The following is a 115,343-nucleotide window of genomic DNA, read 5'->3' as shown; positions in this document are numbered from 1 at the left end:
CCAATATTTAGCTAAGTTTTATAGGTAGCCAGTGTGTTACGCTTACAAGCCATAATATTACTACGTCGAGCTGAAGAAAGCTCTCCTTAAGTAATATTAGAGCTTGTTAGCTACCCACTGGCTTTTTTACAACATTTTATATACGGAGATTGTTATGAAAGAATTAGATGAAAGATACAGCACAGCTGAAGAAGCCATTTTAGGCGCGTTCTTTTTGCTGAGTAAAGAAAAGCAATTCGAGAAAATCACAGTGGCTGATGTAGTTAAGAAATCAGGTATTGTTCGAAGCACATTTTATAATCACTATGAGAACGTGCCAGCTTTGATTTCAGCTGCAGAGGACAAGACAATTGAGGATATTTTTGAATTGATGGAGAGCTTTCATCCAAAGAATGACCATCAGTTATGTCACTCATATTTCTTAGCAATTTGCAATTACACAAAGGATAATCCATTCTTATCAAGTATCTTGCATAGCCCAAGAGGTGACAGCTTCTTAGAAAAAGCAATGATTATGTTCCATCGCTACGTTGCTAAAATAAGTGAGGGCGATTCGGAAATTGTAAAAAACAATAAAGAGTTTTCGTATTATATTGCAGCCACTATCGGTTTGAATCTTGGTATTCTTCACAAATGGACAGCGGGAGACTGTGAAGAGGACGCAGAAGAAATTGCAGATATTCTAACAAAAATATTTTTAAATGGAGTTCTTCCGTTTATGGGAGTATAGACATGACCAATATTTTCTGAAAGAAAATATTGATTGGCAAAGCCAAATTCTGCCCATTTTATAGGAAATGAAGTTTGGATTTCAAATTAGCAAGATTCACTTAATGAAAAACAAGGAAAAAGTTAAGTGGAATATGAATTCTGATTTTTACACTTAAAATTGCCAACTTCTGTTAAGTATCAAAGTCACTTTCGAAAAATAAACTTAAATTTTTCATTACAATTTTTATCTGGGTTAAGTTAGAATGTGATTTTTCTAAATAAACTTAACATAAACCCAAGAAAGTTAAGTGAAATAAAAAATCATTTAAATTCAACCTAACTATAATTAAAAATATTTAACAAATTTTAAGTGAAAAAATTTTTTCGAATTAAAAAACTTAACAGCCTTCGCAATTTAAGTGAAATTAGAAATAAGACATAATCACTTAACTATTTTCGCAGGTTTTTGTTCAACTAAGCAATTTGAGTTCTTTTAATCTTGCCAGTAGTGTTTCTAATGAATGGCTCATTTCTAACTATGAGACTAGTGATATGTCTGTAGCTAGGCTGAGCACTGTTGTAACTATCAATAAATTCCTGAAGTGTGGTCTGCACATCAGCATCACTTAATCCGCGTCTTTCAATTACATCCTGATCTGGATATATATGGGCTGTAAGGCCAGTGTTGTTTCCAGCGATAATAACCTCAGCAACAAGAGGATTAAGGGCAATCTTATTTTCGATTTCCTCAGGAGAAATATTTTCACCATTTGACATAATAATAAGATTCTTCACACGTCCATTGATGAAAAGATATCCGTCTTCATCGATGTAACCCTTGTCCCCAGTGTGAAGCCAGCCATCTGTAAATGCCTGCGCTGTCTCTTCTGGCATTTCATAATAGCCACGCATTACGCTTGTACCACGTACGAGAATTTCGCCATCTTCAATCTTTATTTCAACATTATCAAGAGGCTTTCCAATTGAGCCTGGCTTATGGCATTCAGGAGTGTTTGTTGTGATAACAGGAGAGCATTCTGACATGCCGTAGCCTTCTAAAATATCAACACCATATTTCGCATATTCATCAATATAGAACGGGTCTAGGTGGGCACCACCTGTAAATATTATCCTAAGGTTTCCACCAAACACTTTATTTTTGATTAATTCTACTGGCGCATCTGGTGTAGCAGATATACGCTTATAAATAGATTCAATCATCAAAGGAACCATAAGCATTACTTCTGGCTTGAATATGCTCATGTTTCTTACCATATGCATGAAGGAATCGTTGATACAAACTATAGAGCCAAGCGAGAATCCCTTTAGCCAATCCATTACAAGGCAGTATGCATGATGAATTGGAAGAACGCTCATCATGACGCAACCAGGATCCACTTCATAGTGCACATTTTCCACGTTGTCATAGAGATTTTTCTGAGTAAGCATTACGCCCTTGCTCTTTCCAGTAGTTCCGGAAGTAAAGATGATAGTAGCAAGAGAAGCAGAATCTGATGTAGGTGTTTTTGCGTTATTGTTGCCAAGATTCATCAACTCAGGTATAGTGCCGATTTTTGCATTTGGAACAAATTGCTCATAGGAATCGCTAAGCAACCAAATCTGTTTTAGCTCAGCGCAATTCTTAAGAGCTACTTCTGCTAAGTCAATGAGCTTTGGACTTAAAAACAAGACCTTTGCATGAGAACGATTTAATAGATCGATTAAATCCTCTGCAGGAAGCAATGCATCCAGTGGAACAGCAATGTTGTTGCCTGTGACAACAGCAAGGTAGCTGGCAATCCAATTGACGCTAGATTCGCCAATAATAGCAATATGATCTTCAGAAATACCAGTATTAAAAAGGCCGGTTCTGATCAATGTGATTCTCTTATTAAGGCTATCATAAGTGACTTCTTTAACATCTTTCTTTTCCAGATATCTGATTGCTGTCAGGTCTTTAAAGCTTGCAGCTGTTCTATCCCAAAGAGTTCTGATAGTATCCATTATGATGCCTCCTGTAAATCCTGAATCATAGATAAAGCTTCATCGATAGTGCGAATATTTACAATCTTGTCCTTCTCAAGCTCTACATCAAACTCATCCTCAAGCTCGCCCAAGAAAGACATGAAATCAAGTGAGCTGAAATCTAAATCTTCACGAAAACGGCTTGAGCCCTTTAAATCTTCTGGCGAAGCCATGCAGTACTGTGATACTAATTCCTTAAACTTTTTCTCTAATGACATAATGATTACCTCCCATTCATTTATACAAGATTAATAATTTCTCCGAGTGTTAAATTAGGCTGTTCAACACCTCTGAAAATGATTCGCATCAAGTAATAGTTAAATACTTCAACCTGCTTTTCTGTCAGGTCAGCAACCTGATAGTGATAAGAAAAATTCATACCACCATCTTCAGTATGTGAAACAGTTAGATACATTTTCTTTGTAGCTGCACCATTTGCAAACCATTTGCAGTACATTGGAATGTCTTTTAAATAAGGATTTTCCAATTTGACTGGCATCGGCTGATATGTTAAGTAGCAGCTTTCGTAAGTGGTGTTTTTAGGTGTGCCATATCTTTTTTCTATTTCTTCATAAATCAAATCAGGATCATAATTGGCATGCATATAGATTTGATTTTGCATATTTTGTATTTCATAAGCAGCTTCCAAGAATTCAGTCTCACTCCCCAGCACTGTTCGGCATGGAAACATTATTGTACGGCTTCCACCAGAAGTCCATTCATCGTGTGTAGAGCGTCTAGAAATGAAATTCTGGATGGAAATATCTTCCTGTCCATTGTTAACTTTTGAAAGATATGTGCGCATACCAAGCAACAAAAGATTTGTCATAGATAGCTGATGATTTTGGCAAAAATCAAACAACTGCTTTGCAGCTACGGCATCTAACTTATAATCACTTACTTCAACAAAAAGATTTTTAAGCTCTATATCCGCTGAATTAAGCTTTGGATTATTATGAGCCTTTCTGGCTTTTTCAAGTGTTTCGGGACCTGCAATATCGCTGTAAATAGGCTCGCCCCATTTATCAAGCATGTCGTCCCAAAACTTTTTGTCTTTAAGGAAGCGTTTCTCGTTTGAGGCTTTCTTTATATCATTCTGTAAAACTGTCTCGTAATCAGCTAAATCGTCAGGCATAGGCGCATCAAATTTAAAGTGAGTGTAAAGAGACATAATGTCGTTAGTAAGAACTGTCACACCACATGAATCGATAAGCCGGTGATCCATATGGAGGAAGAATCCATTGTAGCCATCAGGAAGCTTCATAAGGAAAATCTCAAACATTGGGATGTCATCGCCATCTATAGTTTGATATGCCCATGACTGCATTGTCTTGTTGGCTTCCTCCATGGTCATGTCTGATAAATCTTTTAATGGAATATCATATTTTTTATTCTTAACAATATACTGAAGTATGTTGCCCTCTTTATCTGGTTTTGTAAATTGAACGCGCATACAACCGTATCTTTCGATTTCTAGCTGGATACATTTCTTTAGCAAATCAAAATTGATATCTGCTTTTAAAGAAGCCACAATACTAAGCCCTGAAACCTGCTGAGTATTGTACCTACGAATCCAGTTATAATGCATTTTCTGCGCTGGTGTCAGTGGGTATTTTTTCATAACCTGCCCTCTCGTTGTTTTAATTATTTTTAAAGGAAGATAGCATATTGACTATGTGGATTCTAGAGGGCAGGGAAGTTAATGAACAATTAAAAGAGAATTGTCCACGACATATCAAACATTTTGTTGCAAAATGTTCGATAATTGTGTCGGTTGAATTATTTATTAAATGAATGCATTATGCCATAATTAAACAAGTGAGAGTGTAACTATAAAATGGAGGGGACAATGGAATACAATGCATGTATAAATGGATATGATATAACAGCCTATTACAGTGATGAAAACATAAATGAGATTTTTATACCGTTGCTTAAAAGGCTGACAGAAATGCAAAAGCAAAAGAATGGAAGACTATTAGTGATGCTGGCTGCACCTCCAGGTGCAGGAAAGAGTACATTGTTAGATTTCTTGGAGCATTTGTCCAAGACCACCAAGGGCTTGAAAGGGATTCAGACAATCGGAATGGATGGATTCCATCATTATCAGGATTATTTGCTTAGCCATGAAATCGAAAGAGATGGACAGATAATAAAAATGGTAGAAATCAAAGGCGCTCCAATTACCTTTGATTTGAAAGCTCTTACAGATAGAATCAGGCTGGTAGCTAGTGGTACAAAATGCGGCTGGCCTACGTATGATAGAAACTTACACAATCCTGTGGAAGACACAATTCAGATAGATTCGGATATTGTACTCTTAGAGGGCAATTATCTGCTGTTAGATGAAGATGGCTGGAGAGATTTGTCGGTCTATGCGGATTACACCATCTTTATATCTGCTGATGAGGATATGCTGAGAAGTCGCCTAGTGGAGCGAAAGGCAAAGAACACTCCTTTGGAACAAGCAAAAGAGTTTGTAGAAAAATCTGATATGAGAAATGCCATTGAGGTCTTGCGCAATTCCAAGAAAGCTGATTTACACCTTAGAATAAGGGAAAATGATGAATACGAAATTATAGAATAGAAAAACAATAAAAATTCCCTAGGAATGGGGCATTTTTATGGAATTAGATTATCCAATACTGTATAATTAAAAAGGTTTTACTATCGGAGGTGGAAAATATGCCAATTATTTCTGTAATAAAAAATACATCAATGGGCAATTCACTGTGTTCAAAGGTCCCTTATGAAGACTTTAATATAGGTTCACAGCTTATTGTCGCTGAATATGAAGAAGCACTGTTCATGAAGGATGGTGTTATCGAGGAGGTTTTTGGTCCAGGTAAATATACACTTACTACTGAAAACTATCCATTTTTAACTAAGTTTGTTGCAAAGTTTGTATCAGGTGGAGTAAGTGCTTACAACTGTAAAGTTTACTACATCAACAAGTCACATCACTTAGAGCTTAAGTGGGGTACAGGTACTCCAATCAGAGTTATTGATCCTGTATGGGGAATCGAGGTTCATGTACAGGCTCGTGGCTCATATTCAGTAGTAGTTAAGGATGGAAAGAAGTTCTTCCTTAAGTTTGTTGGAGCAAATGCAAGCGCTGTAGAGCAGGATATCGTTAAGAACTTTAGAGCTGCATTTATTCAGAACATCACTGATGGACTTGCTGAGTATTTAGTTTCTAAAGAAGATGAAGTCTTAGTTACTTGCAATAAAAAGAAGGCATTGGCTGATGATATGATGCCAATCCTCAATGATATTCTTGATGAATATGGAATGGAGCTTATCAATTATTATATTGAGAGCATAGAAGTTCCTGAAGATGACCCTTGCATGGGCAGAATTAGAGAGCTTCGAATCCAGCGTCAGGAGAAGATGTTTGAGCGTGAGCAGTTAGCTGCAGATGAGAGACTTGGATTCAATCTTAGAAGAGAATCTTCTGAAGCTGATCGTTATGTTTCAGGTCAGATGGCTCAGGCTGATTACGAGCGTATGACAATTAGAGACCAGGATGGTAATAACGGTTGGGCACGCCAGGAATATGCAGACACATTAAAGACTGCAGCAGGAAATACATCAACAGGTGGTGCATTTGTGGGAGCCGGCATGGGACTCGCAATGGGTCAGGCTATGGGTTCTATGGCTGAATCACTTATGCACACAGGTGAAAATGCAGGCCCTCTAGCAGGCGCAGCAGCAGGTGCCGAAGCAGCCCCAGCAAAGCTAATCTGTCCAAGCTGTAACGCAGCTGTTCCAGCAGGAAGCAAATTCTGTATAAATTGCGGAAAGCCTATGGAGCAGAAAAAAGAAGTTTGTCCTTCATGTGGTGCAGAACTCCTTCCAGGAATGAAATTCTGTGGACAGTGTGGCGCTCCAATAGCTGTAGTAAACAAGTGCAAGGTATGTGGCGCAGAGCTTCAGCCAGGACAGCTATTCTGTGGTTCGTGCGGAGCAAAAAAAGAAGATTAATATAACATGAAGGAGGAATGTTATGAATAACAGAACATTTATTAGAGGCATTATTGCTGCAATACTTATCCTTATGGGAAATGTTGGCTTATTCTTGTTCAGTGCCACATTCACAATGACATTTTGGATTTGTTACGCATTTATGATGCTAGCAGCATTGATTACAGCATACGTTGAGATTTTTTATATCAATAAGAAACCGTTTCCTATTGTTTATGAAGTTACAGGCGTAACAGTTTTTTATCTCATAGTTGAGTTAATTGCTGGTACAGTTTGCAAGACTGTTTTATGGTTTTTACCAGCAAGAGCTTTTTTCATTCAGTTTAGTATTTTTTGTTTGTTCCTTGTTGCTTTCTTATTCGTTGTTTTACATGGTTCACACATTGGAGAACAGCAGGCTGTAAGAAGCAAGCAGCTTATCAACTTCAAGTACATTCTTGAGAGCATGAAGAGTGCTGTTGCTGATATGGATTATGCTAATCCACAGCGCAAGACAGTAATGCATGCATATGATTCATTAGCTAGCGGTCAGGTAACAAGCAGAGAAGACGTGGTAGATTTGGAAGAAAACATTTTAAATTCTATCGATTCTCTTAAAGAAGCAATTAATGAAAACAATCAAGGAAAAATTGAGGAGTTATGCAAGCAGATTGAGAAGCTTTCTGATGAAAGAAAGCGTAAGCTTAGCATAAAAGCTCCTTTTTAGAATAATAGAAGTGAGGGAATAAAAATGAATAATAATCAGAATAAATGGTATCTATCAGGTTGGTTTATCGTATTAATGTTTATCGTATTTTGGCCAGCAGGTATTGCTCTTCTAATAATGCGAAACGCTGGTAATAAAAATGCTTTATTTATTGGCTCTACAGATAAAAAGAAGTACATCATCGCGGGTATTGCGCTTATCGTGCTCGGCCTAGCAATGATTACAGAGTCAACTATATACGGTATATTAATGATAGCAGGTGGTGGAGCTCTTCTTTATTACTCAAAGACTTTGACAGACAAAGCTGCTAGAAACCGTAGATACATCGATTTAATTGTAAACCAGAAGGAAGGCAGCATTGATAACATTGCCGCTGTTTGCAATATCCCTTATGATACTGCAGTTAAGGAGCTTAAGTATCTTCAAACAGTTGGTGTACTTAGCAACATTTCAATTGATGAGGTAAACAGAACAATATCACTTGTTCAGCCAGAGCCATCTTTCATAAACAATGCAATGAATGCATTTGCTCAGGCTGATCCTCAGGAAGAAGTAACATGCACTTGCCCAGGATGTGGCGCAAAGGTATTGCTTGTAAGAGGCAGCTCGGCTCAGTGTGAGTACTGTGATTCACCAATTACAGCAAACTAGGAATTTTAAATTTATGGCAACATGCAATTTGCATGTTGTCATTTTTTTTATCTACTTGTTGACAGAAATATAAATAGGTGTTATGGTTATTTACATAAGTAATTAACCAATGAACTAAAGGAGGTGAGTATGTGCTAAGCAATCTAGGGGAAGATAAATCAATCTATCTGCAGATAAAAGAGATGATTGAGGATGAAATATTAAGGGATATTTTAAAAGAAGAAGAACAGGTTCCTAGTACGACAGAATTATCTAAGTTCTACAAGATTAATCCAGCTACAGCGGCAAAGGGAATTAATCTATTGGTAGATGAGAGCATTATTTATAAGAAGAGAGGTATTGGTATGTTTGTACAGACAGGGGCTAAAGAAAAAATAATGGAAACACGCAAGAAAAGCTTTAGAGAAACATTCCTAAAGAAAATTATTAGCGAGGCACAGCTTATAGGCATAAGCAAAAATGAATTGAAAAAAATGATAGATGAGGAGAATGATTTGTAATCCCTGATGGGAAGAATGGAGGATATATGAGTACATTATCTGGAAAAAATATAGTGAAAAGATATGGGAAAGATACAGTTCTAAAGAATGTGGACGTGGAAATTGAGACTGGAAAGATTTACGGACTGATTGGAAGAAATGGTGCCGGTAAGACAACACTTCTTTCTATTCTTACAGCTCAAAATCCTGCCAATGAGGGAACAATTACAATAGATGGTGAGCCAGTTTGGGAGAATGAGAAAGCTCTTTCTCGTATCTGTTATTCGAGAGAGATTTCTCAGGTTACAATGTTTGGTCCAAATACAATTAAGGTGAAGGACTATTTAGCAACAGCTAGGGCATTTTATAAGAACTGGGATGAAGATTACGCCAAGGAATTAATCAAGTTATTTGATATTAATCCAAAGAAGAGAGTTAACAAGCTTTCAAAGGGTATGCTTTCAGCAGTAACAATTATTGTAGCAATGGCAAGCAAGGCCGAAATCACAATTCTTGATGAGCCTGTTGCAGGTCTTGATGTAGTAGCTCGAGAACAGTTCTATAGACTTGTAATCGACGAGTATGCAGCTACAGGCAGAACCTTCGTAATCAGTACACACATTATTGAGGAGGCGGCTTCGTTATTTGAAAAGGTGATTATCATTGATAATGGTGAGATTATTTTAGAGGAAAACACAGAGGAACTTTTGGCCAGAGCTTATAGAATCAGTGGTGAAGAGACTGCGGTAGACGCAGCAGCTAGAGGTTTCAAGATTTATCATCCAGAAAGCATTGGTAGAAATAAAGTCGTAACAGTGCTTGCCGAGGGACCTGTAGATGATTTTGCAGGAGATGTGCAGGTGGAGGCAGTTCCACTTCAAAATCTTTTCTATGCTATGTGTGTAGATGGTAGAAAGGAGGCCTAGTATGAATAGTCTTGCTAAAAGATCTGCCAAGTATTTCTTTAAAGAAGGGCTTAAGTGTCTTGGCATTGTAATAGGATTGGAATTGATTCTTATTATTGAGTGGATTGCACTTAGTTATGGCGAAGAGTCTGTGGTAGACTCAGTGTTCTATTATTTTCTGCAAGTAGGTAGCATTTTAATTATATTAATGAATATGCTGTATGCATTTTATGGGCCAGGCTGGTACGATAGCATTGCATTATCTATGGGAGCTAGAAGAAAAGATATTTTTGTAGGGGAAATTATAAAGCAGCTTACTTTTGTAGTTGGAAATCTATTATTTTTTACAGCAGTATGTGTAGCTTTTGGTAGATCTGAGGAAGTTAATAAGCTCTTTATATCTTGCATAATCGCTATTGCATTAGGTCCTATTGGATTAATTATTGGCCATAAAGTTAAAAGATTTGGAAAGATTTTTGTGTTTATAATTGCTTTTATATGCGCTATCATTGGTGGATTTGTTGGTGTGACCCAGGCGTTGTCAGGCGATGCATTCGGTCTTGAGATATTTTCTGTGATTGCAAAAACTAAACTATTTTTATTTGCAGTAGCACTTGTGATTTTTGTTTTAGCAGAAATATGGGTATATAAACTCAATCAAAAGAGCATGGTTAGATAAGGGAGCTTATTATGAGTAGAGATATAAGAGCGATATGGCAGATAAAGAAGCAGAGCGAATTCTTTAGTTTAATTGTAGTTTCAGTTGCAATTGTTGGTGGACTGATTCTGAATTTCATATTTGGAAAAATGGGAATGGATGAGGATTATATTGGCGATGTAATTCTAGGCGCCATGAGCTTCGCATATATTCTAATGAACTTTTTTATAAAAGTAATGCTTGTTGCCGAGGAGGTGCCACGTGGAATCAGCTTTGGAATGACAAGAAAAAAGCTGTTTATCTACAGCAGGGCAATCGAATTTGCAGAGCTATTGATTCTCGCAATCATAGCTATTAGCTGTTCATCAGTACTTACAATTAACACTACAGGTAAAATCATTATGATAATATTTGGCATGCTAATGATATCTGAGGGCCTTGTAGGAAATAGCTTGCTACGATATGGAAAAATAGTATATTGGATTTATTACATACTATTTATGATAGTAATCATTGGAGGACCACGTCTCGCTGAGTCGATTCCAGCAGTGTATGATGCAGGCGCTGTAGTGATAGATGTTATTATAACTCCATTTTATAATCAGTTTTTTGTTTGGGGTGGAGTGCTTTTGTTCACATGCGTCTGTGTATTCATCAACTGGCTTACATTTAGAAGAGTTCCTGTGGCTTATAACGTATAGACGATAAAGTCACAGATTTAACATCTTTTTCGTTGATAATACACATATGATGATAAATCACTAGAACATTGAGGCTCATAATATTATACTTATATAAAGAATAGAAATGGGAGGATAATCATGGCAAACATTTTATGGAGCGATAGAAAGCGTTACTTAGGGCTTCCATTAAGCTTTACAAAGTATAGTATGAGTGAGGACAGATTATTTGTGGAGACTGGTTTTTTAAATCTCACACAAAATGAAGTTAGACTTTATAGAATCTTAGATTTACAGCTTAAGCGCAGCTTAGGGCAGAGAATATTTGGAGTTGGTTCTATCATAGTTAGCTCATCTGATAAGAGCCTTGGAACTTTTGAAATTAAAAATGTTAAGAACTCTGCAAACGTTAAGGAGATGCTTTCTGTTCAGGTGGAACAGCAGCGTGAAGCAAAGCGTGTAATCAGCAGAGAAAACATGAATGATGATGTGGATGAAAGCGATATCCACGAAGGAGATTTTTAAGAATTATGAGTAAACATGCAAAAAATGGACGAGTGGAGTTTTTACGTTTTATTTTTGCGTTAGGTATTTTGTTTTACCATATTCACAAGCGATTTGCGTTAAATGGAAACATAAGCATCGGCATAAAGGATGTATATTTCTTTCACCAGGGTTATATAGGAGTAGAGTTTTTCTTCCTGGTCTCAGGATATCTGCTGGCTGCCAGTGCATATGCAAAAAGAAGTGTAAGTACTGAATTTATCGGTACTGAAACAGCTCAGATGATGTGGAAGAAGATAAAAAATGTATTTCCATATCATCTGTATGCAATCCTACTTACTCTTATCGTAAATACGATATTTTTGGAGAAGACAGCAGAAGCAAGGATTGAGTATGTGACAGAATCATGGGCTTCATTGTTCTTCTTACAGGTGTTCGGTTTCGATACTTCATGGGTAAACAAGCTCACCTGGTATTTAGATGTGTGGCTTATGGTTACATTCATGTTCTGGTATTTCCTCAGAAAGCACTACGACACCTTTGTAAAAATCGTATGCCCACTAATGGCTATGTTTGTACTTGGGTATATGGCCCACGAATACCATAGCCTTGGTGGAGTCGAAACCTGGACAGGTCATTTCTATAAATGCTTCCTAAGAGGCTTCGGAGAGATGGCACTGGGATGTAGCACATACAGCATCACAAGACAGCTTAACAAAATTAACTTTACGGTTGCGGGCAAACGCATTCTTGCAGCTGTGGAGCTATTATGTTATCTGTGGGTACTTCGATATGCAGTTAAGGAAATCGAGCCTAAATATGCATTTATGGTATTGTTTGCAATGAGCATAGGATTGATTCTTACATTTTCAAATGTTAATCCTTGTCACAAGATTTTTGACAAGCCTATCTTTTCATGGTTTGGAAAGATGAGCTTGCTGATATATTTGAATCAGTTTTATAGCATTAGATTAATTCAGTCGCTGTTGCCAAAGCTAAGCTTTCCAGCAAAGGCTATCTTATGTATAGTAGTTACTTTCGCAGGAGCAATTCTTTGCAATATTGTGGTTGGATTTTTCAATAAGACTAAACCTTTCACCAGGCTGATGATTAAAGGAGAGGGAGAATAATTTGGTTTTCAGCTCACTTACATTTTGTACGATTTTCCTGCCTATCTGTCTGCTAGCTTACTACGGTATACCTAGACTGGTGGGTGGAGGAATCTACAATAGAATTCTACTATCAAATTACATATTGCTAGGCTTTTCCCTTCTCTTTTATGCTTTTGGAGGGGTAAAGTACCTGGCACTGATTTCTCTGGTTATTCTTATCAACTGGGGAGCAGGTTTCTTATGCTCTAAGAAACAAGATAGCAAGCACATCAGGCGACTGGGCCTGATTCTGGCTATTTTAGGTGACTTAGGGCTACTTTTCTTTTTTAAATATTTCAATCTATTTATAGCTACAATTGAAAATATATTTTATGCAGGCGATTTAAAGCTATCTGAAAGAATCACTGGCGTATTTACAGGCAATGGCACAGGAGCTCTTGGAATAGCAGAGATTGTGCTTCCAGTTGGTATATCATTTTTTACATTCCAGGCACTTTCCTATGTGATTGATGTGTATAACGATACTGCGGAATTGCAGCCTAATTTATTCAATTTCGCACTTTATATTTCCTGCTTTCCTCAGCTTATAGCTGGCCCTATCGTTCACTACAGAGATGTGGCAACACAGATCACAGAAAGACAGGTTGGCTCATATGAATTTGCAGAAGGTATAAAGCGGTTTTGCTTTGGTTTGGCCAAGAAAGTAATTATCGCAAATACGTTAGCAGGAATAGTAGATAAGGTTTGGAAGACAGATATTTCACAGCTTGATGCTACAGTTGCTTGGCTTACAAGCATCTGCTACACATTCCAGATCTATTACGATTTCAGCGGATATTCGGATATGGCGATTGGTCTTGGCAAGATGTTTGGCTTTGATTTCAAAGAGAACTTTAATCATCCATATCGCTCTGAATCGATTCAGGAATTTTGGAGACGCTGGCACATCTCTTTATCCACATGGTTTAGAGATTATGTGTACATCCCTCTGGGGGGCAGCAGATGCTCCATGAAAAGAACCTGCCTAAATATTTTTGTTGTTTTCCTACTGACCGGCATTTGGCATGGAGCCAATTTTACATTCCTAATCTGGGGATTAATATATGGTCTGCTTCTTATTTTTGAACGCCTTTGGTTTGGCGAGATTTTAAAGAAAAATAAGCTTAAATTTATAAACAGGCTACTTACATTTTTTATTGTGAATCTGCTTTGGGTAATCTTTAGAGCGAAGACAATTTTAGACGCATTTTTATTTATCTCAAGGATGTTTGTTGGCGGTATAAGAGTTTTGAATCTCTTGACTTATCTATCTGGAATGAGTTTGATTGCAATCTTTTTAGCAATCTTATTTGGAGGTTTTGTTCAGGCTCATATCAGCATCAAGGCAGTAAAAGGAAGTATGGTGATTTGCATTGTACTTTTAGTGCTCAGCTTACTGTTCCTTGTTAATGGAACCTACAATCCATTTATTTACTATCAATTCTAAGAGAAAGGGTAATATGAATTTTACTACGATTAAGAATAAAATTTTCATATTGGTTTTCTTGGGAATACTAGTGTCTCCTTGGGTGTTAGGTGGAGCTTTGCGAGTGATTAGCCCTAAGACTTACGCTAAGCTATCTGCGGTTGAGACGGAAAAAAGGCAGATGGCAGAAATTGAGTGGTCTAATCTCATGAATACTGGCGAAAGCATATCCAACTACATTGATGATAGAATTCCATTCAGATATACGATGATTTCATGGTATAAATCTTTGAATGATAGTGTGGAATCTAAATATCAAATAGCAGCAACTGCCGTTGGAAATGTTTTTTATAAGCCACCTGAGCCAGAGAAAGAGATAGATAGAGGAAAGACTAACAAGCCTATTGTTCCCGGTGAAGAAGTGGTTGAGGAAGTTGCTGAAGCTTTAGAGGCAGAAGAAGAGGAAGTATATGATGACTATTATCCGCTTCAAGTGTATCAGGATGTAATAATTGGCCGTGAAGGCTGGCTCTTCCTATACGGTGAAAATGAAATCGAGTGCTACCAAGGCACCAATAATCTTACAGAAGAGCAGATGCAGAAGTATGTTAGTAAGCTAAATACACTGCAGGCACTGTGCGACGCTCAGGGAAAAGAGTTATACATCTACATCGCACCGAATAAATCATCTGTCTACGGGAAATACATGCCTACGGTAGACATTGTAAATCCATACAGAAGAAGCCAGCAGCTGTATGAATACGTAAATACGAATTGCAACACATCCTTTATTTACCCAATAGAAGATGAGCGAGTGGCAGCGGGGCGTTATCAAACATATTACAAATACGATAGTCATTGGAATTTGCTTGGCGGGCTTTTTGGAGTGAATGCCCTTTATGATGCCATGGGCATAGAATATGTGGATCCAAGCACTTGGATTACAGGTACACAGGATGCCGATAAATACGAGCTATACACATATATGGGCATACCTGATTCCATGGTTACACATGATGACACGGAATACACGTTGGATTATAAGCCAGAGATTACAGTTAATGGCTTGAATTTAGACTCAATGATATGCCGCACAACATCAGACGGTCCAATCGACAAAAAGCTATGTCTGATAGGCGACAGCTTTAGAGTGAATATGATGCCGTATTTATCAAAGGATTTTACTAGTTGTACATTTGTCCACAGAGACTATATGTCAGAGACAAAATCTGACATTAAGAATTCGGATGTCATTGTTGTAGAAGCGGTAGAACGATATGATTACGAAGCATTTTCTTGCGTGCAGCGAATCATAAATACACTTAGTAAATAGACTAGCTTGATAAGGAGAGATTGTTTTGAGAAAGAAAATACTTGTTGTTTTATGGATTTCACTTGTAATGCTAATAATCGCCTTTGGTTCACTTGTTGTATATCAGAACAAGGAGAAAGCTGCCAAGGAAGCTGAGGCTGCAAGAATTGAGGCCGAAGAGCAGGAAAAGGCCCTAAAGCTAGCTCAGCAAAAAGAGGAGAGCGCAGCTGCAGAGGCGGAAGCACCAGAGGAAGAGAAATATACATTTGAGGATCTAGAGGCTACCTACTACTCTACATCTGATGCAAAGGTACGTGAGGAGCCATATGACACAGCGGAGATAATCGGCACATTGTCTTTGGACCAAAGGGTTTCTATTGTAGGAAAATGCAATGAAACTGACTACTACAAAATGAAAATCAATGGCGACTTTGGATATATGGCTGTAGACGATGTATCAGAGGAATATATTGATATTCCAATCCCGGTTTCAAGTAATAAATCGGTCCCATCAGCTACAAAAGATATATTATTCATTGGAAACTCAATCACACTTTATCCAGCCACAAGTGACTGGTGGGGTTCTGGCTGGGGCTGTGGAGCAACAGCGCCAGAAAATGATTATGTGCATTTGACAGTAGCAGCCAAGGGCTATAGCTCATACGACTATATGTCACTGCGCTCATGGGAATTTTCAAACACAAGAAACTACGAGCTTGATGATTTGGATCCATACATCACAAACTATCAATATGGCACCATTGTTATTGAGCTAGGAGAAAATGTAAAAGGCCACGAGTCACACTTCAAAGAAGACCTTACAGACATGATTGAATACATTCGAACCTACAACCCAAATGCAAGAATTGTCATGCTTGATAATTTCTGGAAATATGACGGCATCATCGCCACCAAAAAAGCAGTGGCTCAAGAAACAGGCTGCACATTCGTAAGCCTTGCCGACATCCAAGGCGTAGCCGAATACCAGCTCCACGAAGGCGACGAATTCACCACTCCAAGCGGCGCAGTGTATACCATAGGCTCATTCTTGTCAGGCCATCCAAACGACGCAGGCTTCCAGGCTATAGCGTCCCATTTGATTGCAGTATTGTAGCGGGGCATTTAGTTTTATTTCTGTATTAACTTAAAATGGGAGGATACTGTTAAGTAAATTTGAATTGCTATTGGTTTCATTTAAATTGGTGGTGGCAGTTAAGTTTATTATAGTGTAAATAGTATTCACTTAACTTTGACTAAATTATTTTAACTATAATTGAGTTTATTCTAGAAAAAATGATATTTCACTTAACAATTTGTTTCTAGAGTTCAGTTTATTTATGTGGATTTGTACATTAACTTAACTTCGGTTGAAATAGTACTGATTTTTATAAGTTTATTAATGGAATTAGTTATCTACACTTACACGGTCATCGGATTTTTAAGTGAAAAATCCGGAAGTTATATTACACTTAATAATTTGAAGATTTTTTGTTAAGTGAATTTACAAAATAACTATTTTAACTTAAAAGGTTAAGATGTCCACCATGTTTAGGTTACAAACGGGCAGAAGCATAGGGATTTCAATTAGAAGTATTTTATGAAAGAGCAGTCATTTTGGGAAAATCTCCTAAATGACTGCTCTATTTTTGCGACTGTGAATATATATTTGAAAACTGTGTGAACAGAAATGGATTTTCACAGAATAGAAAAGAAAATAATTTATTATAGATTATTGAAAAACATCAGTTTTTCAATAATCGTATTTGACTAGGCTTTGCATTTATGCAAAGGCGTATCTGGCGAGGCCAGATTTTTGCGGGAGATTTCTTTGGTTTTCTCGCAAAAAGTCATAGGTTAGTCACTAGAAAACTATTTTAGAAAGTGAGTTGACAGAATGAAGCAGATGAAGCAACCTTGTTCAGTTCAGTTCAGTTCAGTTCAGTTCAGTTCAGTTCAGTTCAGTTCAGTTCAGTTCAGTTCAGTTCAGTTCAGTTCATAGGCTATCTCTGTCTTCTGGTAATAGGGAACCAAATGTAAAAGCTCATAGAGCATACCTTATTTGAGGTTTGCTCTATGAGCTTTTGCATTGTTTATAAAATTATTTATGAGGAGGGAAAGAATGGAAATTCAAAATGCAAAGAGAGCATTGTCCATGGGACTTTCTCTGTTGTTAGTGGCAAGTAGCATGAATTTGAGTATCATCTCTCATGCAATGGATGCCAATACAGCAAGGATTGTGGATTTTAGTGCTCTAGGGGATAAAGTGGCAGTGCAGGAATTGCCAGTGGGGGCCAGCCTTGAGGATGTAAATCTTCCAAACACTTTGAAAGCAACAGTGGAAACTGTAGAAGAAGTGGAGGTAAAGAAGGCTGTTGAAAAGCAAGCCGAAGAACCTGCTGTTGAACCAGAGGAGATAGTAGAAGAACCAGTAGAGGAGCCTATAGAGACTACAGATGCGATTGATTCTGAAGATACTATGGCTGAGGATGTTGCTGATGAACAGCCTACTGAGACAAAAGAAGAATCAGTAGATGAAACGAAAGCTGAAGAAGCAGATTCTGTAGAGCAAGAGGAAGCTACAGAACCAGAGGCGTCAGCTGAGGAGCCAACAGCTGAGGAAACACCTACTGCAGAAACTTCAGAGCCAGCAGATGAGTCACAGTCTACAGAAGAGTCTGTAGATACAGGACTTATCGATATTCTGTTTCCAGCAATGGTGGCAAAGGCTGCAGAATTAGATGAAGATAATTCTAGCCCAGTAGCGGGAGCTATTGAAGCAGCAATGCCAGAAACTGAATATGAAACAGTAATAGAAGAGCAAACATTACAATCAGAAATTACAATCGAAAATGTTGAATGGAAGCTTGCAGACAGTGAGGAGTTTGATACTAGTAAGGAAGCAAGTTATGTATTTGAGCCTTCATTTGAAACAGATTATGTTGTGGCTACTACTGTTCCTACAATTAGAGTAAATATCGTAAATACGAATTTGAAAGCAGCCTTTGAAAAATCGCAGGTAGTTGATGGAGTAAGAATTACTGTAAAGGCTGATGCAGGTGTGTTCCCAGAAGGAGCAGAGCTATATGTAGAAAAGGTATACGGTGCAGATTTACAGGCTGTTGAAGCAGCAGTAGAAGAAGAACGTGCCGATGAAAAGAATAAAGTAGAGTCTTACACATTTGATATCAAAGTACTTGATAAAGAAGACAATGAAATCGAGCCTGATAATTCAAAGGGGCAGGTAAAGGTTTCTTTCACACTTGAAGAAGTAGCTGATGTAAATCTTGAGACAGATGTATATCACGTAAAGGGTGAAGTAGGAGACTTATCTGTAGATAAGCTTGAGGCTACAGAAGTAGCTGAGACCACAGTTGAAGCTGTAACAGATGGATTCTCATTCTATACAGTAGAATTTACATACAACAATTTACAGTATGTTATGAATGGCGACACTACTGTAGCATTGTCTGAAATTTTAAATGCAGTAGGTCTTTCTGGTGAGGTGACAGCAGCAACTTCTGATGCACCGGAACTTTTTTCAGTAGAAAATACAGAAAATGGCTGGATGGTAACAGCAAAGCAGGCATTTTCTACAGAGCAAAAACTTACTGTTACTATTGGTGGAAATGATTATGTGATTGTTGTGACAGATGATAACAGTCACCACGCAGGTTGGACAGAGTGGACTACATCTAATAGTCTTCCAACAGTGGCTGGTAATTATTATTTGTCTAGTAATGTGACTTTGAGCAATACATGGACAGTTCCAAGTGGCGAGACAAGCCTTTGTCTTAATGGCAAAACAATAAGAGGAAGCGGCAGTGCTGGAGTTATTGAGATTGGTAGTGGTAGCACATTGAATCTATATGATTGCAGTGGTTCAGCAGGAATGATAACCGGTGGTAATGCAACATATGGTGGAGGAGTATGCATTAATAGTGGATCGCTAAATATGTATGGAGGAACAATTAGCGGTAATACTGCAGCAGATAGTGGTGGAGGAGTATACATTAATAATGGATCGCTAAATATGTATGGAGGAACAATTATAGATAATACTGCAGAATATGGTGGTGGAGTGTGTGTTAGTGGAAACTCTGGTACTTTCAATATGCGTGGAGGTGTAATCAAGGAGAATACGGCAAATACAACTACCGGTGGAGTTTATGTGAAGTCTTCGGGCAAGTTTAATCTGTTTGAGGGTGAGATTAGCAGTAATACTGGTTCTGGTGTAGGAATAGCTAATGGCAGTATGGTTACCATGTCAGGAGGAACAATCAGTACTAATAAAGCATCACAAACTTACGCTAGTAATGGAGGAGGCGTGCATAACAGTTTCGGTACGTTTAAGATGACAGGTGGTACAATTAGCGGTAATACAGCAACAGGAAACGGCGGTGGCGTAAATAACGAAGATAGATTTACCATGACAGGTGGTACAATTAGCGGTAACACAGCAACAGGAAACGGCGGTGGTGTAAACAACAAAGCTACATTTACCATGACAGGTGGAGAAATTAGTTCTAATACAGCAGCAGAAGGTGGCGGTGTTTATCAAAAATACGATTACGGATATATGAATATATCAGGCAATCCTGTAATCGCAGGTAATAATGTTAACAGTAATAGTAATAATGTTTGTCTAAACGATAATTGCAAAATTAAAATTAAAGGAGCTTTAACTGGAAATGCTTCTATTGGTGTAACAATGACTAGTGTTACAGGAACCTTTACTAATGGTTATAATACATATAATGCCAACAAGGTTCCAGCAACCTATTTTTCAAGTGATAATGGTAGCTATAATGTGTGTTATGATTCTGACGATGAGGCACAGGTGGCAGAAACATATACAGTAACATTCGATGCCAATGGCCATGGTGTTGCACCAGCCAATCAGTATGTAGCAAGCGGTGGAAATATTACTAAGCCAAGCGACCCTACAGATCAGGCTTGCACTTTTGCGGGATGGTATAAGGAAGAAGCGTGTACAAATGCATGGAACTTTGAAACCGATACAGTCACAGCAGCTACAACGCTCTATGCGAAGTGGGTTGAGGTTGCCAAACACCCTATCTATGTCGGTGGCATACAATTAGACGAAAATAACCTTACAGTTAATGGAACCACAGGTACTGCAACATATGATCCAGTTACCAAAACATTGACACTTAATAACTACAGTAGTTCAACTGGATATAATTTTTATAATAATGAACAATTGGATCTCCATTATTATGCAGTAATCTATAGCGATGAAGAGCTTACAATCAATTTAGTTGGTAATAATAAATTGACTGCAGCAAACACTGAAGGAAATTATGCTATACGCATGGTTGAATGGAAGCCACTCACAATTAAAGGAACAGGTAGCCTTGAAGCAGTTGGGTACAATGCCATAGGTCTAAGAGCTAATCTGAAAATAGAAGGTGGCACTCTTACCATCACAGGAGCAAACTATGGTATTAATAACAACTCTAGCGGTACTGATTCAACAGTTATAAGTGGTGGTAACGTAACGGTCAAAGGTGGACGCGATGGTCTGGGCATATCTAATAGTATGGCGATAACAGGTGGAACTGTATATGCAGAAGCTACTGGAGACACTGGTAGAGCCATTACCCATGATATCAAACTAGGAGAAGATGTAACTGCTAGTCAATCAGACGATGGTAACACATGGACGGATATAGATATATCTGAACACATAGCGGGATATTATAGGGTAAATAAGAAAATAGCCAAATTCGGACCAAAGCAAGTTACCGGTGAAGCAGCCACATCTATGGGAGCACTACCAGCTGGCCAGGAAACTGCAATTGATACATCAGAAAATCCTCAGGTAAGTGATAATCTTGATGCACAGGCTAAGAGACTTGCGGGAGAACTAGGGGATAATATTGAACTTAATCTTATAGTTACTCCAGAGGGACAGAGTAAGGCAACTGAAAGTGACATCGTAAAGAACGATGGTCAGATGGACAATGCAATTAAGAATCAGTTCAAAGAGGAAGGAGCTGTTACTGTTGATGTATTGGCAATTGATATTCAGCAGATTATTAATAGCTCAGAGATTACAGCTTTAACCGAGACAGATGAAGTAATTGAAATTTCAATAGGCTACGACTTCACAGGAAAATATGATCCAATTGTTGTAAGAAAGCATGATGATTCAACACAGATATTTACAGCTCTTAGCAGTAGACCAAGTGGCAATTATCAGGATGGTACCTTCTATGCTGATGTTGCAAATAACAAGATTTACATTTACTCGAAATACTTCTCACAATATGTGATTGCATATTCGACAGAAGATGGTAATGCACAAAACAGAGAGAATGGCTCATCAACCCCATCAGATTCATCAGAAGAAACAGGAGAATTAGAGGAATCAAGCTCTTCTGGTTCATCAGGTTCATCAAGCTCATCAAGTACTAAGACATATCCAAAGACAGTTCCTGTCTATAGATTATTCAATAGCATTACTAGTGAGCATTTATACACCACTAACGTGGGTGAACGTGATTACTTGATAAGTGACAAGGCAAATGGTTGGACAGATGAAGGAATTGCATGGCATTCATCCCCTAAATCTGGTAAACCAGTATATCGTTTGTTTGATGCTAAAAACGGAGGCCATGTATATACAGTAGATGCAAACGAGCGAAGTGCTTACATAGCAAATGGTTATACTGATGAAGGAATTGCTTGGTATGCATCGGATAAACTAGGACACAAGGTCTACAAGCTGACAAACAAAAAGACTGGAAAGATACTCTATACAATCTTGAAGGACGAGGCAGATATATTGACGAAGAATGGTTTTGATTGTGAGGAAGCTGGTTTCTTTGCGTACTAATTGGGATATTTTAATTAATAGTTAGGTCAAAATAGCACTGCTTTTATATAGGCAGTGCTATTTTTATGTTTTGATTCAAATAAGGCATGGTTTAGAACGCCTTTTATAGAGTAAATATGGGAAAAGACAGCAATTTTATGGAAAATTCGTAAAAACGCTGATTTATTTTAGCGACTGTGGCGTAACTAGGCCACACATCAATGATTGAGTGTATTTGTCTTTATCTAATGAAAGTATTTTGCCTTGATAGCCTATAGAAGTTTCATATTATTAGATCTTTTATGTAATTCAGACAGCGAAAATAGAGATTTTCTCAAAAAAGACTGTGTTTCTGAAAATCCTATGCCACACTCAGGTATTTTGACTGTAATGCAAAGAGTGTGAAAGAAGATTCAGAATTTATTAGTAATATGGTCTAGCACATGTGTTACAATTGAAAAGATTATAATGAGATGAAAAAAGTTAAGGGGAATAATTAATGCGTAAGTTAAGATTAGTATATGCACTTTTGGCTATTATTTCATTATTGTATTCGGTAGCAGTATACATGGTTGGAAGTGGTACCTTTTCATTTATTATATGGATTTTTGCGGCCATGTTCTTTAGCTTCTTATATCTGATGGATAAGAAAAGCTTATGGCCTAAAGTGCCTAAAGCCCTAAGATATGCATTCAGGTTTATAGTAGCTACTGGACTTGCAATTTTTATCCTATGCCAAGGCTGTATACTTACCCAGTTCTTTTCAAAGGGCGATGATGGCGCTGATTACATAATTGTCTTGGGTGCTCAAATGCGAGACTGGGGACCTAGTGTAGTCTATAAAGCAAGACTTGATGCTGCTATTGAATACTTGAATAATAATCCCGATACAAAGGTAATTGTTACTGGTGGCCAGGGTGCTAATGAATCCGTATCTGAAGGTGAAGGCGGGAAAAAATACCTTATGGAGCAAGGGATAACAGAGGATAGAATAATAGTTGAGAGTGAATCAATTGATACAAATCAAAATATCAGTAATGCTTTTGAGCTTATAGAATTAAACAGCGACATGAAGGTGGGGATTGTTACAAACAATTTCCATGTGTTTAGAGGAGTTATGATTGCAAAGCGCTACACAGATGTTGACGTAACAGGCATTGCAGCTTTCACAGAATATCAATATCTTCTTAACAACATGGTTAGGGAAACTTTTGGAATTTTAAAAGATATTTTTTAAAGATAGATTTTAGAATTTGCAGTCTTGCCAATATATATTATGTACGCCATATTAATCAAGAGATATTGGTTAATTAGAAACACCTAGTCTGCGCTAGGTAAAGAATGGCAACCAAGAGTATTCCAATAAATGCCATTATTCTTCCCTCGCTTCAAAAAGTATCTTTATGGGGTATTTTACAAGAACTCCCATCATATGTCATTTTTAAACTAAGAATAGTATGAAAATGAAAAAACACGTGACCTATGATAATACAAAAAATGATGCGATTTAGAAAAGGATTTTATAAGATGGACAATATTTTAAATAAATTGAAAGAACTTGAGCGTCAGGTGGAAGAAAATGAATATACTGAAGGCACTGTATCATTTTATTTTTTCGCGGAGCAGCTGTTGATAAATGGAGATATGATTGAATCCCTTAGGAACTATTTTCTTGGTATGGAAGTAATCAAGGAAAATGAAAATATTGATTTACAAGAAATAAGTTTTCCGGAAGACGATATGAAAAGCATCTGCAAAGAATGGCATTTTGATTGTAAGTTGATAGAGGAGCTTAGCATTCTTGCTTCTGAGTGTGATGGGTATTATAGAATCTTTGAAGATTATTATTATGTTGCAAAAGGAAATGTCGGCGATATCTTTCGGATAATAGAGCTGGATAGGAAAGTTTTTGTTTTGGAATTTTATGTTATAGATTAGTTTAGAGAGGCTGTTTTTCTATCTGATACATAGTGTCACTATAATGTGGAAAAAAGTCGGTTTAATCATTTTACACATATTTCGTCAGTATAGTATATTCTAAGTGGAGGAATTAATTAATGACGGAATCTGATTTGAAAACTATTGGAGAAAGAATAATCTTTCTAAGAAAAAAGAACAATTTTACCCAAAATAAACTTGCAGAAATATTAACTGTTACACAACCATCAGTATCAAAATGGGAAAAAGGTGAGAATTCACCCGGTGATCACTTGTCTCGCATAGCAGAAATATTTAACGTTAGTGTTGATTGGCTGCTTGGGCGAAACCCTTTAGATAGTGAAAATAATGGGGCAAAAACAATGGGGGTAGAATTAGTTGAATACTTTGAAATACCTATTAGTGTTTGTGCTTATGCTGAGATTTGGAAAAATTATATTGATGATAGTGGAGTGTATGAATTATGGGTATATGATATGTTTTATAAAATGAAACGAAGAATGTTGATTAGACCTTTTAAGAATAATACATCCGAAACGATAAAATCATATTTCTTAGAACATCAATTAGAAATATTGAAAGAATATAGAGATTTTTTTGATAAAGCAGGTATATCTCCTGTAAGTGATGATGATAGAGCGTTTTTGGAATCCGCTGAAGAGTTTGCTTTGGGATTGGCTAAAATGGAACATGAATTGTGGATGGATTGACAAGAGTACACAGTGAATACACTATTTGGTGATATTATTACATTGTTACTGATGCTATCTATATTATCATGGGAGGTAATAATGGAGTGTCCGAGGTGTGGAAATCAAAATAATGATGAAGCAAGATTTTGCCAGATTTGTGGTCGGAGTCTTATGGATACACAGATTCTAGATAGTCCGTTGTTACGGAAATCAAACAATTCGGGATTAGGTATATTCATTGGTGGGATTCTTATTTCAATACTGATAGTTTGTCTTGCCTTATATTATTCCGGAGATTATGATATGTTCTCTGAGGAGCCTCATATCACCGCTATCAAAAATGGTGCTCCTGAGGCATATCCAGATATAACTTATGGAGATGCCTTTGAAAGCTTTTTTTCAAATCCAGACTGGACTTACTTTGAAAGCGATAAAGGTAGAGATATTGTTGAATTTACCGGAGGCTGTATTTATGCGAATACTGAAGTGACTGCAACTATTCAATTTGAGGTGGATATGGATACGGGAAGGGCTGAAATTGTATACTTAGGTTTTAACGATGTTCCACAATCGCTTTTGATAGAATATGCACTCATATCAAAGGTATTTGAAGAATACAACTAGTGTTTATTCTAGTGTAAATAAATATGGTCTGTTGATTTAAAATGAAAAACTATTAACTAAAAACAGTTGGTATAGTGAATTTTTATAATACCTAAACTATGCATTAATAATCAAGCGTTTTCTATTATAATCGCAAGGATATTATAGTATTTTTGCGATTCTGGAGAACGCTATTTTTGTATAAATAATTAATCAAACTTGTTCTTTGGTACGTTGGCAATAGTTATAGGGTTTTTGACTTTGGCGCTGTATGCAGTCTTAGTAGAATACAGTGCGAGAGTATATTTGGTCGGTGGCACTGCTACTTACAAGTTCAAATTACAGCGGGGATGTGATTTTGAGAGAGAACACTGTAGTTTTTAAGTGATATAAGCATTATTTTGGAAAAAAACTCAAAGGACACTGTAATATAGAGTAAAAAAATACAGTACCGGCCCCAATTTTTAACATAATACTGTAATAATTATTATATAAATACAGTGCACAAGAGAATAAATGAAATTGTACTGTAAATTGGACGAGACGGTGACAGTGCTTTGATAAAATAATAAATGAATACTAATTATAAAAGCATTGACAAAATAAAAAACAGGTAGTAGTCTACTACTATGACTTCTTATGGGCTGCATAACGAAAAGCCTATAAGACCTTAAAGGTTCATTCGGAGGTGAATATGGAGTATAGAGACAAGAATGGGTTGACAGAGAAGGAATTCCTTGCTCAATATGACCCTGGCGATTATCCTAGACCTTCTGTCACAGTAGACATGATGGTGCTAGGCCCAAAGAAAGACTATTCAGGCCTAAAGATATTATTAGTAAAAAGAGGAGAGCATCCTTTTTACAATTGTTGGGCTCTTCCAGGCGGTTTTGTTCGCCCAGAAGAATCATGTTATGAGGCTGCTTCCAGAGAATTAAAAGAGGAGACTGGTTTAAAGCATGTTTTCCTTGAGCAGGTTTACACATTTTCAAAGCCAGATAGAGATCCAAGAACTCGAGTAATGAGCGTTGCTTATATGGCTCTTTCGCCAGTGGTTCCACGTGTTAAAGGTGGAGATGATGCCTTAGAGGCAGCTTGGTTCGATTTTGAATTTACCGATAATATGCTTCATATTTACAACGATGATATTGGTGTAAGCATTATCTATCAGCTTTCAACAAAGCGCTTCAGAAATGGAAATATCAAATACGGAAATCTTGTACCAACTCTTAAGACTAAGACAAGACTTGCATTTGATCATGTTGAGATCATTGTAGAGTCTATGATAAAGCTTAGAAGGGAAATCGAATATACGGATTTGCCTTTCAGTATGGCAAAAGAGGAATTTACTCTTCCGGACTTGCAGGCTATTTACGAACTATTGCTTGGTCACAAGCTATATAAAGCCAACTTCAGAATCATGGTTGCAGACCGTATCGAGGATGTAGGGGCCAAGGATAAATCTGTTATTGGTAAAAGAATGTCTGAATTATATCGACTAAAATAGGAGTGACTTATGAGAGAGTTTAATGTTGAGAAGCAAACAAAACAGCTTATAGAATACACAAGAGACTGGTTTAATAAATTTGGAGATAATACAAAGGCTATCATTGGTATTTCCGGAGGAAAGGATTCTTCTGTTACAGCGGCAGTCCTGAAGGAAGCTTTAGGCGCAGATAGAGTTCTTGGAATCATAATGCCAAATGGCACAATGAGCGATTTAGATGATGCCAAGCTTTTAGTTAATTTCCTTGGAATTCCAAATGAAATTGTTCCTATTACAGATTATTACAATGCAGCTATAGCTACATTTGAAAATGCATCTAGCATGGAGGTTACTTCGGATTTACGAATTAATCTTGCTCCAAGACTCCGTATGTCTACACTTTATGCAGCAGCTCAAGGCCAGGGCGTTACATCATTTGTTGTTAACACCTGCAATGCATCAGAGGATTATGTTGGATACTCAACAAAATACGGCGACGCAGCAGGCGATGTTTCATTACTTCAGGATTTCACAGTTACAGAAGTTTTACAGATAGGTGAATATCTTGGTTTGCCAAATGAGCTTGTACACAAGACACCATCTGATGGACTTTCTGGCATGTCTGACGAGGATAAGCTAGGCTTCACATATGCTCAGCTTGATGAATACATTTCTGGTAATAAAGAAGGTATTCCAGCTGATGTTATTGCTTCAATCGAGCGCAAGCATGTGGCTAACCTCCACAAGCTTCAGCTGATGCCAGCTTACAAGCGTAGCTAGTCTATCTACCAAAGACTTCCACAGTCAGGTTGAGCTTGCCCTTTCTAGACAGGCCACCTTCTGAGAGAAGATTAAATTTGCCAAAGCCCCGTACAGAGACAGTATCACCAGCCGCTAGCATTTTGTCGTTGTTTTCTACGATGTGCCCGTTGACTGAGACTTTCTTTTCTGTAAAGTAAGGAATCGTATCCTTGCGGCTCAGGTTATATACTTTTGCAATTACAGCATCTGCCCTAGGGGAAGCCACCTGAATGGTGATTTCCTTTAGGGCTGCTTTTTTGTATTCTTCTGGCAATTCAGAGTAGGAGCATTTCACACTGTTACGTCCTACAGAAACAAAATTCTCCAGCAAATAATCGGCAGTGGATTCATCTGCATACATATAAGCATCCATGCCATCTACAAAAATATCCCCGAATTTTTTGCGATCAATTCCAAGGCTCATAAGGCTGCCAAGATAATCACGATGTGTGTATTCCTTTGCAAACTTCTTGGCAAGAGGCTCTATTTTGATACATTTGATAGGAAAATCTACAATGTAACCTAAATCATCCTCGCTGCCGAAGCGGACCATTTTTCGCTCACAGTTTTCATATCCGCCGAATAAATCGAACTTAATAGGCGCAAAGCTCTTGTCCCTAGCAGCCTGAAATAGCACATCCTGCTGGCTAAGACTTAAGAAGTCGCTAAAGGTATATATATTGTTTTGATAGGCTCTGTTGGAAAGCTCTATTAATCTTTTGTATAAAAGCTGATCGTCATCTGTCATATTTAAAACCATCCTTTGATAAATCTCTATCAATTATACTGAAAATACGTTAAAATATCAGCTAGTTGGAATTAGAAAGATAGGAATAGTAATGAACAAAATTAGTACTGATGGAATAATATTTGACATGGATGGCACAATTTGGGACAACACACCTCTATTTGCTTCAAGCTGGGAGCGTGCTTGTAAGGATATGGGCTATTCCGTTAAATTTACACAGGATACTTTGAAAGGCCTCTTTGGCAAGACCATGACAGATATTGCTGATGCCTGCATTCCAGATGAAAATCCTGAAAAAAGATATGCCACATTAAAACTATGTGAAGAGTACGAAATGGATGATTTGGCTAAGAGTACAGAGAATACAACTTATCCAGGTCTTGAGGATACACTTAAATCTCTTAGCAAGCGTGTGAAGCTCTATATAGTAAGCAATTGCCAGTCCGGATATATCGAGACTTTTCTTGAGCGAAGCGGCCTGGGATACTTATTTACTGATTATATCTGTTATGGAGATAATGGCCTTGGCAAGGCCGATAATATCAAACTAATTGCGAAGAAGAATGACATAAAAACGCCTGTCTATATCGGAGACATTCAAGGTGATAAAGACGCTTGCGATGCAGCAGGAGTTGGTTTTATCTGGGCGGCATATGGATATGGCAACCAGGTTGATAGCTATGTGGCAAAGGTAGATGACATAACACAGCTTGCAGAAGTGATTGAATAGAAGGAGATAATGATATGGGATACGAGGTTAAAAAGATATTTGAAGATGTAGACTATCTAAGTAAGGTTCATACAAAAAAGGATTACGAAAAGCAGATGAATATGTTTAAAGAGAATAGATATAGTCTGCTTTCAGGAATCATAGATGCTGAAGATCCAAAAGCGGAGGCAGAAATATTCTGTGATGATGTGGCTAACGAGTTCAAGAAATTCGGCAAGGTTCGCGGTGGTGCTTTGATGAATCTTAATTATTTTATGATTTATTATGTGTTCCCTGCAATTCAGCTCACAGAGGAAGAGGAAAAAGCGATTCGTATATGCGATACCATAAAAGATGTATGGAACAGCAAGTTTAAGAGCAATATATCTTATACAAATTACGAGACTTTGATGGATGGTTTCCAGATGAAGATTTTTGGTATTCCAATTGGAAAAAACTAGTACCAGATAGATATTAATGAGAGTGATGGATTATGAAAACAGAAGCATTATTTGATACAAATGCATACCTAAAAGATTTTGTCGGCAAGGTAATATCTTGTGAGGAAGTGCAGAAGGAGCAGGAAAGATGCTACAAGGTAGTTCTAGACAAAACAGCATTTTTTCCAGAGCAGGGTGGACAGACAAGCGATATAGGAAAGCTTGATAACGCACAGGTTTTGGATGTTCAGATAGAAGATGATGTTATCTACCATTATTGTGCTTCTGGATTTTTGATTGGCGAGGAAGTTCACGGCAAAATTGATTGGAAGCATCGTTTTAATAACATGCAGCAGCACACAGGTGAGCATATTTTTACAGGAGTAGCTCATAACACTTATGGTGCAGATAATGTAGGATTTCATTTAAGTGATAACACGGTCACCTTGGATTTAAATATTGAGCTTAATCAAGAGCAGATAGATGCCATTGAAACAAAGGCAAATGAGATAATTGCTTCTGATGTGGCAGTAAAGGCCTACTATCCAAATCAGGAATTGCTAGGTGCAATCAACTATCGCAGTAAAAAGGAAATTGAAGGTGCTGTAAGGCTTGTTGAAATTGAGGGTGTTGATTTGTGCGCATGCTGTGCGCCTCATGTTAGTACCACAGGCCAGGTAGGGCTTCTTAAGGTAGTTTCTTTTGGCAAATATAAAGGCGGCACCAGAGTATATATTTTATGTGGAATGAGAGCCCTTGAGGATTACAACAGGCGACTTCAGCTTCTGGCTTCTTCATATCAGCTTTTGAACTGTAAAGAGGATGAGTTGCCAGAAAAAGTTTCAGGATTAATCGAAGATAATAAGCAGCTAAAATATCGTATAAGCGAAATAAAAGCTGGAATGCTTAATGATCAGATAGAGCGAATATTGCCAGATCTCACTGATGTAACAATTTTCATGGATGGTCTAGATGCAAAGACTATGCGGGAAGGCGTGAATACACTTGTAGAGCGCCATGATGGGTTGTGCGCTATTTTTTCAGGTGATGATGAGACGGGCTATGATTTCGTTATAGGCAGCAAAACAAGGGACTGCGCGGCTATTGCAACAGGTCTTAGAGAATTGCTTGGGGCCAAAGGCGGAGGCAGCAAGCAGATGGCACAAGGCAATGTTCAAGCTACTCGCAATGAAATTGAGCGAACATTGTAATAAATGTGTAACAATTTATTAAAAATATGTTATGATAAAAAAGTAATAAGCTAAGAAATAGATAGAAAAGGGATGAATAATGGGAAATATTTTGGATTTAATTGATGAAGCAAAGTATGAGCTTCGTAGAATTTTCAAAAAGAAAGGTGAAGACGGAGTTAAGCTTCCAGCTAATTTTAAGCGCTGGGCTATCGAACTTGGTATAGCTTTGGTTATTGGAATTTTTGCAGGTTGTATCACATATGGACTCCTTAATAAAGAGGACAAGAGTCTCAAGATTGCCAGTGAGGATACAGTAGCGATTGAGGATGAGAAGACAGCTGCAGCGGCAGATGGTGCATCACAGGAAGCTTCTGAAGAGCCAGAGGAAGATTTCTCAGATGTTGTTATTACAGTAGTTGATCCAAGCGGCTATGCCCCAGCGGTTGCCAACTGGTCTCAGGATGAGGTTAGTGCAGCAGTCAGTGAGCGCAGTAGCTATCTCGAGAAGAACAAGTATTGGACTGCTGTTGCATCATATTGGGAGAGCAAAGGCGTGACTGATAATGCTCGTTACTGCACATATCTTTTCGATACAGATAAAAAAGTCTACAGCGCATCAGATTTTAGCGGATTATCACCAGAAGTTATTCATATTGCCAAGAATGAAATCTATGCAAGACACGGCTATTCATTCAAGGATGTTCAGATATACAACTATTTCATGGGACAGGTTTGGTACACCCCAACTGTATTACCTGCAGATTTTTCCGAGGATACATTCTCAGAAACAGAAGTTAAGAATCTGGACTTAATAAACTCTTTAGATCCAATGTAAAAAATATAGACCTTTATCTCATATGCGAGATAAAGGTCATTTTTTTTATCCCAGAATGTGCGAGGGTGGGTCACCCTCCATAGTAATTATTAATGGTAACTTAGTTTACGTTACTGTCTTGTCACATGACTGAACATATGATATACTTGCTGTCAATTGAACTGACAAGACAGTTGACAAGTCGAAGTAAAAGGAGAAAAGTTATGACACTGGCAGAAGAGATTCAACAGTTGAAAAAAGAGAAGAATGCGGTGATTCTCGCACATTATTATGTGAATGATGAAGTACAGGCAATTGCTGACTATGTGGGGGATAGCTACTATCTGGCAAAGGTTGCTGTAGATTTAAAGGAAAGCACCATAGTGTTTGCAGGAGTTAGGTTTATGGGGGAATCTGCCAAGATTCTAAATCCAAAAAAGACAGTGTTGCTTCCAGATGCAAAAGCGGATTGTCCTATGGCTCATATGGCAGAGATAGAACGAATTGAGGAAGTAAGAAAAGAATATGATGATGTGGCTGTTGTATGCTATATCAATTCTACAGCAGAGCTAAAGATGCATTCTGATGTGTGTGTTACATCGGCAAATGCTATGAAGATTGTAAAGGCACTTCCAAATAAGAATATATTTTTCATCCCTGATGAAAATCTAGGACGTTACATTGCAAGTAAGGTTCCAGAAAAGAATTTCATATTCAACGATGGCTACTGCCATGTGCACAAGGCTGTAACAGTGGATATGTTAAAGAGAGCAAAGGAATCACATCCTGAAGCGGAAATCCTAATTCATCCAGAGTGTACCCTTGATGTGCTAGAGCTAGCTGATTACATCGGAAGCACATCAGGAATTATTGATTATGCTACTAAATCAGATAAAAAGGAATTTATTATTTCTACAGAATTAGGTGTCTTATATCAGCTCAAAAAGAATAATCCTGAAAAAGAATTTTACGCAGCTGGTTCAGTACAGATTTGTCCTAATATGAAGAAGGTAACACTTGAGAAGGTGAGAGATTGCCTGAGAGACACTACTGGTGTGGTAGAAGTCAGCGATGAGAAAAGGGAAAAGTCACTAGCGCCTCTTAAGAGAATGCTGGAGCTTGCAAAGTAATCTGACGTCACGATAAATGTGGCACTTCCCCAAAAAAGGGAAGCCTATAAGGAGAAAGAAATGGAAAAATATGATGTGGTTATTGTAGGTACAGGTGCAGCAGGATTGTTCTGTGCACTGAGCCTTCCAAAGGATAAAAAGATATTATGCATTTCTAAGGATGCGCTGGATGGCAGCGATAGCTTTTTGGCACAGGGCGGAATATGCATGCTTAGGGATGACGCTGATTATGAATCATATTTCGAGGATACCATGAGAGCAGGTCATTATGAGAATCGCAAAGAATCTGTAGAAATAATGATAAAGAGCTCGCAGGCAATCATAGCTGATTTGGAAAACTATGGGGTTGAGTTTGAGAAAAAGGATGGGCAATTCGTATTTACGAAGGAAGGTGCCCATTCCAATAATAGAATCTTGTTTCATGCAGATGTTACAGGCCGCGAAATAACAAGCAAGCTTTTAGCAAGAGCAATGGAACGAGACAACATCACTCTAAAGGCACATACAACAATGGTTGATTGGGTGTGCCAAAATAATACATGCTATGGCATTGTGGTAGCTGATATGGATGGCAAAACAACAGCCATCAAGGCTGATGTGACAGTGCTTGCCTGTGGCGGATTAGGCGGCGTATATCCTCATTCAACCAACTTTAGGCATATATCAGGCGATGCCCTTGCCCTTGCTATGTATCACAATGTAAAGCTTGAAAACTGCGATTATGTGCAGATTCATCCTACAACGCTTTTTACAAGACAAAATGGTAGAAGCTTTTTAATCTCAGAATCAGTGCGAGGAGAAGGTGCTGTATTAAGAGATAAAAATGGAGAAAGATTTGTAGATGAATTGCAGCCTAGAGATGTGGTTTCAAATGCAATTCTAAAGAAGATGAAGGAGCAAGGGACAGAACATGTCTGGCTTGATTTTTCACCAATTCCAGAGGATGAAATATTGAATCATTTTCCAAACATCTACAAGCATTGTGTGGAAGCTGGATTTGATCCTCTTAAGACATGGGTGCCAGTTGTTCCTGCACAGCATTATTTTATGGGTGGCATATATGTGGACCGTGATTCTAAAACCACAATGGAGCAGCTATACGCTGTAGGCGAAACAAGCTGTAATGGTGTCCATGGACGCAATAGACTTGCAAGCAATTCCCTGCTTGAAAGTCTTGTGTTTGCAAAGCGTGCTGCAAAGGATATAGCAGCACAAACTGAGTTTAAAGAGGCAGATGATTTTGATAATCTGGTAAACATGGATGGATACGAAGATCTTCCAAGCATTATGGAATACTACCATGCGATGGTGGTAGGAGAAATCAAAAAAGAAGCAAACCTTAGAGCAGAGAAGGAGGCAATATAATGAACGATATAACAATGAAGCTTAACGCAGATGAGCTTATCACAATGGCTCTTCGTGAAGATATTTCAAGTGAGGACGTTAGCACCAATGCAGTGATGCCAGAGGCAAAGGCTGGTGAGGTAGAGCTTATCTGTAAGCAGGATGGAATAATCTGCGGCATGGATGTATACGAGCGTGTATTTAAGATTCTTGACGATAGCACTGTAGTTGAAAAGTATGTTAAGGATGGGGATGAAGTGAAGAAAGGTCAGCTTATGGCAAAGGTAAAGGGGGATATTAGAGTTCTTTTATCTGGCGAGCGAGTTGCCCTCAATTATCTTCAAAGAATGAGCGGAATTGCCACCTACACACATGAGGTTGCCTCACTTCTTGAAGGAAGCAAGACAGTTCTTTTAGATACAAGAAAAACTACACCTAACATGAGAATCTTTGAAAAATATGCTGTAAAATGTGGTGGGGGACAAAACCATCGTTACAATCTTTCTGACGGGGTGCTTTTAAAGGATAATCATATAGGAGCAGCCGGCTCTATTACAAAGGCAATCCAAATGGCAAAGGAGTATGCTCCATTCGTAAGAAAAATTGAAATCGAGACAGAGACTCTTGAGCAGGTAAAGGAAGCTGCAGATGCAGGTGCTGATATTATTATGCTTGACAATATGGATGTTGCAACAATGCAGGAAGCTGTTAAAATAATAAATGGTCGTGCCAAAACAGAATGTTCTGGCAACGTAACAAAAGAAAATATTAAAAACATTATAGACAGTGGAGTGGATTATGTATCAAGCGGAGCGTTGACACATTCATCGCCAATACTTGATATATCAATGAAAAATCTTCACGCAGTATAACGGGGGTACCGATGGACGGAGCAACTAGACGTAACAAAATAATAGAGATAATTCGTAAAAGCGATAATCCGGTGTCTGGCGCTTCTCTGGCAAAGGAATTAGATGTGAGCCGACAGGTGATAGTGACAGATATTGCTTTAATAAGAGCAAATGGAGTGTCGGTAACATCCACAAATAGAGGTTATGTTATCGATTCTGGCAACAAATGCAAGCGCATTATCAAAAGCCGACACACAGACGAACAGATTTTAGATGAGCTTTTTACAATAGTAGATAATGGCGGCTGCGCCGAGAATATAATAATCAATCACAGATATTATAATCGCTTGGAGGCACCGCTAAATGTCAGCTCAAGACGTGCGGCAAAGGAATTTATGGATGCCATCGAATCTGGTAAATCAAAATCCCTAAGTTCAGCTACCAGCGGGTATCATTATCATGTCATCAGCGCAGATAGTGAGGATACACTGGATGTCATCGAAAATGAGCTAAAGGAGAAGGGGTACTGGCTACCACTTGATGATTGGATACTACAATAATTAGGAGAATAAAATGTCAGCAATTTCAAATGATTGGCTAGAGCCACTTACACCAGAATTTAAAAAGCCTTATTACAAGAGCCTATATGAAAATGTAAAAAAAGAATATCATGAGCATGCAGTCTATCCACCTGCAGATGATATATTTAATGCATTTGATTTCACACCACTTTCAGAGGTTAAGGTGGTAATTATAGGGCAGGACCCATATCATGAGCCAGGTCAGGCTCATGGTTTATGCTTTTCAGTAAAGCCAGGGGTAAAGACTCCACCATCTCTTGTAAATATTTATAAAGAGCTAAATGAAGATATGGGATGTTACATTCCAAATAACGGTTATCTGGAAAAGTGGGCTCGTCAGGGCGTGCTTATGCTCAACAATGTTCTGACTGTGCGTGCACACCAGGCTGCCAGTCATGCTGGCATGGGGTGGGAAAAGTTTACCGATGCTGTAATCGATATCTTAAATAAGCAGGACAGACCAATAGTATTTTTGCTGTGGGGCTCACCTGCTGCGAAAAAATGCGCAAAGCTCAACAATCCAAATCACTTGATTCTTCGAGCACCGCATCCATCACCTCTATCTGCATACAGAGGGTTTTTCGGATGCAAACATTTTAGTCAAACAAATAATTTTTTGCAGGAACATGGCCTTACTCCAATTGATTGGCAAATAGAAAATATTTAGGGGTTACACGGATTGTTCATCAAATGTTCAGACCAATAATCTTGTGGATTAGACAGGATTCATTTATATTTATATTAGGGGATTGGGCATTTGAAATGCCGTGTGTACATTGGAGAGTTGGCTTGAAAGCGTTAAGGAAATTCAGGAAAAGATTTTTTAGTCAAGATTTGCCTACGGATTTGGTATTATTCAACATTATTACTATTACGGGGTTTGTAGGCGGAATCGTTACAATTCCATTTAATGTTATTAACGGCATGTCAGGAGTTTTGACAGTCGCTATTTTGGTGTCTATTTTTATTGACGGTGTATGTATTTACATGGCCAATTATAAGAACCGGCTTAAAAACAGCACAATAGCAGTCTGCTTTGTGGTAGGAATAGGCCTTTTCCCTGTGATGTTTTTCGTTACTGGAGGCATTAACAGTGGAATGGTTTGCTGGTTCTCCATGGGAATTATCTTTATTTTCATGCTCTTAGAGGGGATGGATTTTCTGTTTATGCTTCTTACAGACGTGGCAATCATAATTGGATGCTACGCTATATCATATTATCATCCGGAGTATATTGTTGATCTTCATTCTAAAAAAAGCGTGTTCTTTGATGTTATCCAGTCATTGATGATTAGCGCTTTTGCAATTGGATCAATTATCAAATTCCAAAGAAGTGTTTACGACAGGCTTTACAAGCAGGCTGCAATCAATAACGATGATTTGCTGGAAAAGACTCTTCAGGCTAAGAGAGCAGAAAAGCAGGCTCAGACAGCTACAGAGGCAAAGAGTAATTTCCTTGCAAACATGTCTCACGAAATCAGAACTCCAATCAATACCATCATGGGTATGGATGAGATGATTCTTAGAGAGACATCGGAAAAAGTGGTAGAAGAATATGCGCTAGATATTAAGACGGCATCTCAGAATCTACTTTCGTTGATTAATGATATTCTTGATATCACAAAGATTGAATCAGGAAAAATGGGCATAGTTAAGGGCGAATATGATTTTATGAGCCTTATGCATGATGTTCTTAATAATGTAACCTTGCGAGCTAAGGAAAAGGGCTTGGAAATCAGGCTTAAGATATCAAACAATATTCCTTGCTACATGCTGGGGGATGATATAAGAATCAAGCAGGTCCTTACAAATGTAATTACTAACGCAGTAAAGTACACCCAGGAAGGACATATCGATATCACTGTCGATTGCATTAGAAGCTTTGGCAACTATGCAGATTTGACATTCTCAGTTCATGACACTGGAATCGGCATCAAGCCAGAGGATATCAAGCGTATGTTTGATTCCTTTGAAAGATTAGAGGTTAATCGAAACAGAAATATCGAAGGTGCAGGCCTTGGAATGACAATTACTCAGAATCTTCTTAAGATGATGGGAAGCACACTAAATGTTGAAAGCGTTTACGGTGAGGGCTCCACTTTTTCATTTACTATTTCTCAGGAAATAATTAATGATGAGCCTATTGGAGATTTCGAACAAAAGCTTAAACAGCTTTCATCAAATTATGAATACAGCACAAGCTTTGAAGCACCAAATGCAAGATTCTTGGTTGTTGACGATAATACAATGAACCGCAAGGTTTTTGTAGCCTTACTAAAGGATTCAAAGGTAAAAATCGACGAAGCAGACAGTGGTTCTCAGTGTCTACAGCTTATAAAGAATCAGCATTACGATATGATTTTCTTGGATCACATGATGCCTGGAATGGATGGTGTTGAGACTTTCAAAGCCATGGCTACATTAGAGGGCAACAAATGTCTTGGTACTCCGGTCATTGCTCTTACAGCAAATGCCATAGCAGGAGCTAAAGAGCGATATCTGACAATGGGCTTCCATGGATTTTTGGCAAAGCCGGTAGTTCCTTCTCAGCTTGAAAAAATGATTAGAGATTTTCTGCCGGAAAGCTTATTAGAGTATCATGAGCCTGATGCCAAGGACGAGGCTAGAAAAAACAGGACTAAAAAGATAGAACTGCCAGACATCGAAGGTGTGGATTGGGACTATGCATTGCTACATTTCCCAGATACTAACTTGGTATATCAGACAGCGATTGATTTTTATGAATCAATAGGGTTTGAAAGAGATGAAGTCTTAAGGTATTATAATAGTCTAGATGACTCTATTTTAGAGGATTATAGGATTAAGGTACACAGTATTAAGAGTATGTCCAACACAATCGGGGCGACAGCCTTGGGCGGCTTGGCAAAGCTCTGCGAATACGCAGCTCGAGACCATGATTTAGAACGAATCAAAGTGCTTACACCTATTTTCCTGGAAGAGCTTGATATAATGAGAGATAGATTGTCTGTTCTGGCATCTGATGTTGAAAAGCCTAAGATAGAAGATTTAGATGATTTATTTGGAATGCTTGAAATGCTTAAGATGGCAATCATGACACACGATTCAGAATCTGCTGATAACAATATGAAACAGATAATGGCCTTTTCTTATGAGGACGATATACAAGCAAGACTTGACCATTTGAATCAACATATCATCAATTTGGAAGAAGATGAGGCATTGGCCGATATAAACGAGTTACAAAGTTAAGGAGAATAACGATGCGTAAAATACTTATTGTAGGCGATTTTAGCAATAGCGATTCGCCATCGGATGTTAATTCATTTCTTGCACAGCATTTTCACACACAGCTGTGTACTAGTAGCGCCAAGATTATAAAGAGTATGTTAAAGCTCTACTCACCTGACTTGGTTTTGATGGATATAGATGATTTCGAAGCAGATCAGGCTGATATCTATGAAGCAATCAGCGAGTACAATAAGGATTTGCCGGTAATCACTTTTGGCCGCGAGCTTAAAAAGCAAATGTTTATATCATATTATTATTCAGGCCAGTGTAAGCATATTCCACAGCCTAGCAGAGAGATCATTATTCGTGAAATATGCAAAGAGTTTAGCATGAACGCAGATGCGATTCTCAATGCGGTAATAGAGACAGATAAGCGCCACATCATTGTTGTAGATGATAATCCTGTTCTCCTTAGAAATATGCGAAACATGCTTCAGGACAAATACAGAGTTACTCTTGCTACATCAGCAGCTCAATGCATGAAAGCAATGGGTACAGATAAGCCTGATTTAATCATCTTAGATTACGAGATGCCAGTTGTTGATGGCAAACAGACACTTGAGATGATCCGCGCTGAGGAGGATTACAAGGATGTGCCAGTTATTTTCCTTACAGGAATCGCTGATAAAGAGCATGTCGATGCAGTGCTTGATTTAAAGCCAGCAGGTTATTTTGTAAAGCCACCAATGCAGACTAAAATCATAAATGCTATAGAAAATATCTTTTTGAAACAATCAAATTCATAATGTAACTATTTAATACCCGTCTCTTAGGAGGCGGGTATTTTATATATATTGTTCATAGAATGATGTAGAATTTTCAACAAATATACACAGTTATAGATTAGAATTACCACATATGGGGAATATATAATTGTGGAGGGCATATTATGAATTTCAGAAAAATTGGAACTAAGATGCTGGTTATGATTTTGCCAATTCTTGTGCTTGCACAGGTCATATTGACAATTATCTCTGCAACATCAAGTGAAGCATTGGTAGATAGTAAGACCCAAGAGTCTATGAAGGCTGAGCTTAGAGCAAACAGTGCCGAGGTTAGCGGATATCTACAGGATGTAGAAACGCTTGCTGATGCTATCGCTGTGAGTGTTGCTTCTTCTTATACTTATACAAGCTGGGAAGACTATGAAAAAATGCTGACAGATATGATAGCAATGAATGACATTGTCTTAGGTTCCGGCTTGTGGTTTGAACCTTATGCTTATGACCCAGAGCAGGAATACTATGGTCCATATGTATATAAGGATGGCGGAAATGCCGTAACCACATGGGAATATAGCAATGCCAGCTACGATTATTTTACACAGGAATATTACACAAATGCTATGGGCAGCGATGAGGCAATGATTACTGATCCATATTACGATCCTACATCAGGTACTATCATGTCATCTTGCTCAACACCAATCGTTGTAAATGGTAAGAAGATTGGTTGTGTAACAGTTGATATAGAGCTTACAGCCATAACAGATATTATCGGAAATGTTAAGGTTGGTGAAACAGGTGTAGGAATTCTTACATCAGCTGATGGTCTGTTGATTGCTGGTTATGATGATGCAAAGGTTCAGGATGGAGCATATCTTACATCAGATGATAACGCATCAGTTGCTGCTATGATGAAGGATATCATTGCAAATGAAGGCGGAATCACAAGCTATAAAGAAGGTAAGACTACTAATAAAGTGTACTATGACACAATTGGACTTACAGGCTGGAAGCTTATGGTTTCAATTGACTCATACGAGCTTATGCAGCCAATTTATCTGTTAATCAACAGACTGATTGCTGTATGTATCGGTGCTATAGCTATCGCAATTGTTATTATTGTTATGGGAATTGGTGGAGTTGCTAAGACTATTAGAAAGGTTCAGGGATTTGCATCCAGATTAGCAGGTGGTGACTTCACGATAGATGAGCTTTCAGTTAAAGGCAAGGATGAGCTTGCAGTAATGTCTACATCATTAAATGAAATGTATGGCAACAACAAGGGCGTAATCCAAAGCATAGCAGATTATTCTGTAGAGATTAATGATGCAAGTAGCAGATTAAAGAATTCTGCAGAAGGGCTTAAGATTGAGTTTGATAAGATTGTAGATGTGATGACTGAAGTTAATTCTGATATGATGAATTCTTCAGCAGCAACTCAGCAGCTTTCAGCATCTGTAGATCAGGTAGCACAGTCTACAGACAATCTTAACGAAGAGACAAAGGGCAGCCTTGAGCTTGCTACCGATATTCAGAAGCGTGCAGCTGAAATCGGAAGAGATAGCCAGGAGGCATTTGATAAATCTCAGACATTACAGACCAAGTTTGAGACCAAGTTGGAAGAAAGTATTGCACAGTCTAAGGTTGTTGAAAATATCGGTGAAATGGCAAGCGTTATCGCTGATATTGCAGACCAGATTACATTGCTTTCACTTAATGCTTCAATCGAAGCAGCTAGAGCTGGTGAACAGGGCAAGGGCTTCGCAGTTGTTGCAACTGAAATTGGTAAGCTGGCAGGCCAGACATCTGATTCAGTTGAAAAGATTCAGGATACAATTTCTGGAATTCAGGAAGCATTCGAGGGATTGGCTACTAATGCTAAGTCACTCTTAGAATATGTTTCTACAACAGTTACACCAGATTACAAGAAATTTGTGGAGGTTGCAGAGAGATACGGACAGGATGCCGAATCTATCAAAGAGACATCAGAGCAGTTGTCACAGATGACTGATTCAATTCAGACAATCATGAATGAGGTAAAGGATGCAATCGCAAATATTGCTGAAGCAACACAGAATACAGCAGCCAACAGTGGAAATGTAATGGATTCTGTAGAAGGCCTTTCAGAAACAGTATTTGAGATTAATGGAATGTCTGATAAGCAGAATGATATTTCAGAGAACCTTACAGAAGTGGTTAATAGATTTAAATTATCACAGCAGTAGGGCAAAATTTAATAACCATCGATAAAAGGTGGGGCCATTTATGTTTTATCATAGGTGGTCTCATTTTTTTATTTATGATAGAATGTATCTAGAAATGCGGAGAGTATATGTATGAAGATAATTCATTGTGCAGACCTGCACTTAGATTCCAAAATGGAGAGCAATTTAGATAAAGAGCAAGCGAGCTTGCGTCGTATAGAGCTGGTAGAGACTTACGAGCGTATGGTGAAGTACGCCAAAGACAATGGCGTCAGGGCTATTTTGATAGCTGGCGATTTGTTTGATAAGTCACATATCAGAAAGGACGTTAAAAGACGTGTCGTAGAGCAGATTTTAGATGCACCAGAGATAGATTTCTATTATCTCAAGGGCAATCACGACAGATGCGATTTTATGGAAGAGGGAATAGATGACATTCCTTCTAATTTTCATATGTTTAATGCTGATGGATGGACTAGCTATGAGTGCGATGATGTGGTTATTACTGGTATGGAGCTCAACTCCTCAAATGTATCCACAATGGCGCAGCGCTTAGTTCTTGATTCAGCCAACACCAATATCGTAATGCTTCATGGTCAGCAGTCTGATTACGATGGCAAGGATGGCGCAGAAATCATTAACACTACATCCCTTAAGGGAAAGTTTATCGATTATCTGGCCCTTGGCCATGTTCATAAGTTTATCTTTGAGCCCCTGGATGATAGAGGTGTTTACTGCTATCCAGGATGTCTCGAGGGCCGTGGCTTTGATGAGACAGGGGATAAAGGCTTTATCCTTATGGACATAGAAAACGGCGAAATCACATCTGAATTCATACCATTTGCACTCAGAAGACTACACGAAATCAATGTGGAAGTTACAGCAGAAATGGATATGCAGGCAGTAGCAGCCAAGGCCAGAGAGCTTTTGCTTGATGTGGATGACCAGGATTTGGTAAAGTTTGTTCTCACTGGAGAAAGAGAATTAGACGACGAGCTGGATGTTATCAGGTTTGTTCGTATATTTGAAAATAAATATTTCTTTGTAAAATGCTATGACAGAACAAAGACATTAGTTGATTACGAAAGCTACAAATACGACAAGAGTCTTAAGGGCGAATTCGTTAGACTTGTTCAGTCACAGGATATGGACGAAGACGAGAAAGCAAAAATTATTGAAATTGGTATCAGAGCCATAATGGGGGAGGATATATAGTGAAGCTTATTTCGTGTTATATTGCCCATTTTGGCAAGATAAATGAATTTACATATAGTTTTGAAGATGGATTTAATCCTGTACTTCAGGAGAATGGCTGGGGAAAGACTACCTTTTCAGTCTTTATCAAGGCGATGTTCTACGGCCTTGAATACTCGCCAAACACTAAAAAGAAACTTCTGGAGCGCAACCACTATCTTCCATGGGATGGTAGCCTGTGCGGAGGTAACATTGTTTTTAGCACAAAAGATAAAACATATCGAATAGAGCGTACATTTGGCAGAACCGATAAAGATGATACATTTGCAATATATGATGCCAAGACAGGTTTTGCCAGCACAGATTACAGCGAAAACATAGGTGAAGAGCTGTTCAAGGTAGATAGAGATTCCTTCGAAAAGAGTGTCTATATTCCACAGCTTTCACTTGGTACAGCCATGACAGATTCCCTAAATGCTAAAATGGGAAATCTTGTTTCGGCGAGGGATGATATCAGCAATTTTGATGCTGCTTTAAAGAGTGTTAAGGAAGCCAAAGTTGAATACACTCGTAATAGTAAAATCAATCCAGGAAAGCTCTTTGGCACAAAGCTTGAGATAAACAAGTGTAAGGAAGAATACGAAAAGCTTCCAGCTACACTTGAGAGTGTGGATGCCATGAGCTGCCTAATCGAAGAAAAGCAGGATAACTTAGAGCAGCTGAATCAGGCCAAGGCAAAGCTTGCAGAAGAGATTCAGCTTCAGAGTAAGAAAGAGCAGGAGCTTGGCGCCTACAGGATTCACAAAGAAAATCTTATGGCGGAAGAGCAAAAGTTTGCTGAGCTTGAGGAATTCTTTAAGGCTGGAGTGCCTACAGATGACGAGCTTGTTCTTCTGGAACAGACAGAAAGAGATTTGGCTGTTCATGAGAGAGCTTACAAAGCTCTTGAAGAGGATGCTTCAAAGGAGCAGGCTGTTTTCCAGAAGCCATTCGAAAACAAATTGCCAGATGAATCAGAATTTGCAATCTGGAACAAAATGGCTGCAAATCTTTCTGATTTGCGAGCAAAGGCCGAGCATTCAAAACTGTCTGAGGAATCAACAAAACAGCTTACAGAATTAAAGTTTTTCTTTGATAAGTTGGAGCCTACAGATGAGCAGCTTGCTCACATAGAAAGACAGACCACCTTAATCACTGGCTTGGAAGCCCGCATCAGTCAAAGCAATGAAAGGCTTATCACCTTACGAGCTGAGCAGGAGGCTAATGAAAAGATTATTAAAAAGAATACCGGTGCTTTATGGTACATTTTAGGCGGCATTCTTTTGATAATATTTGTTCTTACCGGCGTTGTCTTTAGCAATTATATGGCCAGCACTGTTGGTAGAATCGTCGAGATTTCAAGCTTTGTGGCAATTGTGGTAGATTTGATACTGCTAATCATCGGCGGCAGACGTAGCCGCAAAAACAAGCTTAAGCAAAAGGCTGAGTATGCAGAACGCGTATCCGAGGAAGAGGATGCACTTGAGGTTAGCAAGATAGAGCTTAGAGAGCTTCAGGAGGAGTGTGAGGAATTCTTATCTCATTTCCTTCTTACAAGAGCTTCTACCATGCAGGAAAATGTTTATGAGATTCGTCGTAAGCTGGATCAGTATCGCCATCTTATTGATGAAGAGACATCTCGCCATCAGGAGGCAGAGGGCACACTTGATGAGCTGGCTGATTTACAGCTCGAGCTTTATACAAAGATTCAGCCATTTGCAAGTTGCTATGGAATCAATCTATATGAGATGGGCGGAGAATACGAATTCCTTGCCCAGTTAAAAAAGGATGCTGATAGATATTCTAAATATCTTGAGGAGCAGGAAGAAATCGCAAGTCATGTCAATTCAATTAAGACTATGTCTTCGGATATAGAAAATGTACTTGAGAAATACCCTGTAGATGCCACTTTAAGGCGAGCAGAGCGTATTCAGAGTATAGGCTTGAAAAAGCATGAGTACGAAGCTATCAAAGAGCGTATCACAGAGCTCAAAGAGGAAATAGCTAAGTTTGAAACTGAGTTTGATGTAAATGAGGATGTTCAGTCGGTAGACGATTTGCAGCAACAACAGGCGGTTCTTGATGAACAAATCATGAGCCTCAATAAGCAGCTTATCCAAGAAAAGGAAAATCTATCTCAGGCACTTGAAGAGGTAGAAAGACTTACAGATATTTCAGAGCAGCTTGAGCGTTTGGAGATAAAGGAAAAGGAATACAAAAAAGAGGCTGATATTCTTGCCAAGACAGAGGATTTCCTTAATCGAGCAAGAGAGAGCTTTCAGTCTAAGTATATGCAACCACTTCAAAATGGTTTGCATAAGTACCTAAGCCTTATCGATGGCCCAGAAGGGACTCAATCAGGCTATGCTATTGACGATTTCGAGCTGGATATGGATTTAAATATCAAGCTTTCGTATTCAGGTAGTACGAAGGGGGCTGAGTACTTGTCACAGGGTTATCAGGATTTGGTGGCATTATGTTCCCGTCTTGCACTTGTGGATGTGCTTTATCCTGAGGAAAAGCCAGTACTTATCCTTGATGACCCATTCACCAATCTTGATGACAAAAAAATAAAGGAGTCATTAAAACTCCTACATAAGATTGCTGACGAGCGTCAAACTATTTACTTTACATGTCATGACAGCAGAATATAAGGCAAAAGCCAGTAGCTTATGCTACTGGCTCTTTTTGTATTCTAAGTGTCCTTCTTTTACCCACTCGTGAATAATTTCTGTTTCAATTCCAAATTCCTCTGCAACCATCAATTCATTAACATTATAGTTGTTAAGGATGTATTCCTTTACCCTTGGGAAAAGTTCATTTTTCATGCATTCTCGACATTTGTCATATGGTGAATGATAAGCAATGCGACAGCCGCATTTTACACAACGACGCACTAATTGGTTTTCATCACCTAATGGGAATCTGGCTCTAGACATGTTGTACCCTCCACTATAATCCAATCTGTTCTTTGAAGAAATCTCCTCGCTGTTCAAAATTCTTGAAGTGACCATAGCTTGCAGCAGCTGGTGAAAGAATTACCGCTGTACCCTTGCTGGCATTGGATTTAACAAAAGTACATGCATCAGCAAGTTCTTCAATATAGTGAACTTTATTAAGGAACTCTTCACTTGCAGTTGCTTGTAATTTTTCTAAAATGACCTTGCCACTATCATACATTAAGATGATGTGCTCAAGTCTTGTAGTTGGTAAAAACTCAACTAGCGGATCATAATCGATTCCTCTATCCATACCACCAAGAAGAATTGTGCCTGCATTTGGAATAGCACGAATAGCGCTGATTGCAGATTCCACAGTGGTTGAGATTGAATCATCATAGTAATCAATATTATCCTTTTGACCAATAAACTGAAGGCGATGAGCAAGTGTTTTAAAGCTTGCCAAGGCCTTGATGAAATCTTCATCGGAAATATCGTATCTGCGACATACATCATAAACAAAGGCACAGTTGAATAAGTTGTGAGTACCTCTGAGTGTAACGTCAGGTATTTCTTCAAATGAATTAAATGGCAAATCAGCTGATTTCACTTTGATAACAGCAGCCTTACATTCTCCAGGTGTTGGAAGGAATTCCGGGTTGCAGAACAAGAAATCGCAGTAGCCTTGATTTCTGTAAATGTTCTTTTTGGCATTCCAGTATTTCTCAACAGTGCCGTAGTGATCCAAGTGATCCTCGTAAAGGTTTAGAAGGATAGCCTTGGATGGAGAATAGTGAGCATATTCAAGCTGGTGGCAAGAAAGCTCGAAAACGATAATTGTACGTGGATGAATCTGCTCTGTAATATCGAAAATAGGAAGACCAATATTTCCACCGAACAATACATCCTTACCACAAGTTTTTAGTATGTGATATAAAAGGGATGATGTTGTAGATTTACCCTTTGTTCCAGTGATACCGATTGTTTGAGCACCGTAAACCATAAGGAATAAATCGGCCTGACATGTGATATGACATTTGTAATCGTTGATGTCCTTTGGAAGAACAATGCCAGGGCTCTTTAGTACTACATCATAATCATCTAAGCAATCAAGGTAGTTGGCGCCAGTGATAACATTGTGTGTAGCTGTTAAATCAGAGCTTACAGCATTAGCATCAGCTATATCAAGACATTCATAACCACCTACTGAAGAAATAAGACGAAAGCTTGATTGGCCTTCACGTCCAAAACCTAAAATTAATACCTTTTTATCTTTTACAAGATTTCTAATTGTTTCTTTCATTTTACTTTAGTGCGTCCTTAATTATTTTTTCGAAATATTCGTTTAAGCCATGCTCTTTAGAATACTGATTAATGATTCCATTGAATGAGGATTCGCTTGTTTGATTTGTGTTCTTGTAATGCTCAAGAAGAACAGGAAGTGCAATGCCTGCCTCATCATATTTTTTGATTGATTCAACAATTGAAGCATTAACCTCATCACGGCTACCAACACATTCAAATGGCTTTTCTGGAAGAATGCCGCAAAGTTTGTCAAAATCTTCCATGAGACTCTCATCCTCGAACAGTCTTTTTCCAAATATATTGTCTAATTCATCCAAAGAAAGGAATGGTGACAAAATGATGTAAACGAATAAGCACTTAGGGCAATGTCCACACCAGATATCCTGCTTGCTTCCTACGTTGCAGCTTTTAAAGATGCTGTGGTATTTTTTGAACTTAGAAAATAGCATAGCAATCTGTAGCTCAGCCAGGGGTCTAAGGAAGCTGAAATAGTAAACACCACTTCCAATAAATGAACGCTCGTAGTATCTGAAATCCTCTTCGAATTCATAGCTCTTTGAGTACTGGTGATTTACATAGCTATCGGCAACGGTCGATTCGTTGGCGCTTGATTCGTTTGAAAGTGCTACAAATGAAAGGCCGTTTAGGTAGCCTGCTATGATGCTTGAAAAAGCAACGAGAGCTGAAAAAGGAGTGTGTCCATTTAAGAAGCCCTTAGCATTTAAATCCAGCATATTTTTATCTAGTGTACGTGATGCGTAGATTGTGTTATCTGTCAGCTCTGCCACTTCAACAGTTGCATCAGTTGCACCGCGAGAGTTGATAACGTAGCAGTTTACATCTGCATTCTTTTTTAATAACTCGATAGAAACTACAGAATCCTTGCCGCCCCCAACTGGAACCATGACAGAAGGCTTTTGAACAGAGCCTAAATCAAAGCTTGTATTAAACTTTGGAGGATTGCTTGCTTTTTCTGATGAGCAATTAATTGTCATGAATGCATCGTTGTTTTCCTGGATGCCATTTGTGTAATAAAACTCACCGAGACCACCCCAGTAAAGCTTTTTCCACCAGCTGATTTGATCAGGCGTTAAAGCGCGGTCTTTTATGATAACTGTAGGTGGGCATGCTATTTTCCAATAGCTGATAAGCTCAACCATTCCAAGGGAAAATACCATTTCATCGATTAAGGAGTCATCCATATTTTCAATGGGATGAATAATTGGAATATTCCAGGTTGGATGGAATTCAGAAAGACCATCAATAGAAAAATCGTAAGTTACAGCAATGCCTTTATTAGTTAAATCGTAAGAATAACCTTGATATGTGAAGGTCGGATAATCGATTCTGCATTGTTTATAAAAATCTTGTCTGCTCATATAATTCCTTTTAAATGTCTAATATTTCTTTTATAATAAAAGATAGATTTTGTGGGGAAAATCAATGTTTACCCACAAGAATTATATCATAAAAAAGTCTAATTTAAATAGTCCTGTAAGGAGAGTATATGCCACACGTTGGAGGCCAGAAATACAAAATACTAAATGAATATCAGATTCTTATGAATGAAAGCGACGAGAATCATCAGATAAATGCCATTGAAATGACAAGACGCCTTGAGGCTAAAGGGATTCCGGCAGAGCGAAAAACGGTCTATAAAGATATGGATACCATGATTGAAGCTGGGATTGATGTGGTCAAAGGAGATAAGGGCTACTACATCGCAAGCCGCACTTTTGAGCTTGCGGAGCTAAAGCTTCTTGTGGATGCAGTTGGTGCATCAAAGTTTATATCTCAGAAAAAAACTAACGAACTTGTGGATAAAATCACAAGTCTTGCCGGTATAGACGATGCAAAGCAATTAAGCCGTCAGGTGGTAGTGCCAGAAAAGAAATCCTCAGGAAATGAGAGGATTTTTTATACAATCGATGTTATTTACCAATGCCTGGATAATAATAAAAAGATGTCATTTAAATATCAGGAATGGACCCTTACCAAAGAGATGAAGCCAAGACATGGCGGAAGGGTGTATGTGGTAAGCCCTGCATTTCTTTTGAGAAATGATGAAAACTATTATCTGGTTGCATTTGATGAAGATAGCAACGAAATTAGACATTATCGTGTGGATAAGATGATTTCTGCGGAGATGATGGATGAAAATCGAGCTGGAGAAGATGTAATCGCAAAGCTCAATCCTCGTGAATATGCTCTGCAGCACATAAGCATGTTTGCTGGGCAAGAGCGCATCATTACCATCAGGTTTGCTAAACATTTAATAGGCGTAGTGCTTGATAAATTCGGCACAGAAATAGACATTCGCCAAGATGGAGAAAGCCATGTCAAAGCCCGTATATCAGTGGCTATATCACCTCAGCTTTACGGGTGGCTTACCGGCATAGGCGCGACCATCTGTTTTCCTGATGATGAAGCGGAAAAATTTAAACAATACTTGAAATCAATACTTGAGTCCTAAAGAAAGGTTTATAGATATGAAAAAAACAGCAATTATCACTGGAGCAAGCCGCGGGATAGGAAAGGGAATTGCCGGTGTTTTGGCGTCAGAGGGCTACCATTTAGCCTTGTTTTGCCATAGAAATATAGACACACTTAATGAGTTTGCAGCTGAGCTTAGGGACCAGTACAAAATCGAAGTGTACACCTATTGTGGAGATATTTCTGATAGCGGTTTTACTATACCTGCCTGTGAGGATGCCATAGATAAGCTTGGCCATGTAGACGTATTGGTTAATAATGCTGGTATTGCATACATCGGCCTTTTGACAGATATGTCTTTGGAACAGTGGGATGATATGGTTGGAACCAATCTTTCTCCGCTATTTTATACAGCAAAGGTTGTTGTTCCTAATATGGTATCAAGAGGTTCGGGCAATATTATCAACATTAGCTCTATGTGGGGCACAGTTGGAGCTAGCTGCGAAGTGGCATACTCTGCCACAAAGGGAGCTGTCAATTCCTTTACAAAAGCTCTGGGAAAGGAGCTTGCACCTAGCAACATATCTGTAAATGCCATCGCCTGTGGTGTTGTGGATACAGATATGAATAGCATGCTTTCAGAGGATGAGAAAAATGAATTATCCGAAGAAATTCCAGCTGGAAGATTCTGCACGCCTGAAGAAATTGGAAAAACTGTTTTAAGTATAATAAAAGCCCCATCGTATATGACGGGGCAGATTATCGGGGTTGATGGTGGATACATTTAAACCATAAGGATTTTATCTATTTCATCCCACTCCAATCTGTGGAAGTGATTTGTGATTTCATCAATCTGGGATTTGTGACTCTTAGGGATTTGGTAGGTGTTTAGCTCGTCCAGTATCATTTCTACTGCGCCATAATCCATTGAGGGACACACTTCTCTAAGTGCATCAAAAGCCTGATCAAGCTCATCGTCAGAGATGGGCTTTTTTTCTGCCTTAAGGCGCTGTTTTTCGGAAATATAGTTTTCTAATTTGCCTTTGTAGCTTCTAAGTAAAGTAAGAAGCTCGTCTAGATTGGCATTGATATAATCTGTGTTGTAAGATTTGCCGGCCATTTCTAACGCCAAGGCTTCAGAAGATAATTCCTTTGCACCAATCATCCTTGCGGATGTTTTTAAAGCGTGTACTTTTATTGTAAATAAAGAAATATCGCCCTTTGAATAGGAATCCTCAAGGATAGAAGCATTGTAATCTATATCATTATAAAAAGACTCAAGAAACTTATCAAAGTCCTTGAGGCTGCCACAATACTTTAGACCATCCATAAGCGATATTCCATCAACTTTAGAAAGCTCTATCTTATTAATATTCATACTAAATCCCACCTCAACTTGCATTTACTCTACTACCTAAAATGGAAAAATTCAACAACTTTTTTGGCCCCAGAACTGTAAAAATGGTGGAAAGTAAGGGGATTGGGGGATTTTAGCATACTTCCGTTGTGTATACAATTAATAAATATTTAATAAAGATTTCAGATAAAAACCTTGTGAAACGATGTCACAATTGGTATAATTTGAACATGAAAAACTTCCTAGCAAATACAAAATTAGTGATAGTCACTAATCTGCTCTATAGTTTTTCAAATACATCGCAAAGGTGGTAGACATCATGAAAACAACAATCACAGGAAAGAATATCGAATTAACACAGGGATTAAAGGACGCAGTGGAGGAGCGTTTCAAAAAATTAGACAAATATTTTAATAAGGATACAGAAGCAATCATTACATTAGACGTTGAGAAAGGACGTCAAAAAATAGAAGTTACTATTCCTATGAAGGGTTCTTACTTAAGAGCTGAGGAAACAACAAGCGATATGTACGCTTCAATCGAAGCTGTTACTAATACATTAGAGGCACAGTTAAAGAAACACAGAAACAAGATTATCGACAAAAAGCAGTCTGATTCAAGAACAATTTTTGCACAGGATTTCATTGAGGAAAAGGTAGATGAAGAGGAAAAAATCCAAATCATCCGTAAAAAGACTTTTGATATGAAGCCAATGTATGCTGAGGATGCATGCCTTGAAATGGAAATGTTAGGACATGACTTCTTCATGTTTAGAAATGCAGACACAGACGAAATCAATGTTGTATACAAGAGAAAGAATGGAGCATATGGTTTAATTGAGCCTGAGTTCTAAATCTTTAATTTAATACAAGGAATCATCAAGGATTTTTAACCTCCTGCTGATATAATCACCTTAAAGGGCGATTATTTGCAGGAGGTTTTTTATGGATAAAAAACGATTTGGTTCTCACCTGGCTTATTTTCGTAAAAAGAATGGAATGACGCAGATGCAATTGGCGGAAAGGGTTAATTGCTCCCTATCGACTATTTCCAGACTTGAAAGTGGTTTGGAAATCCCTAAGCTGCAGTTGTTTGAAAAATTTAATAAGGTTTTTGAGGGTTTTGGTATCACTTATGAGGAACTATCAATGGAGGAAATCTTTGAATTTCAAAGAGCGAAGGAAGAACTGCTTATAGCAATTCAAAATGGTAGGGCAGAGGAATTGGATAGAAAGCTGATGCGATTCAAGGAACTGATGGATGAGGAAGACCTGGAGCATAAACAGTATTACGTACTGGGCTATCTTGTATATATGAGAAAAAATGGAATGACCATAGAAGAGTTTTTGGATCGAATAACTGCTCTGTTCGAGATTAGAAGGAAATTACCAAAGCTTCATGAAATTTCGGAACTGAAGCTTTCGCGAATTGAATATATGATGATATATAAAATGGGGTTAGCGCATATGTCTGTAGGGAATGATAAACAGGCAATGGAGTATATAAAAGAACTTATAATATGTGGTTTTGGGGGTGATACTGAATATCTGAAAAATAGGACTAAGGATGTTGCCACAAGCTATGCCCAGATGCTAATCAGAAATAATCAGTTTGTTGAAGCGGAAAAGTGCATCAATTATGTGATGGAGAGGATAGCTGAGAATACAGATACCAGACTTTTCTTTCAAAGCCTGATTTTACAGGAAAAATTGTTTGTGGCGCGTGGGGATGTGGAAGGCGCAAAGCTGATAAAGGATTTTATTGAGGTTGCAGAAAGACTTGTAAACTACATGCAACATAAAGCTGTTAAGGCTTGCGACTTGTAATTTCTTCAAAAAAAGACTATATTAACGCAGAAAGTAAAATTTTTTTGAAGAGGAATAATCATGGATATTGTAGTTTTAGCAGGCGGACTTAGTTCTGAAAGAGATGTATCATTTAAATCAGGAGAGATGGTTGCAAAGGCTTTAAGAGCAAAGGGCCACCGCGCACTTGTTTTAGATGTATTTATGGGATACTCAGATAAGGAATGTGATATTACAGATATATTCGAGCATAGCGAGGAAAATTCTGTAAAGATAGAAACAATTCCTTCAGAAGCACCAGATATTAAGGCGATTATCGCTAGCCGTCCAGATCAAAGCCCAAGCTTCTTTGGACCAAATGTTATAAAGATTTGCCAAAAGGCTGATATTGTATTTATGGCACTTCACGGCGGTGATGGAGAAAGCGGTAAGGTTCAGGCTGCTTTAGATTTATATGGTGTTAAATACACGGGAAATGACTATGTTTCAAGTGCAATAGCCATGGATAAAAATATGACTAAGGAGTTTTTCAAGAGAGCTGGTGTACCAGTTCCAGAAGGAAAATCTCTTAAGAAAGCAGATAGAAAAGATTTCGTATTTGAAAGCTTCCCATGCATTGTAAAGCCAAACTGTGGCGGCTCATCAATCGGTGTAACAATCGTTGAATCTGCAGCAGAATTAGATGCAGCGTTAGACGCAGCATTTGAATGGGAAGATGAAGTTGTAGTTGAGCAGTTTATTAAGGGACGAGAGTTTTCTGATGGTGTAATTGAAGGTAAAGCTTTACCAGTCATTGAAATTGCTCCAAAGCAAGGCTTCTATGATTATAAGAATAAATATGCTGCAGGCTCTGCAGTAGAAACATGCCCGGCTGAAATCAGCGAAAAGGCTACACAGGCAATGCAGGATTATGCTGAAAAAGCATTCAAGGCACTTGGCCTGACAACTTATGCAAGAATGGATTTCATGATGGATGCAGATGAAAATATCTACTGTCTTGAGGCCAACACATTGCCAGGTATGACTCCAACAAGCTTACTTCCACAGGAAGCAGCTGTTACTGGAATCAATTTTGAAGATTTGTGCGAGTATTTAATACAGGTCTCATTAAAGAAATACAACTAGAGTTTTAGAAGATAGAGTAAGAGAGAAATATATGAAGAACATGACACTTAATAAAATAGCTGAAGCAACTAATGGAAAGCTGATTCTTCCAGAGGGATTTGAGGCATATAGCGATAAAGAGATTGCTGGAGCTGTTAATGACAATCGTAAGATAGAGAAAGATTTTCTTTTCATTCCAATGGTAGGAGCAAAGGTTGATGGGCATGATTTTATTGATGATGTCTTTTCTAAGGGCGCTCTTGCTACACTATCTGAAAAAACATTGGAAAGTCCTAAGGGACCATACATTTTAGTTGAGGACACTAAAATCGCACTGAAGCAAATAGCCACAGCCTATAGACAGGAGCTTGATATTCCCGTTGTAGGCGTTATTGGAAGTGTAGGTAAGACAAGCACAAAAGAGATGATTACATCTGTGCTTGAGACAAAGTATTCAGTTCTTAAGACTGAAGGAAACTTTAATAACGAAATAGGCTTGCCACTTACTATCTGCCGCATTCGTGATGAGCACCAGGTGGCAGTTGTAGAGATGGGAATATCTGATTTTGGAGAGATGCATCGCCTTGGGGACATTGCAAAGCCTAATATCGTTGTAATGACAAACATTGGACAGTGTCACTTGGAGTTTTTGAAGTCTAGAGATGGTATCCTAAAGGCAAAGACAGAAGTATTCGAGCATATGCCTAAGGACGGCCTTGTAATACTAAATGGTGATGATGATAAGCTTATAAACGCTGATACACTTGGCCTAAGAAAGGTGTTCTATGGCCTTAATGATCAGCAGGTTAATGCCAAGAATGTGGAGCCACGAGGTCTCACAGAAACAGCAGCTACTATCACAGTAGATGGAAAAAGCTTTGATGTGGTGATTCCACTTCCAGGTACACATAATGTAATGAACGGTCTTGCAGCAGCCGCTGTTGGACATGAGCTTGGTCTCACTAACGAGGAAATCCAAAGAGGTCTTAACACTGCAGGCACAATTGCTGGCAGAAACAATATCATTACAGTTAGAGGAACCACCATCATAGACGATTGTTATAATGCTAACCCTGTATCTATGAAGGCATCTATAGAAGTTCTTGGCAAAGCTGCCGGACGTACAATTGCCATTTTAGGTGATATGGGAGAGCTGGGCGCTGATGAGCGCAAGCTGCACTATGAAATCGGTGAAGCTTTAGAGGCTAATCATATCGGATATGTATTTACTGTAGGTGAGCTTTCTGAAGAGATTAATAAGTCTTTATCAAATAGCAACAGCTCATGTCTTGCTTATCACTATTCAACTGTAGATGATATGCTTGCTGATTTGTTACCTATCATCAGAACAAACGATACTATATTAATAAAAGCCTCACACTTCATGAACTTTAGTCATGTAGTGGAGGCTATTGAGAATCATCTTAAATAGAATAATTAAAGCAATTTGGCATCGCTTTCTAACTGAGTTTCGATGATTTGCTTTACGTATGCACCCACGCGCTTTTTATTGTCGCCTTCTAGTGCAGTAGGATCTACTGGAGGACAGAAGGTGATGATGACGTGGGTCTTTTTTATTTTAGGAAAATGAGCTTCAAGTACTTCACGTGTATTAGTGAAAGCGATCGGCACTATTGGACATCCTGTCTTGGTAGCAATCTTGAAAGATGCTTCATGGAAATCTGCCATCTGACCAGTCTTGGAACGAGTTCCTTCCGGGAAGATGAACATGTTAATGCCGGCTTTAATATAATCCTGAGCTTTTAAGATAAGCTTTAAATCCTGACGTGGATCTGTACGAGTAAGGAAAAGACAGTAGTTCATCTTCATCCAAACATTAAGTAAAGGTACCTTTTCGAAGGTCTTCTTTGATAAAAAGCCAGTGACAGGTGGACAAACGTGGTAACCTAGAATGATATCGAAATAGCTCTGGTGATTACCGATGAAAAGCACTGATTTGTCCTTTGGAAGATTTTCCTTTCCGTGAACCTCATATTTGATACCTGAGATAAAGGCAACGACTCCGAAAGCCCAGGCAACGGCCTTGTATCCAATGACATCCTTTGCCCTTTTATTAAAAAGCCCGATTATAAAGAGAATTAACCAAAGTGGAATACTCAGAATCAGGAAGATGACAACAAATGTTACAGCGAATATTGTTCTAAACATATTTCCTCCAAATAAAATAGTTGTAATTAATCAGATATTTCTTCTGAATATAATAATTATAAAATACAGTGCTATATTTAGCAATTACGGCACATGTGAATTATTCGTTAACATAGCGGATAGATAAAACGAGTGATTATATGTAAATTTAATTTGAATAATCAAACCATATAATATCAACAAAACCTACTTATTTTATAATATTTATTCAAAAAATGGAAGTTAAATTTTGACAAAATCAACAAAAAGTGATATAATTCCACCAACGACATAAGAATATCATTAAGGTATTCAAATGCTAGAAAAGGGGGAGACATCATGGAGCGCGAGGATTTTGACAAAGTACGCGATTCAGTGAGATCGCAGTGCGGTAGTAGAGTAGTTATTCAGTTAGACAGAGGACGTAACAAGGTTGACATTCAGCAGGGTGTTATCCAGGAAGCTTACCCAAGTGTTTTCACTATCTTAGTTGACGACACAGAGACAAGCCCATCACAGTTACTTTCATTCAGTTACACTGATATCATCACTAAGGAAATACGCATGAAGCTTTGCTAAACTTGCAGGCTAGATTAGTTATGACCTAAAATTGAATATTGCAAAATGTAGAACCATCGGCTTAGCCGATGGTTCTTTTGTTAATATAATTGTTACCATTCACCTTAGTTTTTTAGAGGCCCGCCCTCCCCTATGCTGCGGCCCGCCCTTCACACTGGTGCATTGCATGAATATTGCGTTTTTCTAATGGGCCACTTATGCATCTTTATTTACATGTGTCTTTTGCAGGCCTGTACAATTTTGAAAAAGGTTTTTGATTGGCGGACACAAAACCTAGTGTAAAGTGTACTTCTTAGACTGAGGGGAACTTGGTTGATTTTGGAGCGAGCTTAGTAACATAAAAGCAGGTTTTGCATATATAAGCATGCGCTGCCACGGATGGCAGCGCAAGTGGTCACTTGAAACACGATGTTGAATGTGCCACGGTGATTATATATGCAAAACCTGCTTTGTCATGTTACTTAGCAAGCGCAATATGAAACCAAGTCCCCTTAGCCTGAGAAGTACATAAAAAACTATAGTGTCCGCCACTCAAAAAACATTTTTCAAAATGGTTCATTCCGCAACAAGACACATGTGTGATGCATAAGTTTGGCCCATAATAAAAACAGCAATATTCGCAAAATCACACCAGTGTGAAGGGCGGGCCGCAGAGTATGGGAGGGCGGGCCAGTCACTATATGGCAGCGGTGAATGGTAACAATTAATGGGAATACTGAGTTTAATTATTGAAAACGGGGGATATAAAAGGTATCATAATGTAGAGAGAGTATGAGAATTTTGCACTAGATATTGCGTTAATTGTTTTGGAGATAGTGTTTATGAAATATAAGAAGTTGTTTAAACCATTGGCATGTATTGCGGTTACAGTATGTTTGCTTGCGTCTGATTCCACAGTTTCGAACGCAGTTCGTTCTATATCAGAGATTGAAGCTGAGCAGGATTCATTGCAGGATGAAATCGATGCATTGGATGCAGATTTATATAGTTTAGTTAGTCAGATTACAGAAATCGAGACAGCGATTTCTGATACAGAAGCAGAAATAGAAGAAACAGAAGCTGCCTTAGAGGAAGCAAAAGCAGCTAGGGATTCTCAGTATGAAGCCATGAAGCTTCGTATCAAATATATGTACGAAACTGAAGATCCTAGCGTATTTGAAATGTTGATTGAGTCTGGCTCTATCAGCCAGTTCTTAAATAGGTTGGAATATGCCAATAGCGTATATGAATACGACAGAGAAAAGCTTGAGCAATTTGAAGCTACACAGGCTGAAATAGAAGAGCTTGCAGCTTCACTTCAAGAGGAAAAGACAAGTCTTGAAGCTTCCAAGAAGGAATTGGCATCTCAGGAATCTGCACTTGAAGCCATGGTTGATGAAAAACGTGGTGAGATGGATGACTTGGATGCAGAGCTAAAGGAAGCTAAAGAAATTGCAGCTAGGGAGGCAGCTCTTGCAGCAGCCCGTGCAGCAGCAGCGGCAGCAGCCAACGGAAATAGTGCCGGAGGAGCTAAGACTGCAGCAAGCTCAAGTTACAATGTAAATGGAGATTTGAATCCTGGTTATAGAACTGGTACAAGTGGTTCAAGCGTAGTATCTTATGCACAATCATTTGTTGGAAATCCATATGTATGGGGTGGTACATCTCTTACAAATGGATGCGACTGTTCAGGATTCGTACAAGGAGTACTGGCAAATTTTGGAATAACATACGGCTCTAGAATGACATCTGGTTCATTCAGAGGTGTAGGACAAGAAGTAAGCTACAATTACATGCAACCCGGTGATATAGTTTGCTACCCTGGACACGTAGCAATATATGCTGGTGGAGGTATTATTGTGGAAGCACAGAGTACAGCTACTGGTATTACTAATTACCGATCAGTCAATTGCCATTCAATTATTACTATACGAAGGGTATTATGATTATTAAAAAGCTGCTCAAACCTATATTACTTGCGTTATGTATTTCAGTGGTGGCCTATGCCCTTTTTACAATGCAGGGAGGACGAGGTCCTATAGATTATTTTGATCACCTGGATGATACGGCAGTTAGCATTGATACTGAAGAAGTGACGTTTGAAGATCTAGCTTTCTACATTCTATTTGAAGAAAGAAAGGTTGAGGAGCAAGCTAAAATCTATAATAAGGACTACACCAAGGATTATTGGAATCTTCACACCAACGATACCTTTATTCAGTCTGAGGCAAAGAGCGTGGTGATGGGAATGGCCATTCATGACCATTTATTCTATCAGCTTGCAGTTGAGGAAGGATTGGATGAGCTCACACCGGCAGAGGAAATCGAGCTTGAAGGTTCCATTACAGATTTTTGGGAGGATATGTTAGATATCCAGTGGAATTATTTGCCATGCGATGAAGCTACCATAAATAACCAGATTCGCATCGCAGCAGTTGCTGAAAAATATGGCAACTATCTGGCCAAAGAACATGGCCCAAGCGCAGCTGCCTATAAATATGACGGCTATTATTACAGTCAGATTTTAGAAAAACACAATGTGGAGACTAACAAAAAGCTTTGGGATAAGCTTGTCTTAGGCGATATCACAATCAAGCATAGTAAGATTAATTATATTAATGGTTTGACTGATGAGGACAAGAAAAAGAGCAAAAAATAGAAAGGCAATACAAATGATTAAGTTAAACAGAAACGACCCTTGCTGGTGTGGAAGTGGTCGTAAGTATAAGCAGTGCCATGAGGCTTTCGATAGAAAGATAGAGAGCTTTGCTGTAAAGGGGCATAAGGTGCCAAAGCACAACATGATTAAGACACCAGAACAGGTTGAAAAGATTAAGCAGTCTGCAGTTATTAATATGGCATGTCTTGATGCTGTAGCAGAGGCTATTCATGAGGGCATGAATACTGCAGAAATCGATAAAATTGTTTATGATACAACCACAAAAATGGGAGGTATCCCAGCACCACTTAATTACGAAGGATTTCCATACAGTGTATGTACCTCGGTTAACGATCAGGTATGTCATGGATACCCATCAAAGGATGTTATCCTTAAGAGTGGCGATATAGTCAATGTAGACTGTTCTACAATTTTAGACGGCTATTATTCAGATTCATCTAGAATGTTTATGATAGGTGATGTTGATCCAGAGACTAAAAAGCTTGTTGAAGTCACAAAGGAATGTTGTGACCTTGGATTAGAGCAGGTTAAGCCATGGGGCTTTTTAGGAGATGTTGGAGCTGCAATTTGCAAGCATGCTCACGAAAATGGCTACCAGGTTGTACGTGAAATCGGTGGACACGGTGTAGGAATCGAATTCCATGAGGAACCATGGGTTGGATACAACACACTTCCAGGTACAGAGCTTCTGCTTGTGCCAGGCTTTATGTTTACAATCGAACCGATGATAAATATGGGTACTCAGAAAATAAAGACCGACCCTAACAATGGATGGGAAGTGTCTACATTAGATGGCAAGCCATCAGCTCAGTGGGAGTACCAGGTATTAGTAACCGAAACAGGATACGAGGTAATTTCATATTGATGCGTTTAGATAAACTATTGGTTGAACAAGGAATAGGAACACGATCTGAAGTAAAGGCTCTTCTTAAGAAGGGCCTTATTTTAGTTGATGGAAATAAGGCTACACGCCCAGAGGAAAAGGTAGATGAGAGTAGTGTAGTAATCACTTACCAAGGCAAAGATTACACATACAAAAAGTTCTCTTATTACATAATGAATAAGCCAAAAGGGGTAATTACAGCAACAGAGGATGCCAAAGAAAAAACGGTAATGGATTTATTCTATGCACAGTGTAAGGATGCACCAAAGGGGCTTAGTCCTGTTGGACGTTTAGATAAGGACACTACTGGACTGTTGTTAATCACCAATGATGGAAAGCTTGCCCACGATTTACTCTCTCCTAAAAAACATGTGGACAAAACATATTTTGTTACATTAGATGGTGAGCTTTCATCAGATGATATCACCCAGTTAGAAAACGGGGTGCATATAGGCGAAGGAGACTTAACAGCACCAGCAAAAGTAGAGTATGAAGGAGGCAATACCTGCTACATTACTATTCACGAAGGAAAGTTTCATCAGGTAAAAAGAATGTTTTTTGCCGTTGGAAGAGAGGTAATTGAGCTTAAAAGAACGGCTTTTGGCCCACTAAAATTAGATGAGGAAAAACTTCCTTTAGGATATTTTAGTGAATTAAAGCGTGAAAGTATTGACTCTTGAATTAATAAGTTTTATTATAGTTGGCAACAAAGGGGTTTTAGTCTTTAAAGTGTTAAAGAATGAAAGTGAAATTTGCTCTATGGGGAGGCAGTTTCATGGATATTAGGAGGGAAAAAAGATGAAGAAAAGATTACTTAGCCTTGGATTATGCGCAGCTATGACAGCTTCATTGTTTGTTGGTTGTGGAAGCAACGGTTCTAACGGAGGTGGAGACAATGTTGAAACTTCTGGCGAGCTTACATGGAGACTTGGAGGTATTGGACCTACTACTGGTGGTGCTGCTCAGTACGGACAGGGCGTTATGAATGCAATTCAGATTGCAGTAGATGAAATCAACGAGGCAGGCGGAATTAACGGATATCAGATTTCATTTAACTTCCAGGATGATGAGGCCGATGCTCAGAAATCTGTAAATGCTTACAACACACTTAAGGATTGGGGAATGCAGATTCTTGAAGGAACAGTTACATCTGGTGCATGTGCAGCCGTATCAGCTGAGACATACAACGACAGAATCTTCCAGATTACACCATCAGCTTCTTCTACAAGCGTAACAGAAGGACACGATAACACATTCCAGATTTGTTTCTCAGATCCTAACCAGGGTACAGTTTCAGCTGATTATATTGCTGAGAATGGTCTTGGAACAAAGATTGGTATTATTTATGATAGCTCTGATCCATATTCATCAGGTGTTTATCAGAACTTCGCAACAGAGGCAGCTAATGTAGGACTTGAAATCGTTGCAACAGAAGCTTTCACAGCTGATAACAAGACAGACTTCTCTACACAGCTTCAGAAATGTAAGGATGCAAAGGCAGATTTATTATTCCTTCCATTCTACTATACAGAAGGATCAATCGTTCTTACACAAGCTAATCAGATGGGATACGCACCAACAATGTTCGGTGTAGATGGATTTGATGGTCTTCTTGGTGTTGAAAACTTCGACGTAAAACTTGCAGAGGGTGTATATCTTCTTACACCATTCGCAGCAGATGCAGAAGATGAGGCAACACAGAACTTTGTATCAAAGTACGAAGAGCAGTTTGGTGGAACACCTAACCAGTTTGCAGCAGATGCATACGACGGAGTTTACATCATCAAGGAAGCTCTTGAGGCTGCCAACCTTACACCAGAGGCATCAAACGAAGAAATCTGCGATGCACTTATTTCAGCAATCCAGGAAGTTAACTACAACGGACTTACAGGTGAGGGCATGACATGGAATGAATTAGGTGAGGTATCTAAGTCACCTAAGGCTGTTATTATCCAGGATGGCGGATACGTATCAGTACAGTAATTAAAATACTGGACCACAAAAGCGGATTTCTAATATAATCAAACTTTTTGGTCATGGCACAATGTGGTGCAAGGCGGTCTTATATAGGTCGCCTTGCATTTAAATTTATTTGAAAGTGAGAATTAATATGGGATTTTTAACCTATTTAATTAATGGATTAAGCCTAGGAAGCGTATATGCCATTATAGCCCTTGGTTATACAATGGTATACGGAATTGCAAAGATGCTAAATTTTGCCCACGGCGATGTAATTATGGTCGGGGCTTATTTGGTCTTTATGTGTATGTCAAATACAGGAGCACCTGCTGTAGTTTCTATAGTCATTTCTATAGTCTGCTGTACAGCCCTTGGAATGCTTATAGAAAAAATAGCATATAAGCCACTTAGAAGAGCAACAAATCTTGCTGTTTTGATTACAGCTATCGGCGTCAGCTACTTCTTGCAGAATATGGCGCTATTAATATTTGGTTCAAATCCTGTTTCGTTTACATCAGTTATCACATGGCAGGGAATTTCTTTAGCTGGCGGTCAGCTTAAGATTACAGGTACTGCTATTATCACAATCATCACCTGCTTAATTATCATGGTAGGCCTTATGTGGTTTGTTAAGAACACAAAGCCAGGACAGGCAATGAGAGCAGTATCAGAAGATAAAGATGCAGCTGTACTTATGGGAATAAATGTTAATGCAACAATTTCCCTTACATTTGCAATTGGTTCAGGACTTGCAGCAATTGCCGGTGCATTGCTTTGTAGCTCATATCCATCTCTTACTCCATACACAGGCTCAATGCCAGGTATCAAGGCATTTACAGCTGCTGTATTTGGTGGAATCGGTTCAATCCCTGGAGCTTTGATTGGTGGATTACTTCTTGGAATCATCGAGATTTTAGCAAAGGCATACATCTCAAGCCAGTTGGCAGATGCTATCGTATTTGCGGTATTGATTATTGTATTACTTGTAAAGCCTACTGGTATTTTAGGCAAACAAATAAAAGAGAAAGTGTAGGTATGGCATGAAGAATCTAAATAAAACTACACAAAAATTAATAACTACTATCGCAGTAATTGCAGTATTATATGCAATCATGCAGACAATGCAAAGCACAGGAAATCTTAGCTCTCTTATGAGTGGATTGTTGGTTCCTGTATGTGCCTATTCTTTAGTTGCAGTAGGCCTTAACCTTTGCGTTGGATATTTGGGAGAATTATCACTTGGACATGCTGGATTTATGTGTGTAGGTGCATTCACATCTGCATTCTTTTCAAAGGCATTTCAGGAGTCAATTCCTGACGTACCAAGATTTATACTTGCGCTTGTTATTGGAACATGCGCTGCAGCTCTCTTCGGATTTTTAATTGCAATCCCAGTTCTTAGACTTAGCGGCGATTATTTAGCTATCGTTACTCTTGCTTTTGGTGAAATCATCAAGAACGTAATCAATGTATTGTACATTGGTAAGGATAGCAGTGGATTACATTTTTCAATGAAGGATATGATGTCACTTGGCATGGAACCAGGCGGAAAGATTCTTGTAAATGGACCACAGGGAATCACAGGTACACCTCGTCAGTCCACATTTACAATAGCAGTAATCTTATTAATCTTAGCTCTTGTTGTAGCTCACAACTTTGTTAACTCTAGAACAGGTAGAGCTGTTAAGGCTATCAGAGATAATCAGATTGCAGCTGAGACTGTAGGTCTTCCAATTACAAAATATAAGCTTATTGCTTTCACAATTTCAGCAGCTATAGCAGGTGTTGGTGGCGTTATTTATGCTCACAACATCAATTCGCTTACAGCTACAACCAACAACTTTGGATACAACATGTCTATCATGATTCTTGTATATGTAGTTCTTGGTGGTATCGGTAATTTCTCTGGTTCAGTAATTGCAGCAGTTGTATTAACAATGCTTCCTGAGATGTTAAGAGGATTATCAAATTACAGAATGCTTATTTACTCAATCGTACTTATCGTACTCATGTTATTTAACTGGGCACCAGGAATCCTTAAATTCAGAGAAGAGCATGGAATTACTTCCAAGGGAATACTTGATAGATTTAAGAAGCATAAGGAGGTGCAATAATGGCATTACTTGAAGTTACAAACTTAGGCATTTCCTTTGGCGGACTTAGAGCTGTAAACGAATTTGACCTCACAATCGAAGAAGGCGAATTGTATGGACTTATCGGACCAAACGGTGCAGGTAAGACAACAGTTTTCAATATGTTAACAGGAATCTATAAGCCTACAGATGGTAAGATTCGCTTAGCAGGAAATGATATTACAGGTAAGCATACTGCAGATATTAATAAGGCTGGAGTGGCTCGTACCTTCCAGAATATCAGACTTTTTGGAGATCAGTCAGTGCTTGATAACGTAAAAATTGGTCTTCATAATTCATATGAATATAGCACATTTGCAGGTGTGTTTAGATTGCCAAAGTTTTTTGCAACAGAAAAAGAGATGGACAAGAAGGCACTAGAAATCCTTTCTGTTTTTGGACTTGATAAAGAGGCGAATGTACTGGCATCAAATCTACCATACGGTAAGCAGCGTCAGCTTGAAATAGCAAGAGCTCTTGCTACAAATCCAAAGCTGCTTCTATTGGATGAGCCAGCTGCTGGAATGAATCCAAATGAAACACGTGATTTGATGAATACAATTGCACTTATTCGTAAAGAATTTGGAGTAACAATTCTTCTTATTGAGCATGATATGAAGCTTGTATCAGGAATCTGTGAGAAGCTTACAGTGCTCAACTTTGGACAGGTACTTGCTCAGGGAAAGACTTCTGAGGTACTTAACAATCCAAGGGTAATCAAAGCATATTTAGGAGAATAACATGTTAAAAGTAGAAGATTTAATTGTAAATTATGGAATGATTCAGGCTCTTAAAGGAATCAGCTTCGAAGTAAATGAAGGGGAAGTAATCGCGCTTATTGGTGCCAATGGTGCCGGCAAGACAACTACTCTTCAGACTATATCAGGCATGCTTTCTCCTACATCAGGAAAAGTCCTTTTAGAGGGCGTTGATATCACAAAGATTCCAGGCCATAAGATTGTTTCAATGGGAATGGCGCATGTTCCTGAAGGACGTAGAGTTTTTGCGGGATTAACAGTGCTTGAAAACTTGAAAATGGGAGCTTATACTAGAAGTAACAAGTCAGAGATTGCAGATGCATTTGAGAGGGTTTACGAGAGTTTCCCAAGACTAAAGGAGCGTCAGAATCAGTTGGCTGGTACTCTTTCAGGTGGTGAGCAGCAGATGCTTGCTATGGGACGTGCACTTATGAGTCAGCCACGTATTGTACTGATGGATGAGCCTTCTATGGGACTTTCACCAATCTATGTAGATGAGATTTTTAAAATCATTCAGTCAATTTCTGATGCAGGAACTACAGTACTTCTAGTAGAGCAGAATGCAAAGAAGGCTCTTGCTATAGCAGATAGGGCATATGTTCTTGAAACTGGAAATATCGTTCTTTCTGGCAATGCTAGTGATCTTATGAATGATGACTCTATTAAGAAGGCATACTTAGGAGAATAATTGCATATCTGACAGATATCCTGGGGCAGAGATGCGGATTGGGGGACACTTGTATGGAAGACAAGAAGTTGGTTATTACTATTGCTAGAAGTTATGGCTCAGGAGGATTGACCCTTGCGAAAAAGCTTGGAATAGAATTGGGTTTACCTGTCTATGATAGGGAGATTCTTAGAAGAGCTTCGGATCAGAGTGGAATTAGTGAAGAATTATTTGGAGAGGTAGACGAGTGCGTTAAAAAAATCTTCATGTCCAGCAAGGGCAAATACAAGGGCATTCCACTCACACCAGAGAACAGCGCATTCACATCCAACGACAATCTCTTTGAGATTCAAGCTGATGTTATAAAGAAGATTGCAAATACAGAAAGCTGCATTTTTGTTGGTCGATGTGCAGATTATATTTTAAAAGATCGCCCTTATGTTCTTTCACTTTATTTCTATGCGTCGGAAGCAGATTGCCTGGAAAGATTACGTAAGCAGGTATTTGGAACCGACGAAGAGCTGCTTAAGCGTATGCATGAAATTGATAAGCATCGTTCAGATTATTATCGCTATTACACTGGCAAGGACTGGAATGATGCTAGAAACTACGACTTCTGCCTGGATACAGGCGTGATGGATTACGACAAATTAATCGAAGTTGTAAAATCCTATATCGAAATAAAAAATAGAGATATGTAAAATGTTAACCTCTATCCTAAAATGGGATAGAGGTTTTTAAATTTGTGAAAACATAGTGCTTGTGATTGAAATATGTAAATATATTTTTTATAATTGTCCTGCAAAGTAGGGATATATAGAAGGATTAAGAATAAATGAATCTTAAAGTATTAAAAACACTTGAATATGACAAAATTATAAATAGATTGGCGGAGCTGGCTACTTGCGATGCAGGTAAGAAACGTTGCCAAGAGCTGCTTCCAATTAATGACATTGAAGAAATAAAGGTCATGCAAAAGGAGACAGAATGCGCTTTTAATCGATTGGTAAAGGTAGGGGATGTTAGTGCTAGTGGCACAACAGACTTACGTCCATCATTAGCAAGACTTGATTTGGGCTCTACCCTCACAATCGAAGAGATTCTTGCAGTAGCATCTGTGCTTGAAGTTACAAAACGAGTAGCTGCATATGGCAAGCAAATGGAAGAGGAAGACGCTCTTACATTTTACTTTAATGGCCTTTCTCCAGAAGTGGCTATCTTGAACGAAATCAGACGCTGTATCATTGATGAAGAGACTATTGCAGATGATGCAAGCACCGCTCTTTACGATATTCGTATGGGCATGAAGCGCACAAATGACAAGATTAAAAGTGTCATGAATTCAATGCTTAACAATTCTACAACACGTGGATATTTGCAGGAGCCTGTTGTTACAGTCAGGGGTGGCCGATTCTGTTTACCAGTACGTGCGGATTATAAATCTAGAGTGCCAGGTATGGTACACGACCAATCTTCTACAGGTAGCACATTTTTTATCGAGCCAATGCAGGCTGTTGATTTAAATAACGAATTAAGAGAGCTTCAGGTTAGAGAGCAGGATGAGATAAACAGAATCCTTGCCAATATTTCTAACAGGATTGCAGAATCTTCAGAGGGAATAATTCGTAATTACGAATTGCTTACAGAGATTGATTTTATCTTGGCTAAGGGTCGATATGCAATTGAGTTAAATGCAAGCAACCCAGAGTTTAACGAGGACGGTATTATTAATCTTCGCGGCGCTCGTCATCCACTTCTTGATCCAAAGAAGGTGGTTGCAACAGATATTAAGCTGGGAGAGGACTATAATCTGTTACTTGTTACAGGTCCAAATACTGGCGGTAAAACTGTATCACTTAAGACCTGTGGTTTGCTCACACTTATGGCCCAGGCAGGCCTTCATATTCCAGCAAAGGATCGCAGCCAGATTGCAGTATTTGATGATGTGTATGCAGATATTGGTGATGAGCAGTCTATCGAGCAGTCACTATCCACATTCTCATCTCATATGGTAAACATTGTCCACATATTAGAGGCAATCAATAGTGGAAACTATAGCCATGATACAGAAGAGCTTGTGGAAAAAAGGTCAAAGGACTTTGTGCATTCTAAGGTATTACATGGCACTAATGAGCCAAATAAGGTGCCTCAATTCTTGATATTAATCGACGAGCTTTGTGCTGGTACTGATCCTAAAGAGGGTGCTGCGTTGGCACAATCCATACTGGATAGGTTGCACACCTTAGATGTGCGCACAATGGCTACAACTCACTATAGTGAGCTTAAAGTATACGCACTTTCAACTGACGGAGTTGAGAATGCATCCTGCGAGTTTTCACTTGAGACACTCAGTCCAACATATCATTTGATTATAGGTGTGCCAGGAAAGTCTAACGCATTTGCGATATCATCAAAGCTTGGTATACCTGCTGATTTGATAGAAGATGCCCAGGGACGTCTATCTGAAAATGATAAATCCTTCGAGGATTTAATGGTGGATTTGGAGCAGAAACGCCATCAGGTAGAAAGTGATGCGGCTGAAGCTGCGGCAGCTCTTAAAGAGGCTGAAACAAAGCTTGCAAACGCAACAGCAAAAGAAGAAAAGATTAAGTCACAGCGAGAAGAGCTTATTCGTCAGGCTCATGAGGATGCAGCGGCAATTCTTCAGGAAGCAAAGGATATTGCTGACGAAACAATTCGTGACTTTAATAAATTTGGCAAGGGCGGCGGAAATATTTCTGCCATGGAGGCAAAGCGTGCAGCCCTTGGTAAGGGAGTTAACAAAGCCAAGAGCAAGGCTAAGGAAAAAGTTGAAGTTCAGGAGAACACCAATGTTCCTACTGATTTGCACGTGGGTGATAAGGTTAAGGTCCTTTCTATGAATCTTATTGGAAATGTATGCTCTAAGCCAAACGCCAAAGGTGATGTAATGGTACAGATGGGTATCATGAAATCCAATGTAAATATCAAGGATTTAGTTCTCATTGAAGAGGAAGACAAGTTTGTACCAAAGAAGGGAACTAGAGTCAAGAATATGACCTACGGAGGCTTCAACAAGGCAGCCTCAATTTCGCCTGAAATCAACCTTTTAGGCTGTACAGTAGATGAAGGTATAGCAAAGCTTGAGAAGTACCTTGATGACGCTTATATAAGCCATCTGACCTCTGTTAGAGTGGTACATGGTAAAGGTACTGGTGCACTTCGAAAAGGCGTGCAGCAATACTTACGTAAATGTAAAAACGTAGCCGATTTCCACCTTGCAGAATTTGGCGAAGGTGATGCTGGTGTCACAATAGTAACTTTTAAATAAATATGTTTGTTTTCAAAAAAAGATGTTGCAATAAATCATTTGCAGCATCTTTCTTTTTTTGATTATTACATTGGGAAATATGTTTTTATCACAAGGCGCCTGGAAAACCTTATGACTTCTTGCTGACAGAACAATGAAATTGTCAGCAAGAATCCTGCTTTGCAGGACATGAAAATAGATAAATCTATTTTTATGGTATTTACGATTCTTGAAAAACTGATGTTTTTCAAGAATCTATACTTTCATTTTCTTGCGATACGAAAAGAGTTTATTTTGCTGGAAATGTATCGCAAGAAGTCTGGAAAACTCTTATACTTTCATTTTCTTGCGATACGAAAAGAGCTGATTTGCTGTAAATGTATCGCAATAAGTCGGGAAAAACCTTATACTTTCATTTTCTTGCGATACAAAAAGAGCTGATTTGCTGTAAATGTATCGCAATAAGTTGGGAAAACCTTATACTTTCATTTTCTTGCGATACGAAAAGAGCTGATTTGCTGTAAATGTATCGCAATAAGTCGGGAAAAACCTTATACTTTCATTTTCTTGCGATACGAAAAGAGCTTATTTTGCTGGAAATGTATCGCAAGAAGCCGGGAAAGTCTTATGCTTTCATTGGCTTGCGATAAAAACGAGCAGATTTTACTAAATTTGTATCGCAAGAACTCTGGGAGGCCTTATGCTTTCGTTTTCATGTGATAAAAATGAGATATTTCATGATAGATGATTAGTGCTACAACCAAAAAAATGGAGTGAAATCTTCAGATTTCACTCCCTTCTCTTTATTTCACATCATAATATATTCTAGATTCAGGTGGAACAGATTCAGTTATGAAGGTTGAACCTCCGATGATTGAATCGTGTCCGATTACTGTGTCACCACCAAGGATAGATGCGTTTGAATAGATTGTAACGTTGTCTTCGATGGTTGGATGACGTCGTACACCACGTAAGTTCTGGCCGCCTCTTGTAGAAAGTGCACCGAGAGTAACACCCTGATATACTTTTACGTTGTTACCAATGTGAGTGGTCTCTCCGATAACAATACCTGTGCCGTGGTCGATGAAGAAGAATTCACCGATAGTGGCACCAGGATGAATATCAATACCTGTGTTAGAGTGAGCATACTCAGTCATAATTCTAGGAATGATTGGCACCCCGAGTAAATATAACTCGTGAGCAAGACGATAAACTGTGATTGCCATGATTCCAGGGTATGCAAAAATAATTTCATCTATGCTTGTTGCAGCAGGATCACCATCATAAGCTGCTTGTAAATCGGTATCCAAAAGTGCACGAACATGAGGGATACGCTTTAAAAATGCAAGCGAAAGCTCTTCGGCTTTTGTAGTGCAGATTTCGTCGCCACATCCATCGAAAACGCTGTTGTAGCAGAGCACGAGAGAAATCTGTTTGTTGAGATTGTAAACAACATCCTCCATGAGAGTGTTAATGTTGGTCTCAACATTGTAAACTTTGTAAACATGATCACGATAATAACCAGGGTAAACGATTCTGATAAGCTTCATGGTAATATCTATGATGCTATCTTTGTTAGGCTGGTGATAAGTGTCAAGCTTGTCGATGGCTCTGTCAGACTTGTAGTCTTTCATGAGTTCTTTTGTGATTTCGAGCATTTCCTGCTCAATCTTTTTTCCATCCATTATGAAATATCCTCCTAAATAATAGCAGTGCAAATTTCTTTAGTCATTTTAGGCTTATTCATACAGTAGATATGTATATGTGCCATACCGCATTTACGAAGATCCTTAATCTGATTAACTGCAAATTCAATACCAGCTTTGCGCATATCCTCTGGTGAATCACCATACTTAGCACAAATATCTGCAAGTGATTTTGGAACGGATGAGCCTGCAAGTGTAACTGTTGAACCAATCTGCTTTGCAGAAGTGATAGGCATAATACCTGCAACAACAGGAACTGTGATGCCGGATTTATCAGCTCTTTCTATAAATCTGTAGAAATCAGCATTATCAAAAAATAGCTGAGAAATAAACATCTTTGCTCCCATATCCTGTTTCATCTTCATGAAGGCTAAGTCCGAATCCATTGAAATTGCCTCTGGATGTTTTTCAGGATAGCAAGATGCAGATACATCTAAATTGGTATGGGTGTTAAGGAAACGAATTAAGTCTGTTGCATGAGGAAAGATTCGTTTCTCAAACTGTTCATCAGACATATCGCGAGGCTTGTCACCTCTAAGAGCTAAAACATGATTAACCCCAACATTAGCTAAGTCGTTTGTAACTTCAAGTATATCATCCTCTGTAGAACCCACACATGTCATGTGTGCCATCGCATCAATCTTTAGATTGTTTTGAATGTAAGATGCGATTTCGACGGTCTTCTTTGAACGACTACCGCCAGCTCCGTAAGTAACACTGATAAAATCAGGGTTCAAGGTTGATAGTGAATCAAGTACTTTGTAGCAGTTTTCAAATTCATCATCCTTTTTTGGAGGGAAAACCTCGAAAGAGAGAGATGAATTGCGGTCGAACATATCTTTTAACATAGAATTCTCCTAATAATTATTCAACTTTAACAATTTTATCACAGTTTATAAATAAAAAAATAGTATCATATTCCATAGTTAAAATAAAGGCTTTATGGCGTTTTCAGTAGATATTGCAGAATTTTAGGAGTGCTAATAAATATGAGGCTGAAGGATTTAAAAAAATTAATTACGCGAACAAAAAATATGCAGTTTCCTGAACATAGAGATGTAGTTAGGGTCTTAGGAGCTGACAGCATGGTTTTGCTTAAAAACAATGATATTCTTCCTTTGAAAAAAGGGAAGATTGCTTTGTTTGGAGCGGGTGCTGTTGATACGGTATTTTGTGGAATATACTTTAACTACGTATTTACGGATTATACCGTAAATGTGCGTGAAGGATTAGAAAATAACGGATTTACGTTTTCTACTGAAAACTGGCTTGCCAAAATGGAAAAGGCTATTAAGAATGAAAAGAGCCAGCGAAAGGCTGATAAAAAGGTCATATTTGAAGGCCATCGCTGTGACACTAAGGAGGTGCCAATTTCTAAGGCAGATTTGGCAGAATCCGTTCTTGGAACAGATACATGTGTATATGTCATTAGACACGGAATTGGTGCAGAGAAAAATAACGAAGAACACTCATATCAGTTAAATGAAGTAGAGCAGGAAAATCTTAAACTAGTTACAGAAAAATTTGCAAATGTAATTCTTGTATTAAACTCAAGTATGCTGGAGCTTGGACAGTATGCTCGCATGAAAAATGTGAAGGCTATTATTCTAATGGGGATCCCTGGCATGGAAGCTGGAAATTCACTGGCAGATGTGATTACAGGAGCTGTCAATCCTAATGGTCGTTTGACATGTACTTGGGCGAAGAAATACAAGGATTATTCAACCTGCTATAGTCCAGCTATTATAAATAAAAATGCAAAGAACAATGAAATAGAATACAAAGAGGGAATCTATGTGGGATACAGATATTTTGATTCCTTCGATGTTGCGCCTTTATATCCATTTGGATATGGGCTAAGCTATACAACTTTCGATATGAAGTTGGAATATTTGGAGGCAAGCTGGATTGCCATTGTGATGCGAATCAAGGTTACAAATACGGGGCAGCATGCAGGCCGTCAGGTAGTTCAGATATATTGCTCGCAGGCGAAAGGAAGTATAGAAAAGCCTTATCAGATTCTAGTGGGCTTTGCCAAGACAGGCAAGCTAAAGCCTGGGGAATCAGAAGAAGTTACAGTCAAGATTCCGATTATGTCATTCTGTTCATTTGACGAAGAGACTACAGCATGGGTGATGGAAAAGGGTGATTATCTACTTAGAATTGGAAACAATTCAAGAGACACAACTTTGAGCGGCAAAGTTGTATTAGATAAGCACACAATCATAAAAAGAGTTGCTAAGGTTATGGAGCCAAACAAGGAGCTTAATTTCCTTACGCCGCCAGAACGTCCAGAGGAGGAAGCTGGATACATTTTAGTGGCATCGTTATCTTCTGATGACTACAACTCAGAAAATAAGATTGTAGAACTATGTACCGAGGTTGAGACTTATATACCAGAAGGAAGCAATTACATTTCTTATATAAATGAAAATTCCTACGCCATGCCTGTCAAGACACATGAGACAGTGCATTATGTTAAGCCTTGTGGTTCATCAACATTTTTTGATGTAATTAGAGAAAATATAACTATAGAAGAATTTGTATCATCGCTTTCTCCTGAAATAATGGCAAGGTTGGTTGCAGGTGTGGCAAATGAGTCTGTATTTGAAAATGAAAGCAGATTCAAAATCGACTTCAATGTGGAAAGAAAGAAATACAATATCTCAAGCAGGACAACAGATCAGTTTGCATCTACCCTTGGCATACCAAGCGTCAGCATAGCAGACGGGCCATCAGGCTTGAGAATCGAAGGCCAGCCATGCACAATGTTCCCATCACCTAATAATATGGCTCAAACCTGGGACATGAGTGCAATGATTAGAATGGGAAGAGCTTATGGCCGTGAGATGGAATACTATGATATTGATTACTGTCTGGCACCAGCGTTAAATATCCACCGAAATCCAATGAGAAGCAGAGCCTATGAATTTTACTCTGAAGATCCGGGATTGGCGGGAATCATGGGAGCAGGATTTGTGATGGGCATTAAGCGCTATGAAGGCCGAAATGTAATACTAAAAAATCTTGCAACCTATAATCAGGAGAGTAACTCTGCTGATGTGGACATCAATATTTCTAGGCGAGCTTTCGGTGAGATATATTTAAGACCATTTTCTGTATGCCAATTCATAGTAAGGCCTGCAGGACTAATCAACTCTGGCAATAAGTTAAATGGATATTATTCATCATCATGTAGAGGACTTAATACGGACATCGTGCGCAGTGATTGGGGCTTCAGAGGATTCATATTATCTGATTGGGGCTCACTTTCTGAAAAAGCCTACGATTTACATGCCGGCTGCGATTTGATAATGCCGGGATTTGATCCAGACAAAATTCTCGAAGCAATGATGGCGGCAATGCCAATCTTTGAAGAGGATGGCTACGTTAATGTAGTGGAAAAAGAATTTGTATTCGATGAACCAATGATTAGATACGAGAATTGGGGTTCATTCCTTCTAGATAAAAATGGCCACGACCAGGTACAAACAATGGTAAAGCCTGGCATAGAAATCAACGAAAAGGTACTAAAACTCCAAGAAAAAGGATACTGCAGCGTCATACAAAATGCAGATGGAAGCAAGCTCATCACATACAAAGGAATCAACAGAGGCGCATACCTCTCACTAGGTGATTTGCAGCAGGCAGTAATCCACATTTTATCCGAAATAAAGGATTCTGCATCCATGAAAAAACTCATGGAAAATGCAAAGCTATAGTTACCATTCACATATTTTTGCAAAAATTTCTTTTAAAAGTGGCCACCCTCGTATACAATGTAACTTAGGCTTGCGTAGGGAGGGTACTTTTATGTTTGCGGAAATTATGGCGGTGGTTATTTTTGTGGCAATGTTTGCACTTATTGTTTTGGATAGGTATCCAAAGCATTATGTGACTCTGGGGTGCGGATTGCTTACCAGTGTGTTTGTATTTGGTATAGGCATGCGCAGCAAAGAGGCGTTTTTACAGACTATTGCTGTTAAAGGGATTTTTAAGACCAGCTTTTGGTATTCTGTTGGTGAGTCTGCAGAGCAGACATCAGGTATCAACTGGGCTACAATCATCTTCTTATGGGGAATGATGGTTATGGTTGAGGGGATGGCAGAGGCTGGCTTTTTCGATTGGCTTTGCTTGAAGATTGCAAAGCTTGCTCATTATGAGCCAGTCAGAATATTTGTGGCTTTCATGGTACTATCTTCGGTACTGGCCATGTTTATTGATTCAATCACTGTAATACTATTCTTGGCTGCAGTGACAATCAGACTGGGGCGTACACTTAGGTTCAATCCTGTGCCAGTGATTATGGCAGAGATTTTCTGCGCAAATTTAGGTGGAAGTGCGACTATGTGTGGAGATCCACCAAATATCATCATTGGAACTTCTTTAGGTTATTCATTTTCAGATTTTGTTTTAAATACTGGGGCAATAGGGGCAGTATCCCTTGTGATTATTATTATCTATTTCTATTTGACTATGAGAAATAGATTGCAGGATCCATCTGATAAAGTGGACCCAAGTACCATAGAAGTAGATGTCAGAATTAACAATATGAGAGAGTTTTTGAGAAGTACAATAATCTTTTTTATTGCTATAGCTCTTCTTATTACTCATGCAATGACAGGACTTACAGTTGCATTTATTGGCACATTTATTGCTGCTATCACACTGTCTACATCAGGAAGAAAAGCATTTAAGCTCTTAAGAAGAGTCGATTATGAAACTTTGTTTTTCTTTATAGGCTTGTTTGTGGTAGTAGGCGGTTTGGAATCTACAGGTGTACTTGTAGTTATTGCTGAGTTTATTGCTAAAATCTCAGGTGGAAATCCATATTTGATGATTGCGATTATTCTTTGGGTAAGTGCAATTGCATCAGCATTTATTGATAATATTCCGTTTTCTGCAACAATGATTCCGGTAATCAGGACACTTGCCGCAACAACTGGAGTGGACCTTTCAACTATGGCATGGACACTTGCAATTGGAACTGATATCGGCGGAAGTATGACACCTATCGGTGCCAGTGCCAATGTTGTTGGCATTTCTACAGCTGGTAAAGAAGGTTATCCAATTAGCTGGGGAACATATTGCAAGGAGCTTGTGCCAGGCACTATTATTGTGTTGGTAGTTTCAATGATTAACATATTTGTCAGATATTTGTAAGCCTCGACTTATTATTATTAATCAGATAGAATATAATTAAAGAGATTACTGAAAGGGGATAATTTATGGGGCAGTTTATTATTTCAGTAGGTAGAGAGTATGGTAGTGGAGGACACGAAATTGCCACTCGATTAGCAGATGCTTTTAATGTACCACTTTATGATCGCAATATGCTTGATCACATGGCGGAGAAAAACGGTATAGATGCAGAAGATCTTTATAAGCATGAGGAAATGAAACGCCGTGGTCTAACAAGAACAGTTAGAGGTTATTCCTCTAGTGTTCAGGATACAATAGCACAGCTTCAGTTCGATTTCATCAGGCAGAGGGCTGACAGCGGGGAAAGCTTTGTGGTTGTTGGACGATGTGCGGAGAATGTCCTTAGAGAACATCCTGCATTGATTTCTATTTTTATTAGAGGCGAGGAAGACGCCAAAACAGAAAGAATCTGCAGGCTTTATAAGCTAAACAAATTAGAGGCGAAGGCAAAGATGTATCGCCACGATAAAAAGAGAAAAGCTTATCATAATTACTATTCAAAAATGAAATGGGGAGACAGCAGGGGGTATGACTTCTGTGTAAATAGCTCACTTATGGGTGTTGAAGCAACAGCGGATGCTTTGTACAACATGATATCTGAGTATTTAAAAAGTAATAATGTAATATAAGTAATTGAGGTAGAGGGGAATAATGTATAGTGTTTTTTTAGTTGAGGATGAAATTGTTATCCGAGACGGTTTGAAGGCCAGCTTTCCATGGGAAGAGTATGGCTTTGCATACGTAGGTGATGCTGCTGACGGGGAGGTGGCATTGCCACTCATTCGACAGACAAAACCGGATGTTTTAATAACTGATATTAGGATGCCATTTATGGACGGGATATCTTTGTCCAGAATGATAAAGAAGGAGCTGCCTAACACCAGGGTTATTATCATTAGCGGTTTTGATGATTTTTCTTATGCGCAGGAAGCTATCAATATAGGAGTTGATAATTACATTCTAAAGCCTATCACTAAGGATAAGCTTGGTGATGTAATGTCTGAAGCAAGAAATAAGCTGGATAAGGAAAATGAAAGAGATAAATATCTAGAACAGTTCAAAGCTGAAAGTCAGGAGTACGAGCAGTTTGCCAGAGTTAAATTCTTTAATCAAATGGTAAGCGGCGCAATGTCTGTTTCAGAGGTCTACGAAAAATCAGCAGAGCTTGGTTTAGCTTTAAATGCAACACATTACAATTTAGTGTTATTGGATTTTACACCAATGACAGAGGTTACTACTGCGCCTGTGTATTCTAAACATATGGCAAGGCTTTCAGATCAGCTGATGCAGTATCTGAAGTGCTGTCCGGAATATGATGTTTTTCATACAAGCACAGATACCTATGCAATAATTGTAAAGGGTGACGAGACCACTATCATTTCGCACACACAGAATTTAATAGAGAATATCGAACGTCGCTGTATGGTGTACGATGATGAGATTCGCTGGTATCTTGCAGAAAGTGATATTATTACAAGACTTTCTGAGTTTGCTGCAGCATATAGACGTGCCAGCAAGAGGCTCAGCTGCAGATATATGGAGCCTGACACTCATATTTTTACAGACGATAATATTCAGGCTATCCAATCCAAGGGTGAAGAAAATAATGCCACAGTAGATCAGCATTTGGTAAAGCTGTTTTTGGAAAATGCAGAAGAATCTGAGATAGAAGGATTTTTAGATAATCTTGTAAGTGCTCAGACAAAGAATGCGTTAAACTCAAGCCTGTTTTGCAGATATTTTGCCATGACAATGTTCATGTGTGTTTGCGATTATCTCAAGAGGCTTGATATGGATCCTGATAAAATCCTTCCAGCAAGGATAAGACTAGAACTTGAGGCAGCTACTGCTGAAAGTGTCATTCCACTTGTGACTGAAATGTATCGATTAACCATTTCCACAAGAAAGAATAAGCTTGGAAATCAGTCAAAGTCACAGCTGTCTGAGGCAATGATATATGTTAACGAACACTATGCCGATTCATCCCTCAGTCTTAATGAGGTGGCAAAGGCTGTGAATATTTCACCTAGCTATTTGTCTGCAATGTTCTCTAGAGAAACCAAGACAACATTTGTAGAATACATGACATCAAAAAGAATGGAACAGGCAAAGCATTTGCTTGTAAGCACAAAAGATAAATCCCAATCCATAGCAGAGCAGGTGGGCTATAAGGACCCTCATTACTTTAGCTATATATTTAAAAAGACCTTTGGAATGAGTCCAAAGGAATATCGCATGAAGGAACAGACTAATGAGAAATAAAGAGATTGGGAAAAAACAAAAATATACTATGAGCAGCATGCTTCATAGACTTATAGCAGTAATTCTAGTACCTATGAGTATCGTAATTGCGATACTCATAGGTATCTTATGTTGGTATTCTTTTCAATATAGAACGATACTTTCAAATGTCACATCGGCATCTGCTTTCAACCAGAACTTTAAAGATGACATAGATTTAAAGATGTTTTATTACGTTAGCGATAGTGCCTATGCTGATGGAATGCCAATTGAAGAGGTAGAAAATGCTAGAAAGCTGGCGGAACAATTATTGGAGCATACCACCGAAAAAGACAGTATTGATTCAATAGAATCCGTGCGCGACCTGTGTATTACACTTGAAAAGCGAATGGAGGAAATTGATAACGTCTCCAGCTACGATGAAAGAATGATTCAATTGGAGAATAATATTTATATTCTTACCGATTTGATTCAGACATATATGTATGACTATCTGTATTATGAAGCTGTTCATCTAAGTGAGTTTCAAACGGAAATAGCAAAGCAGGTAGAATATATCGTATTTTCGGTAATCGTACTTATCATATTTGTAACCATATCTATCATCACCTATGTTGCAAAGATGACTGATACCATCACATCTCCTTTGACCAAGCTTACAGGCCGAGTGGAAGATATCACCAGAGGAGATTTCAATGCCAAGGAGCCTGTAGAAGCGGCTGAAATAGAAATACAAAAGCTTTCAGATGGATTTGAGGATATGGCAGGAAAGCTAAGCTCCCTTATTGATGAAAACAAGAGAGCTGAGCGAAGAAAACGCCATGCGGAACTGGAACTGCTACAAGCTCAGATAAATCCTCACTTTCTTTACAACACGCTGGATACAATTATATGGCTCATTGAGGCTGATAAGAAGCAGGAAAGCATAAACATGGTAAGCGCATTATCTGATTTCTTTAGATTCTGTCTCAGCAGAGGAAAGGATATTATATCTTTGCAGGAAGAGGAGAAGCACGTATTAAGCTACCTTGCCATTCAAAAGATTCGCTATCAGGATCGAATGGATTATGAGGTGAAGATTCCTGAGAGCCTTTATCCATATTCAATACCGAAGCTTACATTGCAGCCTTTAGTAGAAAACAGCATTTATCATGGAATTAAATTACAGCGCGAAAAAGGTAAGATTGTTGTGGAAGCTGTTGACATGGATGACAAAATAGAGCTTATTGTCAGGGATAATGGTGCGGGCATGACAGAAGAAAGATTGAAGGAGATGAACCACGCCATTGAGACTGGAGAAAAAATCGGCTTTGGTCTAAGGACAGTTCATGAAAGAATGCAGCTCCTATTTGGAGAAGAGTACGGTTTGACTATCTCAAGTACAGAAGGTGTGGGAACCACAATTACAGCTGTAATACCAAAGCAAAAGCAAAATGAGAAGGTGATTATTTAATGTTTAGATATAGAAAAGTACTTGGAAGTATTCTTGCAATCATACTGGCGATAAGTTGTGTTTGTTGTGGAAAAAGTAATAGCGCAACAAGTGAAATTGAGGAAAACTCAGACCAGATTGTAATAGGCTTTTCTCAGCCTGGCGCAGAATCAGCATGGCGAGTAGCCCTTACAGATTCAGTGAAAGAGGTGTTCACAGAAGCCAGAGGCTATAAGCTTATATACAAGGATGGACAGTCAAAGCAGGATAAGCAGATTCGTGATATTCGTACATTTATCCAACAGGGAGTAGATTATATTATAATCTGCCCTATTGTTGAGACAGGCTGGGATACGGTTTTATCAGAGGCAAAACAGGCTGGGATTCCTGTGATTATATGTGATAGAAATGTAGTTGTATCAAATGAATCTTTGTATACCGCTTTTGTAGGTTCTGACTTCCAGGCAGAGGGAGAAAAAGCAATTTCCTATATCGAGGATAAGTATTATTTAGAGGAAGAGGGAACATACAAGGATTTAAATATTGTTCATATTCAGGGAACCTTAGATTCCTCTGCGCAGCTAGGCCGAACAGAGGCATTGGAAAAAGCGGTGGAAGAGCATGACAATTGGAATATAATCGTTCAGGAGTGCGGTGATTTTACAAAGGCGAAGGCCAGAGAAATAATGAAAAAAACTCTTGAGGAGGTTGATCCAAAAACTATAGATGTAATCTATTGTGAAAATGATGAAGAGGCCATGGGTGCCATAGCTGCATTAAATGAGATAGGAATCCATTATGGTGATGGTAATCAGATTACAGTCGTATCTTTTGATGCAACAAATTCTGCCCTTGAAATGTGCTTGAATGGGCAGATAAGCTGTATTGTAGAGTGCAATCCTCTTCAGGGACCATATTTGCTAAATATAGTAGAAATGTTAAATGCCGGAAAAATGGTCCCAAAGATTACATACATTGAAGAAAATTGCTACACCAAAGATAACCTCAGTGAAGATTTTATAAAGAGTAGAAAATATTAGTTTTTATAAGGAATGGTAATTGGTTTGAAATTACCATTCTTTTTTATTGCAAGTATTGCGTTTGCGCATTCTTTACCAATGGACTTTGAAGGGGTAAGGGCGCAATTATAGAGAGGATACATTCCTTCGCTTGATAATCTGTCATCGTCTATGTAGACAGCAGAAACACTATCGTAGGCTTTCTTCAAAAAGCGGTTGATAGTAGTTGTGGAACGACTGTTGATTCCCACCGGATCAGAAGAGTTGCAGAATAAAAAGCAGTTGTCCACTATCTCTAGATTAGCATCACGGATTGCATCAATAAAGCCTGAAAAAGAAAGTAGAGAACTGGCATCATCATTTATAAAAATGCCACCCAGCTTTTTGTTGCCTGCGTTTATTAATGAACGTGCCATCTGATATCCCTTGTCATAGGAATCGTATCTAACGATACAAGGATTGTATATATTAGTAGGAGCATTTTTTACAAATATAATTGGTAACAATCTTTTGAGTAGCAGCTGTAATAAATCAGCATTTGGCGATGGAGTATTGGAGTGGGCAATAGAAATAATAAGCCCTCCATAAACATCATTTAAAAGTGACAGTAGAAGCTGACGCTCCCTTTGAAAGCTGTTACCTGTTTCGTGGACCTCAAGCTGATAGCCATTTTTGGCAAGTGTTGATGTGATATCAGAAATAAAGCGCTGTGATTCGCTTGATTTGGTATCAGGTAGCAGAATCATGACAGTTTTGTCTTTGGTATTTTCTTTTTTAGCCCTGACAACATTTCCACTGCCCCAATGTTTAGAAATGATACCCTGCTCGCAGAGAAGCTCTAATGCCTGCCTGATAGTAGAGCGACTCACATCATATATTTTCGCAAGCTCAATTTCGGTAGGCAGATTTGAACCGATAGGATATTTATTATTTGTAATATCTAAATTAATACTATCCTTTACTCTAATATACTTTGGAATCATAAAATTATTCCCCTTTTTTATAATAGTTTCACCTTCTATACACAAAATGGTAGCACATTTCTGCGAAAATTGGTATGTTTTTTGGAAAAAGTGAAAACATACCAATCATAAGAATTTCACAATTGAGACTAAAAATTTTCACCTTTTGAAACGATGTTTCAATAAAAAAATAAAATTGGTATGCAAAAATTAGAAACTACAAAAATTGGTATTATCGTGATTTTAGAAAGGTATTTATTTCTTTCGATTTCATTGTTGCTAATCTTTTTGAATGATACATTAATTACAGAAAACAAAAGCCCAGCAGAACTGGGAGAGGAGAAGGAAGGAGAAACCTTATGAAAAAAAGATTAGTAGCAGGATTGCTCGTGAGCCTTATGGCTACATCGTTAGTTGCTTGTGGTGGTGCAGCAGATTCAAATTCTGGTGATGCAGCAGACGCAGGGGACGGAACAACTACAGAGGCAAGCGGTGACACTGCAGCAAGTGGGGATGCAATCACAGTAGGATTTGCACAGGTTGGACATGAATCTGATTGGCGTACAGCTTCTACAAATTCAGTTCAGGCAGCTTTCTCAGAGGAGAATGGTTATGACCTTGAATTTGTTGACTGCGATAACGATTCAGCTAAGCAGATTGAAGCAGTTAGACAGTTTATCCAGGATGATGTTGATTACATCGTAATCGATCCAATCGTTTCAACAGGTTGGGATACAGTTCTTACAGAGTGCGAGGATGCAGGTATTCCTGTAATCGTAATCGATAGAACAATTGATGATAGTGACAAATATGTTTCATGGGTTGGTTCAGAATTCATGAACGAAGGTCTTGCAGCTGGTACATGGTTAAAGGATTATGCAGCAGCTAAGGGTATCGAGGATCTTAACATTCTTGTAATCGAGGGATCAAATGGTTCTTCAGCTCAGATCGGACGTACAGATGGATTTAAGAAGATCGCTGATGCAGAAGGTTGGAAGATTATTGATTCTCAGGACGGTGACTTCACACAGGATGGTGGACAGCAGGTTATGGAATCATACTGCAAGTCTTATGAAGGTAAGTTCAACGTAGTTGTTTGCCAGAATGATAACGAAGCATTTGGTGCTATGGATGCTATGAAGGCAGCTGGTGTTTCTTATGGTGTTGACAAGGACGTAATCCTTATCTCATTCGATGCTTGCAAGGCTGGTCTTGAGTATGTACAGTCAGGCGATATCAATGCAGACTTCATGTGCTACCCACTTCAGGGTGAGTATTGTGCAGCAATCGTTCAGCAGTTAGAGAAGGGCGAGACAGTTGCAAAGCAGACATTCATGACAGAGCCATGGTATGTTGCAGAAGATGTTCTTGATAGCATTACATACACAAATAATGCAGGCGAAGAAGTAACAGAGGAACTTGTTGTAGTAACAGATGCAGCTTCACAGGCTTCATACTAAAAGGTATTAAATCGTTCGTAACGATTAGTAATAAGGGAAGGAATATTCCTTCCCTTTAATATTAAGAAAGGGTGAGAAGAAATAATTATCTTCTCATAGAGTGAGCCAGTAGGCATCAAGCTCTAATATTTCCATAGCGAGACGTTCTGGTCGAGCGGGGAAATATTAGGCTTGTGGCCGTAACTGGCGTAATATTTAGAAAAGTGGAGAAAGAATATGGATGAAAATTTGTTAATTACTATGAGAGAGATATCCAAATCCTTTCCTGGTGTAAAAGCACTTAATCATGCACAATTTACTCTTCGCAAGGGCGAAATTCACGCACTTATGGGAGAAAATGGTGCCGGCAAATCTACACTAATTAAGGTTTTGACAGGCGTGTATTCTTTAGACGCGGGCGAAATTCATGTAGCAGGAGTGGAAGGCCCTGTTGTTAACCACTCAACTTTAGAAGCTCAAGAAAAGGGAATTGCAACAGTTTACCAGGAAGTAAACCTATGTCCTAATCTTACTGTTGCTGAAAATTTATTTATAGGAAGAGAACCAAAGACAAAAATTGGAACCATCGATTGGCGTGCAATGAACAAGCGTGCAAAAGAAATAATGGATGGTCTTGATATTAATATTGATGTAACAATTGCTCTTGAAAATTATTCTCTTGCTATCCAGCAGATGATTGCAATAGCAAGAGCTGTAGATATGGATTGTAAGGTACTTATTTTAGATGAGCCAACATCTTCACTTGATGATAACGAAGTTGAAAAGCTCTTTAGAGTAATGAGAGATCTTAAATCAAAGGGAGTTGGAATTATATTTGTAACACATTTCCTTGAACAGGTATATGAAGTGTGCGACACCATCACTGTACTTCGAAATGGTGAATTTGCAGGAGAGTACACTGTAGAGGAAATGCCTCGTGTCAAGCTTGTAGCGGCAATGCTTGGTAAGGATTTTGATGATTTGGCATCTATCAAAAAAGAAGGTGTGGCAAACACATCTCAAGAAGTTGTGGTAGAGGCTAGCGGACTTAGCCACAAGGGAACAATCAAGCCATTTGATTTCCAAATCAAAAAAGGCGAGGTTGTCGGTGTTACTGGTCTTTTGGGTTCTGGTCGTTCAGAAATGGTGCGCTGTATCTACGGTGCTGACAAGGCTCAGACAGGAACTCTAAAGGTAAATGGCAAAGAGATTAATATTAAAGAACCTCTTGATGCTATCAAGGCTGGTATGGGATATTTGCCAGATGATAGAAAGGCCGATGGATGTATCGGAGATCTATCAGTTAGGGAGAATATTATTCTTGCCCTGCAGGCTAGAAATGGAATGTTCAAAAAGATTCCTGTATCAAAACAAAATGAAATAGCTGACAAGTTTATCGATATGCTTCAAATTAAAACAGCATCTCGTGAAACACCAATTAATCAGCTTTCAGGTGGAAATCAGCAGAAGGTAATTCTTGCTAGATGGCTATGTACACATCCTGATTTCTTGATTCTGGATGAGCCAACTCGTGGTATTGATATCGGTACTAAGACAGAATTCCAGAAGCTTGCATTAAAGTTTGCTGAGGAAGAGGGAATGAGTATCGTATTCATTTCATCAGAAATTGAGGAGATGCTTCGTACATGCACAAGAATGTACGTAATGCGTGATGGTGCACAGGTAGGTGAAATCTCAGGCGAGATGACTCAGGAATCAGTAATGGCAGCCATCGCAGGAGGTGCAGAATAATGGAAAACTTTAAGAAACTAACAAAACAACCACTATTCCTACCAATCTTTTGTATGATTCTGGTGCTTTTAATTAACTTGGTTAAGAGCCCTGCATTCTTTTCTATTAAGATTCAGGATGGTGTATTGTTTGGACGTATAATTGATATTTTGAACCGTGGTTCAGAAATCGCTATCCTTGCAGTAGGACAGACACTTGTAGTTGCTGTATCTGCCGGAACAGATATTTCAGTTGGTTCAGTAATGTCATTATCAGCATGTAGCTGCTGTATGTTACTTGCAGGCTATGGCAACAACTCAGTTACAACACTCATGGTTCCAATGGGAGTTGGAATGTTATTTGGTATATTTATGGGTGGTGTATGCGGAGCATTTAACGGAGCCCTGGTATCAAAACTAAAAATTCAGCCAATGGTTGCTACTTTGATTCTGTTCACAGCAGCACGAGCAATTGGATTATTACTTTGCAACAATCAGATTACGTATATACGATATGAGCCATACAAGTATTTAGGAAACTTCTTCCCTAAGTGTCCTATACCAACCCCATTATTTGTAGCGGCAATCGTAATCGCTGTTGTAGCTATACTTCTTAGAAAGACAGCTCTTGGCTTGTATATTCAGTCAGTTGGTATTAACAGTAGAGCAGCTAGAATTTCTGGTATTAATTCAGATGTAATTTGCTTTATCTGCTACTTACTTTGCGGTGTATGTGCAGGTATTGCAGGTATCGTTGCTTCTTCAAGAATCTATTCAGCGGATTCAAATAATATTGGTCTTAACTACGAGCTTGATGCGATCCTTGCAGTTGCTCTTGGTGGTAACTCACTTGGTGGTGGTAAGTTTAATCTTGCTGGTTCAATCATCGGTGCATACACAATCCAGGCAATCACAACAACTCTTCTTGCTATGGGTGTATCAACAGATAAAGCACCAGTGTTTAAGGCAATCATCGTTATCATAATCGTAGTAGTGCAGGCTCCTGCATTCAAGGCTTACATGGCAGCAAGAAAGGCCCAGAAGGCTCAGATAAAGGAGGCAGCATAATGAAGACAAAGAGAAAACTAGATTCAAACACAGTCTTAATTTTCATTACAATTGCACTTTTCATATTCATGTACATCGTTGGATGTGTCATTTATCAGGATAAGGGCTTTGGAAATTTACAGACATTTTTAAACATACTTATTAACAATGCCGGATTAGTTTGTGTAACCTGTGGAATGACATGCGTTATGCTGACTGGTGGAATTGATATCTCGGTTGGCTCAGTTATCGCTATGGATTGTATGCTCTTAGTATTTGGCATGACAACATGGCATATGAGTGCGGTTCCAATGGTATTACTTGTACTCTTTATTGGTTTAGTGTTTGGTGCAGTACAAGGATTCTTAGTAGGTTATTTAGAGATTCAGCCATTCATTGTAACAATGGCAGGAATGTTCTTTGCAAGAGGTATGACAGCAGTTATCTGTTCTGGCCAGATCTCAATTACAGAGGCAGATAACCCAGTATTCTATTCATGGGCTAATGCAAAAATCAATCTTCCTGAGTTTTTAGGTAAGGTAAATAAGCATGGTAAGGTTGTTGTACCTTACATGAGACCAACAGTAGTTATAGCATTAGTGGTATTAATCCTTATATTCTTAATGCTTAAGTACACAAAGTTCGGTAGAAACCTATATGCTGTAGGTGGTAATCAGACATCAGCAACTATGATGGGACTTAATGTAAAGAAGACAAAGATGCTTTCACACATCCTTTCATCTTTATTATGTTCAATCGGTGGCATTCTATACTGCTTAAACACAATGTCAGGCTCAGTTAACCAGGCCAAGGGCCTTGAGATGGATGCAATTGCATCTGCTGTCATTGGTGGAACTCTCCTAACTGGTGGTGTAGGTAATGTTATTGGTTCACTATTTGGTGTACTTATCAACGGTACTATTACAGTGCTTGTAAACACAAACGGAAAGCTTTTATCAAGCTGGGCTAATATTGCAACAGCAGCTCTCCTTTGCGTATTCATTATACTTCAGTCGGTGTTTGCTCTTGTAAAGGCACGCCGCAACAAGTAACTTTCTTTTTCTTAACTTAATCCTTCAAAGCAAAAGGGCAGGCGTAAATCGCTTGCTCTTTTGTTATGCCATAATGTAAAAACTTGTCTTGGTAAAAACAGACACCAATTACCACTGCAAAACCAGGCATGGGTAAATGCAGTGGTAAAATCAGCCATCCGTTACCACTGTAAAAGCAGATAGTAGTAAATGCAGTGGTAAATTGAGGTAAGAATTCTATGGAGAAAAGCCATTATTTATAATTCTTATAGTAAGAGTTCGTACAGCAGCACTGCTTGTTGCAAAAATATATTTTTAGGGAATAATGATTATGGCTATACTAGAGTATCTGATGAATACAGAAGTTGTATCATCAAAAGGCAAGCAGTTGGAGATGATGGGACTGCAGTTCAAAAGTCGGCTGTTAATACGAATGAGATGGCTACCAATGTTGAAGATGAAGAATTGATGCCGGATAATGTGAAGATGCCGTTTGATGAATTTCAACAGTCTAACGAGAATCCATTTAAATATTCTGGTTGTATTTCATAGTTTACGGGTGTTATTGGAGTTTTTATGAATGATACTATTATAGTGTTAGTTTTATAACTAATGTTGATTAATATATGCGAAAGTGTGGAGATTATTTATGAAAATATCAAACCCTTTATTAAAAATGGATATGCCAGATATGGACGTGATTAAGGCTAATGGTTATTACTATATGGTCAGCACCACTATGTTTTTTATGCCTGGGGGGCCAATACTTAGGTCTAAGGATTTAAAGAACTGGGAAATAGTTTCGTATATTTTTGATACAATTGCTGATAATGATATTTATAGTCTAAAGAATGGTAAAAATGCTTATGGAGCAGGCCAGTGGGCTACATCATTGGCTTACAATGATGGCAGGTTTTATGGGGCATTTGTATGCAATGATTTGAAAAAGACTTTTATCTATTCGTCAGATGATATAGAAAAATCATTTTGGAACCAGCATGTGCTTGATGGAATATATCATGATATGAGTTTTCTGTTTTGGGAAAATCGATCATTTTTAGTATATGGTAATGGCGACATATATATAACTGAACTAAATGAACAGCTAACAGGTATAAAAAAGGATGGGTTAAATAAGCTATTGTTTTCTACTCCTGGCGCAGAAGATGGAATTATGCTTCGATGCGAGGGATGTAGAGCTTATGTTAGAAATGATTATATTTATCTTTGTTTTATTGAATGGCCAAAGGAGGGGCATGGCAATGAAAGACGAAGAGAAATATGTTATAGGTCAAAATCCTTAGAAGGACCATTTGAAAGACGAATTATTTTCGATGATGATATGGAAGATAATAACCGCGGTATTGCTCAAGGTGTGCTTATAGAAGGTTATGATAATAAATGGTACAGTATGTTATTTCAGGATCACGGTGGAATAGGTAGGATTCCTTATCTCATTCCAATGAAGTGGGAAAATGATTGGCCTATAATTGGTATAGATGGTAAGGCTCCAAAGACATTTGAAATAGCTACTCCTGAATATCAAGTGGCACCTATTGCCGTAAGTGATTCCTTTGATTACGCTAAGAATGAATTACCTGTTCAATTTCAATGGAATCATAATCCTATTAATAGTGCCTGGTCTTTTACTGAAAGAAGGGGATATCTAAGATTAGTAAATACCGTAATTGCAGATTCCTTATTGACGGCTAGAAATACTTTGACTCAAAGAACAGTTTTGCCTAGATCCGTATATACGATAGAAGGAGATTTTTCTAATCTAAAGGATGGAGATGTTGCGGGAATTAGTGCATTTATGGGCCATTATGGAATGATTGGTATTACAAAGGATGATGGAAGGCATTATATATTATTTAAGCTGTTTGATGGGACTGAAAGGAGATTTGATTGTTTTAAGATTAAGGGCTTTAATTGCAAAAGTTTTTGGCTAAGAATAGTATTTGATTTTGAAAATAATGATAAGGCTTATTTTTACTATTCTTGTGATGGAAAAGAATTTATTGCTATGGATGAAAGCCTTGATATGGAATTTACATTAGATGTTTTTGTTGGATATCGTTTAGGTATTTTTTCTTACCCTACGCGAGAAATAGGAGGATATTCAGATTTTAGAAATTTAATATTAGAATGATTGATTCAGTAAGCTTAGTTGTTCACTGTAAATTCTTACATTTCTCCTTGGAGTTGAAGTATTATATACATAGGTGCATTTGATAATAAGGAGATTCGTATGGCTAATGCAGATATGAAAAACAGTTTAAAAAAGCAAATGCTAAAAATAACTCTAGTGCCTCTGACGCTCATGACAATTGCTATTGTGGCAATCAGTGCAAGCATAGTGCAAAAGTCTATCACTGATCAGATTAAAGCTGAACTGATACATGATGCAGAACTGGTTGGGTTTATTTTTGATGAGTTTTATGAAGGTGAGTTTCATATTGAAGAAGGTGAAGGCGAAAATGATTACGAGATCTACAAAGGCGAGCAGCTTTTAAATGGCAAAGATACTCTTATGTCTAAGCTTTCACGTATTCAAAATATTGACGTCTCGATATTCTACAACGATACACGATTGCTCACTACTTTGGTAGATGAAAATGGTAATAATGCGGTGGGTACAAAAGCTGCTACAGTTGTAAAGAAAGATGTCATAGAAGGAGGTCAACCAGCTTTCTATGACAACGTAATAGTTCACGATACCAAGAGCTTTGCATACTACAAACCTTTCTTTGATGAAAACAATAAAGTCATAGGAATGATTGCTGTTTGTCGTTCTGGAGCAGATGTTCAACAGCAGGTATTCCATTATGTTTTACCCGTTGTGGGAGTATGCATAGTTGTAGCGTTATTCTTTGGTTTTATTATGGTTAAATTCAATGGTAAGCTGGCTGAAAAAATCCATAATATGGATCGATACATGAATAAGCTTGCTAATGGTGAATTTGATTCAGAAATGCCAAGAGAATTAATGGCCACCGATGATGAAATAAAGAGTCTTGCTACTGATGGTAAAAAGATGGCGAAAGCCTTGAAGATGCTTGTAGAGTTTGATGCTCTAACTGAGCTAAATAACAGACGCTCTGCCGATAAGAAACTTGAAGAAATCCGAATTAAGGCAGTAGAAATGGGAATGAAATATTGCGTGTGCATTGGCGATATCGATTTTTTTAAAAAAGTAAACGATACTTATGGACATGAAATGGGTGATGTTATACTAAAATCCGTGGCGGATAAGCTCAAAAAGGGAATGACAGGAAAAGGCTTTGTGGCTCGTTGGGGCGGCGAAGAGTTCTTGTTAATCTTTGAAAACCGAGAATTGGATATTGCCAATCGAGAACTATCGATGATTCTGGATGATGTTCGGACGATTTATATACCAAAGACTGATAAGCAGGTTACAATGAGTTTTGGTATAACTGCACTTGTGCCAGGAGAGTCTACCGATGAATCTCTTAATCGCGCTGATACAAATCTATATGCAGCAAAGGAGTCTGGCAGAAATCAGATTATATGTAAATAATTGATATGTGAAGATAATAAAAATGCCGTCTAGCAAATGTTGCTAGGCGGCTTATTTTAAATCTGTTTAAATTCAGGACGGTTGAACTCGATGCGTACAAGGATAAAACATATTATAAATGAAAGTGCATCGGCGATAGGGCCGGCATAAAGTACTCCATTGAATCCAAAAATCATAGGTAAGAATATGATGAGCGGTGTAAGGAATAATACCTGTCTTGTAAGAGACATAAATATACCTTTGTATGGCTTTCCAATTGATGTAAAGAAATTGGATGATAAAGGCTGTAGGAAAGCTGTCCATATTCCAAAGAGGAATATTCTAAAGTATTTTTCACAGAATGAAAAATATAACTCATCTCCGGATCCAAATATTGACACAATCTGGCGTGGGAATAATTGGAAACAAGCCCAACTTACCATTGTGATGCAAAATGCAAGCTTGATGGCAAGATGATATGCGTCTTTTACGCGTTGAAACTGTCTAGCACCATAATTAAAACTGATAATAGGCTGCAATCCCTGTGATATACCGATTACAAATGAGAAACAGATTCCATTTACCTTTGATATGATACCTGCGCATGTGATAGGAATATCAGAACCATATATTGATTGTGCACCATAGTGGCCCATAACGTGATTCATTACGATTTGTACTAGCATCATAGCAATTTGATTTATAAATGGTGCTGCACCAAGTGATGTGATAGCGGCTATATTATGAAGACTAGGTACAAAATGTTTCTTTTCTAATTTAACGGTTTTAAACTTTGTAAGATAGAAAAGAACCATAAAACCTGCAACATATTGACCGATTATGGTGGCAACAGCGGCACCAGTCATGCCCCAACCAAATACTGCTACAAACAAGAAATCAAGTATTGTGTTAATGATGGCACCGGTCATATTGATTGCCATGGTCATGTTTGGACTACCATCCGCTCTAACAATATGAGCACCACCAGCGGATAAGATAAATAATGGATATCCAAGTGCGCAGATTTTAGAGTATTCAGCCGCATATGGAAGAATGTTTTCTGTTGCGCCACAACCAATAAGGATAGGCTCAAGGAATAATTCTGTAATGGCTGTAAGCAATAGCCCGCCAAGAATCATTACAGTAACGGCGTTTCCTATATAATAACCAGCTTTTTTTGTCTCGCCACGCCCCATAGCAAGGTTAAATGTAGAGGCTGATCCGATTCCACATAACAAAGCTATGGAAACATTTAGTATGGAAAGTGGGAACTGGATGTTGGTTGCACCATTTCCTAAAGGTCCTACAAAGTTTCCGATAAACAGCTGATCCACCATATTGTAAAGTGAACCAACGAGCATTGCTATAATACTTGGTATTGCAAATCTTTTGAGAAGCACTCCTACTGGCTCTGTACCCAGTGGATTTGCCATAGTTCTCTTTGTCATATTTTTAGTGTTCCTTCTATAATATAGTGTGATTTATTCTCTAGTCCATCTGCCGCTTGCACCGCAAGGGAGAACAAGCCCTGATTCTGATACAGGTAAGCCGATTTCATCAGCAGTGACCTTACCAGGATGTTTCTTTAATAGAGCAGTGCTAATCATATAGTTTAAAACTGCTGGCTGAAGGCCTGTAGTGTATGAATTAACAAGGAAGAATAAAGCATCTTCAGATAGTATCTGCTCGCAAAGTTCAATGAATGGGAAAATATCATCTTCGATTTTCCATATTTCGTTCTTTAAACCTCTTCCATATGAAGGTGGATCCATGATGATACCGTCATATTTGTTGCCACGACGAATTTCACGTTCAACAAACTTGCGGCAATCGTCAACGAGCCATCTGATTGGTGCATCACCTAATCCTGAGGAGATGGCATTTTCTTTTGCCCAACCAACCATACCTTTTGACGCATCAACATGTGTTACCTGAGCTCCTGCAGCTGCAGCAGCAAGTGTTGCTCCGCCAGTATAGGCAAATAAGTTAAGTACTTTTACAGGACGGTTCTTTTCTGTTATTTCCTTATTTATAATAGAAGAAAACCAATCCCAGTTAACTGCCTGCTCAGGGAAGATACCTGTGTGCTTAAAAGCAAAAGGCTTAATATTGAATGTAAGCTCGTGCTGGCAAATAGGATAGCTGATTGTCCACTGCTCTGGCAAATCAAAAAATTCCCATTCACCGCCACCTCTGTTTGAACGATGGTAATGTCCGTTTAGCTTCTTATAATAAGGAGATGATTTTTTTGTATTCCAAATTACCTGAGGATCAGGACGAAGGAGAATGTATTCTCCCCAGCGCTCAAGTTTCTCGCCTGAACTACAATCTATTATTTCGTAATCTTTCCAATTATTTGCTACTTGCATATAATACACCTTGCTTTCTATTATATTCCCCAGCCCTCACCAAGAGGAGAAGGCGCCCGAAGGTCGAATGAGGTGTTGATTTTTATTGTCACTCCGACTATTATACTGAAAGAATATTAATCTTCAATGACTTCTAGTCTAAAAAAATCATTTCAACCACAATATTTAGAGGTTTTTAAGATTGTACTAAATAAAATACAATTATTTTTATCTTTTTCTTGCATGTATCCCCTTTAGCGTGTATATTATTACTTGCTGTGACATGATAGCTATGAAGCGTGAGGTTGCAACCTAGTTACTCAGGTTGGTTTTCCGTGGAGCGAATGTCAAGTTAGGAAACTGACGACAAGTCACTGTACAACAGAAAACCGTCCGCTTTGCGGAAACGACGTGTGAGAGCTTGAATCACTTTTTAAAAGTTGATACATGAAACACACGGGTAAGTGTACAGTCGCCACTTGTTCGATTTTTCAGAAGTCTAGAAAAACGAAAAAGGAGGAGACTTTTTTTATGGCAAATCAAGTTATGAGAATCACACTCAAGGCTTATGATCATGAGTTAGTAGATTCATCTGCCAAGAAAATCATCGAGACTGTTAAGAAGAACGGAGCACAGGTTAGTGGTCCAGTACCTCTTCCAACAAAGAAGGAAGTTGTTACAATTCTTAGAGCCGTACATAAGTACAAAGACTCTCGTGAGCAGTTCGAGCAGAGAACTCATAAGAGATTGATTGATGTCATTGATCCAACACAGAAGACTGTTGAAGCACTTTCTAAGTTAGAAATGCCAGCAGGTGTTGAAATCAGCATCAAGAACAAGTAATTTCAGGATTTTCTAGTGTAACGCGGAAAATCGTGAACAGCGACGAGCCCATTCGCGAAGCGAATTATGATGGCGAGTCACATTGTGAGTTCATTTAATCAAGTTAACATCCAAGATGGTTTTATATAGAAGCAACTTAGATTTCTTATCTAGTTCCACTTATATGACACTGTTCTAGGATGAACGGTTCCGCTACCCACTCTATATTATTAATAGGGCACGAAGCGTTCCGCTGTAGAAAATGGAGGTAAGAAACATGAAGAAAGCTATTTTAGCTACAAAGGTCGGAATGACTCAGGTCTTCTCAGAAGGCGGCGAGCTTATTCCTGTAACTGTTCTTTCTGCTGGTCCTTGTGTTGTTACACAGATCAAGACAGTAGAGAATGACGGTTACGATGCAGTTCAGGTAGGCTTTATTGACAAGAAGGTTAAGCTTGTTAACAAAGATGCTAACGGACGCAAAGAAATCATTCATCGTAATGGCGTAAACAAGCCAGAGAAGGGTCACTTCGATAAGGCTGGAGTTGAGCCAAAGAGATTTGTTAGAGAGTTCAGATTTGATAATTGTGCAGATTATGCACTTGCTCAGGAAATCAAGGCTGATATCTTTGAGGCTGGTGACAAGGTTGATGCAACAGCTACATCAAAGGGTAAAGGATTCCAGGGCGCTATCAAGAGATTAGGCCAGCACAGAGGTCCTATGGCTCACGGTTCTAAGTTCCACAGACACCAGGGTTCAAATGGTGCTTGTTCATCACCTAGCCGTGTATTCAAGGGCAAGGGTATGCCTGGTCAGATGGGTGGAAACAGAGTTACAATCCAGAATCTTGAGATTGTACGTGTTGATGCTGAAAACAATCTGCTTTTAGTAAAGGGTGCTGTTCCAGGACCAAAGAAGTCTCTTGTAACAATCAAAGAGTCAGTTAAAGCAGGAAAGTAATCTTACGATAGGAAAGGAGGAGCTTAGCGATGGCTAAAGTATCCGTATACAATATGGAAGGCAAAGAAGTTGGCACCATGGATCTTAACGACAGCATCTTCGCAGTTGAGATTAATGAGCATTTAGTTCACATGGCAGTTGTTCAACAGCTTGCAAATAACCGTCAGGGAACACAGAAGGCTAAGACACGTTCTGAGGTTTCTGGTGGTGGTAGAAAACCTTGGAGACAGAAGGGAACAGGTCATGCAAGACAGGGTTCTACAAGATCTCCACAGTGGACAGGTGGTGGCGTTGTATTCGCTCCAACACCAAGAGATTATACATTTAAGCTCAATAAGAAGGAGAAGAGAGCAGCTCTTAAGTCTGTACTCACTTCTGCAGTTAATGAGAACAAGTTTATCGTTGTTGATGAGCTTAAGTTAAACGAGATTAAGACAAAGGATTTTGCAAAGGTTCTTACAAACCTTAACGTTGAGAAGGCACTTGTTGTTCTTGATACAAATGATCAGAACGTAGTAATGTCTGCAAAGAACATTCCTACAGTTAAGACAGCTCTTACAAACACAATCAACGTTTATGACATCCTTAAGTACAACACAGTAGTTGTTACAAAGGCTGCTGTAGATCAGATTCAGGAGGTATATGCATAATGGCAAATGTACAATATTATGACGTAATCCTAAAGCCTGTAATCACAGAGAAGTCAATGAACGCTATGGCTGAAAAGAAGTACACATTCTTAGTTCATCCAGAAGCTAACAAGACAATGATTAAGGAAGCTGTTGAGAAGATGTTCGACGGAGTAAAGGTTGCATCAGTTAACACAATGAACGCTGATGGCAAGACAAAGAGACGTGGAATGACATTCGGTAAGACAGCAAAGACAAAAAAGGCTATCGTACAGCTTACAGCTGATAGCAAAGACATCGAGATTTTCTCAGGTCTATAAAATAGGCAAGAGTTAATTAATTTTATGCGCAGTCGAGCGCGATAATAAACGAGTAACGAAAGGAGAACTAAAATGGGAATTAAGACATATAACCCATATACACCTTCTAGAAGAAATATGACTGGTTCAGATTTTGCTGAGATCACAAAGTCATCTCCAGAGAAGTCACTTCTTGTTTCTTTAAAGAAGCACGCTGGTCGTAACAATCAGGGTAAGATTACCGTTAGACATCACGGTGGCGGTAACAGACAAAAATATAGACTTATTGATTTTAAGAGAAATAAGGATGGAATTCCTGCAAAGGTAATCGGTATCGAGTACGATCCAAACAGAACAGCTAACATCGCTCTTATCTGCTACGCAGATGGTGAGAAGGCTTACATCCTTGCTCCAGCTGGTCTTACAGACGGCATGACAGTTATGAACGGTGCTGACGCTGAAGTTAGAGTTGGTAACTGCTTACCACTTGAGAAGATTCCAGTTGGTACACTTATTCACAATATCGAGCTTTATCCAGGCCGCGGCGGACAGCTTGTTCGTTCAGCTGGTAACTCAGCTCAGCTCATGGCTAAAGAAGGAAAGTATGCAACACTCCGTCTTCCTTCAGGCGAAATGAGAATGGTACCTATCAACTGCCGTGCATCTATCGGTGTTATCGGTAACGGTGATCACAACCTTGTTAAGATTGGTAAAGCTGGTCGTAAGAGACACATGGGTATCAGACCTACAGTTCGTGGTTCTGTTATGAACCCTAATGACCATCCACACGGTGGTGGTGAGGGCCGCGCTCCTATCGGACGTCCAGGTCCATGTACACCTTGGGGCAAGCCAGCTCTTGGTCTCAAGACAAGAAAGAAGCACAAGCAGTCTAACAAGCTCATCGTAAGAAGACGCGATGGTAGAGCTATCAAATAAGGAGGATACACATGGCACGTTCATTAAAAAAAGGACCATTTGCTGATGCAAGCTTATTAAAGAAGGTTGATGCTATGAACGCTAGCGGAGACAAGTCAGTTATCAAGACATGGTCACGCCGTTCTACAATCTTCCCACAGATGGTTGGACATACAATTGCAGTACATGACGGAAGAAAGCATGTTCCAGTATATGTTACAGAAGATATGGTTGGACACAAGCTTGGAGAGTTCGTTGCTACTAGAACCTACAGAGGTCACGGTAAGGACGAAAAGAAGTCAAAGGTACGCTAATTAACAGAAAGGAGTTTTAATCATGGCTAAGGGACATAGATCTCAAATTAAACGTGAGAGAAACGATGTAAAGGATACAAGACCTTCAGCAAAGTTATCTTATGCTAGAATGTCAGTTCAGAAGGCTTGTTTCGTACTTGATGCCATTCGTGGTAAGGATGTTAACACAGCTCTTGCTATCGTAATGTACAATCCAAGATACGCTTCAAGTGTTATAGAGAAATTACTTAAGTCTGCTATTGCAAACGCTGAGAACAATAACGGCTTAGATAGTAAGGATCTTGTTGTAGCAGAGTGCTATGCAAACAAGGGACCTACAATGAAGAGAATCAGACCAAGAGCACAGGGTAGAGCTTACAGAATCGAAAAGAGAATGAGCCACATCACTATCGTGCTTGATCAGAAAAATTAAGGAGGCAAAACATGGGACAGAAAGTTAATCCTCATGGCTTAAGAGTCGGTGTTATTAAGGACTGGGATTCTAAGTGGTATGCTGAGGGCGAGAACTTCTCAGACTACTTAGTTGAAGACTATAATATCAGAAAATTTCTTAAGAAGAAGCTTTACGCTGCAGGCGTTTCTAAGATTGAAATCGAGCGCGCTGCTGGTAGAGTAAAGGTTACAGTTTACACAGCAAAGCCTGGCGTAGTTATCGGTAAGGGTGGCGCTGAAATCGACAAGATTAAGACAGAGCTCCAGAAGCAGACAAGCGATAAGCTTGTTGTAGATATCAAGGAAATCAAGAGACCAGATCGTGATGCACAGCTTGTTGCTGAGAACATTGCAGGTCAGCTTGAGAACCGTGTATCTTTCCGTAGAGCAATGAAGTCTTGCATGTCAAGAGCAATGAAGACTGGCATCAAGGGTATCAAGACAAGCTGTTCAGGACGTCTTGGTGGTGCTGATATGGCACGTAGCGAGTCTTACAACGAAGGTACTATTCCACTTCAGACACTTCGTGCTGATATTGATTATGGATTCGCTGAGGCTGACACTACTTATGGTAAGGTTGGCGTAAAGGTATGGATCTATAAGGGTGAAGTACTTCCAAAGAAGAAGAATGTGGAAGGAGGAGCCGAGTAATATGTTAATGCCAAAGAGAGCGAAGCATAGAAAACAGTTCCGTGGAAACATGGCTGGTAAAGCTTCAAGAGGAAATAAGATTTCATACGGTGAGTATGGTATCGTTGCAATGGAGCCAGCTTGGATTAAGTCAAACCAGATCGAGGCTGCTCGTATCGCTATGACACGTTACATTAAGCGTGGTGGTAAAGTTTGGATCAAGATTTTCCCAGACAAGCCAGTTACTGCAAAACCTGCTGAAACTCGAATGGGTTCAGGAAAGGGTACACTTGAATATTGGGTAGCTGTTGTTAAGCCGGGCCGTGTATTATTCGAGATCTCAGGAGTATCTGAGGAAGTTGCTAGAGAAGCACTTCGTCTCGCTACACATAAACTTCCTTGCAAGTGCAAGATAGTTTCCCGTGAGGATTTAGAAGGCGGTGAAGCATAATGAAGAATACAAAGTACGTAGAGGATTTAAAGAATACTTCAGTAGCAGAGCTTAATGCTCAGCTCGTAGAAGCTAAGAAAGAACTTTTCAACTTAAGATTCCAGAATGCTACTAACCAGTTAGATAACACAGCAAGAATTCGTGAAGTTCGTCGTAACATCGCTCGTATTCAGACTGTTATCACAGAAGCTGAGAAGAATGCATAATTAACTTACGAATCTTAATTATTTGAAAGGAGATCAAAAACGTGGAAAGAAACTTAAGAAAAACACGTACAGGTGTTGTTGTAAGTGACAAGATGGATAAGACAATCGTTGTTGCAATCCGTGATAACGTAAAGCATCCACTTTACAACAAGATCGTTAAGAAGACATATAAGCTTAAGGCTCACGATGAGAACGGCGATGCTCACATCGGAGATACAGTAAAGGTTATGGAGACTAGACCACTCTCTAAGGATAAGAGATGGAGACTTGTTGAAGTAATCGAGAGAGCAAAATAATTAAAGGAGGCTACTATAATGGTACAACAGGAAAGTAGATTAAAGGTAGCCGATAATACAGGAGCAAAGGAAATCCTTGTTATCCGTGTTATGGGTGGATCTACAAGAAGATATGCCAACATTGGCGACGTAATTACTGCTACCGTTAAAGATGCAACACCAGGTGGCGTTGTAAAGAAGGGTGACGTTGTTAAGGCAGTAGTTGTTCGTTCAGTAAAGGGTGCCCGTCGTAAAGATGGTTCATATATCAAGTTTGATGAAAATGCTGCAGTCATCATCAAAGATGACAAGACTCCAAGAGGAACTCGTATTTTTGGACCTGTAGCTAGAGAGCTTCGTGAGAAGCAGTTCATGAAGATTGTTTCTCTCGCTCCAGAAGTATTGTAGGAGGAAGAGTAGAATGGCAACTATGAAAATTAAAAAGGGCGATACTGTTCGTGTCATCGCTGGTGGCGATGTTAACAACGAAGGTAAGGTTATCGCAGTAGATAAGAAGAATAACACCGTTACAGTTGAAGGTGTTAACATGGTTAAGCGTCATGTTAAGCCTAGCATGGCTAACCAGGCAGGCGGTATCATCGAGCAGGAAGCTCCTATCGATGCTTCAAACGTTATGTTACTTCATAATGGTCAGCCTACACGCGTTGGCTTCAAGATGGACGGAGATAAGAAAGTCCGTTTCGCTAAGAAGACTGGCGAAGTGATTGACTAATTGAAGAAAGGAGAACAGTTCGTTGAGTAGATTAAAAGATCAGTATCTTAATGAAATCGTACCAGCAATGGTAGAGAAGTTTGGATACAAGAATATTATGGAAGTTCCTAAGATCGAAAAGATCGTTGTCAACATGGGTGTTGGCGAAGCAAAGGACAATGCAAAGCTTCTTGAGTCTGCAGTTAATGATATGGAAAAGATTACAGGCCAGAAAGCAGTTACAACAAAGGCTAAGAACTCAGTTGCTAACTTCAAGATTCGTGAAGGTATGGCAATTGGTTGCAAGACTACACTTCGTGGAGAAAAGATGTATGAGTTCGCAGATCGTCTCATCAACCTTGCACTTCCACGTGTACGTGACTTTAGAGGTGTAAATCCTAATTCATTCGATGGAAGAGGTAACTATGCACTTGGTATTAAGGAGCAGATTATCTTCCCAGAGATCGAGTACGATAAGATCGACAAGACTCGTGGTATGGATATCATCTTCGTAACTACAGCTAAGACAGATGAAGAGGCTAGAGAATTACTTCGTTTATTCAATATGCCTTTCGCTAAGGAAGCATAGGAGGAAAGTTATGGCAAAGAAGTCAATGAAAGTTAAGCAGCAGCGCACAGCTAAGTTCTCTACACAAGAGTACAGCCGCTGCAAAATCTGCGGTCGTCCACATGCATACCTTAGAAAGTATGGTATTTGTAGAGTATGTTTCCGTGAGTTAGCTTACAAGGGACAGATTCCTGGCGTTAAGAAAGCTTCATGGTAATTAAGCGAGCACAGATTGAAAATTAGGAGGAAATTGCATCATGACAATGAGTGATCCAATAGCAGATATGCTTACAAGAATCCGTAATGCAAATACTGCAAAACATGATACAGTAGATGTTCCTGCATCTAAGATGAAGGTTGCAATTGCAGACATTCTTGTAGATGAAGGATTTATCACAAAGTATGACATCGTTGATAATGGTAACTTCAAGGATATCCGTGTTACATTAAAGTACGGTGCAAACAAGAACGAGAAGATTATTTCTGGTATTAAGAGAATTTCTAAGCCAGGTCTTCGTATTTACGCTGGTAAGGACGATATCCCATACGTTTTAGGTGGACTTGGTATCGCTATCCTTTCAACAAACAAGGGCATCATCACAGATAAGGAAGCTCGTAAGCTTCAGGTTGGTGGCGAAGTTCTTGCATACGTTTGGTAATATATCCAAACAATTTAGTAACTAATTACCTAAAAGTATAACCCGGTTACAGAAGCCGGACATACAGTATATTTAAGGAGGTACGGGCATGTCACGTATAGGAAGAATGCCAATCGCAGTTCCAGCTGGTGTTACAGTTGAGATTGCAGAAAATAATCATGTGACTGTAAAAGGTCCTAAGGGCACTCTTGAGAGAACACTTCCATCAGAGATGGATATCAAGCTTGAGGGTGAAGAAGTTGTTGTTACAAGACCTAATGATTTAAAGAAAATGAAGTCTTTACATGGTCTTACAAGAACACTTATCAACAACATGGTTGTTGGTGTTACAGCAGGCTATGAGAAGACTCTTGAGGTTAACGGTGTAGGTTATAGAGCATCTAAGGCTGGTAAGAAGCTTACTCTTAACCTTGGTTACTCTCATCCAGTAGAGATGGAAGATCCAGAGGGTATCGAGTCAACTGTTGACGGAAATAAAATTATCATCAAGGGTATCGACAAGGAAAAAGTTGGTCAGTACGCTGCCAACATCAGAGATAAGAGAAGACCTGAGCCATATAAGGGTAAGGGTATTAAGTACGCTGATGAAGTTATTAGACGTAAAGTCGGTAAGACCGGTAAGAAATAGTAAAGGAGTGAATGTAAAATGGTAAGTAAGAAATCTAGACAAGTAGTTCGCCAGACAAAGCATAGAAGACTTCGTAACACTCTAGCCGGTACTGCAGAAAGACCTCGTTTAGCAGTGTTCAGAAGCAATAATCACATGTATGTTCAGGTTATTGATGATACATGTGGAAATACACTCGTTTCAGCATCTACTCTTGACGCAGACGTTAAGGCAGATCTTGCAAAGACAAATAACGTAGAAGCTGCTTCAAAGCTTGGTACAGTTATTGCAAAGAAGGCACAGGAAAAGGGAATCAAGGAAGTCGTATTCGACAGAGGTGGTTACATTTATGCCGGCAAGGTTGCAGCTCTTGCAGACGCAGCTAGAGAAGCTGGATTAGAATTCTAGGAGGAGAACACATGAAACGTGAAATCATTGACGCTAGCCAGTTAGAGTTAACTGAGCAGGTTGTAGAAATTAAGCGTGTAACAAAGGTTGTTAAGGGTGGACGTAACATGCGTTTCACAGCTCTTGTTGTAGTAGGCGATAAGAACGGACACGTTGGCGCTGGACTTGGCAAGGCAGCTGAAATTCCAGAAGCTATCCGCAAGGGTAAGGAAGATGCAATGAAGAAGCTTATTACAGTTAAGCTTGACGACAACCACAGTATTACACATGACATTCAGGGTAAGCACACAGGCGCTTCTGTACTTCTTAAGAAGGCTCCAGAAGGTACTGGTATCATCGCTGGTGGTCCAGCTCGTGCCGTATGTGAGCTTGCAGGTATCGGAAATATCCGTACAAAGTCACTTGGATCATCAAATAAGCAGAACGTTGTTCTTGCTACTATCGAAGGACTTAAGCTTCTTAAGTCACCTGAAGAAGTAGCTAAGGCTCGTGGCAAGAAGGTTGAAGACATTCTTGCTTAAGGAGGAAAGTTAAAATGGCAGAGAAGAAGTTAAGAGTAACACTCGTAAAGTCTACAATCGGTGCTGTTCCTAAGAACAAGAAGACTGTAGAAGCACTTGGCCTTAGAAAGGTCAACAAGACTGTTGAGCTTCCTGACAACGACAGCGTTCGCGGAATGCTTAGAATGGTCAATCACTTAGTAAAAGTTGAAGAAATTTAATAGAAGGAGGTGCCATAATGGATTTATCTAACTTACAGCCAGCAGAAGGCTCAAAGCATAGCGATAATTTCAGAAGAGGCCGTGGTCACGGTTCAGGTAATGGCAAGACTGCTGGTAAGGGTCATAAGGGACAGAAGGCTCGTTCAGGCGGAAGCATTAGACTTGGATTCGAAGGTGGACAGATGCCTTTATACAGACGTCTTCCTAAGCGTGGTTTCAAGAATAGAAATACAAAGGAAATCGTTGGTATCAATGTTTCTTATTTAGAGAGATTTGAAAATGGTGCTACTGTAACTGTTGATACACTTATCGAGAGTGGTATCATTAAGAACCCTCGCGATGGCGTTAAGATTCTTGGCGGCGGCGAGCTTACAAAGAAGCTCAACGTTCAGGCAAACGCATTTAGCGCTAGCGCAAAGGAAAAGATTGAAGCTTTAGGCGGAACTGTAGAGGTGATCTAATGCTTCAAACACTACGCGATGCATTTAAAATTAAAGATTTAAGAAGAAGAATAGGTTTTACATTTTTAATGCTTATTGTTGTCAGACTGGGAAGTTTACTTCCTGTGCCTGGCATCAATGGTAGTGCCTTTGCAAGTCTTTTTGAAAATAGTGATAATGCATTAAACTTCTTTGATTCAATCACTGGTGGTTCATTTTCTGCAATGTCAGTATTTGCATTAAATATCACACCATACATTACATCTTCAATCATTATGCAGTTGCTTACAATTGCATTTCCTAAGCTTGAAGAGATGCAGCGTGATGGAGAGCAAGGAAGAAAAAAGATGACGCAGATTACTCGTTATCTTACTATAGCATTGGCATTAGGTGAGTCAATCGCCATGGCAATAGGCTTTGGTAGAAGCGGATATCTTGTTACATATTCTGTTCCATTTATTAATTATGTACTTGTTGTTGCCGCTCTTACAGCTGGTTCTGCAGTATTAATGTGGATCGGTGAAAGAATCACAGAAAAGGGTATTGGTAATGGTATTTCAATAGTTCTTACTATTAACATCGTTAGCCGTATCCCTTCTGATTTAACAAAGCTTTATGAGCAATATATGAAGGGCAGAACAATTCCAAAGGCTACTTTAGCAGGAATAGTTATTGCTGCAGTCATTGTTGCATTAGTTGTATTCGTAGTTATTTTACAAAGTGCAGAGAGACGTATTCCTGTTCAATATTCGAATAAGATTCAGGGTAGAAGACAGGTTGGTGGTAATTCATCAGTTATTCCTATGAAGGTTAATACAGCTGGTGTTATCCCAGTTATCTTTGCTCAGTCTTTACTTCAGACTCCAATCATGCTTGTTCAGTTATTTGACAAGAATGGTGTTCAAGGATTCTGGGGCAAAGTGTTAAATGGTATGAATCAGTCAAATTGGTTTAATCCAGCAAATTGGATATACACAATTGGCGCTGTAGTATATGTACTACTTATTATTGGTTTCGCATATTTCTATACAGAGATTACATTTAATCCTCTTGAGATTGCAGAGAACCTTAAGCGCTCAGGCGGTTTTATCCCTGGTATTAGACCAGGAAAGCCAACATCTGATTATCTTACAGCTATTTTAAAGCATGTAATTTTTATCGGAGCAATTGGTCTTTCAATAGTAGCGTTACTTCCTATTGTCTTTAATGGTTTAGTTGGTGCTAGTGTTTCATTCGGCGGTACATCAATTATCATTATTGTTGGTGTAATTGTAGAAACACTTAAGCAAGTTGAATCACAGATGATGGTTCGTAATTATAAAGGATTTTTGAATGATTAATCGTTAATCATTTATTACACCATAGGAGATACGTTTTTACGTATCTCTTAAGGTGTTTTTAGATGTTTTTTTATTTAACCGAAAGCAGGAGGGTTTAGTTTATGAAGATTATTATGTTAGGTGCACCTGGTGCAGGCAAAGGTACACAGGCAAAGCAGATTGCTGCCAAGTATTCAATTCCTCACATTTCCACAGGTGATATATTCCGTGCCAACATAAAAAACGGTACTGAACTGGGCAAAAAGGCTAAGGAATACATGGATCAAGGTTTGCTTGTTCCAGATGAACTTACATGTGATCTTGTAATGGACCGCATTGCTCAGGATGATGCTAAAAACGGTTTCGTTTTAGATGGATTCCCAAGAACTATTCCACAGGCCGAGGCACTTGATGTTGCACTTACTAAGATTGGTGAGGCTATGGATTATGCGATTGATGTAGATGTTCCTGATGAGAATATCATCAATAGAATGTCTGGACGTAGAGCTTGCTTAAATTGCGGTGCTACATATCACATCGTATCTATTCCACCAAAGAAAGAGGGCGTATGTGACTCTTGTGGAAATGAATTAGTACTTAGAGATGATGATAAGCCAGAAACAGTTAAGAAGAGACTTGATGTATATCATGAGCAGACACAGCCACTTATTGATTTCTATAAGGGCAAAGGAATTCTTAAGTCTGTTGATGGTACACAGCCAATGGAAAAGGTGTTTGATGATATCACATCTATTTTAGGAGCTTAAGATGTCAGAGACAATCACTATTAAAACTGAAGAAGAAATTCAATTGATGCGTGAGGCAGGAAAAATTTTGGCTCAGGTTCATGAAACTCTTGCTAATGAGATTCATGAAGGCATGTCTACATATGAAGTGGATAAGCTTGGCGAGGAAGTAATCCGAAGCTTTGGATGCGAGCCAAATTTTAAAGGACTATATGGTTATCCAGGAAGTGTATGTGTTTCTGTTAATGATGAAGTCGTTCATGGAATTCCATCAAAAGATAGAATTCTTGTTAATGGCGATATTGTCAGTCTTGACACTGGAGTACTATATAAGGGTTATCATTCAGATGCTGCTCGTACTGTAGGAATTGGAGAGATTAGTAAAGAGGCTAAGCTTCTTATAGAGAGAACACGCCAATCATTTTTCCAAGGTATGAAGTATGCTACTGCAGGAAAACATCTCTACGATATCTCTGGTGCAATTGGAGATTATGCGGAAAGCTTTGGCTACGGTGTTGTTAGAGATTTAGTTGGACATGGAATTGGTACTAGTTTACATGAAGCACCAGAAATTCCCAATTTTAGACGTAAGTTTAGAAAAGGTCCTAAACTCATTAAAGGAATGACATTAGCTGTCGAACCAATGATAAATGCTGGTAGCTGCGATGTTGCATGGATGGATGATGAATGGACAGTTGTTACTATGGATGAATCACTTTCAGCCCATTATGAGAACACGATTGTAATTACTGATGGAGCTCCAGAAATTCTGACTCTAACCCCATCTGAATTAAAAAATCCGGAGGGAAACAAATGGATTTAATGCTAGCAATTTCAAAGGCAGGCCATGATAAGAAAGATATATATGTAATAATTAACGAGGACGATAATTATTATTATCTTGCGAATGGCACTACAAAGACTTTGGAAAAGCCAAAAAAGAAAAAGAAAATTCATTTACAGCTAATTAAAAATATTCCATCTGATATTTTGGATGAAATAGCAGATAGAAATTCACTAGATGATGTAGCAATCAAAAGAATTCTTAAGAGTTATAATAGGAGGAATGAAAATGTCTAAGGCAGATGTTATTGAAGTTGAGGGAGTTGTAGTTGAGAAGCTTCCAAATGCAATGTTTAAGGTAGAGCTCGAAAATGGTCATCAGATTCTTGCTCATATCAGTGGTAAGTTAAGACAGAATTACATCAGAATCTTACCAGGTGATAAAGTAACAATTGAGATGAGTCCTTATGATCTTTCAAAAGGAAGAATTATATGGAGAGATAAATAAAAAAAGTTATTGACATACTTAAGAACGGTCGCTATACTATTAAGCGGACGTTTTTAGAATGTTCAAATAAAGATTGACCACAACCCTTGAAAAAAGGGGCATGGAAAGGAGGAAAATCGTGAAAGTAAGATCTTCTGTTAAGCCTATGTGCGAGAAGTGCAAGGTCATCAAAAGAAAGGGTAGTATTCGTATTATCTGCGAAAACCCAAAGCATAAGCAGCGTCAGGGTTAATTCTGATTTGTTTATGTAGCATTTTATTATGTGCGGCTGCAGTCTAAAGAGTATCTAATTTAGGCTGTTCATAATAAATAGGTCCATCATACCGGGACCAAATTGGACAAGATATGGGAGTACACACATTTCAGGCCGAGTGATCGGAGCTGTATTTTCTGTATCGCTTATCAATAGTAGAAATTTATGGAGGTGTAAACACACATGGCTCGTATTGCAGGTGTAGATTTACCAAGAGACAAGAGAATTGAAATTGGTTTAACTTACATTTACGGAATTGGTAGAGTAAGCTCAAACAAAGTTCTTGAGGCAGCTGGTGTAGATCCTAACACACGTGTTAAGGATTTAACTGATGAAGAAGTTAAGAAGATCAGCACAGTTATCGATGAGACATTAACTGTTGAAGGTGATCTTAGAAGAGAAGTTGCCCTTGATATTAAGAGACTTCAGGAAATCGGATGCTATAGAGGAATCCGTCATAGAAAGGGTCTTCCTGTTCGTGGACAGAAGACTAAGACAAACGCTCGTACTCGTAAGGGTCCAAAGCGTACAGTAGCAAATAAGAAGAAGTAATTATTTTATAGAAAGAAAGTAGGTTAGTTTAATTATGGCTAAAGTTGCAAAGAAGACAACAAAAAAGCGTGTAAAGAAAAACGTTGAACACGGACAGGTACATGTTCAGGCATCTTTCAATAACACTATCGTAACTATTACTGATGCTCAGGGCAATGCTCTTTCATGGGCAAGTGCTGGTGGTCTAGGATTTAGAGGTTCAAGGAAATCTACTCCTTATGCTGCACAGATGGCAGCAGAGACAGCAGTTAAGGCTGCATTAGTTCACGGTTTAAAGAGTGTAGATGTATTCGTTAAGGGACCAGGTTCAGGACGTGAAGCTGCAATCAGAGCAATCGATGCAAACGGCGTTCAGGTTCTTACAATCAAGGATGTTACTCCAGTTCCACATAACGGATGTCGTCCACCAAAGCGTAGAAGAGTCTAATTAGGAGGGAAATCTAATGGCAGTTAATAAGACACCAGTTCTTAAAAGATGTAGATCTCTTGATTTAGATCCTACATTTTTAGGATATGATAAGAAGTCACACAGACAAAAAAATAGAGGAAGAGGAAAGAAGTCTGAGTACGCTCTTCAGCTTCAGGAGAAGCAGAAGGCTAAGTTCATCTATGGCGTACTTGAAAAGCCTTTCCGTAATTACTATGAGAAGGCAGACCGTCAGAAGGGTATGACAGGTGAAAACCTTATGACAATGCTTGAGAGCCGTCTTGATAACGTAGTATTCCGTATGGGATTTGCTCGTACAAGAAGAGAGGCACGTCAGGTTGTTGATCACAAGATGTTCCTTGTAAACGGTAAGCCAGTTAACGTTCCTTCATACCTTGTAAAGGCTGGAGACGTTATCGAGGTTCGTGAGAAGTCAAAGAGCCTTCAGAGATTTAAGGATATTACAGAGGTTACAGCTGGTAGAACAACTCCTGAGTGGGTTGAGGTTGACGCTGAGAGCCTTAAGGGTACAGTTAAGGAGCTTCCTAATAGAGAGCAGATTGATGTTCCTGTAGACGAGATGCTTATCGTCGAGTTATATTCAAAATAATAAATTTTAGTGAATGTTTACAAAAAGCACTTATACAAGCTTGCTTGTATAAGTGCGATTTGTTACAATTTTACTATGCGACAATGAGCAATTTGCAGAATATTTTTTAATATTCTGTTTTTTAGAGTCTATTACATTATATTAAGGAGGCAATGTAGTGTTAAATTTTGAAAACCCAAATATTGAAATCGTAGAGATTTCTGAGGACAAAAAATACGGCAGATTCGTTGTAGAACCTCTTGAGAGAGGTTACGGTATAACACTTGGTAATTCTCTTCGTAGAATTATGCTTTCGTCTCTGCCAGGTGCTGCAGTTAGCCAGATAAAGATTGAAGGCGTACTTCATGAGTTTAGTGCTATTCCTGGAGTAAAGGAAGATGTTACTGAAATCGTTATGAACATCAAGGAGCTTGCTATTAGAAATAATAGTTCTTCTGATGAGCCAAAGACTGCTTATATCGAGTTCGAGGGCGAGGGAGTAGTTACTGCTGCTGATATTCAGGTTGATTCTGATATCGAGATTATTAATCCAGATCTTGTTATTGCTCACCTTAATGGTGGTAATGATTGCAAGTTATATATGGAACTTACAATCACAAAGAATCGTGGTTACATCTCAGCAGATAAGAATAAGACTCCAGATACTCCAATCGGTAAGATTGCAGTTGATTCTATCTACACACCAGTTGAGCGTGTAAATATGACTGTAGAAGACACACGTGTAGGCCAGGTTACAGATTATGACAAGCTTACACTTGATGTATATACAAATGGTACAATGGGTCCAGATGAGGCTGTTTCTATGGCTGCAAAGGTACTCAGCGAACATTTGAATTTATTTGTTAATCTTTCAGATGCTGCTCAGGATCTTAGCGTTATCGCTGATAAGCCTGATGATACAACAGGAAAGACTCTTGAAATGAGCATTGATGAGCTTGAGCTTTCAGTTCGTTCATACAACTGCTTAAAGAGAGCTGGTATCAACACAGTAGCAGAGCTTTGCGACAAGTCACCGGATGACATGATGAAGGTTCGTAACCTTGGTCGCAAGTCTATGGAAGAAGTAGAGCAGAAGCTTCAGGAACTTGGTCTTTCACTCAGAATGATTGAGGACTAATTCCTAGCTATAAAGTAACAGGAAATAATGCAGGGAAAATAAGACCGATGAGCATTTCCGTGTATACTTTCCATCACGTGGTTGTAGGGTAAGACCGATGAGCACCTATGGCTTGTTTATTAGGAGGAAAGCAAAATGGCAAAGTACAGAAAATTAAGCAGAACATCATCTCAGAGAAAGGCTCTTTTAAGAAATCAGGTAACAGAGCTTCTTCACCATGGTAAGATCGTTACAACTGAGGCTAAGGCTAAGGAAGTAAAGAAGATCGCTGAGCATATCATTACACTTGGTATCAAGGAAAAGGATAACTTCGAAGAAGTTACAGTACAGGCTAAGGTTGCTCGTAAAGATAAAGATGGTAAGAGAGTTAAGGAAGTTGTTGATGGCAAGAAGGTTACTGTATACGATACAGTAGATAAGAAGATCAAGAAGGATTCTCCTTCAAGACTTCACGCTCGTCGTCAGATGATGCAGGTTCTTTACACACCAACAGTTAAGGGTGCTAAGAAGAGCGAAACACACAAGGTTGACATGGCAAACTTCGTATTCGATGAGATCGCTCCAAAGTATGTAGATCGCAAGGGTGGTTATACACGTATCATTAAGATCGGACCACGTAAGGGCGATGCTGCTATGGAAGTAGTTCTTGAGTTAGTATAATTTATGCCTTCAAGATCCCAGGACATATGTCCTGGGATTATTTTGTTTTAAATGACAAACACTAATTTTAATGTTTCCTAAAATAGTTTAGAAGTGTATTATACAAATATAAGAGAAAGAAATAAGAATACTATGAGAGGATAACTAATGGCATCAGATTCAACAAGAAAAATGACAGAAGGCAACCCTTTGACATTAATATTAGGGTTTTCAGTTCCTATGCTAGCAGGATTATTATTTCAACAGATGTATAACTTGGTGGATACAATAATAGTTGGGCAAACACTTGGTGATAATGCACTGGCAGCGGTAGGTTCAACCGGATCTATTAACTTTTTGATTAATGGATTCTGCATGGGAATATGTTCTGGGTTTGCAATTCCGGTAGCTCAACGTTTTGGTGCTGAATCATATGATTCAATGCGAAAATTTGTTGGTAATTCAATAGTTTTATCTGCAATATTTTCAGTAGCGCTTACTATTATAGTCGGTATATTTTGCTATCAGATATTGGCTATAATGCGTACACCAGAAGACATTATTGATTTGGCTTACTCTTATATATCTATTATATTTTTAGGAATACCAGTAACGTTTTTATACAATTTAACAGCCGGTATAATGCGTTCTCTTGGCGATAGTAAAACGCCTACATATTTCCTGATTATGGCAGCGGGCATAAATATAGTTTTAGATATAGTGTTTATTATAGTGTTGGGAATGAGCGTTAACGGACCAGCTTTAGCAACAGTGCTATCTCAGTTAATAGCAGGTATGAGCTGCTTGATTTACATGAAAAAGAAATTCCCTATCCTCAAATTAACAAAGGAAGACTGTAAGCTTGGCAAGCATCATAGTCAGGTCTTGATATCTATGGGCATTCCTTTTGGTTTACAGTATTCTGTAACAGCTATAGGATCAGTAATACTACAAACAGCAGTAAATGGGCTTGGAACTGTGGCCGTCGCGTCAATGACTGCTGGCTCAAAGGTTTCAATGTTTGTGGTTTGTCCATTTGACGCTCTTGGAGGCACCATGGCTACTTATGCAGGCCAGAATGTGGGTGCTAAGAATATACCTCGAGTAATAAAAGGTACCTGGGTTGCTCAGTTATTAGGCACAATTTATGCGGTAGTGATATTAGTGGTTTTGTTTTTCTCGGGCAGGTATATTTTACATTTATTCACTTCCACAAGTATTGTTATAGACCAGGCTATGCAATTTCTGTTGGCAAATGCAGTGACTTATACTTTGCTTGCTGCAGTAAATATTTTTAGGTTCGCTATACAAGGTATGGGATTTTCGACATTCGCAATATATTCGGGAGTAATGGAAATGATCGCCAGAATTCTTGTGGCGTTTACATTTGTTCCTATGATTGGATATGCCGGTGCAATTTGGGCAAGTCCAGTTGCTTGGCTATTTGCAGTCTTCTTCTTAATACCTGGATTTTATTCATGTTGCAAGAAGCTTGATAATAAATTTAACGGGGCACAAATATATCATCTGTAAAAGTTTGATAATTAACAAACTAATTGTCAGAAAAGTGTAAAATTAATATAAAATTGCAACAACAATGCTTACATTAATAATCATAATCTGATACAATAACCTCAAATTAAAGGAGGAAGTTGTATTATGGAAAGAAAGTATTTTGATTTAACAGGACAAGTCGCTCTTGTAACGGGCTGCTCTTCTGGTCTCGGGGTGCAGATGGCGAAAGCATTGGCATCGCAGGGCTGCAACATTGTTGCAGTGGCAAGACGCCAAAATCTTATTGAAGAAGTTGCTTCTGAAATTGAAAAAGAATTTGGTGTAAAAGCTATAGGTGTACCATGTGATATCATTGACACTGATAGAGTTAATGCAACGGTTGATACAGTGTTAAAAGAATTTGGCAGAATTGATATCTTAATCAATAATGCAGGAACTGGTTCTGGTGCAACACCTGCAGAGGATGTTCAAGATTCACAGTTTGAAGGCGAAGTTGCTATAGATCTCACCGGCAGCTTTAAGATGGCAAGAGCAATTGCTAAAAAGGCAATGATTCCGGCTGGATATGGTCGAATTATAAACATATCTTCAATGTATGGCTTGGTAGGAAATAATATTGCGCCAGCGGCAGCTTATCACGCTGCAAAGGGGGGTGTAGTTAATCTTACAAGAGCCTTGGCGGCTGAATGGGGCAATAAAGGCATTACGGTAAATGCTATTTGTCCGGGCTATTTTGAAACTCCACTTACAAAGGAAACACTAGACAGTGAGTTTTTCCAGCAATATGCTAAGACAATGATTCCGCTTAATAGATATGGCAAGGAAGGTGAATTGGATTCTGCAGCCATTTTCTTGGCGTCTCCAGCAAGTACATATGTAAATGGTGTAATTCTTCCAGTAGATGGTGGATATACATGCATGTAAATTAAATGGGCTCTAGTAGCCCATTTTTTAAAATGTGGATTAATAATCCCAGGCCTTGTTATTGATAAAATCCAGCAACCAGTAATCTTATATCAAAATAAAATTTTTGCTCTTGTTCAGAAAATAAGATATATTGACTTTAGCGATTAAAAGTGCTAAAGTATCACAAAAGAATATAAATCAGGAGGGGAAAAACATGAAGAAGAAAATTCTGGCAACAGTTTTGGCATCGGCATTGGCTCTTAGTATGGTAGGTTGTGGAACAGACGCAGCAGCTAAGAAAGAAGCAGAATCCTCAACTGCTCAGACAGCAGAATCTACAGAGAAAGATGCTAATCAGACATATAATGTAGGAGTACTTCAGCTGGTACAGCATCCAGCACTTGATACAGCAACAGAAGGCTTTTCTGATGCATTAAAGGATAAGCTTGGTGATCAGGTAGAAATCAACGTACAGAATGCATCTGGTGATACAGCTACTTGCGCAACAATCGCTACATCATTTGTATCAGATAATGTAGATTTAATTATGGCAAATGCTACACCAGCTATGCAGGCAAGTGCTACAGCTACAAATTCTATTCCAATCGTTGCAACATCTATTACAGATTATGGCACAGCACTTGGAATCAAGGACTGGGATGGAACAACAGGAATGAATGTAACAGGTACATCTGATTTAGCACCACTTGATGGCCAGGCAGAAATGCTCAACGAGCTTTTCCCTGATGCAAAAGAGGTAGGTATCATCTACTGCTCAGGTGAGGATAACTCATTATATCAGGCAAATCAGATTACAGAATATCTTGAGGGATATGGATACACTGTTACAGCTTACACATTCTCAGATTCAGCAGATGTAGCTACTGTAGTACAGTCAGCATGTGGAGCAAGCGATGTTTTATATGTACCAACAGATAACGTTGCAGCAAGCTGTGCAGAGACAATCAACAATGTTGCATTAACAGCAGGTGTTCCAATCATCGCTGGTGAGGAAGGAATCTGTAAAGGTTGTGGTCTTGCAACATTATCAATTTCATACTACGACATCGGATATTCAGCAGGTCTTATGGCATACGAAATTCTTGTAAACGGCAAGGATCCTGCAACATATGAAATCGAGTATGCTCCAGAGTTCACTAAGGAATACAATCCTGTAATAGCTGAGGAGCTCGGTATCACACTTCCAGATGATTACAAAGCAATTGATATGGAAGAAAATGCTGAAGAATAAGATTTAGCAACAAAATAAAATTATTTTGGGGCAAGGTCAGATATTTTGACCTTGCTCTTTGGAGTTAAAAATGGGAATCGAAACATTAATAGCGGGAATGCCTGGTACAGTGGCACAGGGTATAATATACGGAATAATGGCACTAGGCATCTTTATTACATTTAAATTATTAAACTTTGCAGATTTGTCTGTAGACGGATCATTTGCTACTGGCGGCGCTGTTGCAGCTATGGTGATAATATCTGGACACTCATGGGTTTTAGCCCTTGTATTAGCTTTTATTTCAGGAGCTTTAGCTGGATTTATTACTGGATTTTTGCATACGGTTCTTGGTATACCAGATATTCTTGCAGGAATACTAACCCAATTAGCGTTATATTCAATAAATCTGAGAATAGCTAAAAATCAGCCAAATACATCAATTCCAGTTGATAAATACAATTTGGCTATTTCTCTTAGATACAAGACAGACGCACTTATTACAGTACTTGTTATTGCAGTAATTATCATCGCAATCATGTACTGGTTCTTTGGAACAGAGATGGGTTCTGCTTTACGTGCTACAGGAACAAATCCTGCAATGACAAAGGCACAAGGTATTAATGTAAATGTTATGAAAGCCTTGGGACTTGTTATCTCTAATGCGTTAGTTGCATTTGCTGGAGCATTATTTGCTCAGTTCAATGGATATGCAGATGTAAATATGGGTAGAGGTGCCATTGTAATCGGTCTTGCATCAATTATTATTGGCGATGTTTTGTGTAATACATTCTTTAGAAAAAAGAGTGCATTCTGGCTTTCGCTAGGATTTGTAATTGTAGGTGGAATTCTTTACTACATATTTATCGCAATCGTATTATGGCTCAAGATGCCAGCAAACGATATGAAGCTATTTACAGCTATTATAGTAGCAATCTTCCTCGCTGTTCCTTACTTGAAAGGTCAAATGAACAGCTCATTTAGAAAGGCTGCAAGAAGAGGAGGAAGAAGATAGTGTTAAATGCAAATAAATTACGTAAAACATTTAATCCAGGTACAATTAATGAAAAAGTTGCTTTAAACGGTGCTTCTTTGTACTTGGAGGATGGAGAGTTTTGTACTGTAATCGGTGGAAACGGTGCAGGTAAATCCACATTCCTCAATGCAGTAGCAGGTGTTTGGCCAGTAGATGCAGGTACTATTTCAATTGATGGAGTAGATGTTACAGGTCTTCCAGAACACAAAAGAGCAAAATATTTAGGTAGAGTATTTCAGGATCCAATGACAGGAACCGCTGCAAATATGCAGATTGATGAGAATATGGCATTAGCTGCAAGACGTGGCAAGTTCAGAGGATTAGGCTGGGGCGTTACAAGAGATGAGCGAGAGAAATACCATGAAATGCTCAAAGAATTGGATTTAGGTCTAGAAGATAGATTGACAGCCAAGGTTGGTCTTCTTTCAGGAGGTCAGCGCCAGGCCCTCACTCTATTGATGGCTACAATCCAAAAACCGAAGGTACTTTTACTAGATGAACATACAGCGGCTCTTGATCCTAAGACTGCATCAAAGGTTTTAGAAATAACAGATATGCTTATTAGAGAGCATGGTCTTACAGCGATGATGGTCACACATAATATGCGTGATGCTATCACATATGGAAATCGCCTTATCATGATGAATGAAGGCAGAGTAATCCTCAATATCAGCGGAGAAGAAAAGAAAAATCTTACTATTGAGGATTTGCTACACAAATTTGAAGAGGTATCTGGTACAGAATTTACCAATGATACAGAAATATTGTCTAAGTAGTTTGGAGCCATTGGCATGTATTTGCTAATGGCTCTTTGATGTGCGCCTAGCGGCGCACGTTTCTAACGGGTTCAAGTCCCGAATCCACCCGGTAGTGGGAAGGATATAGCCGAAGGCAAGGGTGTCCGCCGCGAGGTGGAATCTGAAGGAAGCTGGATGTGGGGAACATACTAACCCACGGGCAAATCTCCGGTCTGACGTACAGAAATCTCATACGAGGTTATGCATGAGGGTAAGGCTGCATCACAAGTCGAAGCCCAATAACTACACGGAATCATGCATGATAAATGAGGCAGATAGATGGAGAGGAAGAAACGTGTGGTACCTAGGGAGGTCTGTGTGAAACGCTCCGAAAGGAGTAACCACCGTACAAGGAAACGAGGCGGTGCT

General features: G+C 38.8%; 118 protein-coding genes and 1 pseudogene (1 of these 119 running past the window's edge). 105 read left to right on the top strand and 14 right to left on the bottom strand.

The genetic code is table 11. The annotated features are described in order from the left end of the window. Positions 1 to 15 carry the end of a phospho-sugar mutase gene (locus T498_RS0102135; RefSeq protein ID WP_028234502.1) on the top strand. The gene continues 1,668 nt to the left of window position 1, outside the view, so 15 of the gene's 1,683 nt are visible here — the last part of the coding sequence; its start codon lies off the left edge, out of view; its stop codon occupies positions 13 to 15. Between the two features lie 139 nt (positions 16 to 154). Beyond that, positions 155 to 730, top strand: coding sequence for a TetR/AcrR family transcriptional regulator (locus T498_RS0102130; protein ID WP_028234501.1), 576 nt, complete (start codon positions 155 to 157; stop codon positions 728 to 730). Between the two features lie 455 nt (positions 731 to 1,185). On the opposite strand, the gene T498_RS0102125 is transcribed toward T498_RS0102130, so the two are convergent. Genes T498_RS0102125 through T498_RS0102115 form a run of 3 tightly spaced genes read right to left on the bottom strand, consistent with a single transcriptional unit; the run spans position 1,186 to position 4,357 of the window. Then, positions 1,186 to 2,715, bottom strand: a complete 1,530-nt coding sequence (locus tag T498_RS0102125) for an AMP-dependent synthetase/ligase (protein ID WP_036977668.1) — start codon at positions 2,713 to 2,715, stop codon at positions 1,186 to 1,188. Then, positions 2,715 to 2,954, bottom strand: coding sequence for an acyl carrier protein (locus T498_RS0102120; RefSeq protein ID WP_028234499.1), 240 nt, complete (start codon positions 2,952 to 2,954; stop codon positions 2,715 to 2,717). Before T498_RS0102120 ends, T498_RS0102125 begins: the two co-directional genes overlap by 1 nt. A gap of 20 nt (positions 2,955 to 2,974) precedes the next feature. Then, positions 2,975 to 4,357 (bottom strand): condensation domain-containing protein, encoded by a 1,383-nt coding sequence (locus tag T498_RS0102115; RefSeq protein WP_028234498.1) that lies wholly within the window; start codon positions 4,355 to 4,357, stop codon positions 2,975 to 2,977. Positions 4,358 to 4,585: 228 nt separating this feature from the next. Between T498_RS0102115 and T498_RS0102110 the strand changes: the two genes are divergently transcribed. The 21 genes and pseudogenes from T498_RS0102110 to nadE all read left to right on the top strand — a co-directional run bounded on the left by T498_RS0102110 (position 4,586) and on the right by nadE (position 27,529). Further along, a complete protein-coding gene (locus T498_RS0102110; RefSeq protein WP_028234497.1) occupies positions 4,586 to 5,323 on the top strand; it encodes a nucleoside/nucleotide kinase family protein in 738 nt (245 codons plus the stop codon). Positions 5,324 to 5,421: 98 nt separating this feature from the next. Next, on the top strand, positions 5,422 to 6,720 hold the full coding sequence (locus T498_RS0102105; RefSeq protein WP_028234496.1) for an SPFH domain-containing protein: 1,299 nt from the start codon (positions 5,422 to 5,424) through the stop codon (positions 6,718 to 6,720). Between the two features lie 22 nt (positions 6,721 to 6,742). Then, positions 6,743 to 7,426, top strand: coding sequence for a hypothetical protein (locus T498_RS0102100; RefSeq protein WP_028234495.1), 684 nt, complete (start codon positions 6,743 to 6,745; stop codon positions 7,424 to 7,426). Positions 7,427 to 7,450: 24 nt separating this feature from the next. Beyond that, positions 7,451 to 8,077, top strand: a complete 627-nt coding sequence (locus T498_RS0102095; protein WP_028234494.1) for a hypothetical protein — start codon at positions 7,451 to 7,453, stop codon at positions 8,075 to 8,077. Positions 8,078 to 8,208: 131 nt separating this feature from the next. Then, entirely contained in the window at positions 8,209 to 8,577 is a 369-nt protein-coding gene (locus T498_RS0102090; RefSeq protein WP_028234493.1) for a GntR family transcriptional regulator, read from the top strand. 26 nt (positions 8,578 to 8,603) lie between these two features. Further along, complete coding sequence (locus tag T498_RS0102085) at positions 8,604 to 9,482, top strand: ABC transporter ATP-binding protein (protein WP_028234492.1); 879 nt, start codon at positions 8,604 to 8,606, stop codon at positions 9,480 to 9,482. Between the two features lies 1 nt (position 9,483). After that, positions 9,484 to 10,140, top strand: a complete 657-nt coding sequence (locus T498_RS0102080) for a hypothetical protein (protein WP_028234491.1) — start codon at positions 9,484 to 9,486, stop codon at positions 10,138 to 10,140. An 11-nt stretch (positions 10,141 to 10,151) separates the two neighbouring features. Beyond that, the gene (locus T498_RS0102075; protein ID WP_028234490.1) at positions 10,152 to 10,820 is read left to right on the top strand and encodes a hypothetical protein; all 669 of its coding nucleotides are present in this window, start codon (positions 10,152 to 10,154) and stop codon (positions 10,818 to 10,820) included. Between the two features lie 120 nt (positions 10,821 to 10,940). Beyond that, positions 10,941 to 11,324 (top strand): PH domain-containing protein, encoded by a 384-nt coding sequence (locus T498_RS0102070; RefSeq protein WP_028234489.1) that lies wholly within the window; start codon positions 10,941 to 10,943, stop codon positions 11,322 to 11,324. A 5-nt stretch (positions 11,325 to 11,329) separates the two neighbouring features. Next, positions 11,330 to 12,433 (top strand): acyltransferase family protein, encoded by a 1,104-nt coding sequence (locus T498_RS0102065; protein WP_028234488.1) that lies wholly within the window; start codon positions 11,330 to 11,332, stop codon positions 12,431 to 12,433. A 1-nt stretch (position 12,434) separates the two neighbouring features. After that, positions 12,435 to 13,901, top strand: a complete 1,467-nt coding sequence (locus tag T498_RS0102060) for an MBOAT family O-acyltransferase (RefSeq protein ID WP_028234487.1) — start codon at positions 12,435 to 12,437, stop codon at positions 13,899 to 13,901. A 13-nt stretch (positions 13,902 to 13,914) separates the two neighbouring features. Then, positions 13,915 to 15,213, top strand: a complete 1,299-nt coding sequence (locus T498_RS0102055) for an alginate O-acetyltransferase AlgX-related protein (RefSeq protein WP_197019900.1) — start codon at positions 13,915 to 13,917, stop codon at positions 15,211 to 15,213. Between the two features lie 25 nt (positions 15,214 to 15,238). Next, positions 15,239 to 16,306 (top strand): SGNH/GDSL hydrolase family protein, encoded by a 1,068-nt coding sequence (locus T498_RS0102050; protein ID WP_028234485.1) that lies wholly within the window; start codon positions 15,239 to 15,241, stop codon positions 16,304 to 16,306. 1,005 nt (positions 16,307 to 17,311) lie between these two features. Further along, positions 17,312 to 22,051, top strand: coding sequence for an InlB B-repeat-containing protein (locus T498_RS14565; protein WP_036977663.1), 4,740 nt, complete (start codon positions 17,312 to 17,314; stop codon positions 22,049 to 22,051). Positions 22,052 to 22,529: 478 nt separating this feature from the next. After that, positions 22,530 to 23,267, top strand: a complete 738-nt coding sequence (locus tag T498_RS0102040; RefSeq protein WP_028234484.1) for a YdcF family protein — start codon at positions 22,530 to 22,532, stop codon at positions 23,265 to 23,267. A 290-nt stretch (positions 23,268 to 23,557) separates the two neighbouring features. After that, positions 23,558 to 23,968: a hypothetical protein gene (locus tag T498_RS0102035; protein WP_028234483.1), complete on the top strand. Its 411-nt coding sequence runs from the start codon at positions 23,558 to 23,560 to the stop codon at positions 23,966 to 23,968. A 119-nt stretch (positions 23,969 to 24,087) separates the two neighbouring features. Next, complete coding sequence (locus tag T498_RS16045) at positions 24,088 to 24,678, top strand: helix-turn-helix domain-containing protein (protein WP_051524537.1); 591 nt, start codon at positions 24,088 to 24,090, stop codon at positions 24,676 to 24,678. 51 nt (positions 24,679 to 24,729) lie between these two features. Then, a pseudogene (locus T498_RS17260) lies at positions 24,730 to 24,825 on the top strand (zinc-ribbon domain-containing protein); the annotation flags it as partial. A 6-nt stretch (positions 24,826 to 24,831) separates the two neighbouring features. Further along, complete coding sequence (locus T498_RS16460) at positions 24,832 to 25,284, top strand: hypothetical protein (protein WP_242839196.1); 453 nt, start codon at positions 24,832 to 24,834, stop codon at positions 25,282 to 25,284. A gap of 673 nt (positions 25,285 to 25,957) precedes the next feature. Next, positions 25,958 to 26,770 carry an NUDIX hydrolase gene (locus T498_RS0102020; RefSeq protein ID WP_028234481.1) on the top strand — a complete coding sequence of 271 codons (813 nt, stop codon included), beginning with the start codon at positions 25,958 to 25,960 and terminating at the stop codon, positions 26,768 to 26,770. A gap of 9 nt (positions 26,771 to 26,779) precedes the next feature. After that, on the top strand, positions 26,780 to 27,529 hold the full coding sequence (nadE, locus tag T498_RS0102015) for an NAD(+) synthase (protein WP_028234480.1): 750 nt from the start codon (positions 26,780 to 26,782) through the stop codon (positions 27,527 to 27,529). 1 nt (position 27,530) lies between these two features. Here nadE and T498_RS0102010 read toward each other — a convergent pair whose 3' ends face one another. Then, positions 27,531 to 28,298, bottom strand: a complete 768-nt coding sequence (locus T498_RS0102010; protein ID WP_028234479.1) for a YlmH family RNA-binding protein — start codon at positions 28,296 to 28,298, stop codon at positions 27,531 to 27,533. A 91-nt stretch (positions 28,299 to 28,389) separates the two neighbouring features. Between T498_RS0102010 and T498_RS0102005 the strand changes: the two genes are divergently transcribed. From T498_RS0102005 to T498_RS0101940, 14 genes are all read left to right on the top strand, one after another. After that, a complete protein-coding gene (locus T498_RS0102005; RefSeq protein ID WP_036977662.1) occupies positions 28,390 to 29,028 on the top strand; it encodes an HAD family hydrolase in 639 nt (212 codons plus the stop codon). Positions 29,029 to 29,042: 14 nt separating this feature from the next. Continuing rightward, positions 29,043 to 29,468 (top strand): hypothetical protein, encoded by a 426-nt coding sequence (locus tag T498_RS16040; protein WP_051524535.1) that lies wholly within the window; start codon positions 29,043 to 29,045, stop codon positions 29,466 to 29,468. A gap of 32 nt (positions 29,469 to 29,500) precedes the next feature. Beyond that, on the top strand, positions 29,501 to 30,658 hold the full coding sequence (locus T498_RS0101995) for an alanyl-tRNA editing protein (protein ID WP_036977661.1): 1,158 nt from the start codon (positions 29,501 to 29,503) through the stop codon (positions 30,656 to 30,658). Positions 30,659 to 30,737: 79 nt separating this feature from the next. After that, positions 30,738 to 31,475: a YARHG domain-containing protein gene (locus T498_RS0101990; RefSeq protein ID WP_028234476.1), complete on the top strand. Its 738-nt coding sequence runs from the start codon at positions 30,738 to 30,740 to the stop codon at positions 31,473 to 31,475. Positions 31,476 to 31,678: 203 nt separating this feature from the next. Next, entirely contained in the window at positions 31,679 to 32,584 is a 906-nt protein-coding gene (gene nadA / locus T498_RS0101985; protein ID WP_028234475.1) for a quinolinate synthase NadA, read from the top strand. Positions 32,585 to 32,644: 60 nt separating this feature from the next. Continuing rightward, a complete protein-coding gene (locus T498_RS0101980; protein WP_028234474.1) occupies positions 32,645 to 33,949 on the top strand; it encodes an L-aspartate oxidase in 1,305 nt (434 codons plus the stop codon). After that, complete coding sequence (gene nadC, locus T498_RS0101975; protein ID WP_028234473.1) at positions 33,949 to 34,800, top strand: carboxylating nicotinate-nucleotide diphosphorylase; 852 nt, start codon at positions 33,949 to 33,951, stop codon at positions 34,798 to 34,800. The genes T498_RS0101980 and nadC overlap by 1 nt, the downstream gene beginning before the upstream one ends. Positions 34,801 to 34,811: 11 nt before the next feature. Then, positions 34,812 to 35,339, top strand: a complete 528-nt coding sequence (locus tag T498_RS0101970) for a transcription repressor NadR (protein ID WP_028234472.1) — start codon at positions 34,812 to 34,814, stop codon at positions 35,337 to 35,339. Positions 35,340 to 35,352: 13 nt separating this feature from the next. Further along, on the top strand, positions 35,353 to 36,027 hold the full coding sequence (gene ung, locus T498_RS0101965; protein ID WP_028234471.1) for a uracil-DNA glycosylase: 675 nt from the start codon (positions 35,353 to 35,355) through the stop codon (positions 36,025 to 36,027). A 122-nt stretch (positions 36,028 to 36,149) separates the two neighbouring features. Continuing rightward, positions 36,150 to 38,591, top strand: coding sequence for an ATP-binding protein (locus tag T498_RS16035; RefSeq protein WP_051524534.1), 2,442 nt, complete (start codon positions 36,150 to 36,152; stop codon positions 38,589 to 38,591). An 11-nt stretch (positions 38,592 to 38,602) separates the two neighbouring features. Further along, positions 38,603 to 39,376: a response regulator gene (locus tag T498_RS0101955; RefSeq protein ID WP_028234470.1), complete on the top strand. Its 774-nt coding sequence runs from the start codon at positions 38,603 to 38,605 to the stop codon at positions 39,374 to 39,376. A gap of 143 nt (positions 39,377 to 39,519) precedes the next feature. Then, positions 39,520 to 41,580, top strand: coding sequence for a methyl-accepting chemotaxis protein (locus tag T498_RS0101950; RefSeq protein WP_028234469.1), 2,061 nt, complete (start codon positions 39,520 to 39,522; stop codon positions 41,578 to 41,580). Between the two features lie 111 nt (positions 41,581 to 41,691). Continuing rightward, complete coding sequence (locus tag T498_RS0101945) at positions 41,692 to 42,774, top strand: metallophosphoesterase family protein (protein ID WP_028234468.1); 1,083 nt, start codon at positions 41,692 to 41,694, stop codon at positions 42,772 to 42,774. Then, positions 42,774 to 45,446 (top strand): AAA family ATPase, encoded by a 2,673-nt coding sequence (locus T498_RS0101940; protein ID WP_028234467.1) that lies wholly within the window; start codon positions 42,774 to 42,776, stop codon positions 45,444 to 45,446. Before T498_RS0101945 ends, T498_RS0101940 begins: the two co-directional genes overlap by 1 nt. A 21-nt stretch (positions 45,447 to 45,467) precedes the next feature. Here T498_RS0101940 and T498_RS14545 read toward each other — a convergent pair whose 3' ends face one another. The 3 genes from T498_RS14545 to T498_RS0101925 are packed head-to-tail and all read right to left on the bottom strand — an operon-like array spanning position 45,468 to position 48,415. After that, the gene (locus T498_RS14545) at positions 45,468 to 45,731 is read right to left on the bottom strand and encodes a hypothetical protein (protein ID WP_036977660.1); all 264 of its coding nucleotides are present in this window, start codon (positions 45,729 to 45,731) and stop codon (positions 45,468 to 45,470) included. Between the two features lie 13 nt (positions 45,732 to 45,744). Continuing rightward, the gene (gene murD, locus T498_RS0101930; protein WP_028234466.1) at positions 45,745 to 47,034 is read right to left on the bottom strand and encodes a UDP-N-acetylmuramoyl-L-alanine--D-glutamate ligase; all 1,290 of its coding nucleotides are present in this window, start codon (positions 47,032 to 47,034) and stop codon (positions 45,745 to 45,747) included. A 1-nt stretch (position 47,035) separates the two neighbouring features. Further along, entirely contained in the window at positions 47,036 to 48,415 is a 1,380-nt protein-coding gene (locus tag T498_RS0101925) for a hypothetical protein (protein WP_051524533.1), read from the bottom strand. A 128-nt stretch (positions 48,416 to 48,543) separates the two neighbouring features. On the opposite strand from T498_RS0101925, the gene T498_RS0101920 reads away from it, so the two are divergent. Both T498_RS0101920 and ymfI read left to right on the top strand, forming a co-directional pair. Next, on the top strand, positions 48,544 to 49,509 hold the full coding sequence (locus T498_RS0101920) for a helix-turn-helix transcriptional regulator (protein WP_028234464.1): 966 nt from the start codon (positions 48,544 to 48,546) through the stop codon (positions 49,507 to 49,509). A 16-nt stretch (positions 49,510 to 49,525) separates the two neighbouring features. Next, positions 49,526 to 50,257 (top strand): elongation factor P 5-aminopentanone reductase, encoded by a 732-nt coding sequence (gene ymfI / locus T498_RS0101915; protein ID WP_028234463.1) that lies wholly within the window; start codon positions 49,526 to 49,528, stop codon positions 50,255 to 50,257. Here ymfI and T498_RS0101910 read toward each other — a convergent pair. After that, a complete protein-coding gene (locus T498_RS0101910; protein WP_028234462.1) occupies positions 50,254 to 50,847 on the bottom strand; it encodes an Hpt domain-containing protein in 594 nt (197 codons plus the stop codon). The two genes, ymfI and T498_RS0101910, sit on opposite strands and share 4 nt — an antisense overlap. Positions 50,848 to 51,145: 298 nt before the next feature. On the opposite strand from T498_RS0101910, the gene hpf reads away from it, so the two are divergent. From hpf to T498_RS0101890, 4 genes are all read left to right on the top strand, one after another. Then, complete coding sequence (gene hpf / locus T498_RS0101905; RefSeq protein ID WP_028234461.1) at positions 51,146 to 51,679, top strand: ribosome hibernation-promoting factor, HPF/YfiA family; 534 nt, start codon at positions 51,146 to 51,148, stop codon at positions 51,677 to 51,679. A 91-nt stretch (positions 51,680 to 51,770) separates the two neighbouring features. After that, the gene (locus tag T498_RS14540) at positions 51,771 to 52,652 is read left to right on the top strand and encodes a helix-turn-helix domain-containing protein (RefSeq protein ID WP_036977659.1); all 882 of its coding nucleotides are present in this window, start codon (positions 51,771 to 51,773) and stop codon (positions 52,650 to 52,652) included. Positions 52,653 to 52,712: 60 nt separating this feature from the next. Continuing rightward, positions 52,713 to 53,756 (top strand): D-alanine--D-alanine ligase family protein, encoded by a 1,044-nt coding sequence (locus T498_RS0101895; protein ID WP_028234460.1) that lies wholly within the window; start codon positions 52,713 to 52,715, stop codon positions 53,754 to 53,756. Between the two features lie 31 nt (positions 53,757 to 53,787). Beyond that, positions 53,788 to 55,167: a UDP-N-acetylmuramoyl-tripeptide--D-alanyl-D-alanine ligase gene (locus T498_RS0101890; protein ID WP_028234459.1), complete on the top strand. Its 1,380-nt coding sequence runs from the start codon at positions 53,788 to 53,790 to the stop codon at positions 55,165 to 55,167. 5 nt (positions 55,168 to 55,172) lie between these two features. On the opposite strand, the gene T498_RS0101885 is transcribed toward T498_RS0101890, so the two are convergent. Beyond that, positions 55,173 to 55,904, bottom strand: coding sequence for a lysophospholipid acyltransferase family protein (locus T498_RS0101885; protein ID WP_028234458.1), 732 nt, complete (start codon positions 55,902 to 55,904; stop codon positions 55,173 to 55,175). A 318-nt stretch (positions 55,905 to 56,222) separates the two neighbouring features. Here T498_RS0101885 and T498_RS0101880 point away from each other — a divergent pair, with 318 nt between their 5' ends. The 12 genes from T498_RS0101880 to T498_RS0101825 all read left to right on the top strand — a co-directional run bounded on the left by T498_RS0101880 (position 56,223) and on the right by T498_RS0101825 (position 68,830). Then, entirely contained in the window at positions 56,223 to 56,462 is a 240-nt protein-coding gene (locus tag T498_RS0101880) for a Veg family protein (RefSeq protein WP_028234457.1), read from the top strand. 821 nt (positions 56,463 to 57,283) lie between these two features. Next, positions 57,284 to 58,387: a C40 family peptidase gene (locus tag T498_RS14535; RefSeq protein WP_051524532.1), complete on the top strand. Its 1,104-nt coding sequence runs from the start codon at positions 57,284 to 57,286 to the stop codon at positions 58,385 to 58,387. After that, the gene (locus T498_RS0101870) at positions 58,384 to 59,100 is read left to right on the top strand and encodes a hypothetical protein (protein WP_028234456.1); all 717 of its coding nucleotides are present in this window, start codon (positions 58,384 to 58,386) and stop codon (positions 59,098 to 59,100) included. Before T498_RS14535 ends, T498_RS0101870 begins: the two co-directional genes overlap by 4 nt. A gap of 13 nt (positions 59,101 to 59,113) precedes the next feature. Next, positions 59,114 to 59,986 (top strand): methionyl aminopeptidase, encoded by an 873-nt coding sequence (locus T498_RS0101865; protein WP_028234455.1) that lies wholly within the window; start codon positions 59,114 to 59,116, stop codon positions 59,984 to 59,986. Then, a complete protein-coding gene (locus tag T498_RS0101860; RefSeq protein WP_028234454.1) occupies positions 59,986 to 60,684 on the top strand; it encodes a pseudouridine synthase in 699 nt (232 codons plus the stop codon). Before T498_RS0101865 ends, T498_RS0101860 begins: the two co-directional genes overlap by 1 nt. A 118-nt stretch (positions 60,685 to 60,802) precedes the next feature. Further along, positions 60,803 to 61,987, top strand: coding sequence for an ABC transporter substrate-binding protein (locus T498_RS0101855; protein ID WP_028234453.1), 1,185 nt, complete (start codon positions 60,803 to 60,805; stop codon positions 61,985 to 61,987). A gap of 127 nt (positions 61,988 to 62,114) precedes the next feature. Beyond that, positions 62,115 to 62,996 (top strand): branched-chain amino acid ABC transporter permease, encoded by an 882-nt coding sequence (locus T498_RS0101850; RefSeq protein ID WP_028234452.1) that lies wholly within the window; start codon positions 62,115 to 62,117, stop codon positions 62,994 to 62,996. A 7-nt stretch (positions 62,997 to 63,003) separates the two neighbouring features. Then, complete coding sequence (locus tag T498_RS0101845; RefSeq protein ID WP_028234451.1) at positions 63,004 to 64,077, top strand: branched-chain amino acid ABC transporter permease; 1,074 nt, start codon at positions 63,004 to 63,006, stop codon at positions 64,075 to 64,077. After that, positions 64,077 to 64,835, top strand: coding sequence for an ABC transporter ATP-binding protein (locus T498_RS0101840; protein ID WP_028234450.1), 759 nt, complete (start codon positions 64,077 to 64,079; stop codon positions 64,833 to 64,835). The genes T498_RS0101845 and T498_RS0101840 overlap by 1 nt, the downstream gene beginning before the upstream one ends. Position 64,836: 1 nt before the next feature. Further along, positions 64,837 to 65,541: an ABC transporter ATP-binding protein gene (locus tag T498_RS0101835; protein WP_028234449.1), complete on the top strand. Its 705-nt coding sequence runs from the start codon at positions 64,837 to 64,839 to the stop codon at positions 65,539 to 65,541. Between the two features lie 53 nt (positions 65,542 to 65,594). Next, positions 65,595 to 66,221, top strand: a complete 627-nt coding sequence (locus T498_RS0101830; protein WP_036977658.1) for a cytidylate kinase-like family protein — start codon at positions 65,595 to 65,597, stop codon at positions 66,219 to 66,221. A 134-nt stretch (positions 66,222 to 66,355) separates the two neighbouring features. Further along, on the top strand, positions 66,356 to 68,830 hold the full coding sequence (locus T498_RS0101825; protein ID WP_028234447.1) for an endonuclease MutS2: 2,475 nt from the start codon (positions 66,356 to 66,358) through the stop codon (positions 68,828 to 68,830). Positions 68,831 to 69,612: 782 nt separating this feature from the next. Here the strand turns inward: T498_RS0101825 and epsC are convergent. Beyond that, the gene (gene epsC, locus T498_RS0101820; protein ID WP_028234446.1) at positions 69,613 to 70,494 is read right to left on the bottom strand and encodes a serine O-acetyltransferase EpsC; all 882 of its coding nucleotides are present in this window, start codon (positions 70,492 to 70,494) and stop codon (positions 69,613 to 69,615) included. A gap of 14 nt (positions 70,495 to 70,508) precedes the next feature. After that, positions 70,509 to 71,363, bottom strand: a complete 855-nt coding sequence (gene metF / locus T498_RS0101815; protein WP_028234445.1) for a methylenetetrahydrofolate reductase [NAD(P)H] — start codon at positions 71,361 to 71,363, stop codon at positions 70,509 to 70,511. Positions 71,364 to 71,600: 237 nt separating this feature from the next. Between metF and T498_RS0101810 the strand changes: the two genes are divergently transcribed. The 6 genes from T498_RS0101810 (at position 71,601) to T498_RS0101785 (ending at position 80,430) form a co-directional block, all read left to right on the top strand. Continuing rightward, complete coding sequence (locus T498_RS0101810; RefSeq protein WP_197019897.1) at positions 71,601 to 74,237, top strand: glycoside hydrolase family 3 protein; 2,637 nt, start codon at positions 71,601 to 71,603, stop codon at positions 74,235 to 74,237. A 91-nt stretch (positions 74,238 to 74,328) separates the two neighbouring features. Further along, positions 74,329 to 75,678, top strand: coding sequence for an SLC13 family permease (locus tag T498_RS0101805; protein WP_028234443.1), 1,350 nt, complete (start codon positions 74,329 to 74,331; stop codon positions 75,676 to 75,678). 65 nt (positions 75,679 to 75,743) lie between these two features. After that, positions 75,744 to 76,346 carry a cytidylate kinase-like family protein gene (locus T498_RS0101800; protein ID WP_028234442.1) on the top strand — a complete coding sequence of 201 codons (603 nt, stop codon included), beginning with the start codon at positions 75,744 to 75,746 and terminating at the stop codon, positions 76,344 to 76,346. Positions 76,347 to 76,368: 22 nt separating this feature from the next. Then, positions 76,369 to 77,979, top strand: a complete 1,611-nt coding sequence (locus T498_RS0101795; RefSeq protein ID WP_028234441.1) for a response regulator transcription factor — start codon at positions 76,369 to 76,371, stop codon at positions 77,977 to 77,979. Further along, positions 77,969 to 79,411 (top strand): sensor histidine kinase, encoded by a 1,443-nt coding sequence (locus T498_RS0101790; RefSeq protein WP_028234440.1) that lies wholly within the window; start codon positions 77,969 to 77,971, stop codon positions 79,409 to 79,411. The genes T498_RS0101795 and T498_RS0101790 overlap by 11 nt, the downstream gene beginning before the upstream one ends. Next, on the top strand, positions 79,411 to 80,430 hold the full coding sequence (locus T498_RS0101785) for an ABC transporter substrate-binding protein (RefSeq protein WP_028234439.1): 1,020 nt from the start codon (positions 79,411 to 79,413) through the stop codon (positions 80,428 to 80,430). Before T498_RS0101790 ends, T498_RS0101785 begins: the two co-directional genes overlap by 1 nt. On the opposite strand, the gene T498_RS0101780 is transcribed toward T498_RS0101785, so the two are convergent. Then, complete coding sequence (locus T498_RS0101780; protein WP_028234438.1) at positions 80,427 to 81,392, bottom strand: GntR family transcriptional regulator; 966 nt, start codon at positions 81,390 to 81,392, stop codon at positions 80,427 to 80,429. The genes T498_RS0101785 and T498_RS0101780 overlap by 4 nt on opposite strands. 338 nt (positions 81,393 to 81,730) lie before the next feature. Between T498_RS0101780 and T498_RS0101775 the strand changes: the two genes are divergently transcribed. The 7 genes from T498_RS0101775 (at position 81,731) to T498_RS16030 (ending at position 90,159) form a co-directional block, all read left to right on the top strand. Continuing rightward, positions 81,731 to 82,831, top strand: a complete 1,101-nt coding sequence (locus tag T498_RS0101775) for an ABC transporter substrate-binding protein (protein WP_028234437.1) — start codon at positions 81,731 to 81,733, stop codon at positions 82,829 to 82,831. Positions 82,832 to 83,047: 216 nt separating this feature from the next. After that, positions 83,048 to 84,562, top strand: coding sequence for a sugar ABC transporter ATP-binding protein (locus tag T498_RS0101770; RefSeq protein WP_028234436.1), 1,515 nt, complete (start codon positions 83,048 to 83,050; stop codon positions 84,560 to 84,562). Next, the gene (locus T498_RS0101765; RefSeq protein WP_028234435.1) at positions 84,562 to 85,608 is read left to right on the top strand and encodes an ABC transporter permease; all 1,047 of its coding nucleotides are present in this window, start codon (positions 84,562 to 84,564) and stop codon (positions 85,606 to 85,608) included. The genes T498_RS0101770 and T498_RS0101765 overlap by 1 nt, the downstream gene beginning before the upstream one ends. After that, positions 85,608 to 86,639 carry an ABC transporter permease subunit gene (locus T498_RS0101760; protein WP_028234434.1) on the top strand — a complete coding sequence of 344 codons (1,032 nt, stop codon included), beginning with the start codon at positions 85,608 to 85,610 and terminating at the stop codon, positions 86,637 to 86,639. Before T498_RS0101765 ends, T498_RS0101760 begins: the two co-directional genes overlap by 1 nt. Positions 86,640 to 86,949: 310 nt before the next feature. Continuing rightward, positions 86,950 to 87,087, top strand: coding sequence for a hypothetical protein (locus T498_RS16990; RefSeq protein ID WP_155951001.1), 138 nt, complete (start codon positions 86,950 to 86,952; stop codon positions 87,085 to 87,087). A gap of 180 nt (positions 87,088 to 87,267) precedes the next feature. Continuing rightward, positions 87,268 to 88,770: a glycoside hydrolase family 43 protein gene (locus T498_RS0101750; protein ID WP_028234433.1), complete on the top strand. Its 1,503-nt coding sequence runs from the start codon at positions 87,268 to 87,270 to the stop codon at positions 88,768 to 88,770. 99 nt (positions 88,771 to 88,869) lie between these two features. Then, positions 88,870 to 90,159, top strand: a complete 1,290-nt coding sequence (locus T498_RS16030; RefSeq protein ID WP_051524531.1) for a diguanylate cyclase domain-containing protein — start codon at positions 88,870 to 88,872, stop codon at positions 90,157 to 90,159. A 56-nt stretch (positions 90,160 to 90,215) separates the two neighbouring features. On the opposite strand, the gene T498_RS0101740 is transcribed toward T498_RS16030, so the two are convergent. Together T498_RS0101740 and T498_RS0101735 are read right to left on the bottom strand one after the other, a co-directional pair. Continuing rightward, positions 90,216 to 91,586, bottom strand: a complete 1,371-nt coding sequence (locus T498_RS0101740) for an MATE family efflux transporter (protein ID WP_028234432.1) — start codon at positions 91,584 to 91,586, stop codon at positions 90,216 to 90,218. Between the two features lie 33 nt (positions 91,587 to 91,619). After that, positions 91,620 to 92,507, bottom strand: coding sequence for a class I SAM-dependent methyltransferase (locus tag T498_RS0101735; protein ID WP_028234431.1), 888 nt, complete (start codon positions 92,505 to 92,507; stop codon positions 91,620 to 91,622). Between the two features lie 510 nt (positions 92,508 to 93,017). Between T498_RS0101735 and rpsJ the strand changes: the two genes are divergently transcribed. From rpsJ to T498_RS0101550, 37 genes are all read left to right on the top strand, one after another. Further along, positions 93,018 to 93,329, top strand: a complete 312-nt coding sequence (gene rpsJ / locus T498_RS0101730; RefSeq protein WP_015548360.1) for a 30S ribosomal protein S10 — start codon at positions 93,018 to 93,020, stop codon at positions 93,327 to 93,329. A gap of 256 nt (positions 93,330 to 93,585) precedes the next feature. After that, on the top strand, positions 93,586 to 94,269 hold the full coding sequence (gene rplC, locus T498_RS0101725; protein WP_028234430.1) for a 50S ribosomal protein L3: 684 nt from the start codon (positions 93,586 to 93,588) through the stop codon (positions 94,267 to 94,269). A gap of 29 nt (positions 94,270 to 94,298) precedes the next feature. Beyond that, a complete protein-coding gene (gene rplD, locus T498_RS0101720; RefSeq protein ID WP_028234429.1) occupies positions 94,299 to 94,919 on the top strand; it encodes a 50S ribosomal protein L4 in 621 nt (206 codons plus the stop codon). Next, complete coding sequence (gene rplW / locus T498_RS0101715) at positions 94,919 to 95,218, top strand: 50S ribosomal protein L23 (protein WP_015548357.1); 300 nt, start codon at positions 94,919 to 94,921, stop codon at positions 95,216 to 95,218. Before rplD ends, rplW begins: the two co-directional genes overlap by 1 nt. A gap of 72 nt (positions 95,219 to 95,290) precedes the next feature. Further along, positions 95,291 to 96,133, top strand: coding sequence for a 50S ribosomal protein L2 (gene rplB / locus T498_RS0101710; RefSeq protein WP_028234428.1), 843 nt, complete (start codon positions 95,291 to 95,293; stop codon positions 96,131 to 96,133). 11 nt (positions 96,134 to 96,144) lie between these two features. Further along, positions 96,145 to 96,426 carry a 30S ribosomal protein S19 gene (gene rpsS / locus T498_RS0101705; protein WP_028234427.1) on the top strand — a complete coding sequence of 94 codons (282 nt, stop codon included), beginning with the start codon at positions 96,145 to 96,147 and terminating at the stop codon, positions 96,424 to 96,426. Positions 96,427 to 96,448: 22 nt separating this feature from the next. Further along, positions 96,449 to 96,838 carry a 50S ribosomal protein L22 gene (gene rplV, locus T498_RS14525; protein WP_036977655.1) on the top strand — a complete coding sequence of 130 codons (390 nt, stop codon included), beginning with the start codon at positions 96,449 to 96,451 and terminating at the stop codon, positions 96,836 to 96,838. 11 nt (positions 96,839 to 96,849) lie between these two features. Next, complete coding sequence (gene rpsC, locus T498_RS0101695; protein ID WP_028234425.1) at positions 96,850 to 97,509, top strand: 30S ribosomal protein S3; 660 nt, start codon at positions 96,850 to 96,852, stop codon at positions 97,507 to 97,509. Between the two features lies 1 nt (position 97,510). After that, positions 97,511 to 97,939 (top strand): 50S ribosomal protein L16, encoded by a 429-nt coding sequence (gene rplP, locus T498_RS0101690; RefSeq protein WP_028234424.1) that lies wholly within the window; start codon positions 97,511 to 97,513, stop codon positions 97,937 to 97,939. Further along, positions 97,939 to 98,145, top strand: coding sequence for a 50S ribosomal protein L29 (gene rpmC / locus T498_RS0101685; RefSeq protein ID WP_015548351.1), 207 nt, complete (start codon positions 97,939 to 97,941; stop codon positions 98,143 to 98,145). The genes rplP and rpmC overlap by 1 nt, the downstream gene beginning before the upstream one ends. Positions 98,146 to 98,186: 41 nt before the next feature. Further along, positions 98,187 to 98,441 (top strand): 30S ribosomal protein S17, encoded by a 255-nt coding sequence (gene rpsQ, locus T498_RS0101680; RefSeq protein ID WP_028234423.1) that lies wholly within the window; start codon positions 98,187 to 98,189, stop codon positions 98,439 to 98,441. A gap of 18 nt (positions 98,442 to 98,459) precedes the next feature. Then, positions 98,460 to 98,828: a 50S ribosomal protein L14 gene (rplN, locus tag T498_RS0101675; protein WP_015548350.1), complete on the top strand. Its 369-nt coding sequence runs from the start codon at positions 98,460 to 98,462 to the stop codon at positions 98,826 to 98,828. A 13-nt stretch (positions 98,829 to 98,841) separates the two neighbouring features. After that, positions 98,842 to 99,153 (top strand): 50S ribosomal protein L24, encoded by a 312-nt coding sequence (gene rplX / locus T498_RS0101670; RefSeq protein ID WP_015548349.1) that lies wholly within the window; start codon positions 98,842 to 98,844, stop codon positions 99,151 to 99,153. 22 nt (positions 99,154 to 99,175) lie between these two features. Further along, positions 99,176 to 99,721, top strand: coding sequence for a 50S ribosomal protein L5 (gene rplE, locus T498_RS0101665; RefSeq protein WP_028234422.1), 546 nt, complete (start codon positions 99,176 to 99,178; stop codon positions 99,719 to 99,721). Positions 99,722 to 99,731: 10 nt separating this feature from the next. Then, positions 99,732 to 99,917, top strand: a complete 186-nt coding sequence (locus T498_RS0101660) for a type Z 30S ribosomal protein S14 (protein ID WP_028234421.1) — start codon at positions 99,732 to 99,734, stop codon at positions 99,915 to 99,917. Between the two features lie 40 nt (positions 99,918 to 99,957). Next, positions 99,958 to 100,359 (top strand): 30S ribosomal protein S8, encoded by a 402-nt coding sequence (gene rpsH / locus T498_RS0101655; RefSeq protein ID WP_028234420.1) that lies wholly within the window; start codon positions 99,958 to 99,960, stop codon positions 100,357 to 100,359. A gap of 88 nt (positions 100,360 to 100,447) precedes the next feature. Then, the gene (gene rplF, locus T498_RS0101650) at positions 100,448 to 100,987 is read left to right on the top strand and encodes a 50S ribosomal protein L6 (RefSeq protein WP_028234419.1); all 540 of its coding nucleotides are present in this window, start codon (positions 100,448 to 100,450) and stop codon (positions 100,985 to 100,987) included. A gap of 18 nt (positions 100,988 to 101,005) precedes the next feature. Continuing rightward, positions 101,006 to 101,374, top strand: a complete 369-nt coding sequence (gene rplR, locus T498_RS0101645) for a 50S ribosomal protein L18 (protein WP_028234418.1) — start codon at positions 101,006 to 101,008, stop codon at positions 101,372 to 101,374. Positions 101,375 to 101,385: 11 nt separating this feature from the next. After that, positions 101,386 to 101,895, top strand: a complete 510-nt coding sequence (gene rpsE / locus T498_RS0101640; protein WP_015548344.1) for a 30S ribosomal protein S5 — start codon at positions 101,386 to 101,388, stop codon at positions 101,893 to 101,895. 14 nt (positions 101,896 to 101,909) lie between these two features. Beyond that, positions 101,910 to 102,095 (top strand): 50S ribosomal protein L30, encoded by a 186-nt coding sequence (rpmD, locus tag T498_RS0101635; RefSeq protein ID WP_015548343.1) that lies wholly within the window; start codon positions 101,910 to 101,912, stop codon positions 102,093 to 102,095. Positions 102,096 to 102,112: 17 nt separating this feature from the next. After that, on the top strand, positions 102,113 to 102,556 hold the full coding sequence (gene rplO, locus T498_RS0101630; RefSeq protein ID WP_028234417.1) for a 50S ribosomal protein L15: 444 nt from the start codon (positions 102,113 to 102,115) through the stop codon (positions 102,554 to 102,556). Beyond that, positions 102,556 to 103,875 carry a preprotein translocase subunit SecY gene (gene secY / locus T498_RS0101625; RefSeq protein ID WP_028234416.1) on the top strand — a complete coding sequence of 440 codons (1,320 nt, stop codon included), beginning with the start codon at positions 102,556 to 102,558 and terminating at the stop codon, positions 103,873 to 103,875. The genes rplO and secY overlap by 1 nt, the downstream gene beginning before the upstream one ends. Positions 103,876 to 103,976: 101 nt before the next feature. Beyond that, a complete protein-coding gene (locus tag T498_RS0101620; RefSeq protein WP_028234415.1) occupies positions 103,977 to 104,621 on the top strand; it encodes an adenylate kinase in 645 nt (214 codons plus the stop codon). A gap of 1 nt (position 104,622) precedes the next feature. After that, positions 104,623 to 105,423 (top strand): type I methionyl aminopeptidase, encoded by an 801-nt coding sequence (gene map / locus T498_RS0101615; RefSeq protein ID WP_028234414.1) that lies wholly within the window; start codon positions 104,623 to 104,625, stop codon positions 105,421 to 105,423. After that, positions 105,414 to 105,680 carry a hypothetical protein gene (locus T498_RS0101610; RefSeq protein ID WP_028234413.1) on the top strand — a complete coding sequence of 89 codons (267 nt, stop codon included), beginning with the start codon at positions 105,414 to 105,416 and terminating at the stop codon, positions 105,678 to 105,680. The genes map and T498_RS0101610 overlap by 10 nt, the downstream gene beginning before the upstream one ends. Next, complete coding sequence (gene infA / locus T498_RS0101605) at positions 105,673 to 105,891, top strand: translation initiation factor IF-1 (RefSeq protein ID WP_015548337.1); 219 nt, start codon at positions 105,673 to 105,675, stop codon at positions 105,889 to 105,891. Before T498_RS0101610 ends, infA begins: the two co-directional genes overlap by 8 nt. Before the next feature lie 118 nt (positions 105,892 to 106,009). After that, positions 106,010 to 106,123 carry a 50S ribosomal protein L36 gene (rpmJ, locus tag T498_RS0101600; RefSeq protein WP_004604068.1) on the top strand — a complete coding sequence of 38 codons (114 nt, stop codon included), beginning with the start codon at positions 106,010 to 106,012 and terminating at the stop codon, positions 106,121 to 106,123. A 204-nt stretch (positions 106,124 to 106,327) separates the two neighbouring features. Continuing rightward, positions 106,328 to 106,696, top strand: coding sequence for a 30S ribosomal protein S13 (gene rpsM, locus T498_RS0101595; RefSeq protein WP_028234412.1), 369 nt, complete (start codon positions 106,328 to 106,330; stop codon positions 106,694 to 106,696). Between the two features lie 34 nt (positions 106,697 to 106,730). Next, positions 106,731 to 107,123 carry a 30S ribosomal protein S11 gene (gene rpsK / locus T498_RS0101590; RefSeq protein WP_015548335.1) on the top strand — a complete coding sequence of 131 codons (393 nt, stop codon included), beginning with the start codon at positions 106,731 to 106,733 and terminating at the stop codon, positions 107,121 to 107,123. 16 nt (positions 107,124 to 107,139) lie between these two features. Continuing rightward, positions 107,140 to 107,733, top strand: a complete 594-nt coding sequence (gene rpsD / locus T498_RS0101585; protein ID WP_028234411.1) for a 30S ribosomal protein S4 — start codon at positions 107,140 to 107,142, stop codon at positions 107,731 to 107,733. Between the two features lie 157 nt (positions 107,734 to 107,890). Next, positions 107,891 to 108,850 carry a DNA-directed RNA polymerase subunit alpha gene (locus T498_RS0101580; protein WP_028234410.1) on the top strand — a complete coding sequence of 320 codons (960 nt, stop codon included), beginning with the start codon at positions 107,891 to 107,893 and terminating at the stop codon, positions 108,848 to 108,850. A 135-nt stretch (positions 108,851 to 108,985) separates the two neighbouring features. Further along, positions 108,986 to 109,510 (top strand): bL17 family ribosomal protein, encoded by a 525-nt coding sequence (locus tag T498_RS0101575; RefSeq protein ID WP_028234409.1) that lies wholly within the window; start codon positions 108,986 to 108,988, stop codon positions 109,508 to 109,510. Positions 109,511 to 109,657: 147 nt separating this feature from the next. After that, positions 109,658 to 111,022: an MATE family efflux transporter gene (locus T498_RS0101570; protein WP_028234408.1), complete on the top strand. Its 1,365-nt coding sequence runs from the start codon at positions 109,658 to 109,660 to the stop codon at positions 111,020 to 111,022. A gap of 126 nt (positions 111,023 to 111,148) precedes the next feature. Continuing rightward, on the top strand, positions 111,149 to 111,928 hold the full coding sequence (locus T498_RS0101565) for an SDR family oxidoreductase (RefSeq protein ID WP_036977654.1): 780 nt from the start codon (positions 111,149 to 111,151) through the stop codon (positions 111,926 to 111,928). Positions 111,929 to 112,124: 196 nt separating this feature from the next. After that, positions 112,125 to 113,162 (top strand): ABC transporter substrate-binding protein, encoded by a 1,038-nt coding sequence (locus T498_RS0101560; protein ID WP_028234406.1) that lies wholly within the window; start codon positions 112,125 to 112,127, stop codon positions 113,160 to 113,162. Between the two features lie 70 nt (positions 113,163 to 113,232). Then, the gene (locus tag T498_RS0101555) at positions 113,233 to 114,156 is read left to right on the top strand and encodes an ABC transporter permease (protein ID WP_028234405.1); all 924 of its coding nucleotides are present in this window, start codon (positions 113,233 to 113,235) and stop codon (positions 114,154 to 114,156) included. Continuing rightward, positions 114,156 to 114,953 carry an ABC transporter ATP-binding protein gene (locus T498_RS0101550; protein WP_028234404.1) on the top strand — a complete coding sequence of 266 codons (798 nt, stop codon included), beginning with the start codon at positions 114,156 to 114,158 and terminating at the stop codon, positions 114,951 to 114,953. The genes T498_RS0101555 and T498_RS0101550 overlap by 1 nt, the downstream gene beginning before the upstream one ends. The last annotated feature ends 390 nt before the right edge of the window (positions 114,954 to 115,343 follow it).

Origin of the sequence: Pseudobutyrivibrio sp. MD2005, from assembly GCF_000621865.1 — a bacterium.
Taxonomy (GTDB): Bacteria; Bacillota; Clostridia; order Lachnospirales; family Lachnospiraceae; genus Pseudobutyrivibrio.
This window is presented reverse-complemented; position numbering and strand designations above follow the sequence as displayed.

What these genes read in the sequence shown, in the direction of transcription:
- T498_RS0102130 (WP_028234501.1), top strand. Translation starts at nt 155, where the DNA reads ATGAAAGAATTAGATGAAAGATACAGCACAGCTGAAGAAGCCATTTTA.
- T498_RS0102125 (WP_036977668.1), bottom strand. Translation starts at nt 2,715, where the DNA reads ATGGATACTATCAGAACTCTTTGGGATAGAACAGCTGCAAGCTTTAAA.
- T498_RS0102120 (WP_028234499.1), bottom strand. Translation starts at nt 2,954, where the DNA reads ATGTCATTAGAGAAAAAGTTTAAGGAATTAGTATCACAGTACTGCATG.
- T498_RS0102115 (WP_028234498.1), bottom strand. Translation starts at nt 4,357, where the DNA reads ATGAAAAAATACCCACTGACACCAGCGCAGAAAATGCATTATAACTGG.
- T498_RS0102110 (WP_028234497.1), top strand. Translation starts at nt 4,586, where the DNA reads ATGGAATACAATGCATGTATAAATGGATATGATATAACAGCCTATTAC.
- T498_RS0102105 (WP_028234496.1), top strand. Translation starts at nt 5,422, where the DNA reads ATGCCAATTATTTCTGTAATAAAAAATACATCAATGGGCAATTCACTG.
- T498_RS0102100 (WP_028234495.1), top strand. Translation starts at nt 6,743, where the DNA reads ATGAATAACAGAACATTTATTAGAGGCATTATTGCTGCAATACTTATC.
- T498_RS0102095 (WP_028234494.1), top strand. Translation starts at nt 7,451, where the DNA reads ATGAATAATAATCAGAATAAATGGTATCTATCAGGTTGGTTTATCGTA.
- T498_RS0102085 (WP_028234492.1), top strand. Translation starts at nt 8,604, where the DNA reads ATGAGTACATTATCTGGAAAAAATATAGTGAAAAGATATGGGAAAGAT.
- T498_RS0102080 (WP_028234491.1), top strand. Translation starts at nt 9,484, where the DNA reads ATGAATAGTCTTGCTAAAAGATCTGCCAAGTATTTCTTTAAAGAAGGG.
- T498_RS0102075 (WP_028234490.1), top strand. Translation starts at nt 10,152, where the DNA reads ATGAGTAGAGATATAAGAGCGATATGGCAGATAAAGAAGCAGAGCGAA.
- T498_RS0102070 (WP_028234489.1), top strand. Translation starts at nt 10,941, where the DNA reads ATGGCAAACATTTTATGGAGCGATAGAAAGCGTTACTTAGGGCTTCCA.
- T498_RS0102065 (WP_028234488.1), top strand. Translation starts at nt 11,330, where the DNA reads ATGAGTAAACATGCAAAAAATGGACGAGTGGAGTTTTTACGTTTTATT.
- T498_RS0102055 (WP_197019900.1), top strand. Translation starts at nt 13,915, where the DNA reads ATGAATTTTACTACGATTAAGAATAAAATTTTCATATTGGTTTTCTTG.
- T498_RS14565 (WP_036977663.1), top strand. Translation starts at nt 17,312, where the DNA reads ATGGAAATTCAAAATGCAAAGAGAGCATTGTCCATGGGACTTTCTCTG.
- T498_RS0102040 (WP_028234484.1), top strand. Translation starts at nt 22,530, where the DNA reads ATGCGTAAGTTAAGATTAGTATATGCACTTTTGGCTATTATTTCATTA.
- T498_RS0102035 (WP_028234483.1), top strand. Translation starts at nt 23,558, where the DNA reads ATGGACAATATTTTAAATAAATTGAAAGAACTTGAGCGTCAGGTGGAA.
- T498_RS16045 (WP_051524537.1), top strand. Translation starts at nt 24,088, where the DNA reads ATGACGGAATCTGATTTGAAAACTATTGGAGAAAGAATAATCTTTCTA.
- T498_RS16460 (WP_242839196.1), top strand. Translation starts at nt 24,832, where the DNA reads ATGGATACACAGATTCTAGATAGTCCGTTGTTACGGAAATCAAACAAT.
- T498_RS0102020 (WP_028234481.1), top strand. Translation starts at nt 25,958, where the DNA reads ATGGAGTATAGAGACAAGAATGGGTTGACAGAGAAGGAATTCCTTGCT.
- nadE (WP_028234480.1), top strand. Translation starts at nt 26,780, where the DNA reads ATGAGAGAGTTTAATGTTGAGAAGCAAACAAAACAGCTTATAGAATAC.
- T498_RS0102010 (WP_028234479.1), bottom strand. Translation starts at nt 28,298, where the DNA reads ATGACAGATGACGATCAGCTTTTATACAAAAGATTAATAGAGCTTTCC.
- T498_RS0102005 (WP_036977662.1), top strand. Translation starts at nt 28,390, where the DNA reads ATGAACAAAATTAGTACTGATGGAATAATATTTGACATGGATGGCACA.
- T498_RS16040 (WP_051524535.1), top strand. Translation starts at nt 29,043, where the DNA reads ATGGGATACGAGGTTAAAAAGATATTTGAAGATGTAGACTATCTAAGT.
- T498_RS0101995 (WP_036977661.1), top strand. Translation starts at nt 29,501, where the DNA reads ATGAAAACAGAAGCATTATTTGATACAAATGCATACCTAAAAGATTTT.
- T498_RS0101990 (WP_028234476.1), top strand. Translation starts at nt 30,738, where the DNA reads ATGGGAAATATTTTGGATTTAATTGATGAAGCAAAGTATGAGCTTCGT.
- nadA (WP_028234475.1), top strand. Translation starts at nt 31,679, where the DNA reads ATGACACTGGCAGAAGAGATTCAACAGTTGAAAAAAGAGAAGAATGCG.
- T498_RS0101980 (WP_028234474.1), top strand. Translation starts at nt 32,645, where the DNA reads ATGGAAAAATATGATGTGGTTATTGTAGGTACAGGTGCAGCAGGATTG.
- nadC (WP_028234473.1), top strand. Translation starts at nt 33,949, where the DNA reads ATGAACGATATAACAATGAAGCTTAACGCAGATGAGCTTATCACAATG.
- T498_RS0101970 (WP_028234472.1), top strand. Translation starts at nt 34,812, where the DNA reads ATGGACGGAGCAACTAGACGTAACAAAATAATAGAGATAATTCGTAAA.
- ung (WP_028234471.1), top strand. Translation starts at nt 35,353, where the DNA reads ATGTCAGCAATTTCAAATGATTGGCTAGAGCCACTTACACCAGAATTT.
- T498_RS0101955 (WP_028234470.1), top strand. Translation starts at nt 38,603, where the DNA reads ATGCGTAAAATACTTATTGTAGGCGATTTTAGCAATAGCGATTCGCCA.
- T498_RS0101950 (WP_028234469.1), top strand. Translation starts at nt 39,520, where the DNA reads ATGAATTTCAGAAAAATTGGAACTAAGATGCTGGTTATGATTTTGCCA.
- T498_RS0101945 (WP_028234468.1), top strand. Translation starts at nt 41,692, where the DNA reads ATGAAGATAATTCATTGTGCAGACCTGCACTTAGATTCCAAAATGGAG.
- T498_RS14545 (WP_036977660.1), bottom strand. Translation starts at nt 45,731, where the DNA reads ATGTCTAGAGCCAGATTCCCATTAGGTGATGAAAACCAATTAGTGCGT.
- murD (WP_028234466.1), bottom strand. Translation starts at nt 47,034, where the DNA reads ATGAAAGAAACAATTAGAAATCTTGTAAAAGATAAAAAGGTATTAATT.
- T498_RS0101925 (WP_051524533.1), bottom strand. Translation starts at nt 48,415, where the DNA reads ATGAGCAGACAAGATTTTTATAAACAATGCAGAATCGATTATCCGACC.
- T498_RS0101920 (WP_028234464.1), top strand. Translation starts at nt 48,544, where the DNA reads ATGCCACACGTTGGAGGCCAGAAATACAAAATACTAAATGAATATCAG.
- ymfI (WP_028234463.1), top strand. Translation starts at nt 49,526, where the DNA reads ATGAAAAAAACAGCAATTATCACTGGAGCAAGCCGCGGGATAGGAAAG.
- T498_RS0101910 (WP_028234462.1), bottom strand. Translation starts at nt 50,847, where the DNA reads ATGAATATTAATAAGATAGAGCTTTCTAAAGTTGATGGAATATCGCTT.
- hpf (WP_028234461.1), top strand. Translation starts at nt 51,146, where the DNA reads ATGAAAACAACAATCACAGGAAAGAATATCGAATTAACACAGGGATTA.
- T498_RS14540 (WP_036977659.1), top strand. Translation starts at nt 51,771, where the DNA reads ATGGATAAAAAACGATTTGGTTCTCACCTGGCTTATTTTCGTAAAAAG.
- T498_RS0101895 (WP_028234460.1), top strand. Translation starts at nt 52,713, where the DNA reads ATGGATATTGTAGTTTTAGCAGGCGGACTTAGTTCTGAAAGAGATGTA.
- T498_RS0101890 (WP_028234459.1), top strand. Translation starts at nt 53,788, where the DNA reads ATGAAGAACATGACACTTAATAAAATAGCTGAAGCAACTAATGGAAAG.
- T498_RS0101885 (WP_028234458.1), bottom strand. Translation starts at nt 55,904, where the DNA reads ATGTTTAGAACAATATTCGCTGTAACATTTGTTGTCATCTTCCTGATT.
- T498_RS0101880 (WP_028234457.1), top strand. Translation starts at nt 56,223, where the DNA reads ATGGAGCGCGAGGATTTTGACAAAGTACGCGATTCAGTGAGATCGCAG.
- T498_RS14535 (WP_051524532.1), top strand. Translation starts at nt 57,284, where the DNA reads ATGAAATATAAGAAGTTGTTTAAACCATTGGCATGTATTGCGGTTACA.
- T498_RS0101870 (WP_028234456.1), top strand. Translation starts at nt 58,384, where the DNA reads ATGATTATTAAAAAGCTGCTCAAACCTATATTACTTGCGTTATGTATT.
- T498_RS0101865 (WP_028234455.1), top strand. Translation starts at nt 59,114, where the DNA reads ATGATTAAGTTAAACAGAAACGACCCTTGCTGGTGTGGAAGTGGTCGT.
- T498_RS0101860 (WP_028234454.1), top strand. Translation starts at nt 59,986, where the DNA reads ATGCGTTTAGATAAACTATTGGTTGAACAAGGAATAGGAACACGATCT.
- T498_RS0101855 (WP_028234453.1), top strand. Translation starts at nt 60,803, where the DNA reads ATGAAGAAAAGATTACTTAGCCTTGGATTATGCGCAGCTATGACAGCT.
- T498_RS0101850 (WP_028234452.1), top strand. Translation starts at nt 62,115, where the DNA reads ATGGGATTTTTAACCTATTTAATTAATGGATTAAGCCTAGGAAGCGTA.
- T498_RS0101845 (WP_028234451.1), top strand. Translation starts at nt 63,004, where the DNA reads ATGAAGAATCTAAATAAAACTACACAAAAATTAATAACTACTATCGCA.
- T498_RS0101840 (WP_028234450.1), top strand. Translation starts at nt 64,077, where the DNA reads ATGGCATTACTTGAAGTTACAAACTTAGGCATTTCCTTTGGCGGACTT.
- T498_RS0101835 (WP_028234449.1), top strand. Translation starts at nt 64,837, where the DNA reads ATGTTAAAAGTAGAAGATTTAATTGTAAATTATGGAATGATTCAGGCT.
- T498_RS0101830 (WP_036977658.1), top strand. Translation starts at nt 65,595, where the DNA reads ATGGAAGACAAGAAGTTGGTTATTACTATTGCTAGAAGTTATGGCTCA.
- T498_RS0101825 (WP_028234447.1), top strand. Translation starts at nt 66,356, where the DNA reads ATGAATCTTAAAGTATTAAAAACACTTGAATATGACAAAATTATAAAT.
- epsC (WP_028234446.1), bottom strand. Translation starts at nt 70,494, where the DNA reads ATGGATGGAAAAAAGATTGAGCAGGAAATGCTCGAAATCACAAAAGAA.
- metF (WP_028234445.1), bottom strand. Translation starts at nt 71,363, where the DNA reads ATGTTAAAAGATATGTTCGACCGCAATTCATCTCTCTCTTTCGAGGTT.
- T498_RS0101810 (WP_197019897.1), top strand. Translation starts at nt 71,601, where the DNA reads ATGGTTTTGCTTAAAAACAATGATATTCTTCCTTTGAAAAAAGGGAAG.
- T498_RS0101805 (WP_028234443.1), top strand. Translation starts at nt 74,329, where the DNA reads ATGTTTGCGGAAATTATGGCGGTGGTTATTTTTGTGGCAATGTTTGCA.
- T498_RS0101800 (WP_028234442.1), top strand. Translation starts at nt 75,744, where the DNA reads ATGGGGCAGTTTATTATTTCAGTAGGTAGAGAGTATGGTAGTGGAGGA.
- T498_RS0101795 (WP_028234441.1), top strand. Translation starts at nt 76,369, where the DNA reads ATGTATAGTGTTTTTTTAGTTGAGGATGAAATTGTTATCCGAGACGGT.
- T498_RS0101790 (WP_028234440.1), top strand. Translation starts at nt 77,969, where the DNA reads ATGAGAAATAAAGAGATTGGGAAAAAACAAAAATATACTATGAGCAGC.
- T498_RS0101785 (WP_028234439.1), top strand. Translation starts at nt 79,411, where the DNA reads ATGTTTAGATATAGAAAAGTACTTGGAAGTATTCTTGCAATCATACTG.
- T498_RS0101780 (WP_028234438.1), bottom strand. Translation starts at nt 81,392, where the DNA reads ATGATTCCAAAGTATATTAGAGTAAAGGATAGTATTAATTTAGATATT.
- T498_RS0101775 (WP_028234437.1), top strand. Translation starts at nt 81,731, where the DNA reads ATGAAAAAAAGATTAGTAGCAGGATTGCTCGTGAGCCTTATGGCTACA.
- T498_RS0101770 (WP_028234436.1), top strand. Translation starts at nt 83,048, where the DNA reads ATGGATGAAAATTTGTTAATTACTATGAGAGAGATATCCAAATCCTTT.
- T498_RS0101765 (WP_028234435.1), top strand. Translation starts at nt 84,562, where the DNA reads ATGGAAAACTTTAAGAAACTAACAAAACAACCACTATTCCTACCAATC.
- T498_RS0101760 (WP_028234434.1), top strand. Translation starts at nt 85,608, where the DNA reads ATGAAGACAAAGAGAAAACTAGATTCAAACACAGTCTTAATTTTCATT.
- T498_RS16990 (WP_155951001.1), top strand. Translation starts at nt 86,950, where the DNA reads ATGGCTATACTAGAGTATCTGATGAATACAGAAGTTGTATCATCAAAA.
- T498_RS0101750 (WP_028234433.1), top strand. Translation starts at nt 87,268, where the DNA reads ATGAAAATATCAAACCCTTTATTAAAAATGGATATGCCAGATATGGAC.
- T498_RS16030 (WP_051524531.1), top strand. Translation starts at nt 88,870, where the DNA reads ATGGCTAATGCAGATATGAAAAACAGTTTAAAAAAGCAAATGCTAAAA.
- T498_RS0101740 (WP_028234432.1), bottom strand. Translation starts at nt 91,586, where the DNA reads ATGACAAAGAGAACTATGGCAAATCCACTGGGTACAGAGCCAGTAGGA.
- T498_RS0101735 (WP_028234431.1), bottom strand. Translation starts at nt 92,507, where the DNA reads ATGCAAGTAGCAAATAATTGGAAAGATTACGAAATAATAGATTGTAGT.
- rpsJ (WP_015548360.1), top strand. Translation starts at nt 93,018, where the DNA reads ATGGCAAATCAAGTTATGAGAATCACACTCAAGGCTTATGATCATGAG.
- rplC (WP_028234430.1), top strand. Translation starts at nt 93,586, where the DNA reads ATGAAGAAAGCTATTTTAGCTACAAAGGTCGGAATGACTCAGGTCTTC.
- rplD (WP_028234429.1), top strand. Translation starts at nt 94,299, where the DNA reads ATGGCTAAAGTATCCGTATACAATATGGAAGGCAAAGAAGTTGGCACC.
- rplW (WP_015548357.1), top strand. Translation starts at nt 94,919, where the DNA reads ATGGCAAATGTACAATATTATGACGTAATCCTAAAGCCTGTAATCACA.
- rplB (WP_028234428.1), top strand. Translation starts at nt 95,291, where the DNA reads ATGGGAATTAAGACATATAACCCATATACACCTTCTAGAAGAAATATG.
- rpsS (WP_028234427.1), top strand. Translation starts at nt 96,145, where the DNA reads ATGGCACGTTCATTAAAAAAAGGACCATTTGCTGATGCAAGCTTATTA.
- rplV (WP_036977655.1), top strand. Translation starts at nt 96,449, where the DNA reads ATGGCTAAGGGACATAGATCTCAAATTAAACGTGAGAGAAACGATGTA.
- rpsC (WP_028234425.1), top strand. Translation starts at nt 96,850, where the DNA reads ATGGGACAGAAAGTTAATCCTCATGGCTTAAGAGTCGGTGTTATTAAG.
- rplP (WP_028234424.1), top strand. Translation starts at nt 97,511, where the DNA reads ATGTTAATGCCAAAGAGAGCGAAGCATAGAAAACAGTTCCGTGGAAAC.
- rpmC (WP_015548351.1), top strand. Translation starts at nt 97,939, where the DNA reads ATGAAGAATACAAAGTACGTAGAGGATTTAAAGAATACTTCAGTAGCA.
- rplN (WP_015548350.1), top strand. Translation starts at nt 98,460, where the DNA reads ATGGTACAACAGGAAAGTAGATTAAAGGTAGCCGATAATACAGGAGCA.
- rplX (WP_015548349.1), top strand. Translation starts at nt 98,842, where the DNA reads ATGGCAACTATGAAAATTAAAAAGGGCGATACTGTTCGTGTCATCGCT.
- T498_RS0101660 (WP_028234421.1), top strand. Translation starts at nt 99,732, where the DNA reads ATGGCAAAGAAGTCAATGAAAGTTAAGCAGCAGCGCACAGCTAAGTTC.
- rpsH (WP_028234420.1), top strand. Translation starts at nt 99,958, where the DNA reads ATGACAATGAGTGATCCAATAGCAGATATGCTTACAAGAATCCGTAAT.
- rplF (WP_028234419.1), top strand. Translation starts at nt 100,448, where the DNA reads ATGTCACGTATAGGAAGAATGCCAATCGCAGTTCCAGCTGGTGTTACA.
- rplR (WP_028234418.1), top strand. Translation starts at nt 101,006, where the DNA reads ATGGTAAGTAAGAAATCTAGACAAGTAGTTCGCCAGACAAAGCATAGA.
- rpsE (WP_015548344.1), top strand. Translation starts at nt 101,386, where the DNA reads ATGAAACGTGAAATCATTGACGCTAGCCAGTTAGAGTTAACTGAGCAG.
- rpmD (WP_015548343.1), top strand. Translation starts at nt 101,910, where the DNA reads ATGGCAGAGAAGAAGTTAAGAGTAACACTCGTAAAGTCTACAATCGGT.
- rplO (WP_028234417.1), top strand. Translation starts at nt 102,113, where the DNA reads ATGGATTTATCTAACTTACAGCCAGCAGAAGGCTCAAAGCATAGCGAT.
- secY (WP_028234416.1), top strand. Translation starts at nt 102,556, where the DNA reads ATGCTTCAAACACTACGCGATGCATTTAAAATTAAAGATTTAAGAAGA.
- T498_RS0101620 (WP_028234415.1), top strand. Translation starts at nt 103,977, where the DNA reads ATGAAGATTATTATGTTAGGTGCACCTGGTGCAGGCAAAGGTACACAG.
- map (WP_028234414.1), top strand. Translation starts at nt 104,623, where the DNA reads ATGTCAGAGACAATCACTATTAAAACTGAAGAAGAAATTCAATTGATG.
- T498_RS0101610 (WP_028234413.1), top strand. Translation starts at nt 105,414, where the DNA reads ATGGATTTAATGCTAGCAATTTCAAAGGCAGGCCATGATAAGAAAGAT.
- infA (WP_015548337.1), top strand. Translation starts at nt 105,673, where the DNA reads ATGTCTAAGGCAGATGTTATTGAAGTTGAGGGAGTTGTAGTTGAGAAG.
- rpsM (WP_028234412.1), top strand. Translation starts at nt 106,328, where the DNA reads ATGGCTCGTATTGCAGGTGTAGATTTACCAAGAGACAAGAGAATTGAA.
- rpsK (WP_015548335.1), top strand. Translation starts at nt 106,731, where the DNA reads ATGGCTAAAGTTGCAAAGAAGACAACAAAAAAGCGTGTAAAGAAAAAC.
- rpsD (WP_028234411.1), top strand. Translation starts at nt 107,140, where the DNA reads ATGGCAGTTAATAAGACACCAGTTCTTAAAAGATGTAGATCTCTTGAT.
- T498_RS0101575 (WP_028234409.1), top strand. Translation starts at nt 108,986, where the DNA reads ATGGCAAAGTACAGAAAATTAAGCAGAACATCATCTCAGAGAAAGGCT.
- T498_RS0101570 (WP_028234408.1), top strand. Translation starts at nt 109,658, where the DNA reads ATGGCATCAGATTCAACAAGAAAAATGACAGAAGGCAACCCTTTGACA.
- T498_RS0101565 (WP_036977654.1), top strand. Translation starts at nt 111,149, where the DNA reads ATGGAAAGAAAGTATTTTGATTTAACAGGACAAGTCGCTCTTGTAACG.
- T498_RS0101560 (WP_028234406.1), top strand. Translation starts at nt 112,125, where the DNA reads ATGAAGAAGAAAATTCTGGCAACAGTTTTGGCATCGGCATTGGCTCTT.
- T498_RS0101555 (WP_028234405.1), top strand. Translation starts at nt 113,233, where the DNA reads ATGGGAATCGAAACATTAATAGCGGGAATGCCTGGTACAGTGGCACAG.